This window comes from Cupriavidus sp. IDO (assembly GCF_000812465.1).
Classification (GTDB): Bacteria; Pseudomonadota; Gammaproteobacteria; order Burkholderiales; family Burkholderiaceae; genus Cupriavidus.
Genome location: NZ_JWMA01000174.1, coordinates 1 through 101,027, shown reverse-complemented (window position 1 = coordinate 101,027; position 101,027 = coordinate 1). Strand labels below are relative to the sequence as shown.

The window sequence follows — 101,027 nt, the reverse complement described above, 5'->3', positions numbered from 1 at the left end:
ATGATGATGGCCGAGATGGCATTGGTCACCGCCATCAGCGGGGTGTGCAGGGCCGGCGTCACGGTCCAGACCACGTGGTAGCCCACGTAGATCGCCAGTACGAAGATGATCAGGTTGATCACCGTGTGGTTAACCATTTCCATCAATGTCTCCTTGCCCGACCCGTTAACTGGCCAGTGCCATTCCGTCACGGCCGGTCACCAGGCAAGCCGCGACAATATCGTCGTCCTTGTTGATCACGAACCTGCCTTCCTTGTCGATGACCAGCTTGAGGAAATCCAGTACGTTGCGGGCGTAAAGCGCCGAGGCGTCCGCCGCGACCATGCTGGCAAGGTTGGTGTGGCCCACCAGGATGACGCCGTGGCGCTCGACCACTTCATCGGCCACGGTCAGCGGGCAGTTGCCGCCCTGCGCGGCGGCCAGGTCGACCACCACCGAGCCCGGCTTCATCTGCTGCACGGTGGCTTCCTGCAGCAGCACCGGCGCCTTGCGGCCGGGAATCAGCGCGGTGGTGATGACGATGTCGGCCTGGATCGCGCGCTGGTGGACCAGTTCTGCCTGCCGCTTCATCCAGTCGGGCGGCATCGGGCGCGCGTAGCCGCCCACGCCCTGCGCGATCTCGCGTTCCTCGTCGGTGAGGAACGGCACGTCGAGGAACTTGCCGCCGAGCGATTCGATCTGCTCCTTCACGGCGGGGCGCACGTCTGACGCCTCGATCACCGCGCCCAGCCGCTTGGCCGTCGCAATCGCCTGCAGGCCCGCCACGCCGGCGCCGAGGATCAGCACGCGGGCGGCCTTCACGGTGCCCGCAGCGGTCATCAGCATCGGCATGAAGCGCTGGTAATGGTGCGCGGCAACCAGCACGGCCTTGTAGCCGGCGATATTGGCCTGCGACGACAGCACGTCCATGCTCTGGGCGCGCGTGGTGCGCGGCGCGGCTTCCAGGGCGAAGGCGGTGATGTTCGCCGCCGCCATGCGCGCGTTGTTCTCTGCGTCGAAGGGATTGAGCATGCCCACCAGGACCGAGCCCGTCTTCATCTGCGCCAGTTCGGCATCGTCCGGGGCGCGGACCTTCAGCACAAGCTGGGCACCCAGCGCGTCGGCGGCGGTGCCGATGCGCGCGCCGACAGCCTCATACGCACCGTCAGGCTGGCTGGCCCGCACGCCGGCGCCAGCCTGCACCACGACCTGGTGGCCCTGGGCAACGTATTTCTTGACTGTCTCCGGCGTAGCGGCAACACGCGCCTCTCCCGCCCGAGTCTCAGTCGGGATCCCTATCTGCATGGTTCAATCTCCTATTATCCCCGCGCCGCCGTGCCCTTGCGGACAGGCTGTCGGGACTCCGGCCACCGCATGCCGTGCCAGCGGCAGGATGCGGTGCCTGTGTCATCGCGTCCCCTCAGCAGGGAACCTCGCCTTCCAGGGTCACGCGGTTGAGCACGCGCTCGGCGTTGCCATAGTCGTGCACGGCATAGTGCATGGTGCAGCGGTTGTCCCACATCACCACATCGCCTTCCTGCCACATATGGCGATACACGTTGTCAGGGCTGACCGAATGCTCGTACAGGAAATCGAGCAGCGGGCGGCTTTCGGCTTCGGTCATGCCTTCGATGCATTGCGCCGTGTCGGGGTGGCCGACATAGAGCGCCTTGCGGTGCGTTTCCGGATGCGTGCGCACGATCGGGTGTACTGCTGACGGCACCTTTTCAGAGCCGGTCATCTTGGCCAGCCGCGCGCCCGTGAAGCGGGCACGCAGGCCGGCGATCATGCGTTGCATCGCCGGCGACAAGCGTTCGTAAGACAGGTACTGGTTGCACCACATGGTGTCGCCGCCAATGGGGATCGTGACCGCGGAAAGGATCGAGATCTTGGGCGGCACCTCGGTATAGATCGAATCGGAATGCCACGCTTCGGTCGACGCCGTCTCCTTCGGGATCTTCGTGACCTGGAACAGCTCCGGGAAGCCGTTTAGCCCCTTGAGCAAAGGATTGCCCTGGACCGGCGTGCCCCAGCGCCGGGCAAAGGCAACCTGCGCCTCCGGCTCCAGCCGCTGGCCACGGAACACCAGCACGCCATAGTCGAGAAATGCCTGGTGCAGGGTCGCGAAGGTGGCGTCGTCGATCGGCGCGTTCAGGTTGACGCCGGTCACGGATGCGGCAACCGAACCGGTCAGCGCCTTGACTTGAACAGTCATGTTGTCTCCTCTCTGTCCTTTTCGGATAAATCAGTCGGCCAGCAGCACGATCTTCCCGACGTGCTGGTCCTGCTTCATGTACGCATGGGCGGCACCGATGTCGGTCATGGCAAAGGTGCGGTCGATCGGCAGGCGCACGCGCCCGGCGCGCAGGAAAGGCAGCATGTCGCGCGCGCAGGCCTGGATGCATTCCAATCGTTCCTGCTCGGTGCGGGTGCGGAACGTCACGCCGATCAGCTGCAGCCGCTTGAGCCACAGCAGCGTGAGATCGATCTGTGCGGTCGCCGAACCCAGCCGCGCGATGTTCACCAGCCGGCCCTTGACGGCCAGGCTCTTCATATTGGCTTCGAAAACGGGACCGCCGACCGTATCGATGATGATGTCGACGCCGCGATTGTCGGTAGCGGCCATGACCGCCTCGACCTGGTCGTCCTTCGACGAGTCGATGCCGACATCGACACCGAACTGGCTGATCTTGTCCAGCTTGGCTGCCGAACGCGACGAGGCGATGACCGGCCTGGCACCTATCAGCGACGCGATCTGAATGGCCGCCATCGCCACCCCGCCCGAGGCGCCGTTGACGAGCACCGATTCGCCGGCCTTGAGCTGCCCGTTCACCACCAGCGCGTCATGCGCGGTAATGAACACATTGGGAAACGCCGCGGCGTCGATCCATGACAGCCCGTCGGGCACGGCCATCAACGCCAGGGGGTCGGACACGACATACTCGGCCTGGCAGGCGCGCCCGTGGCCCATGACGCGGTCACCCTTGCGCCAGCCGGCCACGCCTTCGCCAACGGCTTCCACCTCACCGGCGAACTCGACACCCGCGGTGATCGTGTTCCCCGTGCGCAACTCCTTAGCCTGGTTGATCTCGCCCCGGTTCAGGCCGGCCGCGCGCACCTTCACCAGCACCTGCCCCGGCCCCGCTGCGGGGACCGGAATATCCTGCACTTCGACCTTGCCGCCCTCGGGGCCTGGCACTACACGGACTGCTTTCACTGCTGCCTCCTAGTTTCCTGGTTTATATGTCGCCGGCTCACGCGCTGGCCATTGCTGCCGCCCGGATCAGCGAGAGCAGTCGCAGCGCGCGTTCGGCCGCGTCTTCGCCACCGGGGTGATTGCCCCGCACGAACGGCGCGCGCGCATCCTCGATGCCGGCCAGTGCCTGCAGCGGCTTCTCCGCTGCCACCGCAAGCCGGCGGAATTCATTGACGGTCAGCAGATAGGTATGGAAGACGTCCTGCTGTGCCGGGGTCGCCTCCACGCGGTGCAGCAACGCGTTCAGCCAGTGCGTGCCGGCAAGCATGGCGGCCTCGATCTGCATCTCGTAGTCGCTTGCCGTGCACTTCTCCAGCGATGCCTCGATGCGCCGTGCCATGGCGATGTGCTGTTCAATGTCCATGGGGCGCTCCCTTCATGCGCGTCTCTAGCAACGCCAGGCAATGCCGCAGGGCCACGTCGCAGCGGTCGGCAATCTCCGCGGTCGGCTCCAGGCCCTCGCGCAGGCAAGGATCACGGTAGTGCTCGATGTGTTCCATGTCTTCCATCATGGCTGCGATATCCGACGGCACCGGCGCCTCCACTCTCGGGCGGCCGACGTGCAGTACGTCGCCGAGCGGCCGGAAAGCCGGCTTCAGGCCGCCGTCCGGCTGCGGCACGAGATAGACGCCGGGTTGCGTCGGGAACATATCGTCATCCAGGGTCACGTTCGCCTGGTGCAGCGCTGCGTTGACCGCGTGGGTGCCGGCAGTCATGCCCGCCCAGAACCACAGCTCAAAGTCCCGGAGAGGATCCAGGCGCTCGCGCAGGGCCTGCAGCTTCGCAATCTTCTCCATGTGTGACACCACCTTCATGCCTGCCTCCTCCTCGTCGATCGTCGGGCGCTGTCTGCAGCACCGTTGTCACCACGATAGACACAGCAAACTCTGATGTCAACAAACTTCTATATAGGACTTTCATGGAGGAGTAGTGGTTTTCTCGGGGTTAGGCTCGAATCTTCTTGACTAACCGCATGGCGATTCCCTACATTGCAATCAACCTCTATATAGGAGTTAATCAATGCCGCGAGCCATCGTACTCAATCCGGCCGACAATGTGGCCACCCTGCTGGGCGCCGGCCGTGCCGGCGAAGCCCTGGAACTTGAGGGAGAAGGATCAGGAAAGCTGGTCCTGCTACAGGACGTTCCGTTCGGCCACAAGGTGTGCATCACCGACACCGCGCCCGGCGCGACCATCCTGAAGTACGGCCAGGTAATCGGCCGCGCAAGCCAGGCCATCAGGCCGGGAGAACACATGCATGTCCACAACATCGAGTCGTCTCGCGCCCGCGGCGACCTGAACAAGGGGTAATACAGATGGCAACGACCTTCCTTGGATACCCGCGTGAGAACGGCGCCGTCGGCGTGCGCAACTGGGTTGCCGTGATTTCCGTCATGGACAACTGCAACCCCGTCACGCGCACCATCGCCCGCACGGTGAGCGGTTGCATCCCGGTCACCACGCTGTTCGTGCGCGGCCAGTTCGGCGCCGACCTCGATTTCGCCTTCGAGTCGCTGGCGGGCCTGGGGCGCAATCCCAATATCGCCGCGGTACTGCTGGTTGGCCTTGAACCGTCGTCGACGGAAGAAGTGGCGCGGCGCATCCAGGCCACCGGCAAGCCCGTCGAGCGCGTCCACCTGCAGCCGGACGGCACCATCAACTGCATCGCCGAAGGCACGCGCAAGGCCGCGCGGCTGTCGCTTGCCGCGTCGCGCGCGCGCCGCGTGCCGTGCCCGGTGTCGTCGCTGGTGATCGGCGTCGAATGCGGCGGCTCGGATACCACTTCCGGCCTGAGCTGCAACCCCGCCATCGGCCGCATGGCGGACCTGGTGATTGCCGAAGGCGGCACGGTCATCATTTCGGAGACCTCGGAGTTCATCGGCGCCGACCACCTCTTCGCGGAACGCGCGGCAGACGCCAGGGTGCGCGAGGCCTTTGTGACCGCCGTGCGCAATATGGAGAACCTTGCCATCTCGCGCGGGGTCGACATGCGCGAAGACCAGCCCTCGCCCGATAACAAGCGCGGCGGCCTGACCACGGTCGAGGAAAAGGCGCTGGGCGCCATGGCCAAGGCCGGCAGCAGCCCGCTCGTGGGCGTGCTGCGCTATGGCGAGGCGCCGCAGAAAAAGGGCCTGCATTTCATGGACGCGCCGGCGGCCGCAGTGGAAAATCTGACTGCGCTTGCGGCCGGCGGGTGCCAGCTCACCTTCTTTGGCACCGGGGTGGGCAACCCGATCGGCAGCATGGTGGCACCGACGGTCAAGGTCTGCGGCAACGTCAATACGCTGCAAACCATGGCCGACAACATTGACTTCGACGTGAGCGCGGTCCTGCAGCATGGAGAGAAGATCTCCGACCTCGGCGACCGGCTGTATGCCTACGCGACGGACGTCGCTTCCGGCACACGGCTGACCAGCGAGGTGCTCGATATCCGGGAGACCGCGATCAGTCGCTTTGCACTGAGCCTCTGAGCAACCATGACAAAACTGAACAGCGTCTCCGACGCGATCATCCGCTCCATCGAGACCGGCGCGCTGCGCGAAGGCGACCGCCTGCCGTCCGAGGGTGAACTCGCCAGCTTCCATGGCGTGAGCGTCGGAACCATCCAGAAGGCACTCGCCCGGCTGACGAACTCCGGGCTGATCACGCGCGAGCAGGGCCGGGGCACCTTCGTCTCCGGCACGCGCGTGGCGCCCGCCGATGTCCGCTACCTGCGCTTTCGCGACGAAGGCGGCAACGAACTGCCCTCCTACGTCCACGCGCGCTCGGTCAAGCGCATCAAGCGCAAGGGTCCGTGGTCGGATTTCCTCGGCGGCGAAGGCGACGGTTACGTGCGCATCGAGCGCGTGATCAACGTCGGCGGCCGCTTCGACCTCTACAGCGAATTCTGGCTGCGCGAGGAGGATTTTGCGCAGCTTGGCGGCCTGGACCGGGAGGCGCTGGAGAAGAACCTGCGTGAACTGATCGGCCAGCGCCTTTCGCTGCCGACGCTGCGCGTGGACCAGTGGATCCGCTTCGGCGCGCCGCCCGCCGCGGCCGCGCGCGAGCTGGGCCTGGACCCCGACGCACCGTCCTTCATCATGGAAATGCGCGGCTACACGCTGCGCGACCAGCCCCTCTACTACCAGTCGGTCTACGCCGCCCCGTTCTCCGAGCGGCTGATGATCGTGCGGGAGAAATCCACATGAGTACCCGATGGGCTCCCCTGGCGCTTGAGCGCTGGACGGCCAACGTTTTCGAGTCCTGCGGCGTGGCGCCGCAACACGCGGCGCAGGCTGCCCGCGCGCTGGTGCGCAGCGAGCTGCGCGGCTACAAGACGCATGGCATGACGCGCGTGCCCTCTTACGTCGAACGCCTGCGTGCGGGCGATTTCAACCCGCGCGCCGCCATGTCGCACCGCAGCTTTCCCGGCGGCATCGTGCTCGACGCCGACGGCGCCATGGGCCAGGTTGCCGGTCCGCATGCCGTCCAGCTCGGGCTGGAAGCGCTGGAATCCAGCGCCTCGGTGCTGATTGCCGTGCAGTCGTGCGGCCATCTGGGGGCGCTCGGCATTCACGCGCTGCTGGCTGCCGAGGCTGGCGCCTTCTGCATGATCGGCCAGCGTACGCCGCCGGTGCTGGCGATGGAAGGATTCTCGCGCGCGGCGATCGGGCACAACCCCATTGCCTTCGGCTGCCCGTTGCCGGGCCAGGCGCCGATCGTGTTCGACGTGGCCTGCAGCGTTGCCGCACGCGGCCATATCCTGCTGGCCGCCCGTGAAGGCAAGCCAATCCCTGCCGGATGGGCCCTGGACGACGAGGGCATGCCGACCACCGACGCGCAACGCGCGCTGTCCGGGTCGCTGCTGCCCACAGGCGGGCACAAGGGTATTGGCCTGGCGATGATGGTGGAGTGCCTGGCCGGCGCCCTGGCGGCAACGGCGGACGCGCTCTCGCCGCAGCGCAATGATGTCGCCAGCGGCGGCGCGGTCGGCCGGCAAGGCGGCTTTGTCTGGCTGGTCAAGCCTGATGCCTTTGCAGGCCGGGACCTGTATGCCGACTACATGACGCAGTGGACCGGCAACTACCTCGCCGCCGGCGGGGATGGCGCACGGCTGCCTGGCCACCGCGGCGACGCGCTCGAACGCGACGGGCGCGAGCGAGGCATCGCTTTACCCGACGCCATCCTGCGCGAGCTGGATACGCTCGGCCGGCAACTCGGCCTTCCCTTCTCAAGCTAGGCGTCCGACACCGACATCCACAGATAGCCGGGAAACCGGCAGATGCCGGCCGCCCTTGCCCAACCCTCACTGGCTAATTCCGACCTATGAACGCCCCCACACTCCCCGACGCAGCCCGGAAGGCCATGGAAGCCGTGTCGATCGAAGACAAGTACGCGCTGGAATCCGGACGCGCCTTCATGAGCGGCGTGCAGGCGCTGGTACGCCTGCCGCTGCTGCAACGCAAACGCGATGTATTGGCCGGCCACAACACCGCCGCGTTTATTTCAGGCTACCGCGGTTCGCCGCTGGGCAATTATGACCAGGCGCTTTGGCAGGCCAAGAAGTACCTTGCCGACAACCATGTGGTCTTCAAGCCCGGCGTCAACGAGGAACTGGGCGCCACCGCGGTCTGGGGGTCGCAGCAGCTGGAGTTCGATGCGGCCAGCAAGAAGTACGACGGCGTGTTCGGCATCTGGTATGGCAAGGGCCCGGGCGTGGACCGCAGCGGCGATGCGCTCAAGCACGCCAACCTGGCCGGCACGGCGCCCCTGGGCGGCGTGATCGCGCTCGCCGGCGATGACCATGTGTCCAAGAGCAGCACCCTGGCGCACCAGAGCGACCATACCTTCATGGCATGCGGGCTGCCGGTGTTCTTTCCGTCCAGCGTGCAGGACATCCTCGATCTGGGCGTGCATGCCTTCGCCATGAGCCGCTTCAGCGGCCTGTGGGCTGGCATGAAGACCGTGCAGGAAGTGGTCGAATCCGGTGCGTCGGTGCTGACCGATGCGGATCGTGTCCGCATCCTGCTGCCCGAGGACTTCACCATGCCCGAGGGCGGCCTGCATATCCGCTGGCCCGATGACCCGCTGGCGGCCGAGGCACGCATGATGGAGTTCAAATGGCCGGCCGCCCTGGCCTATGTGCGGGCCAACCGCCTGAACCGCAATGTGGTGGAAGGCCCGAATGACCGGCTGGGCATCATTGCCAGCGGCAAGGCCTACAGCGACACCCGCCAGGCCCTGCTCGACCTGGGCCTGGATGACAACACGTGCCGCGCGCTCGGCATCCGCGTCCATAAGGTGAGCGTGGTATGGCCGCTGGAGCCGGCCGGTGTGCGCGAGTTCGCGCATGGGCTGCGAGAAGCCCTGGTGGTCGAGGAGAAGCGCCCCATCATCGAGCAACAGCTCAAGGACGAGCTGTACCACTATCGCCCCGAGGCACGGCCGGCCGTCTTCGGCAAGTACGATCACACCGACGGCGCCGGCGGCGAATGGAGCCACAGCAAGCCGGGCCAGGACTGGCTGCTGCGCGCCAAGGCCGACCTCTCGCCGGCACTGGTGGCCAAGGCCATCGCGCACCGCCTCAGGCTGCTTGGCGTGCCGCCCGACGTCGCGGCACGCATGGATGTGCGCCTGAATGAAATCGAAGCGAAGGAGCGTTCGACCGCCCAGGGCGATGCCCGCGGCACTGACCGCCTGCCGTGGTTCTGCCCCGGCTGCCCGCACAATACGAGCACCCGCGTGCCGGAAGGCTCGACCGCCATGGCCGGTATCGGCTGCCACGGGATGGTGACCTGGATGGATCGCTCGACCACGTCGTGGTCGCAAATGGGCGGCGAAGGCGTGCACTGGATGGGACAGTCCGCGTTCAGCAAGCGCACCCACATGTTCGCCAACCTTGGCGACGGCACCTATAACCACTCCGGCTTGCTGGCCGTGCGCCAGTCCATCCATGCCGGCGTCAACCTCACCTACAAGATCCTGTTCAACAGCGCCGTGGCCATGACCGGCGGGCAACCGGTGGACGGACAGCTAGATGTGCCGGCCATGACGCGCGAGCTGGCCGCCGAAGGCGCCGGGCAGATCGTGGTGGTCACCGATGAGCCGGGCAAGTACGCTGTGGTCAACAATCTGGCCGCGGGCGTCACAGTGCGCCACCGCGATGAGCTTGATGCCGTGCAGCGCGAACTGCGCGAAGTGGCTGGCGTGACTGTCATCATCTACGACCAGGCCTGCGCCACCAAGAAGCGCCGCGAGCGCAAGCGCGGCACCATGGCCGATCCGGACAAGCGCGTGGTCATCAATGAGCTCGTCTGCGAAGGCTGCGGCGACTGCTCGGTCCAGAGCAACTGCCTGGCCGTGCAGCCGGTGGAGACCGAGTTCGGCCGCAAGCGCACGGTCAACCAGAATACCTGCAACAAGGACTTCTCCTGTGTCAAGGGGTTCTGCCCGAGCTTCGTCACGGTGGAAGGCGGGCAGCTGAAGAAGCCGGCCGCTGCCGCCAAAGGCCAGCGCCCTGCCCCGGACGCCATCCCCATGCCCGAGCTGCCGGACGCCGGCACGCCCCGACGCATTGTGGTGGCCGGCATCGGCGGCACGGGCATCGTCACGATCGGCGGCGTGCTCGGCATGGCCGCCCACCTGGAAGGCAAGGGGGTGATCACGCAGGATGCGACCGGCATGGCGCAGATGGGCGGCGCCACCTGGAGCCACATCCAGATCGCCGCCAGCCCGGATGCGCTGCATGCCAGCCGCGTCGATCTTGCCATGGCGGACCTGGTGATTGCCTGCGACACGGTGGTGGCTGCCGGCAAGACCTCGCTCGCCACGATGTCGCCCGAGCGCACCTATGTGGTCCTGAACAGCCATCTCACGCCGACCGCCGCCTTCGTCCGCAACCCGGACTGGGACCCGCAGACCGGGGAGGCCGTCGCCAGGATCGCGCAGGCTGTCGGCCAGGACCGGATCGGCACGTTCGATGCCGAACAGGTGGCCACGCAACTGCTCGGCCAGTCGATCTACGCGAACCTGCTGCTGCTCGGCTACGCCTGGCAGAAAGGCAGGGTGCCGCTGTCGCACGCGGCGCTGATGCGGGCCATTGAGCTCAACGGCGTGCAGGTGGAGAGCAACAAGGCTGCCTTCGAGTGGGGGCGCCTGTGCGCGCATGACCTGTCCAGGGTGCCGTTGCAGCCTGCAAACGCGCAGGTGATCCAGTTCACGCGCAAGGCGTCGGTGAACGAGCTCATCGCCAAGCATGTGGAATTCCTCACCGGCTACCAGAACCGTGCCTATGCCGCGCAATACGAAGCGTTTGTGGCTCGCGTGCGGAAGACCGAGTCCGTGGTCGGGAACACCCGCTTTACGGAAGCGGTTGCCCGTTCGCTGTTCAAGCTGATGGCATACAAGGACGAATACGAGGTGGCGCGCCTGCACACCGGCGCGGCATTCCGCCAGCAGATCGAATCCATGTTCGAAGGCAAGGTCCGGCTGGTGCATCACCTGGCCCCGCCCCTGTTTGCAAAGAAGAACCCGGACGGCGAACTGGTCAAGGGCGCGTACGGCCCGTGGATGCGCAAGGCATTCGGCGTGCTGGCCCGGCTGAAGGCGCTGCGCGGCACCGCGTTCGATCCCTTCGGCTACACCGCGGAGCGCAAGGAAGAACGGGCGCTGGTCGCCGAATACCAGCGCAGCGTGGAAGCGCTGCTGCCGGCACTGTCGAAGGAGAACGTGGATCTGGCGCTGGAAATCGCCCGGCTGCCGCAGGACATCCGCGGCTACGGCCACGTCAAGGCGCGCAACCTGGCGGCCACGCGCCCGCAGTGGCAGCGGCTGATGGGGCAATGGCGCGAGGAAGCGGCACAGCCGGGCCGGAAACAGCCCAGCGTGGCGGCATAAGCAGACCGGCTACGGCGAAGACCTCGGGACATACACCGGGGCTATCCAGAGACAACAAGGAGACAAGACATGAAATCCGTACTGCACCGCGTCGGACATACCCTGGGCGCCATTGCGCTTGCCGTCTGCGCCACCGGCGTGCTGGCACAGGGTGCCTACCCCAACCGCCCTGTTCGCATCATCGTGCCCTGGCCTGCGGGCGGTGGCGTCGACACCGTCACCCGCACCGTCGCCGAGAAAATGACCGCCAGCCTGGGCCAGCAATTCGTGGTCGACAACCGTCCGGGCGCCACCGGGAATATCGGCGCGGGCATGGGGGCCAAGGCAGCACCGGACGGCTACACGCTGCTGGTGGCAAGCGCGCCGATGGCGATCAATGCCAGCCTGCAGAAGAACCTGCCTTTCGATATGAGCAAGGACTTCGCCCCCCTTGGGCTGATGGCAAGCTCTCCGTACATGCTCGTGGTCAACCCGTCGGTTGCAAGCTCCGTCAAGGAACTGGTGGCCCGTGCGAAGGCGGAGCCCGGAAAGCTCAGCTATGCCTCGCCCGGCCCCGGCACGCAGCAGAACGTGGTCAGCGAGGTGTTCAGGGACATGGCCCATATCAGTGTCGTCCATGCGCCATACAAGGGCGGGCCGCAGGCGCTGACTGACATGGTGGGGGGGCATATCCACATGATGTTCCACGGCGTGCCGGCGGTCATGCCGTTCGTGAAGGGTGGCCAGCTCAAGGGGATTGCCGTGGCAAGCAAGCAGCGCCTTGCGCTCTTCCCCGACGTGCCGACCATGGCGGAAGCCGGTTTCCCGGGCATCGAGGCCAGCGAGTGGTACGGGCTGGTGGCACCGGCCGGCACGCCTAAAGACATCGTTGCGCTGCTGGGCAAGGAAATCGAGAAGGCCCTGAACGCGCCCGGCGTACGCCAGCAACTGGCCAGCAAGGGCTACGAGCCCGCGAGCAACAGCTCTCCCGACCAGTTTGCGACGTTCATGGCGGCCGAGCAGAAGAAATGGGCGCTGGCCATCAAACAGACGGGATTCCGCCTGGAGTAAACCGACTTGCACTGCCCGCCAGGCCGGGCCGGAACGGATGCACCTTTTTCAATGAAAAAACAGAACGCGCGGCAGCTACGCAAAGATCCGAAAGGATCGCCGCGCCAGGAGACAGCAATGCCCCTTGACCCCACCACCATGGTGGCGCCTGCCCACACGCCCGTTCCGGCCGATACCAAGGACGAGCGCAAGCCCATGTCCAAAGTGTCCGCGATCTCGGCCATCACCATCGGTGGCGCCCTGGAGCTCTATGACTCGGGCGTGTACAACTTTTTTGCCACGCTGATCATCCCGCTCTACTTCCCCGTCGGGAACCCGCTCGGCCAGTTGCTGCTTTCCTTCGGCACCTTCGGTGCGGGCTACCTGATGCGTCCGCTCGGCGGCCTGGTGATCGGTGCCTATGCCGACCGCCATGGCCGCAAGCCGGCGGTGCTGCTGTCGATGTGGCTGATGGCGCTCAGCGCCTTGATCCTGGTGGTGACCCCGACTTATGCGCAGATCGGCATCATCGCCCCGATCCTGATGATCGTCGCACGCCTGGTCCAGGGCTTTGCGATCGGCGGGGAAATGGGCTCCGCAAGCGCCATGCTGCTGGAGTACGCGGACGAGCGCTCGCGTGGCTTCTATACCAGCTGGCAGACCGCCAGCCAGGGCATCGCGGCGGTCGTTGCCGCGCTGGTGGCCCTTTCGCTCAACCAGGTGCTCACCCCGGCAGCGCTCGAATCCTGGGGCTGGCGCATCGCGTTCCTGATCGGCATCCTGGTGATCCCGGTCGGACAGGTGATCCGGCGGCGCCTGGAAGAGACGCTTGTGCCCGCGCCGCGCAAGAAGGCGGCTGCGGCGGGCGGGTGGCAGCTGATGCGCCAGCACCGGCGCGAACTGGCCGCAAGCGTGCTGCTGATGATCGGGCTGGCGGCTGCCGTGCACCTGATCGCCTACTACCTCCCCAACTACGCCACCTTCCAGCTGCATATTCCGCGCGGCGAAGCGGTCTGGGCAGGCTTTGTGGCCGCGGCCATGATGGTGATCTTTGGCCCCATCGCCGGCTGGCTGAGCGACCGGGTCGGGCGCCGCAACATGGTGTGGTGGTCGCGCCTGGCGCTGCTGGTGATGGCGTATCCGGCCTTCATGGTGCTGAATGCCTTCCCGTCGCTGACCTGCCTGCTGGTGGTGGTCGGGTGCCTGGCCATCCCGATGGCGATGACGTCCCCCGCGACGCTGGTGCTCGTCAGTGAAGTGCTGCCGCAACGCCTGCGGGCCACCGGCATGTCGGTGACGTATTATCTGGCGATCGCGGTGTTCGGCGGCTTCGCCCAGTTGTTTTCGACGCTGCTGATCCACCTGACGGGCAGCCCGAATGCGCCGGCGTTCTACCTGATCGGGTGCGGCCTGGTCTCCCTGCTTGGGCTGGCCATGGTGCCGGAAACGCTCGGCCGGCGGCTGCAGTGATTCAGCAACGCGGCACGCCTGCCGGATTTGACATACGTGTGGACATGACTACCCTTAGTCTTGTCCGTGCCCGGCGTGCCGCATCAGGCAGCTTGAGCACGCCGTCAGCATCGTCACGCAACGGAGAGCCTATGCGGATGTCTAGAAAATCCATGCTGGCGAGCCTGATGGCGTTGGGCTTTGCCACTGCCGGCCTGGCACAGCCCGCGCCTGGCCAGGGTGCCGCCAATGCCATATCCGATGCTGTACAGGAGGGCTCCAGCCCCTATCGTCCTCCATCTGCCGACGCTACGAGTCTGGATGACGCCATGCGCGCCAAGTGCGAGGCCCTGAAGGAGCAATACAACGCCACCTCGAAGCAGCGATCCTACAAGTCGTCCGGGCCGGCAACGCAGAACGCGCAGGGGCGCACCATTCCCAAGATCGAGCGCGACCAGACCCGCAAGTCATTGCAGGAAACCTACCGCGCCAATTGCACGCATTGAGACGAAGGCGCAAGTCAGGCCGAAAGCTTCAGCGGCCCATGCGCGCGTCGTAACTGCGTGAAATGCGGTCGAGCAGGCCGGGGTCGGCCGGGTCATCGCCGTCGAACTGCACCCGTACGCTGCCGTCTGCCTGCCGCAGCACGCTGGCCGTGACCTGCCGGTTATTGCGAGTACCCGCCAGCCTGCCGGCGGACTGGTCCTGCACACTGAGCGCCACGCCCTGGTCGCGCATGGCGCCCGCGGCCGCGGCAAAGGCACTGTCGTACCGGCTGGTGGTTGGCACCGCGGTGACCGGCGCCACAGGGTAAGGGTAAGCGCATGCCGCCAGCGTAAGCGCGGCGCCAACCACCACAGCCGCAGCCAACACGCGAACGCCGCTCATCATGGGGTGACCTTGGTCCAGCCTTCGCCGGGGTCGAAAGACTTGATTGCAGCGGCCTTGCCGGCGCTGTCCGGGCCCAGGTCTCGCTCGTAGACCTGGCCTTCGTGGCTGACCATGAAGCTCTTCACGCCTGTATCGCCATAGCGGGCAGGCCACGCCAGGACGGCAAATCCGCCGAACAGCTTGCCCTTGACGACATAGTTGTACGCCCCGCCAGGTGCGTGGGCGCCTTGCGACGTGAGCAGCTTGTAGTGATAGCCGTAGTAGCCTTCCTGCCCCGGGTTGGTCTTACCCGCAGTGAGGAAGGCCGGGCCGAGCGGGCTGGCTGGCTCACCGGGCTGTGTCGGCCAGTACAGCCCGTCCTGCTTGCCGGGCGAACTGGTCAGCCGGGATGCGTACACCAGCATGCCGTCGTGGTCGTGGTCGGCCTGGGCGTATTCGTGCTGCGCATCGTAGACCGCCAGCATGGTCTGGATCACCGCCAGTTCGTTCCGCCCGATGCGGCGGATGCGCATCTCCTGCACGCCGGCACGCGTATCGAAGGCCCAGCCCTTGGCTGACTTCACCAGTGGGACTGGCAGTGTCCAGCCGTCATTGCCGACCGCGATGCGGGCATGGGTCGCGTCGGTGGATTCGATCGCATGCGATACCTGCCACGCCGCGAGGAAGCGCTGCCGGACATCGGCGCCGACCGGCGGGATCAGGTCATGGAAGTTGGCGCCCAGCAGCGCCTTCATGGCCGTGTCGTCGCTATTGGCGACCGCATCGCCAAACGCCGCCATGGCGGCCTCGGGGGAATCGAACGGCTTCTGCGCGTGCGCGCCGGCCATGCCGGCCAGGGCGATCACGAACGCAACGGCGAACGAATGCACCATGCGGCCAGGCCGGCAGCGGGAAATTGGTAGTGGTGACATCATGGTTCTCCCTGATCCTAACGCCTGCCGCCGCCACGTCCGCCGCCGCCACCACCCCGTCCGCCGCCGCCTCCGGCACGGCCACCGCCGCCACCGCCGCCGCTGAACCCGCCACCGCCGCCAGACCGGTTAAAGCCGGCTGATTGCGTGCTGGCGCGTCCGCGGTCGAAGTCGCGCTGGGAAGCAGCGCCGCCGCCTACGCCCTGGAACGCGTTGTCGCGCCCGCCACCGCCGCCGGCGCCTCCTCGTGAACGATCTGCCGTGCTGGCCCGGTTACTCGCGCCCGCCCGGTCACCCGCACCGGCCCGGTCACTAACGCCCGCTCGGTCACCCGCACCGCCCCGGTCACCTACACCGCCCCGGTCACCCGCACCGCCCCGGTCACCTACACCGCCCCGGTCACCTGCACCGCCCCTGTCACCTGCACCGCCCCGGTCACCTGCACCGGCGCGGTCACGCGCAGCCACCCGATCGGCATCACCACGGCCGCCCGCACCGCCTTCACGGCCACGGAAGTCATTGCGCCGGTCGGCGCCCGGCACGTCGCGCGAGAATTTCTGGCGGGTGGCGTTGTCGCGGTACGACACGCCCTGCCGGTGGCTGGCGTCGTGCTGCCAGCGACCGCCCCCCTGCACCTTGGTGCGGTCGAAGTTGCGGTCGATATTTGCGGCCTTGTTGACATTGATGTTGACGTCGCCGCCGCCCCAGTTGCAGTTGCCGAAAATGGCGCCCGCAGCGGCCAGGCCAACGCCCCAGGCAAAGCCCGTGGCCAGCGCGGCGCCCGGATAGTAAGCCGGGTAAGGCGGCCAGTAGGTCGGCGGATAGCTTGGATATCCCCAGGCGCCATAGACCGTAGTCGGGTTATAGGCCGGCACGTAAATGACCTGCGGGTCCGCCGGCTCGATCCTCACAATGGTCTGTCCGGCTGCCGCGCCGCCTGTTGCCGGCTCGACGATGACGTTCTGCTGTTCGGTCGATTTGAGATTGCCCGACTGCTGCGCCTTGCCGCGCAATCGTTGCACCGCCGCAAGCACGTCCTTTTCCTGGGCCAGGAAGGCGTCGCCAAGCTTCTTGGTCCAGTCGAGCTTGTCATTCATCGGCTCGAGCACCTGCGGAAACGCCACCAGCGATTTCACGCTGACATCCCAGGTCTCGTTGGCGACGGCCTTGACCGCGGCATCGCCCTTGACCTTGGGATTGGCCTTGACCCAGCGCGCCGCGTACACGACCTCCAGCGGATAAGTGGACGCCATCAGCACCTGGGACAGTACCGAGTCGGGGTAAAGCGCGATCGGGGCCACCAGCGCCTCGATTTCTTCGGGCTTGAAGGTGGGAGGCTGGCTTTGGGCGTCCTGCGCGCCAACACCGCCCGATCCCGCCATCAGGGTGACAAACAGCCATGCGCAGCCCGATTGAAGCAGCCGCCTGATCAGAAAGGCCATATTCCCTCCTCGCAACCGCTCACGGCGCCATCCACGGCGGGCGCGTCAGCGCATCCGCTCGGAGGACTTCTGAAGGCAGCGTGCCATTGCCGGCCGACTTCCGGCGCGGATTCCTGCTCTATGCGCCATATGAAGGTAGTACGGCAATGATCTGAATTCAACCGGTTTCGAGGCACTGTCCTGCACTTGCGCCGGCGCCTCCCCGGCTGCCTTGCGATTTCGACAGGCCTCGGCATCCTTTTCGTGGGCGTAGTGCTTGCTGTTTTTCCCAGCACCAACAGGCAGCGGGGGCCGAGCACGTCAATCGCACCGGTTGGTTCCTTGCGCCTGATCAAAATTGGCTGCCACTCACCATCTAGGCTGATATGGGATGTCTGAGAGATCCAGAATGGCAGCGGTACGCCAGCGGAGGCAGATCATGAGCAAGGGAAAAGGGAAGCGCAAGGACAAGGACAACATCGAGCGGCCGGCCGACGCGGAGGCCGCGCACGGGCCTGACGCGCCGCCGCACGGGAAAGAAACCGGAAAAATGCCGCAGAAGGAATACAGCAAGCATCTGTTCGCGCTTCATGTCGAACTCGTCAAGCTGCAGCAATGGGTCCAGGCACGTGGCGTCAAGGTGTGCGTGGTATTCGAGGGCCGTGACGGTGCCGGCAAGGGCGGCACCATCAAGGCGCTCACGGAGCGTGTCAGCCCTCGCGTCTTCCGGGTGATCGCCCTGCCCGCGCCCACCGACCGGGAAAAGAGCCAGATGTACGTGCAGCGCTACCTCCCTCACCTGCCCGCAGCTGGAGAGATCGTCATTTTCGACCGGAGCTGGTACAACCGCGCCGGCGTGGAGCGCGTGATGGGGTTCTGTACAGAAGAGCAGGCCGACGAGTTCCTTCGCGCCGTGCCGCTGGTCGAACGTGCCATCGTGCATTCCGGCGTCATCCTGATCAAGTACTGGCTGGAGGTCGGCCCGGAGGAGCAGACCCGCCGGCTCGAGGACCGTATCCACGACGGCCGCAAGATCTGGAAGCTCTCCGACATGGATCTGCGCTCCTATAGCCGCTGGTACGACTATTCACGCGCCCGGGACGCGATGTTTGCGGCTTCCGACACCGACTACGCGCCTTGGCATGTGGTCAACTCCAACGACAAGCGCCGGGCCCGCCTGAACATCATCTCGCACCTGCTCGCTCAGATCCCGTATGAGGAAGTGGAACGCAAGCAGGTCAAGCTGCCTGCCAGGCAGAAGGCAGGGGGATACCGGGAGCCCGACTATCCTTATCGCTATGTCGAGGAGCGGTTTTAAAACCCATCTTCATAATGAAGGAGGGTTCTTAGGTTCCAGGCCCCGGTCACGGAGGTCTGCCGGGGCCGTGCCGATTATTTCTTCTTTGCCGGCTCCACGGAGATGGCCATGGCTTCGGTGTAGACCACCTGCACACGATCGCCCTTCCGGACGGCCTTCAGCTGCTCGGGATCGTCCACGAGCAAATCCAGCTGGTTGCCCTGCGGGCCCTTCAGCGTCACTGTCTTGGAGGGCGCGTTCACCGCAACGACATCGGCAATCACTGTGACCTCCCTGCCGACCGTCCCGCCCGGCTTGCCGCCAGGGGCGGACCGGTCAGAGGATTCGCGCTCTGTCACGGAAAGCGGGCCGGCCCCCTTCTTGAGGCTGAGTGAAATGGCCTCCCGATACTGGACGGTCACGATATCGCCGACAGCCAGCTGATCGAAGTTGCGCGCCTCTTCACCCACCTCGAGCTGGACGGTCTTCCCCTTCGACGTCTTCAGTGTCACGGTACGCGTGGCGCGCTCGATGCCGACCACGGTAGCCGTCACGGTAGCGGTGCCACTTGCCGTAACCTGCCCCGGTGCGCGCTGGACATCGACGCTGGGGTTGGGCTGAGCGGCGGCAGCCTGCACCACCAGGCCGAGAGCGGCCATAATCATCAATCCTCGGTTCTTCATTCTGGACTCCTCTGCGATGGAAAGCTGGTCCGGGACAAGGGCCCCGGCCGGCCGGCTGTCTGTCGAGCCGAACTGGCTGGCCACATTCAATCTAGGTGAGTCCGCTCGAGGGAAGTTGATCCGAGGCAAAGGAAATTTGGCAGCGGGCGCAAGCGCGGCTGCCGATCTGGTGATTTAGCGACAGCAGCACCACGCAGGCCAGGCATTCTGCGATACCGATAGTCCACATATCAGGTGTGCTTCTTCTATCACTATTTATAGCGTCATCTCGGGCCGTTCGATCGGAAGAACACGTTGCAAGACGTGTCCTTGACTGCCAGCCAGCGGCGCGAGCACTTGCCTCCGCTGAAAAGCGATGCATATTTCCCGTGCGCGTTCGTGTCCTGCGATATACAAATTCAGGGAGACTGGTGGCTCACCGCTGCGTTGCTCCTGCGTTGCGTGGCGAGAAGCCGACACGCCGAGGATGACGACTACCTTTCGCGAGACAGAGAAACACCGCTCACGCGGTTTCCGGACTACCCGGGGGAACGAGATGCTAGAAGCGAATCAGCCGCGACAAAGTGGGGAAATGCCATACCTGGACACGGCATGGAGTGGTGCACACGCCGCCTGCGATCGAGCAGCGGCCGCGGCATCAGCGGTCCACCGCGGCTTGAGTCACGGTGTCCCTGGCCATGTTGACCTGGTACGGCTTCAGTCCGTGATGACGAACTGGCGGCTCGTGCGCAAGGGCGAGGCCCTTTTTCGCACCGGCGACCAGTTCGAGAGCATCTACACGCTCCGCTCCGGATCGGCCAAGACGGTCGTTTCCGACCCGGATGGCCACGAGCACGTCAATGGCTTCTACCTGCAAGGGGACATCCTCGGGTTGGGCGGCATCAGCACGGAACGTCATCATTGCGACGCAACGGCGCTGGAGGACTGTGTTGCCGGCTATATCTCGTTCGGCCATCTGGAAGCGCTTTGCCGGCAGACGCATTCATTGCAGCAGGAGATGTACCGCCTGCTCAGCGCAGAGATTGTCCGGGAGTCGACGCGGTTGATGGTGCTTGGCAGCCACGGTGCGGACCACCGTGTCGCCAACTTCCTGCTGGATGTGCGCGCACGCCTGAACGCGCGTGGCGAGGCCGGCTGCGGATTTCGTCTGCGCATGACCAGGGAGGATATCGGCAGCTATCTTGGCCTGACGCTGGAAACCGTCAGTCGCACGTTCTCGCGCCTGCAACACGAGGGCCTGATCGAGATTCGCGTCAAGCACGTGACCCTGCTCGATATAGAAGGCCTCGAACGCCTGCGGCGATGGCCGCAGCGGCACTGCGTTTCATGAAGGCATGGCGTGCCCGGTCGTGGTTCACGTCTGCCCTGGCGAGGGTCGGGCAGGAAAGGCCTCTGCAGGCCCGGGGGCGAAAGCGGGAAGCCCTGATGGCGGGCTGAGCATTGCGCATTCCTGCAGTGCACGCTTTCGGCCGTAGGCCTTCACCGGCTGGCTATCCCCCACGTCCGTGCTCCGGCGGATGGCCACCCGTCCCTCCCCCTGCCGCCTGATGGATCGCCGCCCGTATCCGCGAGTACGTGCCGCAGCGGCAGATGATGCCGGCCAGCGCCGCATCGATGTCGGCATCGCTGGGTCTGGGCTTCACCTTCAGCAGCGCACAGGCGGCCATGACCTGGGCGCTCTGGCAGTAGCCGCATTGCACCACGTCAAGATCGAGCCAGGCGGCCTTGAGCGCCTGGGCCTCCTTGCCCTGCAGGCCTTCGATGGTGGTGATGCTGGCGGACTGGCGCAGCGACGCCATCGGGGTCTGGCACGCGAGCGCCGCCTTGCCATCCAGATGAACCGTGCAGGCGCCGCAAATGCCCACGCCGCAGCCGAACTTGGTGCCGGTCAGCGCCAGGTCGCAGCGAAGGATCCAGAGCAGCGGCATGTCGGCCTCGGCATCCACCGTGACTGCCTTGCCGTTGACGTTCAGGGATGGCATGGTCTTCTCCTGCGGTTCAGGCGATCTTCAGGGGCAACACGCGCAGGCGCTGCCCGGTCAGGGCGAACAGCGCATTGGCCACGGCCGGTGCAACCGGCGGCGTGCAGACTTCGCCCACGCCTTGCGGATGACCCTGGCCTGGCATGATCTCGGTCTCGATCACGGGGCAGTCGTTGATATGCACCACGGGGAAATCGTGGAAGTTCTTCTGCTGCACCTCGCCGTTGACGATGGTGATGGCCTCGTACAGCGCGGCCGAAAGGCCGAAGACGATGCCGCTCTCCGCCTGCTGGCGGATCAGGTTCGGGTTCACCGGCATGCCGCAGTCGATCACGCAGACCACACGGTGCACGCGCACGGACTTCTCCGTGCCCAGCGAAACCTCCGCCACCTGCGCGACGATGCTGCCGTACGACTCGTGCAGCGCCACCCCGCGTGCGCGCATGGCCCCGTCGGCTGCCCTCGCCAGCGGCCGGCCCCAGCCAGACAGCGCGGCCACGCGCTGCAGCACGGCCAGGTGGCGCGGGCGCTCGCCCAGCAGGCTCGCGCGGAATGCCACGGGATCCTTCCCGGCCGCCACTGCCAGTTCGTCCATAAAGCTCTCGGTGAAAAAGGCCTGGTGCGAATGCCCCACCGAGCGCCAGAAGCCTACCGGCACCGGCAGCTCGACGACCGCATGGCCAACCCGCGCGTTGGGCCACGCATAAGGCTGGTCGAATGCACCTTCGGACGAGGTCTTGTCGGGGCCGATCCGCGGCAACCCATAGATGCGTGCCAGCATCTCCAGCACGACGGCCTGGCTGGCCGAGCTGCTTTGCCATGCCACCACCCTGCCGGCGTCATCGAGTCCGGCCTTGAAGCGCGAAATACAGGCGGGGCGATAGAAGTCGTGCGTCATATCCTGCGCGCGCGTCCAGATGGTCTGCACCGGCCGCCCCGCCGCCTCGCGCGCGATGAGCGCTGCCTGCGCGATGAAATCCACATCCAGGCGCCGCCCGAATCCGCCGCCCAGCAGCTGCACCCGCACGTCAACCTTGCCGGCAGCAATGCCGAGCACATGCGCCACCTGCTCGCGCGCGATGCTCGGCACCTGCGTCGAGGCCCATACGGTGGCCGCGCCGTCGCGCACCTGCACCGTGCAGTTGATGGGCTCCAGCGCACCGTGCGCAAGATACGGCACGCGGTACTCGGCGGTGACGGTCTTCGCGGCCGAGCGCAGCGCGGCATCGACATCGCCGCGCGCATAGTAGATGTGCCCTTCGGTCTTGTCCAGCGTCTGTGCGAGGCGCGTGGCCACCTCCGCACTGGAAAGCGTGGCCGCGGCTCCCGGATCCCAATCGACCTTGAGTGCATCCAGCGCCTTCATGGCGCGGAACGCGTTGTCGGCGATCACCGCCACGCCGGCAGTGCCGCCGTTGCAGGGGCCAACCGGGAATGCCTTCACGATGCCGCGCTGCGCGGTCGCCGCGGAGGCGTCGAGCCGCTTGACGCTCCCGCCGAGCGTCGGGCACATCAGCACGCTGGCGTACAGCAGGCCCTCGGGTAGCACGTCGATGCCGAAGCGCGCCGTGCCGTCGACCCTGGATGCGGCATCGATACGCCGCAGTGGCTTGCCGATCAGGCGGAACGCGGCGGGGTCCTTCAGTCCCACCTTCTTCGGCAGAGACTGTTGCCCGGCCTGGGCCGCCAGCTCGCCAAACGTAGCCGAGCGCCCCGAGGCATGCAGCACCCTGCCGGCCTCGGCACGGCATTCACCGGCCGCCACCTTCCACTGCGCGGCTGCGGCGGCAACCAGCATGGCGCGCGCGCAGGCGCCTGCCTCTCGCATCGGCAGCCACAGATCGTTGATGCTGGACGAGCCGCCGGTAACCATCTCGCCATACTCGCGCATGAGCTTGCGGGTCATCCAGACGGCCAGCCGCTCGATGGCGCCGTCATCGTCGGGGCGGAACGGCAGGCCGCCGACGACCACCTCGAGGTTATTGAAGATCTTGTCCGGCGGCGCATGCTCGACCGCCACGCGGGACCAGTCGGCATCCATTTCCTCGGCCAGCAGCATGGCCAGGCCCGTATGCACGCCCTGCCCCATCTCCGAGCAGCTCATCATGATGGTGACGCCGTTGTCCGCCGCGATCTTGACCCAGCCATTGAGCGGCACCTGGGTGCCAGCCGCCGGCAAGGCGGCCGACGTGGTCAGGCGCTGGCGCACCGGCAATACCGACCAGCCGACGAGCAGCGCACCGGCCGCGCCCAGTCCGCCGAAGAGAAAAGATCTGCGCTTCATACAAGGGGGCGGACCAGCTCGTCCGGCCTTTCCTGCAACTGCATCAGCTTGTGCACTTTGTCGCTCATCGTCGACCTCCTATGCGGACCAATGACCTATCTCATTGCCCGCGCCTCGTCGAGAAGCACGTCAGCTGCCTTCTCCGCGATCATGTAGACCGCGCAGACCGGGAAGAAGCCGGGAATCCGGGGAAAGACGGATGCGTCGACCACCCGCAGCCGCCGCGTGCCATGGACCGAGAATGCGCTGTCGAGCACGCCCCCCGCTGTGCGCGCGCCGATCGGGCAAGTGCACGAGGCATGGTGTCCCCATGCGTTGTCGCGCACGTAGCCGGCCAGGTCGTCATCGCTGCGCACTTGCCCGCCGGGTAGCTCTTCGTGGACGATGAGCGCGCGCTCGGCGAGCGGTTGCGCCAGCTTGCGCACGAAGCGTATGGCTTCGATCATCGCGCGCATGTCGTCGCCCGTGGCAGCGTCGCCCTCCTCGAAATAGTGAAAGTCGATCTGCGGCATGTCGCAAGGATCGGCCGAACGCAGCCGCACGGTGCCGGCGCGATTCTGCGTATGCGCCTTGAGGATGCTCCAGGTGAGCCGGTCGTTCTCCTGTGCGAAGGCCTTCGAATAGCCCCGGTAGTAGCCGATAAAGCGCTCGACCAGTGCCATGCAGAAGATGTCCGGCACGGGCAGCCGCTTGCGCGAGCGCTTTGCGACCGCGATCGCAACGCCATTGGTCGTATAGACCCCGTGACGCAGGTCGCTCCAGCTCTGGTACGGCGTATCGTCTTTCACGAAGCGCACGCCCTGCAGGATTTGCCACGGCTGCGCCATGCGGCTGACCACGCCGATCTCATAGCGGTCCTGCAGATTGCACCCCACCCCGGGCAGGTCCACGCGCACCGGAATGCCGTGTGCGCGGAGGTGATCGGCGGGGCCGATGCCCGACAGCATCAGCAGTTGCGGCGTGTTGAATGCGCCGCCGGACAGGATCACTTCCCGGCGGGCGAACACCTGCCGGCGCGCGCCTGGCCCGGCGCCCGGGCTGGCATGGGCGCGATAGAGGTGCCTGCCCTTGAGGTACTCGACCCCGGTCGCATTGCCCTGCTCGTCGATCAGCACCCGCGTGGCTAGTGCATCGAGTTCGACGTGAAGCATGGAGGGATCACGCCCGGCCACCTCGAGCACGCGCTCGCGTGCGCCGGTGCGGGCGTGAGCCTGCGTGGTCAGCGGGGTATAGCAGACGCCGTCGAAGCAGCGCCTGCCCCATAGCCGCGAGTTCGGGTCTCCCTGCCAGCGGACCAGGCTCAGCAGCGCCTGCAGCCGCCGCGGCACGCTGCGCGCGGCCAGCTCCATCGAACCGAGGATCACGCGCATCAGGGCATCGTCGGTCAGTGCTTCCAGCGGCATGGCGCGCTCGGTATTGAGCCATCCGTTCCAGCCGTGCATGGTGGGATCAAAGCCCAGGCGGCGCGCCAGGTCCCAGAGGGGACGGTGGCGGCAGCGTTCCAGCGTCTTGGCATAGCGGCGCATCTTTGCCGCTTTCCAGGAGCGGTCGCCGGTCAGTGCCGCAATGTCGTCCCAGTCCGAATCGTGCGGATAGAGGAAGATCATTGCGTTGTGGGCGGTGCAGCCGCCCAGGGTGCCCGCGCGCGGATAGAGCACGCCCTCGCTGCCGCACTTCGGGTCGCGCCGCTGCTGTGCGTCGTCGGCATAGTGGCGCACGAAGAAGTTCCAGCTCATGGCCGGGTTCTCGGACGCGCAGGCGTGAAAGCCCGGCACATCGTAGTCCTCTGGCATGCAGTCTGCCTCGTACGCCCGCGCGTCGCCGCCCGCTTCCAGCAGGAACACGCGCATGCCCGCCTCGGCCAGCCGCGCGGCCAGCGTGCCGCCTCCCGCGCCGGACCCGACTATCACGTAGTCCCACACCGCATCGTCATGAGCAGGCATCGCCGCGCCGTCCGCTTCAGAACGTCTTGAGAAAGGCGATCAATGCCCGCTTGTCTTCGTCGCTCAGCTCCAGCTCCCGTCCGTACGCCTGCTCGTCCGCACTCAGGCCAACCTGGTTGTTGAATTCCGCCGTGCCGAAGTAGTGCCCCCGGTTCACGACGAAATCCGGACACTTGCTGAGTTCAAGCATGGGCTTGACCAGGTTGGCGTAGGTCTTGTGCAACTGGTCGTCGGTCGCGCCCGCCGGCACCGACGCCAGGTCCGACTTCAGCCTGAGCAGAAGCCTGAGCACCTTCGCCGCGTGCTCCGCCTTCGCCACGGGATCCGGGTTCTCGGCCAGCGGCTGGAGATTGGCGATCAGGTTGACCGGCATCTGCTTCGGCGCGGGCCCGATGGTGACGTCACCACCCGCGCTGACCAGCCACGGCATCCAGCGGTGCAGGAAGCCCTCCATCGGCTTCAGGGCGTCCGGCACGAAGCCAGTCGGGATGGTGATCTGGCTGCGCTCGGTGGTGCGGTCGATCACGCCAGGCACCTTGTCGCCCAGGATGTCGTCGTGCGCGCGCTTTTCCGGCCAGAGCAGTTGCTCGATCGAAGCGTCGAAGACCTTCATCCTGCCCTGGACCGACGGATCCCCGCTGAACGGCCCGAGCGCGTTGTTGAGCAGGAACGGCGCGGTGGACCAGATGCTGATCAGCGACGGCACGCGCGTGTAGCCGCGCCCGCCCGCCGGCATCCGGTACTGCCAGCGCGCGCCCGTGAACGGGTCGTTGAGCGTGACGAGCCCGACCGACGGCAGGGTCTTGTACGACTCCGAGGAGAAGTTGTCCCAGATATTCCCCCGCAGCGCGTTGGTCGCAAGCGGGCTGCAGACATTGGTGCGCAGAAGCGTCGCCGGCACGCGCACATCGCTCGACAGGTAGTTGCCTTCAAGGAAGTCCGGCGCATTGACGATCTGGCGCATCTGCGCCTTGTATTCATCGGTCTGCGTCCATTTCCAGTAGCGCTTGAAGCAGCCGAGATAGTTCTCGCCGGCACATTCGCGCATCTTCAGGTCGGCCGGCGGCGGCGGTCCCTTGCTGGAATGGCAGCGCGCACAGGTATTGGCGAAGACGTTCCTGCCGCGTGCCAGCTGGTCGGCTCCCGCGGCGGTCGTGGTGTCGGCCAGATAGGCGTTGCCGCCCGGGGCGTCCCTCAGGTGATCCGGCGGGGTCGATTTCAGTAGGAAGGCCGCGGTATTGAAGGTGCCGGCTTCGGTCGCCTTCCAATAGGCCGAGTTCTTCTGCGCGACGGCGATTTCGATGGGCGAGATCGCCTTGCCGCCAATGATGGGATTGAAGTGCAGGAGCCACTCTTCGCTGAACAGGCCGATATTCAGGTAGACACGGTTCAGCGCGCCCATCACCCCGACGGAATCCGCGCCGTCCTTGAGTACGTGCGGCGTCCACACGGTGTCCGGGGGCGCATAGAACTGCGTCAGCGGGCCAGTCTGCACATAATCATTGAGCTGCCTGTTGTTGCGTTCGCCGCCGGCCAGCTTCTCTTCGCCGAGCCGTTTGGCCACGCCCATGCGTGCCATCAGGTCATACAGCGCATTCATCGTGCGCGGATTGTTGATGTTGTCGGTGGAGACCAGCGAGGTATCCATCGCGCCCGGGCGGAAGGTATGCACGAGCTGGAACATGTAATTCTGCTGGCCCGCCGGCGTCGCCGCGTTGTGGATGAAGAGGCGGTCCACCCACATGTACTGCGCCCCCACGGTGGCGCTCAGGTTCGACCACGCCGGGTGGTTCGGGTCGGCCGGTGGCCGGACCGGGCTCGGGCCCACGTGGCAGAAGCCGCAGGACATGCCGACCCGGTACGGGCGCACCAGGTCCGCACGGTTGTAGTAGGACGGATCCGTGTAGTAGCGCTCCGGGTCCCACGCCTTGGCGGCCTTCTCGTCAAAGGCGGGATTCGGGAACAGGCGCAGGCCAACGATGCCGGTCGGATATCCATAGTAGGAACCGACCGGCAGCTTCTGGCCATCGGAGAAGGTGGTGCCGCGCGCGCCGGTCTTGACGCCGGGATAAGCCTGCTCGTTCTCGAACGGGTCGGCCGGGCAATCCTTGGTCCGGTGATCGAGCCAGAGGCCGAAACGCTGCGGATCCGGGCCCCTGGGTTTTTCGAAGCAGGGCTCGTTGAGCAGGCCCAGGTACGACCAGCGGTTGTCCCGCGAATACCCCTGGGTCGGGTGCGAACTGATGGACTTGAGCAGGTCGAAGGCGCCGAATGTGTAGTCCGTCAGGGCATCCCAGAACCTGTCGTTGCCGCCGGTCCACACGACCCACATATTGCGCCCCTGGATTTCCTCCTTCGTCAGGGACACGCCGCGATCCATGTCGTGGAAATAGTCTTCCGACGCATGCGGGAACGACTCCGCGGTGCGCCCGGCCTGCTGCGCTTCATCCAGGACGTGGCCCGTCTGGGGCTTCGAACACCCGCCGACGGCCAGCGCGGAAAGCAGGACAAGAGGCAAGAGAACTGATTTGGCGTGCAGATTCATCTCGCCCCCCCTCGACCGAGAATGGCCTGTCACAGCGCACGGCCGCGGGCGCGCAGGCCGAAGCTCCAGAACGCATGGCCACGCCGGAGCTTGTGGCACCGCCAGAACACCGGCCTTCCGTCAGCGGTCCGGCAGGCCCTGCCGCAGGCGTTGGTCCGGACGACTTGCGTATCGTTCACGTCCCAGAGTACTCATAAACCTAGGAATCACACATGGAGAAGTCAAGAGAGTTGCGGCAAGGCAACGCTGGCCGCGAAACGGTGCGCCTGGCGTTGTTGCCGGCTCCTCATCGCGAATTCAGTAGCGCTTCCATCTGCTATAAGCAAATCGATGCGCCGCATTGAATGACGGCGGTGCCTGATACGCCAACCGAATGGTACTGACCGGCTATGGCGTGGTCTGCGTCAACTGCCTGGGGTCGTCGACCACGCTGTCGTCGCTGACCACACGATTTCTCCCGTTTGCCTTTGCCGCGTACAAACGCCTGTCCGCCGCCATCAGCAGCGCGTCCAGCTCGTCGCAGCTCTCCATCCTGGCCTCCGCGGCGCCGATCGAGACGGTGAACGAGATCCGCGGCGCCGGGCTGGCAGGGCTTGTCTCGGAGGCCGGTTCGCACGGGGTCTGGGCGAGCACTTCGCGCAGACGTTCGGCCACTTGCCGGGCTTCGGCAATGCCGGTCTTCGGCAGCAGTACGGCGAACTCCTCCCCGCCGATCCGTGCGGGCACGTCAATCGTTCGCAGTGTCTCGCGCAGGACGCTCGCCACTGTCTTCAGCACCCGGTCACCGCTGGCGTGTCCCCATTGGTCATTGATCTGCTTGAAGCGGTCGATATCGATCATGAGGACGGAAAGCGCGGAGTCATCGCGCCGGCGGTGATTGCGCTCAATGGCGAAGCGGGACTCGAACACTCGGCGGTTGGCAAGGCCGGTGAGCGGGTCAGTTTCCGCGAGCTCGCGCAAGGCCTCGCCTCGCTCCAGGTAGTGGGCAAACAGCTCGCTCACCGCCTTGAGCGTGGCCCACAGCAGCAATGCGAGCGACACGATACTGGCGCCGAACAGCACGCTCATCTGGGACATGAAGACTTCCAGCAGATCGGAGGCCGAGAAATAGTCGACCAGCAACAGCTTGGTGTCGCCGACCCGCTGGAACAGCAGCCTGCTGCCATCAGGGGATCTGAGCGTGCCGGCGCCGCGGCTGAGCAACTGCCTGGCAGTCGTGTCCCGCCATGCCGGCGGGACCACGGAGGAGAATTGCGCTCCCGGCTTGACGCTGCCCCCGCTGCCCCCGCTGGCCAGGAGATTGCCTTCGGCGTCCATCAGGAAACTGCGCACACCGGTATGCGTGGAGGCAATGAGGTAGTTATCGAGGCTGTCCTGGGAGATCTCCACTACCGCGACGCCGCGGAACTGTTCGTCCAGGTAGAGCGGCACGCTGAGCGTCAGGTACATGTCGTCACGGCCGTCCTCTGCGGGTAGCAGGCTCCATCGCATCTCGCGGGAAGGGTTGGCTTGCGGCAGGTTATTGCGAAAGTAGGCCGAGCGGGCGATCCGCTGCATGATGGCGGGCACGTCCTGCCGGCTGACCGGCGGATGCGCGACGAAGAAGCCGTTGCTGGAGATGTACGTCAGCTTGCGCTCAATGGCCGGCGCCGTGGGGGGATCGGTGCTGATGAGATAGCCCAGGGCCCGGGCGACGTACAGGCCGGCGACGAGATCGCCGTCCCTGCGCTCGAAGCCCTGCAAGCCCTGTAGTTGCGCAGGCCCGACGCCATAGAGCACGGCATCGCCTTCCGGCACTGGAAGCTCCCAGACCGGCTCGTCGCGGTGGGCGTACGCGGCCTGCAGGTGTCCGTCCGAAGGCACGGCATATGGCCCCTTCTGGATCGCAAGCAGATGCTCGGTGTAGTTGCGCAAGAATATGAGCCGTTCGCTCTCGGCACTCAGGAGCTGGCTGATCCCGGCCACCCGCAGCTGCTGGGTCTGCTGAAGCGACTGCATTTCGTGGTCGCGCAGCAGGATCATGCCGCGCACGGCGATCAGCCCCAGCAATAGCACGGTTACGCCAAAACAGAATACGACCAGCTGCTGCGGCCGCCGTATCGCGCGGTTCCAGAGATGCTCCACGATGATGGACAGGCGGTGCGCATGCATGTCGATTGGCCCGATATGTGAAGACTTTTCCCGGCCCGTCCAGCGGCCCTTGATGAACTTCCTGCAAGACGGTGCCAACGCAGGCAAGGCAATGATGCGGCAGGCGGGATCGAAAAAGAAGGGTGTCCATGCACCAGGCTTCCACGCGGAACTATTCCCGCCCAATGTATCGTTTGCGATGCCTGGGGAGTATTAAGTGCCCTGCCGGCGCCCCTGGTCGCCTGGTCCGCCGCAACCGGTGAGGCGGTTTTTCATGCACACCGGTTTGATGCAACGATGCAGCTATTGCGATAAGAAAAGTTATCGTAATAGCTCTGTAAACTTGCTGGGTGCAGGGGTCCTGGAGATCCAGTAACCAAGGCGCGCTTGGCCGCGATGCTCACTGGAGCAAAGTGCGCAACGCATTTTCCCTACACTTAGTGAAGCTGATAATGACCATCCAGAGCACTTTCCGGGGTGCCATCGAAAGATCGGAAGTGGATTTGCGCATCGCCTCACCACGGGCCGGGTCAATAGTGAGACAAAGCATCGCGCTCTGGCCTCGGAGCGCGCGATGCCACATGAAAGGAGACAGCAATGAAAAAGCTAGCCTGCCTCGCCGCACTTTCGCTAACGGCCGTTGCGGCTTTGGCCCAGGGCGGTCGCTATGGCTCCCCTCCAACACCAGGGACTGACACTGGCAGGCGCGCGGAGCAGCCTGTGCAGGCCGCCAGCAGCGCTTCCGGCGAGAGCGCCAAAAAGAACAAGAGCGAGGAAGCGCGCGGCAAGGTTGACCGCAATGCGGGGCAAGCCGGCGGCCAGGGCGCTTCCGCCCCGACAACGCAGAGTGACCGTAAGCGCCCGGTAAACCCGCCCTGAAGGAGGCAGGAAAGCAAGGGGCATCCTGGAATGCGAATCTGCTACGGCGCTGTGTAGCCGAGCAGGAAAAGCTAGATGCCGCGGCCTATTGGAATTCCCAGCGCAACGTGGCCATCGGGAACCATCGGCGCAAATGCATCGCGCGCTGGCCCGGCATCTTTCGGACCAGCGCGCGAATTGAAGATGGGCGGAAAGCAGCCGGCAGGCCAGTGCGATTGCCCGCGGCTTGCGCCCTTGTTGAGATCAGCGGGAGGCGATGTCATCCCGTGAGGTCCGCCTCGCTTGCACCAGCTTCCTTTCTCTCAAGTTTCAGATAAGCATCGGCGGCTACCAGGCCAAATACCACGTGCGCCAGAAAACTCACACCGCCGCGCGCCTCGGCAAACCAAGGGAAGACCCGGGTCATGCCATAGAAGTTAATCAGGTACACCGCAACGCCGAATACCGCCCCTGCCAGGGACGCCATGCCAACGCTCGAATCAAAGCTGAACGGCGCCATGATGACTGCCAGGATCAGTCCGAACACGATCGACAGCACGAAGTGAATAATCAGTGCCGCCAGCATGACGCCAGCGCCAGTCCCAGCCTGTGACAGCACGTCGGGACCCATGACAATGGCAGCGATCATCCGCGGCGGTCCGAGGGGATTTTCGCCCATCATCCACAGGGCAACCATTTCGATGACCAGAAAGACGACCCCGGCGGAGAAGCCGGCGATTGCGGCGGCACGCCAGTCGGGCATTCGACGCGTGAAGTGGTGCGAATGCATATGAAGTTCCATAGTGCCCTCCTGTAGTTGCGGCCTGATTGGGCCGCTTCCGATGGACATTTTAGGAAATGTGCAACCTGGTGCAACCGGGTGATCGTCGGCCACCGAGCCGGGTGTGCCCTGTCCGGAATAACAGGGCTTCCGCGTGGCGGAGGATCGACATTCCATGATTAGCCAGTGGCACGGCGCATCACTTTTCACATCACTGCTAGTTGTGTTTTCGCCCCGGGAGCTTTGCGGCAGGCGACTCGAAGGCGTCGAACATCAGGTCGGGCGCGCTGGTGTTGTGGCGCGACCAAACGGACCGGCCGAATCGCACAGCGGTCGCGTGCATTGAGGAGACGGCCATCACGGGCTTCCTGCAGGCTTCAGCCGCCGGCTCGGTCCACCAGGTGGCCTCGCTCGTGTCCGCATTGTCGTCGGCAACATACATCGAGCGCAGCATCGCGAAAGGTCGCTTGCCGTCGTAGGCCGGCAGGAACTCAACATTGAGTGCGGTGCCTATATCGCTGGTTGCCGTGATCGTGACCTTGGCCTGACCTCCGCGCGTGAAATGCAGCCTGATGGATATGGGCTCCGGCTCGATCTCGATCCGCGCAATATTTACGACTGGGCGCCCATCCCGCTCTATCGGCCCCAACAGGAAAGAGGAGCCATACGTATTGCTACCCAAGTGGCGAGCCGGCAACGGTTTCGCGCGCCAGTAGCCATCGGCGGGATAGAGGACCAGGACCTCAGTGCGCGTGCGGCCAGACTTGTGGAACACCTGGATCAGATGAAAGCCGGCATCCGGCCGGCCGGCAACCGTGACAGGCACCCGATGCGGCCGCCAGAAACTCGCAAACGTGATGCCGACAATGGCAATGTGTTCGCCGTCATAAAGGCTGGTCGTGCGAGGCGCAAAACCATGGTGCGGATCGGTTGGGTGGGGTGCTTCGCCGAAGTTGCACCCGGAGAAATCAGGCGCTGAGCGATCCGTGCGGACTGCGCTGACATAAGCGGGATGCAATGCCTGGATCCGGAACTTCCCAATTGCGGCAGCGGAAAAGGCGAATGAAACATTGTCCTCTTCCGCACACGTGCCTGGCGTGCTGAGGTTCTCGATGCTGACGGCAAGCCGCTCCGCGCAAGTCGACAGGGAAAGCAGGCCAAGGCACAGGGCCGGGATAAGCCGCTTCGCATGCATGCAAGTCATTGTGATTGTCGGGAGGCATGTCAGCTTTGCGATCTTTCGCCTTTGCCGATATTCCGTCAACAACACGATCCTGCAAAGTTCTCGTCGGCATATAGCGCTTCTTGGGAAGGATACCCCGGAGGTTGGCGGCGTCCAGGCTCATGGCCTGGCTGGCCAGCGAGCGCAGCTTCGAGGCTGGCACCCCGGCATAAGTCACGCGAGCGTCGGTCGGACCCGCCGTGAATCGGTGGTCAAGGAATAGTGGCGTCTAGGCCTTTGGATTCGCATGGCCATCATCTATGATGTGATTCATGTAATCATCGTATTGCCATGTTGAGGCTCCCATGGAGCAAAAGACCGCCCGGCTTACGCTACTCATCGATCCCAACAAGAAGGCTGCCTTCGAGCGCCTTTGCGCACAGCAGGATCTGACCGCCTCGCAGGTAATTCGACGCCTTATCCGCGACTACCTGGCCCAGCATGGCGTCCAATATGTCCCCAGCGGCGTGGATACGGACAAAGCGGAAGCCATTGGCAACGAGAGGCCACCGGTGGAGGCGTCGTCGCGGCGCGACGCGGCACCTCCCACAAGGCGCCGTGCGACCCGTCGTGGAGCCTGATCCATGAGCAGCGTGCCCCCTCTCACGCAATGGCTCCATCTCGACTGGATGCTTGTGGTGGTCGGGGCCTGGCTGCTTGTCGGCGTGGCAGGTGTGCTGGCGCTGCATCGGCTCGCCCTGGTATCCCGCGTACTGTTCCCGATTGGTGGATTGTTGGGGCTGGCGCTGTTCGGCCTGGCGCTCCACGCTGTGTTTGGCACGCCTGAGGCTGCCGTGCTGCCCATTGGCCTGCCCGCGCTGCCGTTCCACCTCCGGCTCGATAGCCTGTCCGCCTACTTCCTGATGGTAATGGGAGGGGCGGCGGCCGGCATCTCGGCGTTTGCGGCAGGCTACTTCCGCAAGGGGGAAGGCACGCCGCCGGGCCTGCTCTGTCTTGAGTACCACCTGTTCCTCGCCAGCATGGCCGGGGTGATCCTGGCAGACGACGCCTACTCGTTCATGGTGATGTGGGAAACCATGGCGTTGTCGTCGTTCTTCCTCGTGACCGCGAACCACCGAATTGCCGAAGTGCGCGCCGCCGGCTATCTCTACATCACGATGGCGCGCATCGGGGCGATCGCGATACTGCTGTGCTTTGGTGTGCTGCAGGCCAATACTGGCGACTATACGTTTGCCAACATGCGCGTGCAGGCGCTGACGCCGGTCTGGGCCTCTGTCGGTTTCCTGCTCGCACTGTTCGGGTTCGGCGCCAAGGCAGGCGTCCTGCCTCTGCACATCTGGCTGCCGGAAGCACATCCGGCAGCGCCCTCGCCGGTATCGGCAATGATGAGCGGCGTCATGCTCAACACGGCGATCTACGGCCTGCTGCGCGTGTCCTTCGACTTGCTGCAGGTGCGTCTGTGGTGGTGGGGCGCATTGCTGCTGGCCATTGGACTGGCCACCGCGCTGTTCGGCGTGGTCTTCGCCGCGGTACAGACCGATATGAAGCGGCTTCTGGCCTATTCGTCGATCGAGAACATGGGCCTGCTCTTCGTTGCCATGGGCCTGACGCTCCTGTTTTCGGCCTACGGTATGAAGCCAATGGCCGCCCTGGCCCTGACGGCCGCGCTCTACCACGTCGCCAGCCATGCCTTCTTCAAGAGCCTGCTCTTTCTGGGAACCGGGAGCGTGCTGCATGCCACCGAGGAGAGAAGCCTCGGTAAGCTGGGCGGATTGATTCGCTATATGCCTTGGGTAGGCTGGCTGACGCTGCTGGGCGTGCTGGCCAGCGCGGGGCTGCCTCCGCTCGGCGGTTTCGTCTCGGAGTGGCTGCTGCTGCAAAGCTTCCTGTTCACGCCGGGTCTTCCCGAGCCGATACTGACCATGCTGATCCCGGTGGTCGCAGCATTGATCGCGCTGGTGGCGGCCCTGGCTGGCTACACCATGGTCAAGTTCTTCGGCGTGATCTTCCTCGGCCAGCCGCGCGAGCCCAGGCTGGCCCACGCGCACGACGCCGGCCGCTGGGAACGCGCGGGCATGCTCTGGCTGGCACTGGGCTGCCTCGCGCTTGGCCTGCTGCCGACCCAATTCGTCCAACTGATCGATCCGGTGACGCAGCAGCTGGTGGCTAGCGGACTCGGCGCACGAACCGCGGCCAGCGGCTGGCTGCTGGCGCCCAATGGCCTGGCTCAGGCCAGCTATGGGCCGGTCATTTTCCTGTTGGGCATTCTGGCCAGCTTTGCCCTCGCCTATCTGCTGGTGCGCCGCTTTTATCACGGCCGGCTTCGCCGCAGCCCGCCCTGGGCCTGCGGCTTCCCATGGGGCACCGCACGCATGCAGGACACTGCCGAGGGTTTTGGTCAGCCGATCCGCCAGATCTTCGAGCCGTTTTTCCTGATGCACCGTGACCTGCCGACGCCTTTCGATGAACTGCCGCGCTACCGTGTCACGGTTGCGGACCACTTCTGGCGCTGGCTGTATGTCCCGGTGATCGATCTGGCGTCATATCTGGCCCGGCTGATCGGCCTGATGCAGCAGGGACGCATCTCGGCATACCTGCTGTACAGTTTCCTGACCCTGGCCGCCACGCTGCTGGCCGTGATGCGATGAGGGTTGCATGAACCTGACCGGGGCCCTGTCACAGCTATTCGAGATCGTGATCTCGATCACGCTGGCGCCGTTGCTGGCCGGATGGGTCAATCAGTGGCGGGCCTGGCTGCAGAACAAATCGGCGCCCAGCGTCTGGCAGCCATATCGAATGCTGCACAAGCTGTTCAACAAGGAATCGGTGGTCGCAGACAATGCTTCGCCGCTGTTCCGCGCCACGCCTTACGTAGTGTTCGGCTGCATGGCGCTCGCCTGCTCGATCATCCCTACCGTTTCCACCGATCTGCCACTGGCACCGGCCGCCGACGCGATCGCCCTGGTCGGCCTGTTCGCGCTGGCGCGGGTCTTTATCTCGCTGGCCGCGATGGACGTCGGCACCGCATTCGGAACCCTGGGTGCGCGGCGCGAGATGCTGATCGGCTTCCTGGCGGAACCGGCGCTGCTGATGGTGCTGTTCTCCGCCTCGCTGGTCTCCAAATCGACCTCGCTCACCACCATTGTCGAAACGATTGCTCACCGCGACCTGGCCATCTACCCGGGCCTGGCCTTTGCAGGCGTTGCGTTCACCATGGTATCGCTGGCGGAGAACGCCCGTATACCGGTCGACAATCCCGCCACCCACCTTGAGTTGACGATGATCCACGAGGCGCTGATCCTGGAATACTCGGGCCGGCATCTGGCGCTCCTCGAGTGGGCGGCAAGCCTGAAGCTGTTTGCCTATTCCTGCATCGGCCTGGCGCTGTTCTTTCCGTGGGGAATCGCTGAAGCGCAAGCTCCCCTGGCCATGCTGCTGGCGCTGCCCGCGCTGCTGTTCAAACTCATCGTGGGTGGAATCCTGCTCGCGGCGCTGGAGACGGCGAGCGCCAAGATGCGCATCTTCCGCGTGCCGGAGTTCCTGGCCACCGCCTTTCTGCTGGCGGTGATCGGCATGCTGGTCCACCTGCTGCTGGCTCACTGACGAACAGAACAATGACTGCGCTCCTTACCCAGTTCGTCAACCTGCTCGGCGCGGTGCTGCTGATCCTCGCCTTCGCCATGATCTCGCAGCGACGGATCCTTTCGCTGATCAACTTGTTTACGCTGCAGGGCGCGACCCTGGCGTTAGCCACCGCCGTTGTGGGCTACGTGACGGGCCAGCCGCACCTTTACCTGTCTGCCGGCCTGACCCTGATACTCAAGGTGTTGCTCATCCCCTATCTGCTGCACCGCGTTATCGATCGTCTCCAGATCCGCCGGGACGTCGAGACGCTGATCAACATTCCCACCACCATGCTGATCGGCATCCTGGTGGTGATCTTCGCCTTCAATCTCACCATGCCAATCTCGCGGCTGTCGCTGAAGCTGGCAAGCGGCACGCTGGGCATCGCGCTGGCCTGCGTGCTGTTGTCCTTCCTGATGATGATCACGCGCTCGAAGGCGGTGCCACAGGTCATCGGTTTCCTGGCAATGGAGAACGGCCTCTTCTTTGCAGCCACCGCCGCGACATATGGCATGCCGATGGTGGTCGAGCTGGGCATCGCGCTGGATGTGCTGATCGGCGTGCTGATCCTGGGTGTGTTCATGTTCCAGATCCGCGAGCAGTTCGACAGCCTGGACATCCGTCACCTTGAGAAGCTGAAGGAGGACTGAGTTGATTGCCTTGGCCATGTTGCTCGCAACCCCGCTCGCCGGCGGGCTGGCGCTGGCGCTGACGGGGCATCGCGAGCACGCGCGCGACATCAATGTCGCCTTCAGCCTGGGCACTTTCCTCGCCGCCTGCGTGCTGACGGCGCAGATCGTCGCCAATGGCCCCATGCTGGCATGGGGGCGCGAGTTCTACATCGATCCGCTGAACGCCTTTCTCGTTGCGCTGACTGCGTTCGTGGGCCTGACCACCTCGATCTTTTCGCGACCGTACATGCGGGTGGAGCACGACCACGGCAAGATGACGCCGCCGCGGCTGCGCCTGTACCACAGCATGTACCAGCTCTTCACCTTCACCATGCTGCTGGCGCTGACGACCAACAATATGGGCATCGTCTGGGTTGCGATGGAAGCCGCCACACTGACCACGGTGCTGCTGGTCAGCGTCTACCGCACCGCCGCCAGCCTCGAGGCGGCATGGAAGTACTTCATCCTGTGCGGGGTGGGGATTGCCCAGGCGCTGTTTGGCACGGTGCTGCTCTACATGGCCGCCGAGAAAGTCATCGGCCCGGAGGGTGGCGCGTTGCTGTGGACCAATCTGGACGCGGTCAAGCACCAGCTCGATCCCAACATCATCACGCTGGCGTTCGCCTTCCTGTTTATCGGCTATGGCACCAAGGTCGGCCTGGTCCCGCTGCACAACTGGCTGCCTGACGCCCACGCCGAGGGCCCGACCCCGGTGTCCGCCGTGCTCTCCGGGCTGCTGCTCAATGTGGCGCTCTATGCCGTGCTGCGCTGCAAGGTGCTGACCGATGCGGCACTGGGCAACCATCTCACCGGCCATCTGATGATGGGCTTCGGCCTGGTATCGGTGGTGGCGGCGGTCTTCTTCCTGATCCGGCAGCGCGACATCAAGCGCATGTTCGCGTATTCGTCCATCGAGCACATGGGCATGATGACCTTCGCCTTTGGCATGGGCGGACCGATCGCCAGCTATGCCGGCCTGTTGCACATGACGGTGCATTCGCTGGTCAAGTCGGCGATCTTCTTCGCCGTCGGCCACGCCACGCAGAAAGCGGGCACGCAAATCATGGACGACATCCGCGGGCTGATCCGTGTCAGCCCCACAGTCGGCTGGGGCCTGATGGTAGGCGCGCTCGCCATCCTGGGCATGCCGCCGTTCGGGGTCTTCGCCAGCGAGTTCCTGATCGTCACGACCGCCATGCGCGAGCAGCCGTGGGCCACGCCCTTCCTGCTGATCGCACTCGGCTTGGCATTCGCCGCTGTGTTCAGCCGGGTGCAACCGATGGTGTTCGGCGACACCACGCTCAAGCCGCTGGCGCATCCGCCAGCGCTGGTCCCGGTGTTCACGCACCTCGCTTTGGGGCTGATGCTGGGCCTCTATATTCCGCCCTATCTCAACACCTGGTACCGGCAGGCAGCCGCAATGCTTGGGAGCTGAACCGATGACACCGTCAGATCTCAGCCTCGCTTTGGACCGGCTGCCCGCGCCGCTGCCAGTCTGGCATGGCCAGGTCGGGCAAGACGGCTGGTTCGCTACGGCCCGTGCGGTGGCGGACGCGGACGGGCGCCTCGTCGCGCTATGGGGCGTCGACCGGCGTGCCATCGGCGGTACGTTGGCGGCATGCGTGACGTACGCCACGCCGCGGGGACTGATATGGCTCGAACTACGGCTTGATGGCGTCGCGCTGTCTGTGCCGGATCTGACCAGCATATTCCCATGCGCAGGCCGCATGCAGCGTGCCATGACCGACCTGGTGGGTATCGCCGTGCAGGACAGCCGCGATGCCCGCCCCTGGCTGGACCACGGCCTGTGGTCGCCAGGGACACGACCGCTGGCAAGCGGAGCACAGGTGGGTGCGGCCACGGCTGGCACACTGCCCGCCGACTATCCTTTCGTGCGCGTGGAGGGCGACGGGGTACACGAGATCGCCGTCGGCCCGGTGCATGCCGGCATCATTGAACCCGGCCACTTCCGCTTTTCCGTGGTCGGCGAGAAGGTGCTGCGGCTGGAAGAACACCTGGGCTACACACACAAGGGCATCGAGCGGCGTTTCACCGAGCTCGCGCCGCTCGAGGGCTACCGGCTGGCCGGCCGGGTCTCGGGCGATTCCACCGTGGCTTATGCCTGGGCCTATTGCATGGCGCTGGAGTCTGCCTGGGACTGCGCGCCCCCGCCGCGGGCAAACTGGCTGCGTGCCCTGATGCTCGAGCGTGAGCGAGTGGCCAATCACCTGGGTGACCTGGGGGCGCTGGGCAACGACGCGGGGCTGGCTTTCGGCCTGGCGCAATTCTCGCGCCTGCGCGAAGACTGGCAGCGGCTGTCAGGAGAGGCTTTCGGCCACCGGCTGATGATGGACGCCATAGTACCGGGCGGCGTTGCGCACGACTTGACGCCAGCCATGCTTGAGCGCTTGCGGAAGCAGTGCGACGACATCGAGCGGGAAGTCCGCGTACTGCGTGCGGTGTACGACGAACATGCGGGCCTGCAGGACCGCTTTCTCGGGGCGGGCCGCGTCTCGCCACAGCTTGCCGCCCAGCTTGGGCTGACCGGGCTCGCCGGGCGTGCCAGCGGCCGAGCGGCGGACCTGCGCTGCGACCATGCCTGGCCGCCCTACGATAGCCTCGCCGTGAAACTGGTCACGCACCGCGGCGGCGACGTTGCTGCCCGCGTGGCGGTGCGGTTCGATGAGGCGCTGGAGTCGCTGCGACTGATCCGTGCCATCTGTGCAGGCTTGCCGGACGGGGCCACGCGAATCGCGCTGCAAGCGCCCGCCGGCGCCGCCACCGGGGCAGGATGGGTGGAGGGCTGGCGTGGCGAAGTCCTCGTCGCGCTCGAACTCGCCGATGACGGCCGCATCCTCCGCTGCCATTGCCACGACCCTTCGTGGCAAAACTGGCCGGTGCTCGAACACGCCATCATTGGCAACATCGTGCCGGACTTTCCGCTGATCAACAAATCCTTCAACCTCAGCTATGCGGGGCACGACCTTTGATGTGGCAAATTCTCAAGCAGATCGTCCGCACCGGCATTGTTACTGAGCCGGCGCCGCCCACCGCCGGCGAGGCCGCCTCCTCTATCCAGCGCATCCACCGCGAACTGCTCGACATTCTGGGCCGGGCGCTGACGATCCGGCAGGTCGACGCAGGTTCGTGCAATGGCTGCGAGCTGGAAATCCACGCACTCGGCAATCCTTACTACAACATCGAAGGCCTGGGCATCAAATTCGTCGCCAGCCCGCGCCATGCCGACATGCTGCTGGTGACCGGGCCCGTTTCGCGTCATATGGAGGAGGCCCTGCGGCGCACTTACGCGGCAACCCCGGAGCCGAAACTGGTGGTGGCGGTAGGCGACTGCGGTTGCACCGGCGGGATCTTCGGCGAGAGCTATGCGAGCTGCGGCGGTGTCGCCAATGTGATCCCGGTCGACGTAACCGTGCCCGGCTGTCCACCGCCGCCCATAGAGATCCTGCGTGGAATTCTTAGCGCCGTGCGGCAGACCGATTCCGCACGGCGCTAGGTAGCTCGCGGGGTAGCACCGCATGCGTGCGATGCCCTGCAAATGGCCAGGTTGGGCCCAGCATCCAGGCTGATCCTTCCCTGCTACGTATCACTCACGTTCGTTCGCAGCCAACCTGGGTGCGCCGACCTTCGGCCTGGTGGCGTAGTCCACCTCGTGCTGCTGCAAATAGTCGCGAATCAGCTGGCGAACAACCTGAGATGGCGTCTGGTCTTGGGCGGCACACAGCGCCTCAAAGGCCTTCTTCTTCACCGGGTCGATCAATACGGTCAGACGGGCAGTCTTGGATTCCATGCGTTCTGGAGTGTCATTGTATTATAATGGCATTATCATTATATCTGACTACAAGACTCATTGCGCATCCCGCCTGCACGGCACAGCCGTGACTCCGGAAGCCTGGGATGATGAGACGCGTGCCAGGCAGCACAACACGCGGCATCAGTACAGATTGAGTCTTGAAGTTCACTCTCTTGAGGGCGCAGTGGTAGAAGTGACGATCGAGGTGACCGCCAGGAACGGGTTCCAGGGACGGAATTCCGCGCGGTTGGCGATTACGGCCAGTCAGTTCGAGTCCGAGATCCGGCTCACCAGCGACGCCTGGGTCGCAAATGCCAAGGACGTCATGGAGGTCATGCGGCTGTCCGCGAGGGTGGGGACGCGCGTGCGCATCCAGGCGGCCGGGCCGGACGAGGCCGCTGCCCTCGTCACCATCGCGGCATTGCTCAGGGATTGGGCGCTCCCTGAGCCTCTATAACGGAAACCAACAGTGCACGCCGACCGCACCTCATTCGAGGCCTATCTGGAATTCCTGGCCGAGGCGACCAACGACGGTACGCCCAAGGTGTTGGAAACCCAACACGCCCTGTCGCTGCATTTCGACGCGCTGGCCACCCAAAGCTTCATGTCGCGCAAGGATCCCGACAAGCTAGTGCTGGGTTATACGCGGACGATGATGGGATTCCTGCTATTGCACCCTACCCCTGCCAGAATCTCCATGATCGGCCTCGGTGGCGGTTCACTTGCCAAGTATTGCTACCGGCATCTGCCCAACACCAGGATTGTGGCAGTCGAAATCAACCCGGCGGTCATTGCCCTGCGCGAGCAGTTCCAGATTCCCTCGGACGATGAACGGCTCGAGGTGGTTTGTGCGGATGGCGCCGAGTATGTCGCGAACCAGGATGGACAACCGGACGTCATCCTGGTGGACGGATTCCTGGCTGACGGCATGCCGGTACAGCTTGGCACCGCGGACTTCTATGCCGCCTGTCATGCACGCCTGACCGATACCGGTGTGCTGGTCGCGAACTTTCTTGAAAGCGATCCCGATATTCCGCTCTACCTGGAGGAAGTCGGCGCCGTGTTCGGTCGCTCGATATCGCTTTCCCTTTCCGAGGACAGTTGCAACTACACGCTGTTCGCCTGGAAAGGAGCACACAAACTGCCCTCCCTGGATGCACTGATGGCCCGTGCGCGCATCCTGGAAACTGCGCATCCACTGAACCTGACTACGGCCGCCCGCCGCCTGAAGCGCGGCGAGCGCATTGCGTCGGATCGCGCCTCCTGGCCCAGGCCGGGAAGGCTGCAGGTCCGGTATTGACAAGCCCCCTCCCCGCGCAAGCCTCCTGACCAACGCAACCATGCCAATCCTGTATTTGCGTAAGCTCACCGGGAAGGAGCGTAGTCCCGGAAGCAATCGGCAACTGGCCTGCTACCTGGCCTTTGTTGCCGGAGCGACCAACGCGGGCGGCTTCCTGGCCGTGCAGCAGTACACCTCGCACATGTCGGGCATTGTATCCGCCATGGCCGACAACCTGGCGCTTGGCAGCCTCTGGCTGATGCTGGACGGCCTGGGGGCCCTGCTGTCGTTTCTGGCGGGTGCCGCCACCTCAGCGGTGCTGATCAACTGGGGGCGGCGCGAGCAGCTGCATAGCGAATATGCATTGCCGCTGATGCTGGAAGCCGCCCTGTTGGTGTGTTTTGGCCTGCTCGGAAGCAATCTCGAGCACCACGAATGGTTGTTCGTGCCGGCCACGGTCATGGTGCTGTGTTTCATCATGGGCTTGCAGAATGCCATGGTCACCAAGCTGTCTAACGCCGAGATCCGCACCACGCATGTCACCGGCATGGTCACCGACATCGGCATCGAACTAGGCAAGCTGTTCTACTGGAACCTGTCCAGAGCCGATTCGAGCAAGCCACTGGTGCTCGCCAATCGGCACAAACTACGGGTACTCATCACCCTGGTCGCATTGTTCTTTTCCGGTGGCGTGATTGGTGCCCTGGGGTTCAAGCACGTCGGGTTCAGCGCCACGCTTGCGCTGGCAACGCTGCTACTCGCCCTCGCCGCGGTCCCGGTGCTGGACGATGTGCGTCTGCACTTGTGGCGCCGGGACCTTCTGCCTCATTTGGCCGCCCGTTCCCGGCGCTGGGCTCGCGCAGTCAAGGAAGATGCGCACGCGGTATGGCTGGCCGCGCAAGATCCCCGCACGCCATGGTATGCGAAAGCACTGGCCTTGCCGGTGGCCGCTTATGCCTTGTCGCCCATTGACCTGATTCCCGATTTCATTCCGGTGCTCGGCTATCTGGATGACGTGGTAGTGGTGCCTCTCGGCTTGTTGCTGGCAATACGGTGGATTCCGATCGAGGTGATGCGCGAGCATCGCGCGGCGGCCGCGGCGGCCGCCAACCGCCCTGTCAACCACGCTGCGGCGCTGGTGATCGTGACGCTCTGGGCCATTGCCGCGGTGTTGGCATCGGTCTGGCTAGCGCGGCATTTGTCCGGGCTGTGAGGTACCTGAAACGAGGCGCTTGGCAAAGAGCGTGGTTTCCTGACGCGTGGTGTCGACGCACATTTGAGATGAACGTAGCACGCAACCTCCGCAGCCTCGGCTCGCCCTTCGCCGACTGCCTGATACCTGCACCAATGAATAGTCAAAAGATCAGATTTTTTCGCTCACGAATTCCCACATTCGAGTGCACCCCTGGATGTCATGACTGTTGTGGGCCCGTAACAACCTCAACGGAAGAGATGTCGAGGCTTCCCGTTAAGAGCGATGCCGAGCACGAGACTGCGCTCGCAAATCTGAGTTGCCCTCATCTTGATACCAAGGGATGCAGCGTGTATTCGGAGCGCCCGTTGATTTGTCGCTTGTTTGGAACGACCCCAAGGCTTGCCTGCCCGAACGGAAACCGGCCGGACAAAATGATCGATCCGGACATTGAACAAGAGATTCAGCGCTTCTTTCGAGAAGCGCGTCACGTGCTGGTCTGAGGAGCGAGGCCACCGGCGATAACAACGAAGCGCAGGCAACTCTCTATCGGCGTGTTGCATGGCGTCCATGGGTCCAGGCCGATTTCTGACAAATACAACTCACTGGCTGTATTCTGGAAATACAAACCACATTGCGTATTTCTAAAATACAAACTATGATTTGTATATCATGAATACAGCCTAAGACTTGTATGACGGACTATATCCTGCGCACTCCCGAGCAGCTTTCGACACTTCTGCAGGCGTTCCGGAAGGATGCGGGCATGACTCAGGCGCAAGTGGCGAGCCGCCTGGGCGTCACACAGCAGACTCTGTCCGCGCTCGAGCGCAATGCCGAAGCGGTGAGTACCGGCCGGCTGATGCGTTTGCTGGCGATCCTCGGGGTGGAGCTAGTGTTGCGCAAGGATGGTCCCGCCGCTGTGGTATCAGGATCTCCCTCGGGCGCTCCGTCCGACCAGCCGTGGTGACGTGATGGGTCGTCGTTCGCATACCCGGGCCCTGGGTCTATGGATGAACGGTGTCCATGTCGGGACCTGGCAATTGCATCCGCACCAGGGCGATATCCTCGCGTATTCGCCGGACTGGGTTGCCTCGGCGCAGGGCCGGCCCCTGTCGCTGTCGTTGCCGTTCACCCCTGGGAATACGCCTCTGCGTGGTGAGAAGGTACGGTCGTACTTCGACAACCTGCTCCCGGATAGCCTGGCAATCCGGGAGCGAATCGCACGCCGGTTCCAGGCCAGGACCACCGATGCCTTCGACTTGCTGGCGCAGATTGGCCGGGACTGCGTCGGCGCTCTGCAAATCCTCCCGGACGGCGCCATCCCTGCGGGGGTCCAGCGCGTGGAGGCGCAAGCCATCAGCGAGCAGGAGGTCGCACAGGTCCTGCGCGCGACCGTAGCGCCCCCACCGCCTGGCGGGATCCCTGCCGATGACGAGGACTTCCGTATTTCCATCGCCGGCGCTCAGGAGAAGACCGCGTTTCTGCTGAACGAAGGCCAGTGGTGCCGGCCGCACGGCTCCACGCCGACCACTCATATCTTCAAGCTGCCGATGGGGTTGGTCGGCAATATGAAGTTCGACCTGACCGAGTCGGTGGAAAACGAGTGGCTCTGCTCCCTGATCCTGAGGGCCTATGGGTTGCCCGTTGCAAACTGCGAGCCGCTGCGCTTTGAAGACCAGAAGGTGCTCTGCGTGGAGCGGTTTGACCGCCGCTGGTGGGAGCGCGGGGGCCGATGGCTCATTCGCCTGCCCCAGGAAGATATGTGCCAGGCGACTGGGACGCCGCCACATCTGAAGTATGAATCCGACGGCGGTCCAGGGGTCAGCCAGATCATGGCGCTGCTGGATGGCTCCATGCACCGGGACGCCGACAGGCAGCAATTCTTCCAGGCGCAGGTCCTGTTCTGGATGCTGTGCGCGACCGACGGCCACGCCAAGAACTTCAGCCTGTTGCAGCGTCCGGGCGGCGCCTATGCGCTCACGCCGCTGTACGACGTGATGTCAGCCTACCCGCTGCTTGGCGAAGGGCCCGGAAAACTCTCGCCGTACGGGGCCAGGATGGCCATGGCCGTACGCTCGAAGAACGCGCACTGGAAGATGCGCGACATCCTGCGCCGGCACTGGCTGGGCGTGGGCCAGCGCCTCGGTATCGTCACGGCCGACGGCAATGACGCCGCTTTCGTCGTCGACGACCTGATCGCCCGCACACCGGGGGTTGTGCACGCGGTGCGCATTCAGCTGCCTGAAGACTTCCCCCCGAGACTGGCGGACAGCATCCTGGACGGCCTGCAGGCCGCGGCGAAGAAGCTGGCCGGTTAAGCCCGGGCAGGCAAAGGTAACTTCACGGGAAATGGCGCAATATCGACATGACAGCGCGCCTACCGGCAAGCCTTACAAGCTCTGCAAGGCTTGCACGGCTCCCACCGCCCCGGTGCCGCAACGGGCCGTGCCGCTGCACGGTACGAATCTTGCGGTTTCCTGAATACAGCGCCCGCGGGCCGCGTGCTTTTTGGCGTCGGTCTCCGCACATGGCGCCAGACTCACATTGTCAGGAAATCAGCATGAGCTACTACTACGACGAACGCCAACGCCGCCAGGCGTCGGACGACGACTGGCAGCCTGAATCCGAGCGCGAGCGCTGGCTGGCGCAGCGCCGGCGCCAGCAGATGACCCCGGGCCAGACCAGCTACGGTGGCCCCGCCCGCCCGCCTGAAGGCTACAGCGAGCAGTACGGTGCGGGCCGTTATCCCGAACGGCCGTCGGGCCGAGGCTATGAGAGCCGCTATGGCAGCCGCGACGAGGATCGCTATGGCGGCCGCTACGGCAGCCAGGATGATGGCCGCTATGGCCGTCGCGAAGAAGGCCGCGCGATGCGGCGCGAGATGGGCCGCCCGGGTGGCGGCTACGGCAGCAACCTGCGCTATGGCCTGAATGGCGGCTACGGGAACGGCGCCTATGGCTATGGCTGGGAACGCGCCAGCGAATGGCGCGATCCGCGGGCATGGCAGCGCGATGACGAGTACGCCGAGCGCCAGTGGCGCGAAAGCTCGGACCGCGCACGCGAACCGGCACGCGCCGGCGGCCACGATCCCGCCTTCAGCGAACTGCGCAGCGACACCCGCTACTGGACCGAACCACGCGGCGACTGGGACGAAGACCAGCGCTACGGCCGCAGTTATAGCCGCGAAAGCGCGCTCCGCCGCGGCTGGGAGGTCGATGACGACCGCAACGGCGAGCGCGAGGATCATGGCGTGCTCTACAACCTTGGCCGCCGTATCGGCGAGGCCGTGGGCGATCTGTTCGGCACCTCTGACGAGCACGAACACGAGCGCCGTGCCGGCCCGCGCGGCTACCAGCGCAGCGACGATCGCATCCGCGACCAGATCTGCGAGCGGCTCACCTATGCGCGCGGTGTTGACGTCAGCGACGTCAGCGTGGACGTGAGCAACGGCGTGGTGTCGCTGTCTGGCACCGTGCGCGACCGCAGCCAGAAGTACTACATCGAAGATATCGCCGACGGTACCTATGGTGTCACCGAAGTCAACAACGACATCCACGTGCGGCGCGAAGGGACTGGCATGACTGGCGCGCCGGGCAGCACCGACGTGTCGGGCAGCACCTGGCGCGCCTGATGCGCTGACGGGCCGGCCACGACGCGGCGCCAGCACGCGGCTTAGCGAGTGCGCGTGCAGTGCGGCGCCTACGCGCCAGCACTCGCCGCGCCCGCCTCGGCCGCCAGGCGCTCGCGGATAAAGCTGAGGAAAGCGCGCACGCCCTCGGGCAGCGTGCGCCCGGCCAGCGTCTGCAGTTCGATGGCGCGGCTCTTCATGCCGCGCTCGCGGATCGCTGCGGCGTGCAGCTCGCCGCGGCGCAGCCGGTCGCCGACCGTGACCGCGCCGGAGATCGACAGCCCGCCGCCGTGCAGCACGAAGTTGGTCAGCGTCTCGAAGTGGTTGGTGAGCAGCACCGGCTCGAACACGATGCCGCGCTCGCCGCAGGCGATGTCGAACAGCTGCCGCACGGTGTTGTCGCCCTCTGGCAATGCAAGCGGATACGGCTGCATCTGCGCCAGCGTCACGCTGCGAAAGCGCGCCAGCGGATGGTCCGGGCGCATGATGGCAATCACCGGCGCGGACTGGCGATGCTCGACGCGAATGCCCTGCTCCGCCGCGCGGCTGTAGGTGATGCCGATATCGGCGTCGCCATGCAGCACGATGCCGGTGACCTCGGCCGGCGGCGCCACGCGCACATGGAATTGCAGCCCCGGATAGCGCTGGCGGAACTCGGCAATGATGCGCGGCAGGAACTCGATGGCAAACCCGGCCGAACTGGCCACGCGCACCCGGCCCCGGCGCAGACCCTGCAAGGCGGCAATCTCCGACACCACACGATCCGCCTCGAGCGCGCCGCGCAGCGCATAGGCGGCGAGCAGCTCGCCGGCGGCACTGGCCACCATGCCGCGCGGCCGGCGATCAAACAGCGGCACGCCCAGTAGCGCTTCCAGCGCAGCCACCTGGCGGCTCACTGCCGAAACGGTGACGTTCAGCCGCTGCGCGGCGTCGGTCAGGGAACCGCTGCGCACCACTTCCAGGAAATAGCGCAGCGAGGTGTCTTGCAGACGGTGCGACAGCATGGGCGGGCTCCGGATTCCAGCGCGTGGCGGTTTGCGTTTTACGCAAGGATATTTGAAAAAATCATCGATTGCAGGAAACCCAGCGGCGCCCGTATGCTTTTCCCCGACACCACAGGAGACAAAGCTGGACATGGCGCCCGATCCCACCGCTCCCCACGACTCCATCGTCGAACTCGACGCCGTCGCACTGTCGCGCGCCATCCATGCGCGCGAAGTTTCATGCGTGGAGGTGCTCGATGCCTTCCTCGGCCAGATCGACCGCCACAACCCGCGCGTCAATGCCATCGTCGCCCCGACCGACCGTCGCGCGCTGCGCGCGCAGGCGGCCGGGCTTGACGCCGAGCTTGCGCGCGGCGCCAGCCGGGGCCCGCTGCACGGCTTCCCGCAGGCGCCCAAGGACATCAGTCCGGCCGCGGGCATGGTCACCACGAAGGGCTCGCCGATCTTCGCCGGCCAGGTCAGCCAGGCCGACGCGGTGATCTTCGAGCGCATGCGTGCCGGCGGCGCGCTCTTTGTCGGACGCACCAACTCCCCGGAGTTCGGTCTCGGCGGCCATACCTACAACCCGGTCTACGGCACCACCCGCAACGCCTTCGACCCGGCCCGTTCGGCAGGCGGCAGCAGCGGCGGCGCGGCGGTGGCCGTGGCGCTGCGCATGCTGCCGGTGGCCGACGGCTCGGACATGATGGGATCGTTGCGCACGCCGGCGGCGTTCAACCACGTCTATGGCCTGCGCACTTCGGTGGGCTGCGTGCCGCACGGGCCGGCCGACGAGGTGTTCTTCCAGCAGTTCAGCGTGGCCGGGCCGATGGCGCGCAACGTGACGGACCTGGCGCTGCTGCTGTCGGTACAGGCAGGCTTCGATGCGCGGTTGCCACTCACACGCCGCGCCGAGGCGCCGGGCACGTTCGTGCTGCCGCCCGAGCGCGACTGGAGCGGCGTGCGTATCGGCTGGCTCGGCGACCTTGGCGGCCACCTGCCCACCGACGCCGGCCTGCTCGACACTTGCATCACGGCGCTGTCCCACTTGCGCACGCTCGGCTGCACGGTCGATGCCGCATTGCCGGCATTCGACCTGGAGCGCCTGTGGCGTGCCTGGATCGACCTGCGCAGCTTCTCGGTGGCGGGCGCCAATGCCGCGCTGTACCACGACCCGGCCACGCGTGCCCTGCTCAAGCCCGAAGCGGTGTGGGAGATCGAACGCGGGCTGGCGCTGACTGGCACGCGCGTCTACGAGGCGCTGTGCGAGCGCAGCGCGTGGTACCAGGCCCTGCGCGCATTGTTCGAGCGCTTCGACTACCTGGTGCTGCCGGCTGCCCAGGTGTTCCCTTTCGATGCCGGCTGGGACTGGCCGCATGCCATCGACGGCCGCGACATGGACACCTATCATCGCTGGATGCAGGCAGTGGTGCCGGCCACGATGGCAGGGCTGCCCGCGCTGGCCGCGCCAGCCGGGTTCGGTTCGCAGGGTTTGCCCGCCGGCCTACAGATCATCGGGCCGGCGCAGGCCGACGCCGCGGTGCTGCAGCTCGGCCATGCCTATGACCAGGCCGGCGGTTTCTCGCGCGTGCGCAGCCCCTGGCTGGGCTGAGCGCCCCCTCCATTCGTATTCCACCACTGCCGGCAGGAGTGACTCCGATGACCGCAATGCCCCCGAAGCTCTATCTCGCATGCGCCGCGCTGACCGCGGCGTTCACCGTGGCTCCCGCGGCGGCACAGGCGCCGGCGTGGCCGGATCGCCCGATCCGGCTGGTGGTGCCTTTCGCCGCCGGCGGTGCCACCGACGTGCTGGGCCGCCTGCTCGCCGTCGGCCTTGGCGAAAAGCTGGGCCAGGCCGTGGTGGTCGAGAATAAGCCGGGCGCCAGCACGGTCATTGGCGCCACCCAGGTCGCCAAGGCCGCGCCCGACGGCTATACGCTGCTGCTCGCGGCCAGCACTACGCTGACGCTGAACCCGGCGATCCGGCACAACCTGGCCTATGACCCCATCAAGAGCTTCACGCCGCTGGGGCTGGTGGCGGACATGAGCCTGGTGCTGGTGGCCAGCCCGGACTCGCCGGTCAACTCGCTCAAGGACCTGGTGACGCAGGCCAAAGCCAACCCGGACAAGTTCTCCTACGGCTCGTTCGGCACCGGCTCGTCGGTGCACTTCGGCGGCGAGATGCTGAAGTCGGCCACCGGCATCCATATGGTCCACGTGCCCTTCAACGGCAGCGCGCCCAGCCTGACCGCGCTGGCAGGCGGCCAGGTCCAGGTGGCGGTCGATACCGTGGTAGCCAGCCTGCCGTTGATCAAGGGTGGGAAGATCCGGCCCCTGGCGGTGCTGTCGCCGCAGCGGCTGCCCGCGCTGCCGCAGGTGCCGACGGTGGCCGAGAGCGGCTACCCGGGCTTCCAGATGGGCACGTGGTTTGCGCTGCTGGCGCCCGCGGGCCTGCCGGCCCCGGTGCAGCAGAAACTGGAAAAAGCGCTGGCCGATGTCGCCAACGCGCCGGCCACCAGAACACGCATGGCGGAGCTGGCCCTGACGCCGGCCTATGGCAACGGCGCGGCAGTCAGGGCGCGCGTGGAGAAGGAGCTGCCGGAGATGCGGGCGGTGGCGGCACGGGCCGGAATTCGCGCCGAGTAAGGCTGCTCAGTCCGCGTGGATGCCGCGCTGGCGAATCAGCGTGCCCCATTTCTCTGTCTCGCGCGCGAGGTGGTCTCGCAGCACCGCCGGCGAACTGCCGATGGGCTCGGCGCCGATCAGTGCCAGGCGTTGCCGCACTGACGGCTTGCGCAGCGCTTCCAGCATGGCGTGGTTCAGGGTGTCGATGACCGCTGGCGGCGTCCTGGCGGGCACGAAAGCGGCAAACCAGGGGCTCAGCTCATAGCCCGGCAGGCCGGCTTCGGCCACCGTCGGCACGTTCGGCAGCGCGGCCGAGCGCCGGGCGGTCGTCACGGCGATCGCCGTCAGCTTGCCGGAGTCGATATGGGGCTTGGCGGAGGTGATGCTGTCGAACATGTAGTCAACCTGGCCGCCCAGCAAATCGGTCATGGCCGGGCCGCTGCCCTTGTATGGCACGTGCAGCAGGCTCACGCCGGCCATCGACGCAAACAGCTCGCCCGCCAGGTGAATGGAGGTGCCGTTGCCTGCCGATGCATAGGTGTATTTGCCCGGCTGCGCCTTGGCGGCGGCAATGACCTGGGCAACGGTCTTGACCGGCGTCCTGGCCTTGTTGGCAACCAGCACATTCGGCACGACAGCCAGCAGGGAGACCGGTGCAAAGTCCTTGACCGGATCGTAGTTGAGCCTGCCGTACAAGGCGGGGTTCACTGCCATGCCGTTGGCAACGATCATCAGGGTGTAGCCATCGGCCGGGGACTTTGCCACCATCTCCGCGCCGATATTGCCGCCGGCGCCGGGACGGTTCTCCACCACGATGGCCTGGCCCAGGGTCCGCGCCATGTCCTCGCCCAGCGTGCGGGCGATATTGTCCATCGCACCCCCGGCCGGGAATGGGACCACCCAGCGGATCGGATGGTCCGGGTAGGCAGCCTGCGCGCCCGAGGCGGCAATGCCCAGCAAAAGCGCCAGCACGGCGCGACCGCCCTGGCCCGACAATTTCTTCAGCGACAACCTCATGCTCTCCTCCATGCCAATGCGATTGGCCTTGTTCTAATGATTAACGTCCGGCCCGCCCTTCAGCGGATCGAGGACGGATGCCGGGCCAGCGGCGTGACCTGGATCTTCATGTACGGGAACAGCGGCAGGCCGGAGAGCAGGCCGTGCAGCTCATCATTCGATGCCACATCGAAGATGCTGTAGTTGGCGTACTCGCCTACCACGCGATACAGCTGCTGCCACTTGCCGTCGCGCTGCAGTTCCTGCGCGTAGGCCTTCTCGCGCGCCTTGATGTCGTCCGCCTGCGCGGCGGGCATATCGTGGGGCAGGTGCACGTCCATCCTGACTAGATACAACATGGTTACTCCTTGCAGATCCGGGCCGCGAGGACCCTATGCCTTGTCGCGGCGGTAAAAGGCCAGCTTGTCTTCGTCCAGCGTCAGCCCCAGCCCCGGCCCTTCGGGCAGGTGCAGGTCGAATTCGCGGTAGACGGGGCGCTGGGTGACAACATCGTCCTTGAGCAGAAGCGGCCCGAACAGCTCCGTGCCCCAGGCCAGTTCCGGCAGCGTGCAGAATCCGTGCGCCGCGGCAATGGTACCCACGCTGCCTTCCAGCATGGTGCCGCCGTACAGCGCGATCCCGGCGGCATCGCCCACTGCGGCGGTACGCAGCATGCCGAAGATGCCGCCCGACTTGGCGATCTTCAGGGCGAACACATCGGCGCCGGCAAGGCGCGCCAGTTCCATCGCGTCTTCCGGGCCGGACACGGCTTCATCGGCCATGATGGGCACCACGAACCGCGCTGCCAGGCGGGCCAGCGCGCGACGGTTCTCGCGCGGCACCGGCTGTTCGACCAGGTCAATGCCGGCCGCTTCCAGCATGGCGATACCCGTGGCGGCATCGGCCTCGTTCCAGGCCTGGTTCACGTCTACCGTGACGCGTGCGCGATCCCCCAGCGCACGCTTGATGGCGGACACATGCGCCACGTCATCGCGCACGCTGCGGCGACCGATCTTGAGCTTGAAAGTGTTATGCCTGCGCTGGGCCAGCAGCCCCTCGGCTTCTTCGATGTCGCGGCCGGTGTCACCGCTGGCCAGCGTCCACAGTGCGGGCAGGGTCGGACGCACCGCGCCGCCCAGCAATGTTGCCAACGGCACGCCCAGCCGTTTGGCCTGTGCATCGAGCAGTGCCGTCTCCAGCGCCGACTTGGCGAAGCGGTTGCCGCGCGCCACCTTGCCGAGCCGGGCCATGGCGGCATGCACGTTGCTTGCGTCCACGCCAGCCAGCGCCGGTGCCAGATAGGTATCGATGGCGAGCTTGATGCCTTCCGGGCTCTCTTCCCCGTAAGACAGGCCACCAATCGTCGTGGCCTCGCCGATCCCTTCGATACCGTCACTGCAACGCAAACGCACGATGACCAGCGTCTGCTGCTGCATGGTCGCCATGGCAAGCTGGTGGGCCCGGATAGTGGGCAGGTCGACCAGGATGGCCTCGATGCCGCTGACGGTAGCTTTCATACCTATTGGATTCCATCGGAGTATTGGGCACAGTATGTACCTTGACTTCATGCGCGTCCAAGACCGATGATGTCTCATTCAATACCTAGCAGGTATGCCATGGAACTCCGGCATTTACGCTACTTCCAGGTGGTGGCGCAGGAACTGAATGTGACGCGTGCTGCCTCGCGACTGCATATGGCGCAGCCGCCGCTGTCGCGCCAGATCCGCCAGTTCGAGGACGAACTGGGCGTCTCGCTCTTTGACCGCGGTAGCCGTGGACTGCAACTGACGGAGGCCGGCCGCTTCCTTCTGGAGCAATCCCTGCAACTGACGCAGCGGCTGGAAGAGACCATTGAAGGCACCCGGCGCATCGGCCGCAACGACAAGCGCTGGTTCGGCATCGGCTTCGTCCCTTCTGTGCTATATGGCTTCCTGCCGGAACTGATCCGCGAACTGCGGGGCGCCGATAGCCAGGTAGAGGTCGGCCTGTCGGAACTGATTACCGTCCAGCAAATCGAGGCACTCAAGGCCGGACGCATCGACATCGGCTTCGGGCGCATCCCGGTGAACGATCCGGCTATCGCGCGCCGTATTGTGATGGCGGAGCCATTGGTGGCCGCCATGCCAGCCTCGCAGCCGGCGCCGGACAACCAGCCGCTCTCGGCGGCCGCACTGGCCCGCCATCCCCTGATCCTCTACCCCGCCCGCCCGCGCCCCAGCTACGCCGACCACGTCCTGTCCCTGTTCCGCGCCCAGGGCCTGCAGCCGGGTGTCGTGCAGGAGGCCAACGAACTGCAGACCGCGCTCGGGCTGGTTGCCGCGGGCGTCGGCATCACGCTCGTGCCTGCATCCGTGCAGCGGCTGCACCGGGACGACGTGCGCTACCAGGCCATCGATGCCCCGGGCTTTGTGTCGCCGGTCATCATGAGCTATCGGGCGGAGGATCGCTCGCCCTTCCTGGCCAGGGCGGTGGCATGGGTAGAGAAGCAGGCGGGGAGTGGGCCAGGTGAGCAAGCCACTCAACAGGGGGAAGTTTCCTGAACCTGGCGCCGGCCCGGGGGCGCGCAGCCTTCCCGGTGGCGCTTTAGCAGGTGCTACCCCGCGGGGACGCCATGCCCGTCATGTCAGCCCTGATCCCCGCCGCCGACGGGCAGGACGGTGCCGGTGATGTACGAAGCTTCATCCGAGGCCAGGAACAAGATGGCATGCACCTGCTCGTCGATCGTGCCGTAGCGTTGCATCAGGCTGGAAGCCCTGGTCTGGTCGACGATGGCCTGGTACCAGATGGCTTCCTGCTCGCTCTGCGCTGCCATGTTGCGCGGGATCCTGCGCGGCGGCGCCTTGGTGCCGCCGGTGGCCACGGCATTGACGCGGATGCCTTCCCCCGCATGCTCGAAGGCAAGGCTCGCAGTCAGTGCGTTGACGCCGCCCTTGGCCGCCGCGTAGGGCACGCGGTGGATGCTGCGCGTGGCAATCGACGAGACGTTGACGATCACGCCGTACCGGCGTTCGACCATGCCGGGCAGCACCGCGCGGCAGCACCACAGCGTGGGGAAGAGTGAGCGCCGGATCTCGGCTTCGATCTGATCCTCTTCATAGGCCTGGAAGGGCTTGGCCCAGATCGTGCCGCCCACATTGTTGACCAGGATGTCGATACGGCCAAAGGCGGCTTCGGCTGCCTGCGCCATCTGCATGGCACCGGCATAGGTCTCCAGGTCGGCGTGCACGGCGATGGCCTGTCCACCAGCGGCGGCAATTTCGGCCGCGACTTCATCGACCAGCGCCGAGCGGTCGACCAGCGTCACCGAGGCGCCCTCGGCGGCGGCAGCAAGTGCCACGCCGCGGCCGATGCCCTGCGCGGCGCCGGTCACGATCATGGCTTTGCCGGCAAAGCGTGTAGCAGTTCTCATGTTGTCGCGCTCCTTGCTCATGCCGCGTTGCTGGCCGAGAACTTCTCGTAGTAGAAGCCGGCGGGCGTGATGCCGCTCTGCTGCAGCCAGCCACGCACAGCTTCCACCATCGCCACGGGACCACACAGGTAGATGTCGACATCGCCGCCGTTGAGCCATTCCGGTTCCACGTGGGCGGTGACATAGCCCTTGCGGGCGTGGTTGCTGGCAGGGTCCGCGACGCAGGTGCGGTATTCGAAGCCGGGCAAGGCCGCCTGGGCCGCATCGATGCGCGACAGCGCCACCAGGTCGATGTCGTTGGTGACCCCGTAGATCATGCGCACCGGCTGTGCGCAGCCGCTGGCGGCCAGCACATCGAGCATCGAGAGGAAGGGGGCGATGCCGGTGCCGCCGGCCAGGAACAGCACCGGCCGTGTCACCGCGCGCAGGTAGAAGCTGCCGTAGGGGCCCGAGAACGCCACGCGCTCGCCGGACCTGGCCTGGCTGGTCAGCCAGGTGCTCATCCGGCCTTCCGGCACGTTGCGCACCACGAAGCCGGTACGCGCACTGCCAGGCGCGGAGCTGAAGGAATAGGAGCGCGTCTGGCTGGTGCCCGGGATCTCGACATTGACATACTGGCCGGGCAGGAAGTCCAGGCCGGCGGCATCGTCCAGGTCGATGGCGAAGCCGATGGTCGAATCGGAGAGCGGCTCCAGCTCCGCCAGCGTCCCCTGGTAGGTGGTGACGCCGGTCTTGCACGCGGCCGACGAGGCCGGCACGCGAATCACGCAGTCCGAACGCGGGCGGGTCTGGCAGGCCAGCACGTAGCCCTGGCCAGCTTCCTCCGCCGTCAGCGCATCCTCGATATAGCTGGACTCGGGCAGGTCATAGCTGCCCGACTCGCACAACCCGCGGCAGGTGCCACAGGCGCCGTCGCGGCAGTCCAGCGGGATATTGATCTGCTGCCGGTAGGCGGCGTCGGACAGGGTCTCGTTCTCGCCGCAGGTGATGAAGCGGGTGACGCCGTCCTCGAATTGCAGGGCGATGGTGTGTTCCATGGCGCGTTCCTCCAGCCTGGATCAGATGTGATAGATGTCGATGACCTGGTTGATGTAGTCGTTCTTGAGCACGACGTACTTGTCCAGGATGCGTGGCTGCGCGCCGGAGAGGTCGAGCTTGTAGCGCGACATGCCGAAGTAGCTGTAGGTGGTCTGGTAGCGATGGCTCAGCGTGTGCCAGTTGAAGCGCACGGTGCAGGTGTCGCCGTCGATGCCAAGCAATTCGACGTTGCTCAGGTTGTGGCTGGTGCGCGTGTCCGGAATGGTGGCGCTGGAGCGCTCGGTCTTGATGCGGAACACGCGGTCTTCCAGGCCCTGGCGGGTCGGGTAATAGATCAGCGAGATCTCGCGCTGCGGGTCGGTGATCAGCTTGCCGTCGTCATCCCAGCATGGCATCCAGAACTTCGCGTCGGGGTGGTAGCACGCAAGCCATGCGTCCCACTCTTCGTCGTCGAGCAGGCGAGCCTCGCGGTACAGGAAGGACTGGATGGCGGCCAGGTCGACCGGCTTGTCGAGGGTGATGTCGGCGGTGCTCATGCTGCGCTCCCTGCGGCGGCGTCGGTGGCATTGGTGGCTTCGTTCGCGGCCGCGGCGGATTCCTCTGCCACGGCTTGCTTCATCACCTCCAGCCAGTAGCGGTGCTGCACCGTGTACAAACCCTCGTCCTCGGTGCGCACGCCGCTCATCACCGGCTTGAGCCCGATGCGCTGCGCGGCCTCGTCGGCACCGTCGATCCAGTGCTTCGCGCCGCGGCACATGTCGTTCCAGGCCAGTGCCTGGCCGGCGTAGCCCTGCTGGCACGCGCGGAATTCCTCGAGGTCGTCCGGCGTGGCCATGCCGCTGACGTTGAAGAAGTCTTCGTACTGGCGGATGCGGCGCGCGCGCGCCTCGTCGGATTCGCCCTTCGGCGCGATGCAGTAGATGGTGACCTCGGTCTTGTCGACGGCCAGCGGACGCAGCAGGCGGATCTGCGAGCCGAACTGGTCCATCAGGTAGACGTTGGGGTACAGGCACAGGTTGCGCGAGTTCTGGATCATCCAGTCCGCGGTTTCCGCGCCGCAGCGCCCGGCGAACTCCTCGCGGCGGCTGAAGTTGGGGCGGTCCTCCGGATTGGCCCAGCGCGACCACAGCAGCATGTGGCCATGCTCGAAGGCGTAGAAGCCGCCGCCCTGCTGCCCCCACTTGCCGGCGTCCATGGCGCGGATCTTGTCTTCCTGCGCGTTCGCCTGCTTGCGGTGGCTGGTGGTCGCGGCATAGTTCCAGTGCACCGCCGACACGTGGTAGCCGTCGGCGCCGTTCTCGGCCTGCAGCTTCCAGTTGCCCTCGAAGGTGTAGGTGGACGAGCCCCGCAGCACCTCGAGCCCGTCGGCCGACTGGTCGACGATCATGTCGATGATGCGGGCCGCTTCGCCGAGGAAGTCCTTCAGCGGCGGCACGTCCGCGTTCAGGCTGCCGAACAGGAAGCCGCGGTAGTTCTCGAAGCGCGCCACCTTCTTCAGGTCGTGCGAGCCTTCCTTGTTGAAGCAGTCAGGGTAGCCGGCGTTCTCGGGGTCCTTCACCTTCAGCAGCTTGCCGCTGTTGTTGAAGGTCCAGCCGTGGAACGGGCAGGTATAGGTGGCCTTGTTGCCGCGCTTGTGGCGGCACAGCATGGCGCCGCGATGGCTGCACGCGTTGATGAAGGCGTTCAGCTCGCCCTGGCGGTTGCGCGCAATTACCACCGGCTGGCGGCCGATATGGGTGGTGTAGTAATCGTTGTTGTTCGGGATCTGGCTTTCGTGGGCCAGGTAGATCCAGTTGCCCTCGAAGATGTGCTTCATCTCGAGTTCGAACAGGTCTTCGTCGGTGAAGGCCGCGCGGTGCAGCCGGTAGTCGCCGCTTGCCTTGTCTTCCACCAGGAAGGTATCCAGGTCGAGGCGCTTCGCGCCGGGGCGAACGGGGGCGGTGCCCTCCGGATAGATGGGGATCATGGAGTTGTCTCCTGCCGATGTCTTGTCGCCGGGGCGGCGCTGCGCATGGCGCTGCCGCCCGGACTGGATCTGCCGGCCCGCGCGGCGGGCGGCACTACGGAAAATCAGGCGGCGGCGCGCTGGCGCTCCACCTCGGCGGCGGGCGCGCCGGCCTGCTCCGGCAGCAGCCGGAAATCGAAGTCGATCGAGGCGAACGGCTTGTCCACGCCGTGCTTGTCGAGCGCGGCGGCGTCGGCGACGCGGGTCACCGCCGGCACCAGCCCCTCGCGGCTGGCGAAGGCGAAGTCATCCCACAGGTATTCGTCGCCGTCGATGTTGATCTGCGTGGTCAGCTTTCGATGGCCGTCCGCCGACACGAAGAAGTGGATGTGGGCCGGGCGCCGTCCGTGGCGCGCGAGCTGGTCCAGCAGGCGCTGGGTGGTGCCTTCCGGCGGGCAGCCGTAGCCGTTGGGCACGTTGCTGCGGAACTGGTAGCGGCCGTTGGCGTCTGTGACGATGGTGCGGCGCAGGTTGAAGTGCGACTGGGTCTTGTCGAAGAACGAGTAGTTGCCCATCAGGTTGGCGTGCCACACCTCGACCCTGGCGCCGGGCAGCGGCTTGCCGTCGGCGCCATACACCGTGCCCTGCATGAACAGGACTTCGCCCTTGCTGTCGTCGCTACCGTCGTCGAGCCGGGCAAAGCCGGTGCTTTCCGGGGCGCCGGCCACGTAGAGCGGGCCTTCGATGGTGCGCGGGGTGCCACCGGTCAGGCCGGCGCGGGCTTCGGCCTCGTCGGCGCGGACGTCGAGGAAGCGTTCCAGCCCCAGGCCGGCGGCGAGCAGGCCCAGCTCCTGGCTGGCGCCCGCCTCGGCGAAGTACTCGATGCCCTTCCAGACTTCGCTGGCGCTCAGGTCGAGGTCCTCGATCGCCTTGAACAAGTCCGCGGTCAGGCGGACGACCACCTGCTGCACGCGCGGGTCGGGGGTGCCTTGCGTGCCGGTGGCGACGATAAAGCTGTGGACCAGGGCGTCGATTTCCGAGTGAGTCATGAGGGTCTCCATATTTGTGGTGGGGTCCCGGTCCATGCTTTACAGGTATCAAGCTTGTCTTCCGGGCACGGATGGAGCATAGTCAACGGCAGTTTTGGCAGTCCAACACTGATTTAGTATCCGCTTGATACTCAGGAGGTATAGTCTTGGAATTGCGGCACCTGCGTTACTTCGTGGCCGTGGCAGAGGAACGCAACTTCACCCGGGCGGCCGAGCGGCTGCATATCGCACAGCCGCCGCTGTCGCGCCAGATCCAGCAACTGGAGGACGACCTGGGTGTGCAACTGTTCGAGCGCCACTCGCGCCCGCTGAAACTGACCGACACCGGGCGCTTCTTCTATACCCACGCGCTGCAACTGCTGGCCCAGACCGCGGAACTGCAGGCGATGACCAAGCGGGTTGGCAAGATCGAGCACAAGATCTCGGTCGGCTTTGTCGGCTCCACGCTGTACGGGATGTTGCCGCGCATCATCCGGCGCTTCCGGCAGATGCACGCCGATCTGGAACTGAGCCTGCACGAGATGTCGACCATGGACCAGATCAAGGCGCTCAAGGAGGGGCGCATCGACGTGGGCTTCGGGCGCATTCGGCACGAGGACCCGTCGGTGCGGCGCGTGGTGCTGCGCGAGGAGCGCATGATCGTGGCGCTGCCGGTTGGCCATCCGCTGACTGACATCAAGCCCCAGCTTGCGCTGCACGACCTCGTGGGCGAGCCGCTGATCATTTTCCCCAAGGCGCCGCGCCCCAGCTTTGCCGACCAGGTGCTGGCCGCTTTCCACGACCGCGCGCTGAAGCCGCGCCGCCTGCACGAAGTGCGCGAGCTGCAGATCGCGCTCGGGCTGGTGGCGATGGGCGAAGGCATCTCGGTGGTGCCCAGCAGCGTCTACGGGCTCAAGCGGGGCGACGTGACCTACAAGGAGCTGGACGACCCCAAGCTGGTGTCACCCATCATCATGAGCACGCGCATGCTGGACGAGTCGGCCGACCTGCGCTCGCTGCGGGACATGATCTACCAGCTCTACGAGGAAGAAGGCATGGCCTTCCTGCCGCCGCAGAAGGAATAAGGCGCAAACGGCGTTTCATACTTTCCAGGTATGAAATCAGACGCCGATGGTCTTGGACACCCCAGAATTAGCCTCCCATACTCCGATGCAACGTTCAACTGCATCAAAAAGGTATGGAAATGGCGACACAAGCAAGCGCAACGGCGATCGAGTCGATCGAGGCCATCCTGGTCGACCTGCCCACCATCCGGCCGCACCAGCTCGCGATGGCGACCATGCAGCGGCAGACCCTGGTGATCGTCCGCCTGCGCTGCGCCGATGGCGTTGAAGGCATCGGCGAGGCCACCACCATCGGCGGCCTGTCGTATGGCGATGAGAGCCCCGAGGGCATCAAGCTGACCATCGACACTTACCTCGCCCCGGCGCTGCTCGGGCAGGACGCTACCAACGTGCACGCCGCCATGGCACGGCTAGCCAAGGTGGCACGCGGCAACCGCTTCGCCAAGTCGGCGCTGGAAACCGCGCTGCTCGACGCGCAGGGCAAGCGTCTCGGCGTGTCGCTGTCGACGCTGCTCGGCGGCGCCGTGCGCGACACCCTGCCGGTGCTGTGGACGCTGGCCAGCGGCGACACCGCGCGCGACATCGACGAGGCCGAGCGCCTGCTGGCCGAGCGCCGCCACAACACCTTCAAGCTCAAGATCGGCCGGCGCAGCGTGCGCGAGGATGTGGCGCACGTCTCCGCGATCAAGCGCGCGCTGGGCGAGCGGGCGCGGGTCACCGTGGACGTCAACCAGGCCTGGAACGAGGCGGATGCCGCCACCGGCATCGCCATGCTGGAAGCCGCCGGCATTGACCTGATCGAACAGCCCACGCCACGCGAGCAGCGCGCCGCGCTGGCCCGGCTGGCGGCCCGCTTCGTGGTGCCCATCATGGCCGACGAGGCCGTATGCGGCCCCGAGGACGCGATGGAACTGGCCCGCCTCGGCGCGGCCGACGTCTTCGCGCTGAAGATTGCCAAGTCCGGCGGCATCTTCGGCATGCTGCGCACCGCCGCGGTCGGCGACGCGGCGGGCATCGCCCTCTACGGCGGAACCATGCTGGAAGGCAGCGTGGGCACCATCGCCGCCGCCCACGGCTTTGCCACGCTGCCGCAACTGGCGTGGGGCACGGAGCTGTTCGGGCCGCTGCTGCTGAAGGACGACGTCGTGGCCGAGCGCCCCGTCTACCGCGACTTCGCGCTGCACCTGCCGCAGGGTCCCGGCCTCGGCATGGCACTGGACGAGGACAAGCTCGCCCACTATCGGCGCGACCGCGCCTGATCCGCTGCAATCACCACTTCGGGAGCCGATATGACCCAGCCCTGCATCATCTCCGTCGCCATCACCGGCTCGCTGCCGCGCAAGCGGGACAACCCCGCCGTGCCGATCACCGTCAGCGAGCAGGTGGAGTCCACCCAGGCAGCGTTCGAGGCGGGCGCCACGCTCGTCCACCTGCACGTACGCAATGACGACGAGACACCGTCCTCGGACCCGGAACGCTTTGCCCGCGTGCTGGAGGGAATCCGCAAGCATGCGCCGGGCATCATCACGCAGGTCTCCACGGGCGGCCGCTCAGGCGCGGGAAGGGAGCGAGGCGGGATGCTGTCGCTGCGGCCGGACATGGCGTCGCTTGCCACAGGATCGGTCAATTTCCCGACAAGGGTCTACGACAATCCGCCAGAGCTGGTGGAGTGGCTCGCCGCGGAAATGAAGGCCTACGCCATCAAGCCCGAGATAGAGGCCTTCGACCTGTCGATGATCTTCCAGGCAGTGGCCATGCAACAGTCCGGCAAGATCGACGGCGCACTGCATATCCAGTTTGTGATGGGCATCAAGAATGCAATGCCGGTCGATCGCGAAGTGCTCGCCTTCTACGTGCACACCCTGCGGCGCCTGGCGCCCGATGCCACCTGGACCGGCGCCGGCATCGGCCGGGACCAGTTGACGATGGCGCGCTGGTCGCTCGAACTGGGCGGCCATTGCCGCACCGGCCTGGAGGACAACGTGCGGCTCGACAAGCAAACACTGGCGCCCTCCAACGCCGCGCTGGTCAGCCAGGTAGCGGCATTGTGCGAGGAGTATGGGCGCCCTGTGGCAACGGTGGCCCAGGCCCGCGCGCTCCTGGGGCTGCCATCCGTGATTCAATATCCTCCCGCAGCACTGCAGCGAGATAAAAAGGCTCCGTCACGCACGGTGGATTGAGGATCACCAGATCCCCCCGGCTACACCCGTACCGCAGATTCTGCGTTCCGGACAGCACAGTTTGCAATTCGATATGGACTAGATCGGCAAGATCAGCGTGATGCACGGCAACGTTGCACTTATGCTCGACTGCATGAGTAAGACCGTTGCATCCTCTCTACCGCACGCCCCAGGCCGCACTGCGGATGACCCTGATCATCCCCGCCTGGGCGCCGCGCTGGCCTATATTCACCAGCATCTGGGCGAACCGCTGCCACTGCCGCTGCTTGCCGACCTGGTTCAGCTCAGCGTCGGACGATTCGTGACCGTGTTCCGGCTGACGGTCGGGATGACGCCGCATCGCTACATCAGCTTGAAACGAATCCGGCGCGCGCAGTGGTTGCTCAGGCAGGGCCACTCTCCGGCGCTTACCGCGCACGAGTGCGGATTCTATGACCAGAGCCACTTCACGCGCTGCCTGAAGAGCGTCTGCGGCATGACGCCACGGCAGTTCCAGACGGCCAGCGCACCGCCCTCGGGGAATGCGAAGGCTGGCCGCAGCCCGCCAATGCCCAGGGCTCAGGTTGTCGATGGAAACAGGCGTTCGATCGGATAGTGCGTCTTGATGAAAGGCGACTTGATCACGATGAAGCTGAAGTACTTCTCGATCCCGATATTGCGCTCCAGCAGGCTTTCCATCAGTTCCTGGTAGTGATTGACCCCACGGGTGATGAACTTGAGCAGGTAGTCATAGCCGCCGCTGACAAGGTGGCATTCGACGATCTCGTCCACCGCGCACACCGCCTTCTCGAAGCGCGCGAAGTCCTCGCGATGGTGGTCCTCCAGCGTGATCTCGGTGAACACCGTGAGAATATCGCCCAGCTTGTCCATCCGGATCTGGGCGCTGTATCCGCCGATATAGCCGGCCTGCTCCAGCCGCTTGACGCGAATCAGGCACGGGCTTGCAGAAAGACCCACGGCATCGGCGAGATCCACGTTGGTCATGCGGCCGTTCTTTTGCAGCTGGGCAAGGATGCGGAGGTCGAGTCGGTCAAGTTTGATGGGGGCGGACATGGGCTTTCAAGACTGGGATGACTGAATCACATTGTCCCCGCATGGTTCGGCGAGGGCAATCGGGGCACGCCGGAAAGTGAGGCACCGCATCGCCTTTCAGTACCCTTTCGCACGGTCCACCAGCCCGATCAGCGGTTCGCCGCGCTGCAGGCGGCGCAGATTGTCGAGCACGACCCGCGCCGCCGTGCCCGGCTGCGTCATGCTGGCAATATGGGGCGTGAGCCATACCCTGGGGTGGCGCCACAACGGGTGGCCGGCAGGCAGCGGCTCGGGATGCGTGACGTCGAGAATGGCCTCGCCGATCTGCCCCGCATCCAGCGCGGACAGCAGGTCGGCATCGTTCAGGTGCTGCCCGCGCCCGACATGCACCAGCCCTGCCCCATGTGGCAGGGCGTCAAATACGCGAGCGCTCAATACTCCACGTGTTTCATCCGTGAGTGGCAGCAGGCAAACCAGGATGTCGGTGCGGGCCAGGAACGCGTCCAGGGTCTGCTGGCCGGCATAGCACTGCACCCCTTCCAGGCTGCGCGACGACCTTGCCCAGCCGGCACAGTCGAACCCGAACAGCCGCAGCCGCTCCAGCACGGCCTGCCCCAGCGAGCCCAGACCAAGCACGCCGAGGCGGCACTCATGTGCCGCGCGCACCTGCAGGGGCCTCCACGCTTCCTGCGCCTGCTGCCGCCGGTATGCCGGCATGTCGCGATGCAGCGCAAGGACCGAGAACACAACGTACTCCACCATCCCGTCGACGATGCCGGGCTCGATCATCCGCACCAGCGGTACGTGCGCAGGCAGCGCGTCCAGGTCGAACTGGTCGATGCCGGCTCCGGTCGAAAACAATACCTGCAGGTTCGGGAACCGCTCTGCGATGCGGTCCGGCGCCTCCCAGGCTGCCAGGTAGCCGACCTTGTCGGGATCGCCGATATCGGGCCAGATGCGGAAATCGATGCCAGGCGCCTCGCGCGCAAAGACCTTGGCCCAGTCCCGGCCGCGCACGGGATCGGCCTTGTACAGAAATGTCGTGTCTTGATGCATTGTTTTTATCCGAGGGCCTTGTCGGCCAGCGCAAAGGGAAGAAATGGTGCCGTTGGCGAAGCCGGGGTGCCGCGAGCCAGCACCGTCGCTTCGGCGACGTGCGCCAGGCCAAGGCAGCCGAGCCAGTCCTCGAGTTCGCCATCGGCGTGGACGTCCAGGCGCAGCACGCGCCCGGTCACCAGGCCGGCCAGGTGCGCGATCATGGCCTTGGCCGACGTCGCGCAGGGTGCGACCACGGGGCCGACCATCGCGCCGCGGCCAAAGCGCCGCAGGATCGCGAAGCCGCGGGGCCCGTCGGGGTGATCGAGCACCACCGTGCCGATCGACTGGCGCAGCCAGGCCTGGATCAGGGACGGCCGTGCAACACCGCGGGCCCCCTGCTCCATCCCGACCAGCAGTTGCAGGTCATTGCGCCCGCCAGGCCGCAGGCGGCAATCTTCAGGCAGCGCCATCAACGGCGCCGGCAACGCTTTGCCCTCGTATTGATGCACCTCGCCGATGCGCTCGAACCCCATGCGCGCATAGAAGCGATGCAGCTTCCCGGGGGCGTGAAGCAGCACGGTGCGGCCGTCCAGGCCGGCGCACAGCGCCTCCAGCAACACGCTGCCAATCCCCCGCTCGCGGAAGGCCCGGGCTACGATGAACAGCCCGACCGACGCGCCGCGCTCGTCCCACAGCCAGCGCATGCCGACACCGACCACCGCGCCGCCGACTTCGGCAACGCGGCCCTCGCCCATCTGGAACAGCATCTTCCAGTCGCTGGGGCGATGCGGCCAGCGTACATCTTCGGAAAGCGAAAGCGCGACGGGCAGATCGGACTGTGCCATCACGCGAATGGCGGGCGGTCCATCGCTTGCATGGAGGGGGAGCTGCGCGGAATTCATTGCAGTAAGGGCCAGCGCCGGACGAAAAGAGAGAGCCCTGATGATGCGACGAACAGGCAAGGCCCGGATAGGAAAAATTTGCTGCGTCCGATGATGCACCGATGCTGTGCCATGCCTAGGGTAATCCCGAGGATTGTTGCGGTGCACATGCACGCACGCAGTGCGCATGGCAGGCAATGCCAAACCGCACACGCGAAACCGCAGGTTTTACTGCCACGGCTTGCAATACCCCACAAAGCCATCGGTCGCACATGCTTCAATGTCAGGGAGATGACACGCTGCGCGCTCGTGCTGCCTCAGCAGGAGCTTGCCTCGCGCCGCATGGTCATGAGTTTCCACTTTCGCGATCCCCCGAACTCCGGCCCCCACCAGGAGCTATTGCCATGTCAGACAAGAAGCCGTTCGAGGGCCTCATCGGCCCTGCCGAATCCACCCGGATCATGAGCGCCCTGCACTATGGCGCCAGCAGGCGCGACGTCCTGAAGATCCTGGCTGCCGGCGGCATGCAACTGGGGCTTGCCGGCAGCCTTGCCGGCGCGGCCGTGTCGGCGCATGCGCAGACGCCGCGCCGCGGCGGCCGCATCCGTGTGGGCAGCGACAACGCGTCGCCCAGCGATACGCTCGATCCGGCCAAGCAATCCAACAAGACCGACTACTGTCGCGGCACCATGCTCTACAACGGCCTGACGAGCCTGGATGCGAAGCTGGTGCCGCAACCAGCGCTGGCTGAGTCCTTTGCCTCGCAGGATGCCGTGACCTGGGTCTTCAAGCTGCGCAAGGACGTCACCTTCCACGACGGCAAGCCGCTGACGCCGCAAGACGTGGTGTTTTCCCTGATGCGCCACAAGGACCCCGCCACCGCCTCGAAGGCGAAGACGCTGGCGGACCCGATCAAGAGCGTGAGCGCCACGGGCCCGAACGAAGTGACCGTGGTGCTGGACGGCCCCAACGCGGACTTCCCCGTCATCGTCGGCACGTTCCACTTCCATATCCTGCGCAACGGCACCACCGACTTCAACACCGGCATCGGCACGGGCCCCTACAAGCTCAAGGAATTCAAGCCGGGCGTGCGCTCGGTGGTGGTACGGAACGAAAACTACTGGAAGCCCGGCAAGCCCTACCTCGACGAGATCGAGTTCGTCGGCATTGCCGACGAGGGTGCGCGCGTCAATGCGCTGCTCTCGGGCGATCTCGACATGGTGGCCTCGATCAACCCGCGTTCGGTCGCACGCGTGAAAGGCACGCCCACGACCGATGTGTTCGTGACGCAATCCGGCCAGTACACCGACCTGATCATGCGCCGGGATACCGGCCCGGGCGCCAGCCCCGACTTTGTCCAGGGCATGAAGCTGCTGCTCGACCGTGAGCTGATGAAGAAGAGCATTGCGCTGGGCTATGCCGTGCTGGGCGATGACCAGCCGATCGATCCCACCAACCGCTTCTACTTCGCCGGGCTGACGCAGACCAGGCACGATCCGGAGAAAGCCAAGTTCCATCTCAAGAAGGCCAACATTGGCAGTGCCGCCATCCCGGTGGTGGCCTCCCCCGCCGCGCAGTATTCGGTCGACATGGCCCTGATCCTGCAGCAGTCCGCGCGGCAGGCGGGTGTCAATATCGACGTCAAGCGCATGCCCGCCGACGGCTACTGGTCCAATCACTGGCTCAACAGCCCGGTCGGATTCGGCACGATCCTGCCGCGCGCCAGTGCCGACACGCTGCTGACCCAGTTCTTCAAGTCCGACGCGGCGTGGAACGAGTCGCGCTACAAGGATCCGAAGTTCGATTCGCTGCTGCTCGCCGCGCGCGCCGAGACCGACCTGGCCAAACGCAAGCAGATGTACGCCGACATGCAGACCATGATCCGGCGGGACGCAGGGATCGGCATACCGCTCTTTATCGCCACCATCGACGGCTACAACAAGCGGGTCAAGGGCCTTTCCCCGATCCCGCTGGGCGGCCTGATGGGCTACTCGTTCGCCGAGCACGTCTGGCTGGCGGCCTGATCCAAGGAGACACCATGAACCTGTTTATTTTGCGTCTGCTGGCGCGGCGCGTCGGTCTGGCGCTGATCTCGCTACTGGCCGTCTCGGCCATCGTCTTCGCCATCACCGCGGTATTGCCCGGCGATGCCGCGCAGGAACAGCTCGGCCAGGACGCCACACCCGAAGCCCTGGCCTCGCTGCGTACCCAGATGGGCCTCGATGTCCCCGCGCCCGTGCGCTACGCGCACTGGCTGGGCGGCATGGTGACCGGCAATGCCGGCGAGTCGCTCGTGACCCACATGCCGGTGTCCGAGGCCATCGGCAGCCGGCTGCGCCAATCGCTGCTGCTGGCCGGCCTGACCGCGCTGATCTCGGTGCCGGTGGCGCTCGGCCTCGGCATCCTGGCGGCGGTCTACCGCGGCACATGGTTTGACCGCAGCGTCAGCCTGGGCGCGGTGGCGGTGGTCTCGGTGCCGGAGTTCCTGGTCGCCACGCTGGCGGTGCTGCTGTTCGCGGTCCACCTGCGCTGGCTGCCGGCGCTCGCCTATATCGGCACCGACGATCCGTGGGACAAGATCGTGCGTTCGCTTGCCATGCCGGTCCTGAGCCTGTGCTGCGTGATCGTCGCGCAGATGCTGCGCATGACCCGCGCGGCGGTGATCGACCAACTCAACGCGCCATATATCGAGATGGTGCGGCTCAAGGGCGCATCCTCGACCCGCATGGTGCTGTTCCACGCCCTGCCCAACGCCATCGGCCCGATCGCCAATGCCGTGGCACTGAGCCTGTCTTACCTGCTTGGCGGCGTCATCATCATCGAGACCATCTTCAACTACCCGGGGATCGCCAAGCTGATGGTGGACAGCGTCGCCCAGCGCGACATGCCCGTGGTCCAGGTGTGCGCCATGATCTTCTGTTGTGCGTACCTGATCCTCGTCACGCTTGCCGATGTGTGCGGCATCGTCGCCAATCCGCGTCTGCGCCACCGCTGAAGCCTTGAACGCCATGCAGGAGCTGCAACCCATGTCCCCTACCTCCGACACGCACACCACCCCCGCGCACGCCACCCCCGCCGTGAGCGCCCCCGACAAAAGCTGTCGCCGCCCGCGCCTGCCCAAACTGGGGATCACCGGCTGGATCGGCTGCCTGATCCTCATCGGCTGGCTGATTGCCGCCATTGTTGGCCCGATCCTGATCAGCCATGACGGCACGCCCACGGGCGAGATCCAGGTCTTCGGCCCGATCAGTGTCCAGCACTGGCTCGGTACCGACTACCTCGGGCGCGACATGCTGACGCGCGTGATCCTGGGCGCGCGCTATACCGTCTGCGTCGCGCTGGTCTCGACCCTGTGCGCCAGCGGCATCGGCATCACGCTGGCACTGCTCGCCACCGTCAGCGGGCGCTGGATCGATGCCGGCCTCAGCCGCGGCCTCGATACGCTCACGGCGATCCCCAGCAAGATGTTCGCGCTGATCATGGTCGCGGCCTTCGGCTCGTCGGTGTGGATGCTCGCGCTCACGGCGGCGATCATCTACGTCCCGGGTGCGTATCGGATCGCGCGCTCGCTGGCGGTCAACATCAACGCGATGGACTACGTCACGGTCGCCCGCACCCGCGGCGAAGGCACCGCCTACATCATGCGGCAGGAGATCCTGCCCAACATCCTCGGCCCGATGCTGGCCGACCTGGGGCTGCGCTTCGTCTACGTCGTGCTGCTGCTCGCGAGCCTCAGCTTCCTGGGCCTGGGCATCCAGCCCCCCGATGCCGACTGGGGTTCGCTGGTGCGCGAGAACATCGGCGCGCTGTCCGAAGGCAGCATGGCCGTGGTGGCGCCGGCGCTGGCCATCGCCAGCCTGACCCTCGCCGTCAACCTCGTCATCGACAACCTGCCGGGTCGCTCGGCACGTCACGGAGTCAAATAATGGGCACGTCCGTAAAGGTCAGCAATCTGCACATCACCGCAGGCCAGGCGACGTTGGTAGATGGTGTGGACTTCGAGATCGAGCCCGGCAAGGTGCTGGCGCTGATCGGCGAGTCCGGCTCAGGCAAGACCACCACCGCGCTGGCGCTGATGGGCTTCGCGCGCCACGGTTGCGAGATCTCCGGCAGCATCCGGGTCGGCACCACCGACGTGCTGCACCTGTCGCCGGGCGAACAGCGCCGGCTGCGCGGGCGCGAGATCACGTATATCGCCCAGAGCGCGGCGGCCTCGTTCAACCCGTCGCGCACCATCATGGACCAGGTGGTCGAACCGGCGCTGATCCACCGGCTCATGAATCGCAAGGCTGCCGAGAAGAAGGCGATTGCGCTGTTCCGCGAACTGGCGCTGCCCGACCCTGATTCCATCGGCGAGCGCTACCCCCACCAGGTCTCCGGCGGACAGTTGCAGCGCCTGATGGCCGCAATGGCCCTGATCACCGATCCCGACCTGGTGATCCTGGACGAGCCGACCACGGCCCTGGACGTCACCACGCAGGTCGAAGTGCTGCGCGTGTTCCGCCGCGCGGTGCAGGAACGCCGCACCACGGCGGTCTATGTCAGCCATGACCTGGCCGTGGTGGCCCAGGTGGCGGACCACATCCTGGTGCTGCGCGATGGCAAGATGCGCGAGCAGGGCGAGACCGACCAGATCCTGTACCAGCCCGCCGACGACTACACGCGCTGCCTGCTGGCCGCGGCGCGCCCGACCGAGCGTCCCGGCGCGCCGGTGGACCCGGACAAGAGCCCCCTGCTGCTCGAGGTCCGCGACCTGTCCGCCGGCTACGGTGCGGTCGATGCGCATGGGCAGCCGGCCTCGAAGATCCTGGAGGGCGTGGGCCTGAAGCTGTACCGGGGCCAGGCGATCGGCGTCATCGGCGAATCGGGTTCAGGCAAGACCACGCTGGCACGTGCCATCGCCGGCCTGGTGGCGCCGTGCTGTGGCAGCATTGCCTTCAACGGCCGTCCGCTGAAGCCGACGGTGGCCGAACGCAGCCGCGATGAGCTGCGGCGCATCCAGATCGTGTTCCAGATGGCCGATACCGCGCTCAATCCCGCGCGCACTATCGAGGAGATCCTGGCGCGGCCGCTGCAGTTCTTCCACGGCCTGCGCGGCCAAGCCCAGCGGGCGCGGATTCGCCAGTTGCTCGATCTGGTGCGGCTGCCGGCCGGCGTGGCCCAGCGCACGCCTGGTGGCCTCTCCGGTGGGCAGAAGCAGCGCGTGAACCTGGCCCGCGCGCTCGCGGCCGATCCGGAGCTGATCCTGTGCGACGAGATCACCTCGGCGCTGGACACCGTGGTCGGCGCGGCCATCCTCGACCTGATGGCCGAGCTGCGCAAGGAACTGGGCGTCTCGTATCTCTTCATCAGCCACGACCTGCACACCGTGCGCTCGATCTGCGACGAGATCGTGGTGATGCAGCATGGCCGCAAGCTGACCCAGGTCGCGCACCAGGACTACGACCGTGGTCCGCACCACCCCTACTACGCGCTGCTGGCGCGCTCGGTCCCCGAGCTGCGCCGCGGCTGGATCGACGAAGTCGATCTGCATATCGACGGCGGGATCGAAACTGGTGCCGCCGCTGCCACCGCCTGATTCCCATTCTCAAGGAGAGTTTGTTCATGCCTTTGTCCCTCCAGAACCAGACCTTGCTTCCCGGCCGCAACTTTATCGGCGGCGAATGGTGCGGCTCGGCCGACGATCGCACGCTGTCCGTGGCTGACCCCGCGACGGATGAAGTTTTTGCGGCGGTACCGGATAGCACCGCCGCCGACGCACGCCGCGCCGTCGACGTCGCGCACGCGGCATTCCCGGCCTGGCGCAAGACCCCTGCCAAACAGCGCGCGCAGATCATCAAGCGCTGGAATGACCTGATCGTTGACCACGTGGACGACCTGGGCCGGCTGATCTCGCGCGAGCAGGGCAAGCCATTGGCGGAAGGCAAAGGCGAGGTGCTGTACGCCGCGAGCTATGTCGAATGGTTTGCCGAAGAAGCCACGCGCGCCGATGGCGATGTGATCGCCGCGCCGGTGCCCGGCCGGCGCATGCTCGCACTGCGCGAGCCGGTCGGCGTCATCGCGGCGATCACGCCATGGAACTTCCCGGCAGCGATGATCGCGCGCAAGATCGCGCCGGCGCTGGCTGCCGGCTGCACGGTGGTGTGCAAGCCTGCCGAGGATACGCCGCTGACCTCGCTGGCGCTGGTCAGGCTCGCCGAACAGGCGGGCGTGCCGCCGGGCGTGCTGAACATCGTCACCGCCTCGCGCGAGCGCGCGGCTGAAGTCGTCGACGTATGGCTGGACGATGCCCGGGTGCGCAAGATCACCTTTACCGGCTCGACGCCGGTGGGCAAGCACCTGGCACGCCGCTCCGCCGATACGCTGAAGAAGCTGTCGCTGGAACTGGGCGGCAATGCCCCGTTTATCGTGTTCGACGATGCCGACCTCGATGCCGCCGTCGAAGGTTTGATGGCCTCCAAGTTCCGCAACGGCGGACAGACCTGCGTGTGCCCGAACCGCATCTATGTCCAGGACAAGGTGCATGACGCCTTCGTCGACAAGCTTGCCGCCCGCGTCGGCGCGCTGGTAGTCGCCCCTGCCACGAACCCCGCCGCGCAGATTGGTCCGATGATCAACGCGCGTGCGGTCGACAAGATCGAACGTCATGTGAAGAACGCGGTCAGCCGTGGTGCCCGCGTGGTCGTTGGCGGCGAGCGCATCCGCAATGAGCAATGCCAGGGACCGAACTACTATGCGCCCACGGTGCTGGTTGATGTGGATGCGTCCATGGACTGCTCCTGCGAGGAGACCTTCGGCCCGGTTGCGCCGGTCACGCGCTTCAGTACCGAGGCGGATGTGGTCGCGGCAGCAAATGCGACCCCGTTTGGTCTGGCGGCATATTTCTACTCGAATGACGTGCGGCGGATCTGGCGCCTTGCCGACGCGCTCGAGTCGGGCATTGTCGGTATCAACGAGGGAGCGCTGGCCGCGGAAGCGGCGCCCTTTGGCGGCGTGAAGGACTCCGGCTATGGGCGCGAGGGGTCGCGCTATGGCCTCGAGGAGTACATGCATATCAAGTACGTCTGCCAGGGGCTGCTGGACTGAGCACCCTTCTCTTCCTCTCGAGCGGCCGGCGCAAGCCGGCCGCTTTGCATTTGAAGCCCCGGCCCATCCCATCGAAGGAACTGCTGTTCCTATCGTCACAACAGAATTCGCTGCTGATCCAAGCCCCGAAATCGGTCAAAGCGAGACCAGCCTCGTCCCTATACTGGTCCGGTAATTGCCAGAAAGCGCTGGCGATAAGATCCCCAGCAAGCTTCCACCGTGCCGCACACGAACTCTATGACAGCGATGCCCCAACGCCAGGCCAGTGCGCCAGCCGACCTCAATGCACTGCTGCGGCTGCGCTCCCGACTGGAAGCCGAAACCACCGCTGAAGTGCGCTTCGACGCGGTCACGCGCGCCATCTACGCATCGGAAGCCTCGAACTATCGGCAGGTTCCTCTTGGCGTCGTCATTCCGAAGTCTGTCGACGATCTGGAGACCGCCGTGCGCCTGTGCGGCGAGCTCGGCGTGGCCATGCTTCCGCGCGGCGCCGGCACCTCGATGAGCGGCCAGTCTGTCAACGCCGCAGTCTGCATCGACCATTCAAAGTACCTGCACGCAGTTGAGCTGGTCGATCCGGTCCGGCGCATCGGGCGCGTACAGCCGGGCGTCATCTGCGATCACCTGAAGCAGGCCGCCGCCACGCATGGTCTCACCTTCGGCCCCGATCCCGCCACCCACAGCCGCTGCACGCTGGGCGGCATGATCGGCAACAACTCATGCGGCGCCCACTCGGTGATGGCCGGCAAGACGGTCGAGAACATCGAGCGCCTGGAGATCGTGACCGCCACCGGCGCGCGCTTCTGGGTCGGCGCCACCGACGAGGCCGCGTATGCCGAACATCTGGCGGCAGGCGGCGAACAGGCGCGCATCGTCAAGGCCCTGCGCGAACTGGCCGGGCGCTATGCGGACGATATCCGCACCGGCTTTCCGCGGCTCAAGCGCCGTGTCTCGGGCTATAACCTGGACCAGTTGCTGCCGGAGAACGGCTTCCACATCGCCCGCGCACTGGTGGGGTCCGAGGGGACCTGCGCAACCGTGCTGCGTGCCGACACGTCGCTGGTGGAGGGACTGCCCGAGCGCGTACTGCTGGTGCTCGGCTTCGATACCATCTTCGATGCCGCCGACTGCGTGCCCGAGCTGCTGCCGCTCGGGCCGATCGCGATGGAAGGCCTGGACACCGGCATCATCGGCGGACTGAAGCAGCTCGGACTGAAGCTCGGCGACATCGCCGAGCTGCCAGCCGGTAATGCCTGGCTGATGGTGGAGTTTGGGGCTGCCCTGCGCGACCAGGCCCGCGAACTGGCAGCCCGCGCCGAAAGCGCGGCACGCTCGTTCCCCACGCAGCCGAATATGAGGCTGGTCGACGATCCCTCGCTGATGGAACGCCTCTGGGCTATCCGCGAGACCGGGGCTTCGGCAACGTCGTTGTCGACCGTTCCCGGCCAACCCGATCCCACCGTAGGCTGGGAAGACGCCGCGGTCGAGCCGGCCCGGCTTGGCGCCTACCTGAGGGAATTCTCCGCCCTGGTCGAGCGCTATGGCTACAAGACCAATATGTACGGCCACTTTGGCGATGGCTGCATTCATTCCCGCATCACCTTCGACCTGCGTTCCCGGACCGGCGTTGGCGACTGGCGCCGGTTCCTGGCGGAAGCGGCCGCGCTGGTCGTCAAGTACCGGGGCTCCTTGTCCGGCGAGCATGGCGACGGCCAGGCCAAGGGAGAGTTCCTGCCCCTGATGTTCACGCCCCGGCTGATGCAGGCGTTCCGCGAGTTCAAGGCCATCTGGGACCCGAATGGCCTGATGAACCCCGGCAAGCTGATCGATGCCATGCCGGTGGACGCCAACCTGCGCATGGGCCCGTCATACCGGCAGGATCAGGCAACCAGCGTCTTTACCTACCCGATGGGCGATGGCCCGGGCACCGGCTTTGGCCGCGAGACCGAGCGCTGCATCGGCATGGGCAAGTGCCGGTCGCTCGATGGCGGCACCATGTGCCCCAGCTTCAAGGCGACCCGTGAAGAGCGCTACGCCACGCGCGGCCGCGCGCGCCTGTTCTTCGAGATGCTCAACGGCGAGGTCATCAGCGAAACCCGTGACGGCGAGGCGGTCAAGGACTCGATGGACCTGTGCCTGTCGTGCAAAGGCTGCAAGCACGACTGTCCGACGCATGTAGACATCCCCAAGTACCGCAGCGAGTTCCTGTATCGCTACTACAAGCGGCGCCTGCGCGCGCCGATGGATGCCGCGATCGGGCGGCTGGGCCAATGGCTGCCCACCGCCACGCGCGCGGCTGGCCTGCTCAATGCCCTGATGCGCAATCCGCTGACCCGGCGCGTCGGCCACGCTTTCGGCCTGGCCCGCTCCGCGGTGTTCCCCGAGATCGCCGCCACCGCATTCCGCCGCAGCGGTACGGCGACCCGCCTGCAACACGCGGGCACTCGGCCGTACGGCCAGCGCGACGTCGTCATCTGGACCGACACCTTCAATAATGGCTTCACGCCGCATGTGCTCGACGCCGCCGTCGCGGTGGTCGAGCGACAGGGATGGAACGCGCGGCTGAGCACGCGCCACGTCTGCTGCGGCCGGCCGTTCTACGACGTCGGCATGCTGGACCAGGCGCGCCGCAACCTGCTCGAGATCCTGGACGTACTGTCGGCGCCGATTGCCACCGGCGTTCCGGTGCTGGTGCTGGAACCGAGCTGCCTGTCGGTGTTCAGGGATGAAATGCCGGCCCTCCTGCCGGACGAACCGCGCGCCAAAGCGCTGGCAGCACTGACGGTCACGATGGCCGAGTTCGCCACCCGCGCCGGCATGGCGCTGGACAACGATACCGAGGTCCATCTGCACGCCCACTGCCATCACCGCGCCTGCGGCGGCACGGCGGCGGAACGCCAGCTTGGCGCAAGCGTCCTCGACACCGGTTGTTGCGGGATGGCCGGCGCCTTCGGCTATCACCGCAAGACGGCCGAGCTGTCGCGGCGAATTGGCGAGAGCACGCTGCAGCCAAAGCTTGCCGCACTCCCGGCCGATGCGCTGGTTGCCGCGGACGGCTTCAGCTGCCGCGCCCAGATCCGCAAGCTGACCGGACGCGAACCGCGCCACCTCGCAGAGATCCTTGCCGGCTCCAACCCTTCGCAACCACACCGCGACACCGACTTCGCGGAACCTGAACGAGGCGTAACGCAATGACCCAGTCCAACCAGGCCCATATCGCGGCCCGCACCCAACATGTTCCGCATGGCGTCGTCACCGCCCATCCGATCTTTGCCGACAGGACCGAGGGTTCATTCCTCTGGGATGTGGAAGGACGTCGCTATATCGACTTCGTCGGCGGCATCGGCGTGCAGAATATCGGCCATAACCACCCCAAGGTCGTCGAGGCGGTGCGCAGGCAACTGGGTCGGGTGACGCACGCAGCGTTTCAGGTGGTCGGCTACGACGTCTATGTCGAGTTGGCCGCGCGGCTGAATAAGCTGGTCGGCGGCGACGAGCACTACAAGACGCTGTTCGCGACAACCGGCGCGGAAGCGGTGGAGAACGCGGTCAAGATCGCGCGCGCCTATCGCAATGTGCCGGGGATCATCGCGTTCCGCGGCGGCTTCCACGGGCGCACGCTGCTCGGCTCGACGCTGACCGGCATAAGCACGCCGTACAAGCAGAACTTCGGGCCGCTGGCCGGCGACGTCCATCACACGCCCTATCCCGATGAATTCCGTGGCTTCTCGGGCTCGGATGCGATCCGGGCGCTGGAAGATCTCTTTGCCACGCAGATCGCCCCGGACCGGGTCGCGGCCATCATCCTCGAACCTGTGCAAGGCGACGGCGGCTTCCTGCCTGCCGGCAACGGGTTCCTGCAGGCCCTGCGCGCGCTGACCCGCAAGCATGGCATCGTGCTGATCCTGGATGAGATCCAGGCCGGCTTCGGCCGTACCGGCAAGATGTTCGGCTTCCAGCATGCGGGCATCCAGCCCGACCTGGTCACGGTCGCGAAGAGCCTGGCCGGCGGCATGCCGCTGTCCGGCGTGGTCGGGCGTGCCGAGATCATGGACGCGCCGGCACCCGGCGGCCTGGGCGGCACGTATGCGGGCAATCCGCTCGCCTGCGCCGCTGGGCTGGCGGTGCTCGACCTGTTCGAGGAAGAACAGTTGCTCGCCAGTGCGCACGCCCTGGCGGAAACCCTGCGCGCAGGGCTCGACCAGCTCGCGCGCGAGTTCCCCGCCATCGGCACCGTGCGTGGCGTTGGCGCGATGCTGGCGCTGGAGTTCGTCAAGGACAGCGACCCGTTCCAGCCCGACGCGGCATTCGCCCAGGGGGTCATCGACCGCTGCCGCGAAGGTGGCCTGCTGGTCATCAAGTGCGGCGTGCATCGGAACAACGTGCGCCTGCTGGCGCCGCTCAACACCTCCGCGGAAACGGCGCGGGAAGCGCTGGAGATCTTGCGCGCGGCGATTGCGCTGACCAGCGAAGAGGCGCGGTAAGGCGCGGGGCTCACCACGCTGGACAGATTGCTGACAAAGCCTGCGTGCTGCCGGTTTGCTTCCTTCTCCCGCTTGCGGGAGAGGGGCCGGGGGAGAGGGCAGGCGCATGGCAAGCATCATGACGCATAACTTCGTGGAGACTCCCGCCCTCTCCCCCGCCCCTCTCCCATAAATGGGAGAGGGGAGAAAACACTCGTAGTTGATCTTTGTCAGCAATCCGGACAATGCACACTGCGCAATGGACGTCCATAGTGTCGTCTGCCCGCGCTGTGCGCATTGTTTCGCCTGGGCGGGAATGACGAAAGTAGAGATTGATGCGTTATCTAAACTGCATTACCCCGCCCGCCCCGTCAGGCATCAAGCCAGACATGCTCCGCAAACGAATAGCCCATCAGCCCACCCAGCGGGATCGGTGACAAGCCCTTGAGCTTCGATGAATGTCCGTCGATGCTGGCCAGGAACAGCGGGATACCAATGCCGGCGTCCTCGTGGATCATGGACTGCATGTCGCCATACATCTGGCTGCGTTTGGCGGTGTCCGTTTCGGCCCGCGCCGCCAGCAGCAGCTGGTCGAACTTGGGGTTCTTCCAGCGCGATTCGTTCCACGGCGCATCGGACTTGAAGAACTGCGTGAGAATGGTGTCGGCGCTGGGGCGCGGGTTAACATTGCCGAAGCCCACGGGGCTGTTGAGCCAGTGGTTCGACCAGTAGCCGTCCGCAGGCATGCGCTTGATGTCGATGTCCAGGCCGACACGCTGCGCAGTCTGCTGCAGCACCGTCGCCATCTCGACCGAATACAGGGCGGCGGGCGAGGTCACCATCGGCACCTTGCCCGTCACGCCCGCCTTGCGCAAATGGTACTTAGCCTTGTCAAGGTCGAAGGCGCGCTGCGGCAGGCCCTTGGAAAAGAAGCGGTTGGTGGGATCGATCGGCTGATCGTTGCCGAGCACCGCATAGTCGAGCGCGATGGCCTTCTTCATCTGCGCGCGGTCTTGCAGGTACTTCATCCCCATCACAAAGTCGGGGTTCATGCCTGGACCCGCGTCCTTGCGCATGATCAGGTCTGTGTACTGCCCCGATTGCGTGACGAGGATGGCATAGCCCGGCGTACCCTTGACGCGGGCCACGGAGCGCGGGTTGACAGAGCCCACCAGGTCCATGCCGCCGGACAGCAGCGCGTTGACGCGCGCGCTCTCATCGCCGATACCGACGAACTCGATCTCGTCGAGGTAGGGCTTTCCCTGTCTCCAGTACGCATCGTTGCGCACCACCACCGTGCGCACGCCCGGCCTGAACTCCTTGATCTTGTAAGGCCCGGTACCGATGCCCGCGTTGAAGTCGGTGGTGCCGTCCTTGACGATGAGGAAGTGGAAGGTGCCCAGGATCACCGGCAGGTCGGCATTGGGGCTGGTGAGCACCACCGTGACCTCGTTCGGACCGGTGGCTTTCACGCTCTCGATCTGCTCGGCCAGCACCTTGGCCTTGGAAGCGGTGGCGGGGTCCTTGTGGCGCATGATCGAGTACACCACGTCGGCCGGGGACAACGCCTTGCCGTCGTGGAAGGCCACGCCCTTGCGCAGCGTGAAGACCCAGGTCTTGGCATCGGTCGTGTTGAACGACTCGGCCAGCGCCGGCCGCGGCGTCAGGCTGCCATCGAGCGAGGTCAGGCCGTTGTAGACCATGTTGCAGCGCACGTAGTCGTTCTGGTTCGACTGTTTGGACGGATCCAGCGTATCGGACGCGGCCGCCGTGGCGGCTGCCACGCGGATGCGGCCGCCCCGCTTGGGCGTCTCTGCATGGGCCTTGATCGCCACGCCGGCCAGGCTGCCGGCCAGCGTGGCCTGCATGCCGCCCGCCAGCAGCATCGCCAGGACGTCACGCCGCGTGGCGCCGCGCTTGAGCAGATCCATCACACGAAGGCTTTCGCCGGGGCCGACAAGGTTCTCGAACTCTTTACGGCTTTCGCTCATCGTAGTGCTCCTGGTTGGTCTGGAAAGGCCGGCAGGTGCGGACTTCTCACGACGCACCGCGAATGACTGCAGGTCATTCATGCTAGTCAAGAAGGCTCAGCATTTTTCCCTGTTACTGCCTGCGCTACCGCATTGAATTGCAAAACCGGCACCTCCGGCAGACGAATCTTGCAAGTTACGGATAAACCCCAACTCGTTCTGGCTCGACCGCCCGATGTCGTTCAAGATAAATGCCGGTGCCAACCTTTCTTCCCGAGGACAACGCCCATGTTTGCCCCGCTACCACATGCCCAGGACACCATTGCCGACGACGGCGTGGTGCTGCGCCCGATGACTGCCGACGACCTGACGCGAGCCCACGCCCTGTCGCAGGAACAGCGCTGGCCCCATCGCCTGACCGACTGGGAACAGATGTTCGCGCACGCCGAGGGCATCGTAGCCGAACTCGATGGCCAGGTCGTCGCCACTGCCCTGCGCTGGCGCTGGGGCAAGCACCACGCCACCATCGGCATGGTGATCGTCACGCCGGCGTGCCAGGGCCGGCGCATCGGCTACCGGCTGATGCGTGCGCTGCTCGATGGCCTGGACGAATGCACCGTGCTGCTGCACGCCACGGCTGATGGCCGCGGCCTGTACGAGCGCCTGGGCTTCGCGCGCACCGGCGAGGTCTGCCAGCACCAGGGCACGGCCCAGCCTGCCCCGTTGATCGCCCTGCCCGACGGCTGGCGCCTGCGCCCCGCGGGCCACAACGAGGCCGGCGCGCTGCACCGGCTCGACGCGCAGGCGCGCGGCATGCCCCGCGAGGCATTGGTCAACGACCTGCTGGCCAGCGCCGAGGCCTGCGTGGTGCTGGACTTAGAGGGCGAAGCGCGCGGCTTCGCCATGCTGCGCCGCTTCGGGCGCGGCCATGCCATCGGCCCGGTGGTAGCACCCGGTGCCAATGGCGCCAATGGCGCCAATGGCGCCAAGGCGCTGGTCGCATATCTGACCGGCCTGAATGCGGGCAACTTCACGCGCATCGACATCGACTGCGCCAGCGGGCTGGGCGAATGGCTGGAGAGCATTGGCCTGCCGCGTGTGGACGCGCCCACGACCATGGTGCGCGGTGCGCCGCCGGCCACGCCGTCGGGGGCGGCGGCACTGTTCGCACTCGTGACCCAGGCCATGGGCTGAAGACGCGCCAGGCTGCGCAAAGCGCACTGCCAAACAATCTGCTGCCACGGCCCGCATAACAGCAGCGTGCTTCGTTCAGCCCCCTCAATGCAGCATCACGCCATGTGCCGCCTGCCGTAATCTTGAGGCATAGGCCAGCCTGTTGTGCTGCGCACACGAATGGACGCGAACGGACCCTGCCATGACCCAACTCACCGACCTGCCCCAGCTCGCCGCGCTTGAAGCCGCCGATCGCGCACACCTTATCCACCCTGTGTCGCCCTGGCGCGTGCACGAGCGGCGCGGCCCCACGGTGCTGTCGTCGGGCCGCGGCGCGTGGCTGACCGACGCCAACGGCCACGAAGTGCTCGACGCCTTCGCAGGGCTGTGGTGCGTCAACGTGGGCTACGGCCAGGAAAGCGTGGTGCAGGCCGCCGCCGAGCAAATGCGCCGCCTGCCCTACGCTACCGGCTACTTCCATTTCAGCAGCGAGCCGGCGATCCGCCTGGCCGACAAGCTGGTGCAGATCACGCCCCGCTCGCTGAACCACGTATATCTCACTCTGGGCGGCTCCGAGGCGGTCGATACGGCCGTTCGTTTCATCACGCAGTACTTCAACGCCACCGGGCGCCCGTCGAAGAAGCACTTCATCTCGCTGGAGCGCGGCTACCACGGCTCCTCGTCGACGGGCGCCGGCCTCACCGCCCTGCCTGCGTTCCACCGCGGCTTTGACCTGCCGCTGCCGACGCAGCACTACATCCCCTCGCCCAATCCCTACCGCGCCGCCGATCCCACCGATGCGCAAGGCATCATCGACGCCTCGGTGGCAGCACTGCGCGCGAAAATCGCCGAACTGGGCGCGGACAATGTGGCCGCGTTCTTCTGCGAACCGATCCAGGGCTCGGGCGGCGTGATCGTGCCGCCCAAGGGCTGGCTCAGGGCCATGCGCGACGCCGCACGCGAGCTGGACATCCTCTTCGTGGTCGACGAGGTCATCACCGGCTTCGGCCGCACCGGCCCCATGTTTGCCTGCGAGGCCGAAGACGTCGCCCCGGACATCATGACGCTGGCCAAGGGCCTCACCGCCGGCTACGTGCCGATGGGCGCGACGCTGATCTCCGACCAGGTCTATGCCGGCATCGCCGACGGCGCACCCGGCGCAGCGCCCATCGGCCACGGCGCCACGTATTCGGCCCACCCGGTCAGTGCGGCAGTGGCGCTGGAAGTCCTGCGGCTGTATGAGGAAGGGGGCATCCTGGCCAATGCGCAGCGTGGCGCGGCAACCTTCGCAGCCGGACTGGATGCGCTGCGCAGTCATCCGCTGGTGGGCGACTCGCGCCATCGCGGACTGCTGGGCGCGCTGGAACTGGTGAGCGACAAGGCCAGCAAGCGCGGCTTCGACGCATCGCTGGGGCTGTCCGATCGCATTGCCGCGACCGCCTACGGCAACGGCATCGTTTTCCGCGCCTTTGGCGACAATATCCTCGGCTTTGCCCCAGCGCTGACGTACACCGAAGACGAATTCGAGCTGATGTTCGCGCGCGTGAAGCAGACGCTCGACGACGTGCTCGCCTTCCCCGAGGTGCGTGCCGCGCTTGCGAGCTGAGATAGCAGCAGTCAGACCATTGTTTCCAAACCAACGCCGAGCCGCCGCCATGCCCGACAACGCTCCCCCACTGCCCGCGCGATTCCTGCGGCTGGCAGAATCCGACCGTCCCGCCATCACCCTGCGCATCGATGGCCACAGTGCCACCGCCCTGGCGGGTGACACCCTTCTGGTCGCACTGCTGCTGAATGGCCGGCGCGTGCGCGACAGCGAATTCGGCGACGGCCCGCGCGCGGGGTTCTGCCTGATGGGCGCCTGCCAGGACTGCTGGGTATGGACGCCCGCGGGCGAGCGCCTGCGCGCCTGTTCCACGCCGGCCGAGGCCGGCATGGAGGTACTGACCCGTCCGCCCGCGCACCACTGGCCCGTGACGCCGGACCTGCAGGAATCGCTCGCGCGCCACGCGCCGGGAGCCGCCGCATGAGCACGCCGTCAACATCGCCCCGCATCGTCGTGGTCGGCACCGGCCCCGCCGGCGTACGCGCGGCCCAGGCACTGGTGCAGGCCGGACTGCGCCCTACCGTGATCGACGAAGGCCGGCGCGACGGCGGCCAGATCTATCGCCGCCAGCCCGAAGGCTTCAAACGCTCCTACGCCAAGCTCTACGGCAGCGAGGCGGACAAGGCCCAGGCGCTGCACCGCGACTTCGACGCGCTGCGCGCGCGAATCGACTACCGCCCCAACACGCTGGCGTGGAACCTGACCGAGGGTGAGTTGCACGTCGTGTGCGGGGACGAACCGCAGACGCTGCCCTTCGACGCACTGCTGGTGTGCTCCGGCGCCACCGACCGGCTCATGCCGGTGCCCGGCTGGCACCGCGCCGGCTGCTACAGCCTGGGCGCCTCGCAGATCGCGCTCAAGGCACAGGCCTGCGCCATCGGCGCGCAGGTCGTTTTCCTCGGCAGCGGCCCGCTGCTCTACCTGGTGGCCTCGCAGTACGTGCAGGCCGGCGCGCGCGTGGCGGCAGTACTCGACACGTCCCCCGCGAATAAATCCTGGGGTGCCATCACCGGCCTGCTGGCGCGCCCCCGGCTGGCGCTGCGCGGGCTCGGACTGATCCGCGGCCTCAAGCATGCCGGCGTACCGGTGCTGCAGGGCGTGACGCCGCTGGCGATCGACGGCGACGACCGCCTTGGCGTGCGGGGCGTGACCGTGCGTGATGCACGGGGGCGCGAGCAGCGCATCGAATGCGACGCCGTCGGCCTGGGCTGGCACCTGCGCGCCGAGACGCAACTGGCCGACCTCGCGCGCTGCGAGTTCGCCTTCGAACCCGTGAGCCGCCAGTGGCTGCCGCGCATCGATCAGGACGGCCGCAGCAGCGCCCGCGGCGTCTACCTGGCCGGCGACGGCACGCGCATCCTCGGTGCCGACGGGGCCGAAGCCGCGGGCCGGCTCGCGGCGCTGGCGGCGCTGGCCGACCTGGGGCATGAACGCGGCCGCACGCAATACGCCGCGGAGTCGGCTGCCCTGCGCCGCACCCTCGACCAGATGGACCGCTTCCGCCAGGGGCTGGCACGCGCCTTCCCGTGGCCGCACGCGCAGGCCGCCGCCCTGCCCGATGCCGCGGTGGTCTGCCGCTGCGAGGCCGTGACGGTGGGCGAGTTGCGCCGCTGCGTGACCGAACTGGACAGCCAGGAAGTCAACCGGGCCAAGGCCTTCAGCCGCGTCGGCATGGGCCGCTGCCAGGGCCGCTTCTGCGGCCATGCCGCGGCCGAGATCGTGGCGCAGGCCTGCGGCATCCCGATCGAACAAGTCGGTCGCCTGCGCTCGCAGGCACCGGTCAAGCCACTGATGATGAATACACGTGAGGTGCAGCCATGAGTGGCACCAAAACTAGCACGACAGCGAGCACGGCAACCAGGACGCACGACGCCGATGTGCTGGTGCTCGGTGGCGGCCTGATGGGCACCACCACCGCCTTCTTCCTGCGCCAGCAGGGCCTCTCGGTCGTGCTGCTGGAGCGCGAGCTGGTCGGGCGCCAGGCCAGCGGCACCAACTTCGGCAATGTGCGCCGCCAGGGACGTGCCCTGCACCAGATGCCGCTGGCCAATCGCGCGCGTGCCGTCTGGGGCCGCGTGAAGGAACTGCTGGGCGAGGACCTCGAGTTCGTCCCATACGGCCACCTGCGCGTGTGCTATACCGAACAGCAGGCCGCCGTGCTCGAGCAACATGCGCGCGACGTGAAGCCGCTCGGACTGGACCTGGAGCTTTTCACGGCGGAGCAGTTGCGCCAGCGCTGGGGCATCTTCGCGCCCGGCGTGGTCGCGGGATCGTACTCGCCGCAGGACGGCCATGCCAACCCGCGCCTGGCCGGTCCCGCCTTCGCGCGCGCCGCGCGTCGCGCCGGCGCGCAGATCGTCGAGCATGCCGAGGTGATGCAGGTCGAGCGCGACGCCAATGGCTTCGTTGCCTACACCGCCGATGGCCGGCGCTTTCGCGCACCGCAGATGCTGGTGGCCTGCGGCGCCTGGTCCAACCGCATGGCCGAGCAGTTCGGCGAGGGCGTGCCGATGGATGCACGCGGGCCACAGATGGGTGTGACCGAGCCGCTGCCCTATGCCATCGGCCCTTCCATCGGCGTTTCGACGCCGATCGAGCATGAGAGCCTGTACTTCCGCCAGATCTCACGCGGCAACATCGTGTTCGGCGGCGGCCTCAAGGGGCCGGCGTACACCGACCGCATCCGCGCCTACGTCAAGCCCGACAACGTGCTGCGCCAGCTGCGCGAGCTGCGCCGCTTCGTGCCGGCTTTCGAGCATGTGCAGCTGATTCGCGTGTGGAGCGGCATCGAAGGCTATACCCCCGACTGGCAGCCGGTGATGGGCCCGAGCGCCACGGTGCCTGGCCTGCATTACGCCTTCGGCTTCAATGGTGAAGGCTTTGCCATCAGCCCCGGCGTGGGCGAAACCATGGCGGAGCTGATCGCCACGGGCCGTACCTCGATCCCGCTGGAGGCCTATGCCATCGGGCGCTTTGCCGGCGTGCAGGTGCTGCAGGAAACGAGCTGATCCGGGTTATCGCAACACAGCCTGACAAAGCCTGCGTGCAGCCGGTTTGCTCCCCTCTCCCGCTTGCGGGAGAGGGGAGCGTATGCGTCGCCTCGTGGCTTGTTCAGATGCGCGAGCGTGCAATGTTCGTCCCCGCTCGCGTGCCGCTCACTGCAGAATCACATAGACCTTTCGCAGGAGCTCCAGGATCTCCCAGATGCCGGTCGTGTTCGCCGGGAAGAACAGCGTATCGCCGGTCTTGATCCGGATAGGCGTCCCACCCGTCGGCGTAAACAGGCATTCACCGGAAAGGATGTGCATGACTTCGGCTTCCGGAACTTGCCGTTCGTAGGAGCCGACTGTGCATTCCCACAGGCCGGCACGGTTCTGGCCGGCCCCCTCGAGGTCAAGCTTGAAGCTGCTGGTGCGGCACGGCGGTTGGCTTAACGGTCTGCCGACAGGACCGTCGTCGGTGAGGTCACTGCAGGACGCGGAATGCGCAATGATGGTAATGGGCATGGAGATCAGGGAGTGAGATGGATACGAGACAGCGGACGAGCAAGGGCGGTGCGACACAGCGACACCGCCCCCGGGTAGGACTGCGTTAATTGTTGTCCTCGACCGCATCCGCCAGTTGCGCCAGCGAGTGGAAGTGGTAGTCCGGTTTCGTCAGCTCGGGCACTTCCATGGTGCCGCCAAATCCCGGCTGTGCATGACGGCGCTCGATCCAGCAGGTCTTCAGCCCAAGCTTCTTCGCAATGCCGATGTCGTGGTATTGGCTCTGCGCCACATGAAGATTGTCTGCCTGCTTGTAACCCCATTTGCCGTCATAGCGGCCACGCGCATAGGCGAAGTACTGCGGATCGGGCTTTTCCGTCAGGGCATCGTCACAGGTGACCGTGTCGTCAAACGGGAAGTCCAGCGTCTTCTCGAAGTGAGTCAGTGCCCAGCGCTGGGCGTTGGTCATCGCCACCAGCTTGAAATGCTTGCGCAAACGCTTCAGCGCCTCGACCGAATCCGGGAACGCCTTCCAGTTGACCACGGAGTCCCGCAGGCCACGGGCGAGTTCATCGGAGTCGGGGAGGCCAAGGCTCTGCGCCATCAGGTGCCAGCAACGTTCCAGGTCATCGGGATACCACATCGTCTTGTCAGCGGCGCGGGTACGGCGATAGGCGGCCAGGAAATCCTCATCGCTGATGGCGCTGCCGGGCACGGCGCGACGGAAGTAGTCGAGCATCCCGCCCTCGAAGTCAATCAGCGTGCCAACCACGTCGAACGTAAGTACCTTGAAGTCTTTGAGTGCCATGAATTACCTCTGCTAGTAAAGAAGAGAAAGAAAACTGCCGACTGGTCGCGTATGGAGGCGACCGCGGTGCCAGACATCGAAACAAAGCTTGATTGCGCCACTTCCGGTTCAGTGGGCTCACGACACCAGGTCCTTGAGCTTGAAGTACAGGCCGACGGCGGGAAGGAACCACGGCGGTCCCAGATGGCCCGGGATGGCCGGCCAGTCGCGCGTGCGCCAGGGGTTGGCCAGGATATCGCCCGCCATCACGCGGGCCATGCGCTGCCCCATCAGCACGGCCATCTGCGTGCCATGCCCGCTGAATCCCATCGCGTAGTAAAGGCCGTCGCGCTCGCCGGCGTGCGGCAGGCGGTCTTGCGTCATGTCGACCAACCCGCCCCAGCAATGCGTGATCGCCACGTCGGCAAGCTGCGGAAAGGACTCCAGCATGGTGGCGCGCAGGATCTCGCCGCTGCGGGTATCGGACTGCGGCGCCGAGGCGGTAAAGCGCGCCCGGCCGCCAAACAGCAGACGGTCGTCAGGCGTGAGGCGGAAATAGTTGTGCAGGTTCGCGGTCGTGACATACGTGCGCCGCTCCGACAGCAGCTTTTGCGCACGGGCACGGCCCAGCGGCTCCGTGGCGATGACAAAGCTGCCGATGGGAACGATGCGCCGGCGGATCCAGCCGAAGCTGCGGTAGCCGCCGTGCTGCGTCGTGCCAGTGGCCAACAGCACCTGATTGGCCTGAACCGTGCCGCGGGTCGTGTACAGGCGGTGTCCCTGCGTCTGCCCGATGCGCTCGATCTTCTCCACGGCCGTGCGCAAATGGATCTGCGCACCCTGGCGCGCGGCTGCCTGCGCCAGCCCGTGGGCAAAGCGCCCCATATGCATCTGGCCGCTCTTGCGGTACAGCAGTCCGCCGGCGTAGCGGTCGCTGGCCACCTCCTGCCTGACGCGGCTTGCGCTCAGCAGCTCCACGTCCGGATCCACGCCGGAGCGCACGAGCTGTTCGCAGCTACGCGCGAGCATGTCGTAATGCTCGGGCCGCGAGGCGAGCTTGAGCTTGCCATGGCGAACGAAATCGCAGTCGATGCCTTCGTCGCGAATCAGCGCCTCCACGGCGTCCACGCCGGCGTCGTAAGCGTGATACCACTCGCGCGCCTGGTCGGCGCCAACGCGCGCGGCAAGCGTGGCGTAGTCGACGGCCAGGCCGTTGTTGACGTGGCCGCCATTGCGGCCCGACGCCTCTGCTGCAATCGAATCCTGCGCTTCCAGCACCACGACATTCGCCCCCTGCCTGGCCAGCGCCAGGGCCGCGGACAAGCCGCAGAATCCCGCGCCGACGATCGCCACATCGACTTTGGCGGGCAGCTCGGATGCCGCGGTCGGGAACGGCGCAAGGCCATGGTGCCAATAGGGGTCGGAAGAGCAAGGCGCGCCCGCATGGGCACGGTCCACCAGGATGCCCCTGCGGGTGATCAAAACGTTCCGCGATGCGTCCGACGCGGCCGGTCCGGGTGATGGTTGCGCCAGTTCCGGCGAGGCCGCGCTGGCGCTCAATGTAATAGGAGCGGCCAGGCAGCCATCGTCTCCCTTGCCGCCGGCAAATTCAACCGCGGATAACCCGATGTGACGCACAGACACGGCCTTGCTCCGATAATCCGTTGTACGATGCACAAAGTGTAGGGAGCCCCTGCCAGCGCGGCAACTTCCCAATTGTTGGGCCGAACATAATCTGAGGTTATGGCAAATTTCCGGCGAAAAATTCCCAGCGCCAATGCCCTGTTCGTCTTCGAAGCCGCCGGGCGCTGCGGCAGCCTGACCAAGGCCGCCGCCGAACTCTATGTCAGCCAGCCGGCCGTCAGCCGGATGCTGGCGCGCATGGAAGACCGCATGGGCGTGCGGCTCTTTAATCGGGTACGTGGGGGCGTCGAGCTGACCGAGAACGGCCGCCTGCTCCATCGCGCCATCACCGAAGGCTTCAACGTCATCCAGGCGTCGATCAGTGAAATCGAAGCGCGCGCAACCGGACTGGAGACCGTCACGCTCTCCGTTTCGACGGCCTTTACCACGCACTGGATCATGCCGCGCATGGAAAAGCTGCGGCGGGACTTTCCCGGCGTTGACCTGCGGTTCCAGCTGATCTCTGGCAGGGTGGGCGGGCCGCTGCATGACGTAGACCTCGGGCTTCGCTTTTTCTCCCCCGGCGAGGCAGCGCAAAACAGCGTGTTGCTGATGCCGGAAATCATCATGCCAGTATGCAGCCCGGCCTATCGGGACGATACCGGCCGCGACAGCGACGTCCTCATCAACCTGAGCGACAGCAATCGGGACTGGCCGACGTTGTTTCCCGCACTCGGTCAACGTAGCCGGGACTTGTACCACCTGAATTTTTCCGACTATTCGATCGTGGTGCAGACAGCGATGCTCGGCCAGGGCATTGCGCCGGGCTGGCTGAACGTAGTTACCCACTGGGTGAGACAGGGGGCACTGGTGCCGGCCATCGACCAGGTCCATGTCGCGAACCGGCAATGCTATCTGGTGCAGCAAGCGACCCCGTCGCCTCGCCCTACCGTAACCAGGCTGCGCGACTGGATCCTCGAAGAGACCTACCAGGATCTGGTGGAGATCGACCGCATGTATCCGGGCCTGGGCCTGTTGAAGCTGGTCGGACGCTAATGATGCCGCCTGCGGCGCAGTTCATTGCGCAGCGCATCTAAGGCACCATCAAATAAAAAGCCCACAGGCATGACTGCCTGTGGGCAAGGCTTCACAGCGAAGCGGAGACCACCAGTGAACGTCAACGGCTCGCAATACGAATCAGGCCGGCCGGAAAATTCCATAAACCTTGGTCACCTGCTCACGGCTATCCCAGCTGCACTGCGCATTCTGTTCGACCAGGAAGATATCGCCGCGCGAAAATGTCCCGCTACGGCCGGTTTCATCTTCAAACGTCACGCTGCCCTCCAACAGATACATCAGTTCGTAGTGGGGATAGAGCATCGCCCGACGATGGTAGGGAGTCGAATCCCAGGTGCCGCAGACGAACTGCCCGTCCTGAGAGCGATAGTCTGTGTAGTTGCGACAAGCTGGAGTCGGAGTGAGCAGCAACGCGGCCGAAGGCGCGCCGGACGGTTCCAGTGCCGGCTCTTCTGCGATCGGCAGCAGCGCGCGCGCACCAGGGCGGCTGTAGTTGTAGCGCATGAAGATGATCGACACCGCGCACTCAGCAGACCAGACGAACTCTGCATCATGTAACAACACAGCGCTGTTGCCCGGACCCAGCACGACCGTGCGATCCGGCTGGGTCAGCGTCAGCTTGCCCTCGCGGACGATGATGAGTTCATCTGCCGGCTGTGCCTTTACCGACCCGCGCCCGCCGTCCAGTGTGATAACGCCCACGGTTACCGGTCCCGGCGGCAAGTCCAGCATGCGACGGCGGAAAAGGAAGTCGTTTTCCTCGGAAGCGTCGGTGAAGGGAATACCGAGGGAATGGTCTTGCGCAAACGTGCGCAAATTGACAAAGGTAGCCGGCGTGGCGCGGACGGTGGCACCCTGCTGCAAACTCGACATGACTTGTTCTCGCGATTCAATGAGGATTACGCTGCGTGAGCCATAAGCCGCGCAAACCTTCAAGAGGGGAAAAGTTCGATCGGTGTAGGTGTGTCCCGACATGAATCAGCTCCGCCATGACGTCGCCTACGCCCCGGACAGAATTACAGCACCATCGAGCTTCTGGAGTATCCCGTTTGGACAGTGTCCACGCATAGAAACAGCGGCATTTAACGCGCAGTTCAGCATAATTTGCTGCATCCCGAACAAGTCGCTATTGATGGGCGTCGGGTCAATCCCCTGCCGTGGGAAAGTGGACTGCATCCCGCAAGCCCGTTGCAGGAGCGCGGGCGTAGCAAATTGTGCGGTCTGGCACTGGCCCAACGGCATAAGCTCTGCGTGATGAAGCGGCAGTCAGACGATCATGTGGAATCGTATTTGCGCCGTAAAGAGGCGGGAACACTGTGGCAAGATTGCTTCAGTTCGTAGTCCTGCCAGACGTGTTGCTGATTCGGCTTACTCAAAAGGAAGACACCATGCCAAGCCACGCTATCCATGCGCCAGTTTCCTACCGCGCGATGAGCGAAGAGGACGTGCCCGCCGCACATGAGCTGTCGCAAGCCTTGCGCTGGCCGCATCGTGCCGAAGACTGGCAATTTGTCCTTCGCCTTGGAATCGGCTTCGTCGCCGAGGAAGCTGGCGTGGTGATCGGCACCGGGCTTTGCTGGAAGCAGGGACAGCAAGCATCGCTTGGGATGATCATTGTGTCGCCGGCACATCAAGGCAAGCGCATCGGCAGTGAGTTGATGCGCCTGGTGCTGGAAGCGCTTGGCAACCGCTGCACGCTGCTTAATGCAACCCCCGCCGGACAGCCGCTGTATGAACGCCTCGGCTTCGTCGCGACCGGCACCATCAACCAGCATCAGGGAACGATGAATGCCGTCGACCCGGTTGCACTTGCCGGCGGGGAAACACTGCGTCCGTTCGAGCCCGGCGATATCGAGACGATCATCGAACTGGGGAATCGCGCTACCGGCATGTCGCGGTGCGAAGTGCTGAAGGCATTGCTCTCCACGGCCGAGACCGTGGTGCTGGAGCGCAATGGCGAAGCGGTCGGATTCTCGGTCATGCGCCGCTTCGGGCGGGGCTATGCGATCGGGCCGGTGGTGGCCTCCGATAGTGAACGCGCGAAAGCCTTGATTGCCTGCTGGTCTGGCGCCTACACCGGGTCTTTCGTGCGCGTGGATGTCACGGGAACGAGCGGCCTGCAGGACTGGCTCGCGCAGGTGGGACTGGTTCAGGTGGATACCGTCGTGGCGATGGCACGTAATGGCGTGCCGCCGGCGGATAGCGCGCTCAAGCAGTTCGCAATCATCAACCAGGCGCTCTGCTGAGCCACGTCGAAACAGCCGCCATCTTATGACGGAAAAGGCAGGGGAATACCCAATGCCCAGTAGTCATGCCACCGATGAAGCATTCTGGTAACGCATTCGCGACGCGTATCCCAGGCAACAGCCGTTGCTGAACCTCAACAACGCCGCGGTCAGTCCCCCGCCGCTTGTGGTCGAACAGGCAATCATTGAGGCCTATCGCCTCGCCGACAGCATGCACCGTGTCGCACGTTGCATGCTGTCACTCATCGCCTGCATGGAACTCTGATACGAATGCCGGCGCTTCTTCCATGCGATAGCGTCCGTTCTGGCACACGTAGTACATAGCGTGCTGGCCGCTACATGCGAACGTCACACAGCAGGAATGCTCGAAGCGTCCGAAACGGGTGATACCGATGCCCGGCGATCCCGGCCACTCCCATATGCGCTGTTCCTCAACGCAGTCCAGAACGCGATGCTGTGTCCTGGGGTGCATGGACGAATCGAGCATCATGTCGATGTACCCAAATACACCCAGCGAAGGGTAGCGCTCCTGCATTGCCGTCCATCGTCGCTTAGGCGACATTGCAGCCCTCCGTGTCCAACTTGATGTTCCCTGCCTTCAGCACTTCATTTGCCTTCAGATGATGGTTCCAGTGCCCGTCCTTGATCGTTTCGAGCATACGCATGGGCTTGACGAAGGGATCGGCATAGCCCGCGACAGTGATCGCTGTCGGCTACGGCGGTACGTACTTTGCATTTCCTCGGCATGAACAGCGAGAGCAGGCTCGCGATCCGGATGAAGTATCGCATCGCAGCGCTGGCAGACGCCGCCTCTGTGGCTGACATGATGCGGAGGCCGGTCGCCAATGCGAAGCCGTCCTGGGACGGACGGCGCTCCAAACGTGGCAACCCTGAAGCCGAGCGGAGTTGTATCAAGAACCCGGAGATGCCTCCGGGTCTGCCCTAACGGACTTAGGCTCAGAACTTGTGGCGGATGCCAACGACAGCGCCAAACTGGTTTGCACCCGGCTGCACGGCTTCGCTGCTCGCACCCAACTGGTCATTGAATCCGTTCACCCCCAGATTCGACTTGCCGCGGTTCAGTGCGTATGAAACCGTCGTGTAAAGATCCGTGCGCTTCGACAGTGCATAGTCAACCAGCGCAACGAACTGCCACGGATTGCCGGCGTTCGACTGACGCAGGTTCTGGTAGTACGCGGAGCCACTGACCGACAGCGCCGGCGATACCTGATAGCCAACGCCGACCCAACCCAGGTTCGACACTGTGTTGGTCAGCGCAACGCCAGGGAGGGTGGCACCGTTGAACGCGTGGGCATATCGGTAGCCGCCGTAGAGCTTGGCAGGACCGAAAGTGTATGTCCCGGCGACTGCGGCCCGTCTGATCAGACTATTGGTCGAAAGAGCCGTGGCTGCCGACCGGTTCGACTGGTCGTAAATGGCGCCAACGGCGAATCCGCCCGCAGCATAGTTCACAGCGAACGAGTACTCACGCCCGTTGGTGAAATTGCCCGCGACCTCCTGGTTGTTGTTGTTGAAGCTATACAGGCCAGTCACGCTCAGGCCGCCGAACGTCCCCATATACTTGGCGGAGTTGTCGGCACGCGCCCCACCCATGAACGGGTCTTGTGCACCGATGGAATAGCGGCTCGCGATCGCCATGGGGTCGTAGGTAACGCCAAAGTCATAGAACGGCGTCGTGTGCCGGCCCAGAGTCAGCTGTCCCCACTGGTTCTGCAGACCGACGTAGGCGCCGCGACCAAAGAGACGGCCACCCTGCCCCGAGGCGCCGGTATCCAGGTTGAAGCCGCTTTCCAGCAGGAAGATGCCCTTCATGCCCCCACCCAGGTCTTCTACGCCGCGCAATCCCCAGCGCGATCCGGACTGGTTGCCTGATTGCATGGCCCACAAATTGTTGCCCTGAGTGCCGGCAGGTACGGTACCCGTCGAAGCAACGGCCTTGTTCAGGTATTCAATACCCACATCCGCAACGCCGTACAACGTGACGTTCGATTGTGCATAGGCGCTGGGGACCACCAGCAAGGCGGCTGCTAGGGTCGACAGTTTGAATTTCATGAAATGATTTCCTCGAAGAATGGTAAGTAGCCAATTCGTATCGATTCGAATTGTGGCGACTCAGATTCTGCATCTGTTTTTTGAGAATTCGCAAACGTAGTTTGTCCGTGATGTTGCTATTTAATCTAAAGCTTCTTTTAGGCGACCGCCTATATCCGTCAGGCAAGTATCGGCTTAGGATGTGCGGTAGCTCTGCTGTCTCGTGTATGTTCATCAGCATATATCGACACTTTCCATGGCTTTGCAGTAGAGCCCGTACGGGGCTGCTCTTGGGCAGCCCCATTTTTTTCACGCTACGGTGCTACCGCAGCGCTTGTAGTCAGGACTGGATCACCGCGTGCCTGTCCTTGACGAGGTAAATGGCCAGTTCAATTTCATTTCGCAGCCCAAGCTTACTCATGGCCGAGCACTTCTGGACGCTGATCGTTTTGACGCTGCGCTGAAATTTCCGTGCAATCTCCTGAAGCGGATAGCCTTGCGCCAGGAGGCGAATTACCTCGCGTTCGCGTGGGCTAAGACGATCGTCGCACCGGTCTTCGCAAAGGTGGGTCGGAGCCATCAACAAACTCTCAGTGGCGGGGTCTATGTACTTGGAACCTGAGAGAACGGCTTGACATGCATCCGCCACGAACTGCAGATCCATTGATTTTGCGACAAACGCGTCGGCACCTTTCGCCAGCAATTGACGAACCAGGCCGTTTGGACGCGCCCCGGAGAAGACCACGATCTTCACCTTGGGGTACATCCGGTGTAGTCGTTCTATCAGGCGTAATCCGTCGATCTCCCCACCATAGTCATAGCCGGTGATGACGATATCCGGCAGTAGCAATGCATGCTTCCTGAGTTCCGACAGAAGCCCATTGACGCTATCCGCGATGGCCATGACGTCAATGCCTTGACGCGCCATGTACGGCGCCAGTCCGGCGAGCACCACGGGATGATCGTCGGCAATCACAGCGGTAGTTTTGGTACTCATTGCCCGGAAGCAGATTAAAGCCGCACAATCTTTCAGTATCACGCGGCACGGTCGACAAGACCTGGCGAAGGTGGGGTCCGCGGCTGGGGCTGCCGGCACTGCAGCCTGATTCGGCAAGGCTGGCCGCAAGCCGCCAACCCTGGTGAACGCTCCCCTCTCCCGCAAGCGGGAGAGGGGAGCAAACCATCCGCATCCAGGGCTTGTCAGTAACCCGGGCCGGCTTGCGCCGGCCGCTTGTGAGGACTTCTTTTAAAGTCACTGGGTTCCCGCCTGCGCGGGAACGACGGTCGTAGCTGAACGGCGTTAGCGCCGTTGCGCCGGATTTGCAAGAGCACGGTGGAGCCAAGGCCTACCGCACTCCCGCCACCTTCCAGATCAGGCATCCAGCCAGACGTTCTCAGCAAACGAATAGCCCATCAGCCCCCCCAGCGGGATCGGCGACAGGCCCTTGAGCTTCGACGAATGTGCGTCGATGCTGGCCAGGAACAGCGGGATACCGATGCCCGCTTCCGCATGGATCATCGTCTGCATGTCGGCATACAACTGCTTGCGTTTGGCGGTATCGGTCTCGCCCCGCGCCGCCACCAGCAGCTGGTCGAACTTGGGGTTCTTCCAGCGCGATTCGTTCCACGGCGCATCGGACTTGAAGAACTGCGTGAGGATAGTGTCGGCGCTGGGGCGCGGGTTGACGTTGCCGAAGCCTACGGGGCTGTTGAGCCAGTGGTTCGACCAGTAGCCATCGGCAGGCATGCGCTTGATGTCGATGTCCAGGCCGACACGCTGCGCGGTCTGCTGCAGCACCGTCGCGATCTCCACCGAATACAGGGCGGCGGGCGAGGTCACCATCGGCACCTTGCCCGTCACGCCCGCCTTGCGGAAATGGAACTTCGCCTTCTCCGGATCGAAGGCGCGCTGCGGCAAATCCTTGAAGAAGAAGCGGTTGGTGGGGTCGATCGGCTGGTCGTTGCCGACCATCGCATAGTCGAGCGCGATAGCTTTCTTCATCTGCTCGCGGTCTTGCAGGTACTTCATTCCCATCAAGAAGTCCGGGCTCATGCCAGGACCCACGTCCTTGCGCATGATCAGGTCTGAGTACTGCCCCGATTGCGTGACGAGGATGGCATAGCCCGGCGTACCCTTGACGCGGGCCACGGCGCGGGGGTTGACCATGGCCACCAGGTCCATCCCGCCCGACAGCAGCGCGTTGACGCGCGCACTGTCATCGGCAATGCCGACGAATTCGATTTCGTCGAGATAGGGCTTGCCGGGCTTCCAGTAGGCGCCGTTTCGCACCACGAGCGTGCGCACGCCGGGCCTGAACTCCTTGATCTTGTAGGGTCCGGTACCGATGCCGGCACTGAAGTCGGTGGTGCCGTCCTTGACGATGTGGAAGTGGAAGGTGCCCAGGATCACCGGCAGGTCGGCATTGGGGCTGGTGAGCACCACCGTGACCTCGTTCGGACCGGTGGCTTTCACGCTCTCGATCTGCTCGGCCAGCACCTTGGCCTTGGAAGCGGTGGCGGGGTCCTTGTGGCGCATGATCGAGTACACCACGTCGGCCGGGGACAACGCCTTGCCGTCGTGGAAGGCCACGGCCTTGCGCAGCGTGAAGACCCAGGTCTTGGCATCGGTGGTGTTGAACGATTCGGCCAGGGCAGCCCGCGGCGTCAGGCTTCTATCGAGCGAGGTCAGCCCGTTGTAGACCATGTTGCAGCGCACGTAGTCGTTCTGGTTCGACTGTTTGGCCGGATCGAGCGTATCGGAGGCGGCTCCCGTGGCGACGGCCACGCGGATACGGCCACCACGCTTTGGCGTCTCTGCATGGGCCTTGGCGGCCACGCCGGCCAGGCTGCCGGCCAGCGTGGCCTGCATGCCGCCCGCCAGCAGCATCGCCAGCACGTCACGCCGCGTGGCGCCGCGCTTGAGCAAATCCATCACACGAAGGCTTTCGCCGGGGCCGACAATGTTCTCGAACTCGTTACCGCTATCGTTCATGGTTGGTTGTGCTCCTGATTATTCTGAGAGGGAAACAGCGAGATCGCGGCGAAAGCTCAGCAGGTGCGCAAAGCTCAGGCAAGCCGGTCCTTGAGCTGGTAGTACAAGCCCACCGCCGGCAGAAACCACGGCGGGCCGAAATGCCCGGGAATGGCGGGCCAGTCGCGCTCGCGCCACGGATTGGCAGCCGCGTCGCCGGCCATCACCGCAGCCATGCGCTCGCCCATGTGCACCGACATCTGCGTGCCGTGGCCGCTGTAGCCCATGGAGTAGAACAGGCCATCGCGCTCGCCGGCATGCGGCAGGCGGTCCTGCGTCATGTCGACCAATCCGCCCCAGCAATAGTCGAGCCGGACGTGGCCGAGCTGCGGGAAGATCTGGGCCAGGCCGGCGCGCAGGATCTCCCCGCTGGCAGCATCCTGCTGCGGGCTGGAGACGGCAAAGCGCGCCCTGCCGCCGAACACCAGCCGGTGGTCCGGCGTGAGGCGGAAGTAATGGTGAATGTTCGCCACCGTGACATAGGTGCGGCGTTTGGCCAGCAGTGCCCTGGCCCGCTCGGCGCCCAGCGGTTCCGTGGTCACGATGAAGCTGCCGATCGGCACGATGCGCCGGCGCAGCCAGCCGAAGCTGCCGTAGCCACCGTGGCGCGAAGCCCCGGTGGCGAGCAACACCTGCCGGGCCAGCACGGTGCCACGCGCGGTGTGCAGGCGGTGCATCTGGCCCTGCACGCGTTCGATGCGGCTCACGCACGTGCCAGTGTGGATCTGTGCGCCGTGCCGCTGTGCGGCGACGGCCAGGCCCTGCGCGAAGCGGCCCATGTGCATCTGGCCGCTGCGCTTGTACAGCAGACCCCCGTGAAAACGCTCGCTCTGCACCTCGGCACGCACGCGCGCCGCGTCGAGAATATCCACGTCGGTATCCACGCCGTCGGCGACCAGGCGCTCGGCGCTGCGCCGCAGCGCTTCCATCTGGTGAGCCCGGGTGGCGAGCTTGAGCTTACCGTTGCGCTGGAAGTCGCAAGCAATGCCCTCATCGCGCACGATCCGCTCCACGGTATCGACCGCGTCGTCATAGGCGTGGTACCAGCCGCGTGCGCGTTCCACGCCCACCCTGGCAGCCAACTCCGCGTAGTCCACCGCCAGCCCGTTGTTCACATGGCCGCCATTGCGCCCCGAGGCCTCGGGCGCCACGGTGGCCCCGGCCTCCAGCACCACCACGCTCGCGCCACGTCGGGCCAGCGCCAGCGCCGCCGAAAGCCCGGTGAAGCCGCCGCCGACGATGGCCACATCGACCTGCGGCGGCAGTTCGTGCGCGTCCAGTGCCAGTGTTGGCACCGAATCGTTCCAGTAGGAATCAAGCTTCATGGTGGGGACGGAATTGTGGAAGGTCAGTTCAAAGACCGACGACGCCGGGCAGGCCACCGATATCCTGGATCTCGGTGTAGCGGTACGCCGCGTTGCCCGGGCCGTGACCACGGTTCACGAAAACCTTGTTAACGATGCCGATGTCGTCAGCCGACATCAGGTCGTAGCGCAGGCTCGACGATACATGCAGCACATCCTCCGGGTTGCAGCCCAGCGAGTCGAGCATGTACTCGAAGGCCTTCAGGCGCGGCTTGTAGGCCTGGGCCTGCTGCGCGGTGTAGACGCGGTGGAACGGCGCGCCGAGCATGGCCACATTCTTCTGGATCTGGGCGTCCGAGGCGTTCGACAGGATCACCAGCGGAATCTCCTTGGCCACCCTGGCCAGGCCGGCGGGCACATCCTCATGCGGGCCCCACGTCGGCACGGCGTCATAGTATTGCTGGCCATCGGTGTCGAAGTACTGGATCTTCCACTTCTTGCACAGGCGGCGCACGGCGTTCTTCAGCACCACTTCGTAGGGCTGCCAGTCGCCCAGTACCTCGTCAAAACGGTAGGCGCTGAAGTCGGCGATGAACTGCTCCATCTGCTCGGCAGGGATGCGGTCGGCGAACAGTTCGCGCGTCATTTCGCCCATGCGGAAACGCGTAAGCGTGCCATAGCAGTCGAAGGTCACGTACTTGGGACGGAAGGTCATGTCTCTGATCCTCAGGGTTTTCCGGTCGGCGACCGGGGTGGAGCCGCGCATTGTCCGGCGCAGGCGACAGAATTATTTCGAAGGGATTAAAGCACGCGGCCGCACAGCGTTTATATGGAAATGAGGCCGTGGCACGCGGCGAAACTGCGGTTTGTCCGGGGTCCCGCAGCATGTCATGCGGTCGGCACCGCAGGGGTGCGCAGCGAGTGATGACGCACCGCTAACGCGCCGCAGCAAAATCGATCAGCACGCTTTTGAAGCGCAAATTCGCCTCTACGGCCTGGCGCCCCAGATCCTTGCCGATGCCTGACTGGTGGTAGCCGCCGGTGGGAATCACAAAATCCGAACTGCGCCCGTAGCGGTTGATCCACACCGTGCCGGCGGCGATGCCGCGCATGGCGCGCAGCGCTCTTCCGATATCGGCAGTGTGTACGCCGGCGGCCAGGCCGTAACGCTCGTGCGAGGCGAGCGCCAGGCCCTCTTCTTCGTCGTCGAAGGTTTGCACCGTGAGCACCGGACCGAAGATTTCCTCCTGCACGGCAGGATTGTCCGCGCGCACGCCTTCGATCAGCGTGGGCTGGAAGTATGCGCCGCCCGGCCCGCCGTCGAATAGCCCGCCGCCGCTGCGCACCTGCGCGCCCGGACCGCACGCGCGCTCGACGATGTCGAGGATGCGCGCCGCCTGCGCTGCCGAGATGATGGGCGGCAGCGTCGCCGCGTCATCCCAGGTCGCACCGGGCCGCAGCGCGGCAAAGCGCGCCGCGATGCGCTCGACCAGCGCCTCGGCGATGCCGCGCTGCACAATCAGGCGCGAGCCCGCGACGCATACCTGGCCTGCATTGCCGGTGATGGCGCCGGCAATGATCCCTGCCAGCCGATCTAGGTCCGGCGCGTCATCGAATACCAGTTGCGGGCTCTTGCCGCCCAGCTCCAGCGTGACTGGTTTGGGGCCATGCAACGCGCAACTGGCCATGATCGCGGCGCCCGTTTGCGTCGATCCCGTAAAGGTCATTTTCGAGATCAGCGGGTGGCGCGTGAGCGCGTCGCCCGTGGTCCGCCCGTCGCCCTGCACCACGTTGAACAGGCCCCGCGGCACGCCCGCCTCGATCGCCAGCTGGGCCAGGCGCACAGCGGAGAACGGCGTCAGCTCGGAAGGCTTGAGCACCACCGCGTTGCCGGCGGCAAGCGCCGCGCCCACCTTCCACGACACCATCACCAGCGGGAAATTCCACGGCGTGATCGCACCCACCACGCCATAGGGCTCGGCCACCACCATGCCCAGGTGATCGTGCTGCGTGGCCGCCACGTCCCCACCGACCTTGTCGGCATATTCGGCAAAGAATCGCAGGCCTTCGGCGGTGAAAGGCACATCCCAGGCCGAGGCAGCGTGCACCGGCCGCGTGGAGCATATCGCTTCGAGCGGCGCGAGACCCTGCACATCGGCTTCGATCAGGTCGGCCCAGCGGCGCAGCACGCGCGCCCGCTCGCGCGGGGCACGGCGCGCCCAGTCGCTGGTACGCCAGGCCTTCCACGCGTCCTGCACCGCCGCATCCACGGCGGCGGCGTCAGCCAGCGGCAGCTCGGCATGCACCTGGTTATCGGAGGGGCGCCGCACAGGGATGCGGCCGGCATCAGGCACGAGCCGCCCGCCAATGAAATGGCCCGAGGGAACGGAGACAGTCTGGGGGTCGAAAATTTGCACGGAAGGACGGGCGCCGCAGGTCGACACCGATAGTGGATTCATGCCTCCATGCTAGACAAGAAGGCTCAGCATTTGTCTCCGTTACGGACCGCGCTACCGCATCGAATTGCGAAACTGATACGCCAGGCGGACGATTCTTGCATCCCTCGGATAAACCCGAGGGCGTTCTGGCTCCGCGCGAACGATATCGCCTGCGGCATCGGCGCGCAGGTCGTCTTCCTGGGCAGTCCTGCAACTGGGCAAGCCGCTCTCCTCGCTCACGCACGAGGATCTGCTGGCCTACGAGCGCTTCCGGCCCTTTCGGGGTCTCCGTACGCGTGTGACCTCATGAGCCCAGTTCGACCTGCGCCCCAGTGACACCACTTCATTCAACGGTCGTCAGCAGGACATGCAGCATGCACGCCAGTAGCCTCTGCGTATCCGGCTCGGCCAGGTATTCCGGGTGCATGAGGGCCATCGCCCGCGGCAAGGCCAGAATGGTGTGAAATGCCATGAACCGCGTCTTCGCGAGATCCCGGACCCGCACTTCGTCGGGAAACCGCTCCATCAGCGCGTCCGTCGCCATGGACGTCCAGTACTGCTCCGGCTTCACCAGATCGAGCCGCACCAGTTCGTCGTAGTGGGATGACTTGACGAACAGCTCACGGTCAAGCTGCACCCACTTGTGCAGCATCGGAATGCCAATGCTGAGCAGCAGCCTGATCCCATCGAACAGCTTCGTCGATGGCGGCAGCGCCTGAAGCTCTACCACCAGCCGCCCGCGCGCCTCGGCACGAAAGTCATCGAAGATGGCAACGACCAGCGACTCCATGGTCGGGAAGTACTCGTAGATGGAACTGACGGCCACGCCGGCGCGCACGGACAGCCGCTCCAGCGACAGGGCATCGCGTCCTTCCTTCTCCAGGATCTCCCATCCCGCCTTCTTGAGCGCCTCCACAAGCATGACCGAGCGCTCCTGCCGCGGGCGCTTGCGCGGCCTGGCCGGCACCGCGATCTGCAGTGTCTCGGCGGGGATGGGATTCCTGCGGGATGTCATGGCCAACGCTCAAAGAAGTGGGAACAACGAGGTACGCAAGTGCCTGATCTGTCCCAGGCAAGCTGGTCAGCTTGCCTGCAATGGCCTGGCGTATCCCCTCCCTTTATGGACGTAGCCTGTGCGGCGATCCGCGTCCGCCACCCGACTGCCGGGAAGACAGAGTCTGCCCGCCACGGATCACCCGTTTTTCCTTTGAATTCAAGCAGTTGATGCAAGCAATCCGGCTCCGGAATCCGGAGACGGAATCGACTTGCGCGCTCCTATACTGACCTGCCGACATACCGTGGGCGTGCTTCCACCGAACACGGTCCCCGCCCCCCTTCCATTGTCGGATTCCCACTCCAGCTAGCGAGTTTTGTCCATGTCCCCTGCGGAAGTGTCTCTAGAGAAAAAAGCCGAGCTGCTGCTGAACGACCCGGCGGCGCTTGCCAACCATAGCGTCCATGCGTGGCAACACCTGCCCCGCGAGGAAGTCGATGCGATCCAGCTTGCGGCGCTGAAGCAGCGCTTCGCTTTGCTGCGCGACAGCGTGCCGCTACTGAAGAAGCTCGCCGGCGCCGAAGGCGTGACGCAGATCGATACGATTAACAACGTCGTACCGCTGTTGTTCGAGCACACCGTCTCGGCATTGGCCTGACCTCGCTGAGCACAAGCGGTGCGCTCTACAACGGCGGCGCCGGTGAAACGCCCGGCGCCCCTCGCGACGACACGGCCTGGGGGGCCTCG

88 protein-coding genes and 1 pseudogene are annotated in these 101,027 nt (G+C 65.5%); 47 read left to right on the top strand and 42 right to left on the bottom strand.

Annotation, left to right across the window (positions count from 1 at the left end):
* The 6 genes from RM96_RS31810 to RM96_RS31785 form a co-directional block, all read right to left on the bottom strand.
* Window positions 1–143 (bottom strand): proton-translocating transhydrogenase family protein (locus RM96_RS31810; RefSeq protein WP_039015719.1); only part of this gene is annotated, 143 nt, incomplete at its 3' end.
* A gap of 22 nt (window positions 144–165) precedes the next feature.
* Entirely contained in the window at window positions 166–1,284 is a 1,119-nt protein-coding gene (locus RM96_RS31805) for a Re/Si-specific NAD(P)(+) transhydrogenase subunit alpha (protein WP_039015718.1), read from the bottom strand.
* Between the two features lie 115 nt (window positions 1,285–1,399).
* Window positions 1,400–2,194, bottom strand: coding sequence for a TauD/TfdA dioxygenase family protein (locus RM96_RS31800; RefSeq protein ID WP_039015717.1), 795 nt, complete (start codon window positions 2,192–2,194; stop codon window positions 1,400–1,402).
* A 30-nt stretch (window positions 2,195–2,224) separates the two neighbouring features.
* Window positions 2,225–3,196 carry a zinc-binding dehydrogenase gene (locus RM96_RS31795; RefSeq protein ID WP_039015716.1) on the bottom strand — a complete coding sequence of 324 codons (972 nt, stop codon included), beginning with the start codon at window positions 3,194–3,196 and terminating at the stop codon, window positions 2,225–2,227.
* Between the two features lie 37 nt (window positions 3,197–3,233).
* The gene (locus RM96_RS31790) at window positions 3,234–3,599 is read right to left on the bottom strand and encodes a hypothetical protein (RefSeq protein WP_039015715.1); all 366 of its coding nucleotides are present in this window, start codon (window positions 3,597–3,599) and stop codon (window positions 3,234–3,236) included.
* Window positions 3,589–4,050, bottom strand: a complete 462-nt coding sequence (locus tag RM96_RS31785; protein ID WP_039015714.1) for a hypothetical protein — start codon at window positions 4,048–4,050, stop codon at window positions 3,589–3,591. The genes RM96_RS31790 and RM96_RS31785 overlap by 11 nt, the downstream gene beginning before the upstream one ends.
* 205 nt (window positions 4,051–4,255) lie before the next feature.
* On the opposite strand from RM96_RS31785, the gene RM96_RS31780 reads away from it, so the two are divergent.
* The 8 genes from RM96_RS31780 (at window position 4,256) to RM96_RS31745 (ending at window position 14,094) form a co-directional block, all read left to right on the top strand.
* Window positions 4,256–4,546 carry a UxaA family hydrolase gene (locus RM96_RS31780; RefSeq protein WP_039015713.1) on the top strand — a complete coding sequence of 97 codons (291 nt, stop codon included), beginning with the start codon at window positions 4,256–4,258 and terminating at the stop codon, window positions 4,544–4,546.
* Between the two features lie 5 nt (window positions 4,547–4,551).
* Window positions 4,552–5,706 (top strand): UxaA family hydrolase, encoded by a 1,155-nt coding sequence (locus tag RM96_RS31775; protein WP_039015712.1) that lies wholly within the window; start codon window positions 4,552–4,554, stop codon window positions 5,704–5,706.
* A 6-nt stretch (window positions 5,707–5,712) separates the two neighbouring features.
* The gene (locus RM96_RS31770; RefSeq protein WP_039015711.1) at window positions 5,713–6,423 is read left to right on the top strand and encodes a GntR family transcriptional regulator; all 711 of its coding nucleotides are present in this window, start codon (window positions 5,713–5,715) and stop codon (window positions 6,421–6,423) included.
* Entirely contained in the window at window positions 6,420–7,454 is a 1,035-nt protein-coding gene (locus RM96_RS31765) for an Ldh family oxidoreductase (protein ID WP_039015710.1), read from the top strand. Before RM96_RS31770 ends, RM96_RS31765 begins: the two co-directional genes overlap by 4 nt.
* Before the next feature lie 86 nt (window positions 7,455–7,540).
* The gene (locus RM96_RS31760) at window positions 7,541–11,110 is read left to right on the top strand and encodes an indolepyruvate ferredoxin oxidoreductase family protein (protein WP_039015709.1); all 3,570 of its coding nucleotides are present in this window, start codon (window positions 7,541–7,543) and stop codon (window positions 11,108–11,110) included.
* A 69-nt stretch (window positions 11,111–11,179) separates the two neighbouring features.
* Window positions 11,180–12,160: a tripartite tricarboxylate transporter substrate binding protein gene (locus tag RM96_RS31755; RefSeq protein ID WP_039015708.1), complete on the top strand. Its 981-nt coding sequence runs from the start codon at window positions 11,180–11,182 to the stop codon at window positions 12,158–12,160.
* A 117-nt stretch (window positions 12,161–12,277) separates the two neighbouring features.
* On the top strand, window positions 12,278–13,609 hold the full coding sequence (locus RM96_RS31750; RefSeq protein WP_039015707.1) for an MFS transporter: 1,332 nt from the start codon (window positions 12,278–12,280) through the stop codon (window positions 13,607–13,609).
* 131 nt (window positions 13,610–13,740) lie between these two features.
* Window positions 13,741–14,094, top strand: coding sequence for a hypothetical protein (locus tag RM96_RS31745; protein WP_039015706.1), 354 nt, complete (start codon window positions 13,741–13,743; stop codon window positions 14,092–14,094).
* 28 nt (window positions 14,095–14,122) lie between these two features.
* On the opposite strand, the gene RM96_RS31740 is transcribed toward RM96_RS31745, so the two are convergent.
* Genes RM96_RS31740 through RM96_RS31730 form a run of 3 tightly spaced genes read right to left on the bottom strand, consistent with a single transcriptional unit; the run spans window position 14,123 to window position 16,832 of the window.
* Window positions 14,123–14,479 carry a hypothetical protein gene (locus RM96_RS31740; protein WP_039015705.1) on the bottom strand — a complete coding sequence of 119 codons (357 nt, stop codon included), beginning with the start codon at window positions 14,477–14,479 and terminating at the stop codon, window positions 14,123–14,125.
* Window positions 14,476–15,393 carry a DUF2950 domain-containing protein gene (locus RM96_RS31735; RefSeq protein ID WP_039015704.1) on the bottom strand — a complete coding sequence of 306 codons (918 nt, stop codon included), beginning with the start codon at window positions 15,391–15,393 and terminating at the stop codon, window positions 14,476–14,478. The genes RM96_RS31740 and RM96_RS31735 overlap by 4 nt, the downstream gene beginning before the upstream one ends.
* A 14-nt stretch (window positions 15,394–15,407) precedes the next feature.
* Window positions 15,408–16,832 carry a DUF3300 domain-containing protein gene (locus RM96_RS31730; protein ID WP_039015703.1) on the bottom strand — a complete coding sequence of 475 codons (1,425 nt, stop codon included), beginning with the start codon at window positions 16,830–16,832 and terminating at the stop codon, window positions 15,408–15,410.
* Between the two features lie 529 nt (window positions 16,833–17,361).
* Between RM96_RS31730 and ppk2 the strand changes: the two genes are divergently transcribed.
* Entirely contained in the window at window positions 17,362–18,129 is a 768-nt protein-coding gene (ppk2, locus tag RM96_RS31725) for a polyphosphate kinase 2 (protein ID WP_052279867.1), read from the top strand.
* 74 nt (window positions 18,130–18,203) lie between these two features.
* Here the strand turns inward: ppk2 and RM96_RS31720 are convergent, their stop codons facing one another.
* A complete protein-coding gene (locus RM96_RS31720; RefSeq protein ID WP_039015701.1) occupies window positions 18,204–18,791 on the bottom strand; it encodes a hypothetical protein in 588 nt (195 codons plus the stop codon).
* A gap of 706 nt (window positions 18,792–19,497) precedes the next feature.
* On the opposite strand from RM96_RS31720, the gene RM96_RS39595 reads away from it, so the two are divergent.
* A complete protein-coding gene (locus tag RM96_RS39595) occupies window positions 19,498–20,121 on the top strand; it encodes a Crp/Fnr family transcriptional regulator (protein ID WP_052279864.1) in 624 nt (207 codons plus the stop codon).
* 160 nt (window positions 20,122–20,281) lie between these two features.
* Here the strand turns inward: RM96_RS39595 and RM96_RS31710 are convergent, their stop codons facing one another.
* The 7 genes from RM96_RS31710 to RM96_RS31675 all read right to left on the bottom strand — a co-directional run bounded on the left by RM96_RS31710 (window position 20,282) and on the right by RM96_RS31675 (window position 32,509).
* Window positions 20,282–20,773: a (2Fe-2S)-binding protein gene (locus RM96_RS31710; RefSeq protein WP_052279863.1), complete on the bottom strand. Its 492-nt coding sequence runs from the start codon at window positions 20,771–20,773 to the stop codon at window positions 20,282–20,284.
* A 16-nt stretch (window positions 20,774–20,789) separates the two neighbouring features.
* Window positions 20,790–23,057: a xanthine dehydrogenase family protein molybdopterin-binding subunit gene (locus RM96_RS31705; RefSeq protein ID WP_039015699.1), complete on the bottom strand. Its 2,268-nt coding sequence runs from the start codon at window positions 23,055–23,057 to the stop codon at window positions 20,790–20,792.
* 95 nt (window positions 23,058–23,152) lie between these two features.
* A complete protein-coding gene (locus RM96_RS31700) occupies window positions 23,153–25,000 on the bottom strand; it encodes a GMC family oxidoreductase (protein WP_039015698.1) in 1,848 nt (615 codons plus the stop codon).
* Between the two features lie 16 nt (window positions 25,001–25,016).
* Window positions 25,017–27,518, bottom strand: a complete 2,502-nt coding sequence (locus tag RM96_RS31695) for a hypothetical protein (RefSeq protein WP_238587485.1) — start codon at window positions 27,516–27,518, stop codon at window positions 25,017–25,019.
* 414 nt (window positions 27,519–27,932) lie between these two features.
* The gene (locus RM96_RS31690) at window positions 27,933–29,567 is read right to left on the bottom strand and encodes a diguanylate cyclase (RefSeq protein WP_274520256.1); all 1,635 of its coding nucleotides are present in this window, start codon (window positions 29,565–29,567) and stop codon (window positions 27,933–27,935) included.
* A 1,246-nt stretch (window positions 29,568–30,813) separates the two neighbouring features.
* Window positions 30,814–31,335 (bottom strand): hypothetical protein, encoded by a 522-nt coding sequence (locus tag RM96_RS31680; RefSeq protein WP_039015694.1) that lies wholly within the window; start codon window positions 31,333–31,335, stop codon window positions 30,814–30,816.
* A 196-nt stretch (window positions 31,336–31,531) separates the two neighbouring features.
* Window positions 31,532–32,509, bottom strand: a complete 978-nt coding sequence (locus RM96_RS31675; RefSeq protein ID WP_039015693.1) for a hypothetical protein — start codon at window positions 32,507–32,509, stop codon at window positions 31,532–31,534.
* A gap of 332 nt (window positions 32,510–32,841) precedes the next feature.
* Between RM96_RS31675 and RM96_RS40740 the strand changes: the two are divergent.
* The 7 genes and pseudogenes from RM96_RS40740 to RM96_RS31640 all read left to right on the top strand — a co-directional run.
* Window positions 32,842–32,991: pseudogene (locus RM96_RS40740) on the top strand (ribbon-helix-helix protein, CopG family); the annotation flags it as partial.
* 129 nt (window positions 32,992–33,120) lie between these two features.
* Window positions 33,121–35,145, top strand: a complete 2,025-nt coding sequence (gene hyfB / locus RM96_RS31665) for a hydrogenase 4 subunit B (RefSeq protein ID WP_039015691.1) — start codon at window positions 33,121–33,123, stop codon at window positions 35,143–35,145.
* 7 nt (window positions 35,146–35,152) lie between these two features.
* Window positions 35,153–36,100, top strand: coding sequence for a respiratory chain complex I subunit 1 family protein (locus tag RM96_RS31660; protein WP_039015690.1), 948 nt, complete (start codon window positions 35,153–35,155; stop codon window positions 36,098–36,100).
* A gap of 11 nt (window positions 36,101–36,111) precedes the next feature.
* Window positions 36,112–36,771: a formate hydrogenlyase gene (locus tag RM96_RS31655; protein WP_039015689.1), complete on the top strand. Its 660-nt coding sequence runs from the start codon at window positions 36,112–36,114 to the stop codon at window positions 36,769–36,771.
* Between the two features lie 16 nt (window positions 36,772–36,787).
* Entirely contained in the window at window positions 36,788–38,227 is a 1,440-nt protein-coding gene (locus RM96_RS31650) for a hydrogenase 4 subunit F (RefSeq protein ID WP_039015729.1), read from the top strand.
* Window positions 38,228–38,231: 4 nt separating this feature from the next.
* The gene (locus RM96_RS31645; RefSeq protein ID WP_039015688.1) at window positions 38,232–39,782 is read left to right on the top strand and encodes a hydrogenase large subunit; all 1,551 of its coding nucleotides are present in this window, start codon (window positions 38,232–38,234) and stop codon (window positions 39,780–39,782) included.
* Complete coding sequence (locus RM96_RS31640) at window positions 39,782–40,306, top strand: NADH-quinone oxidoreductase subunit B family protein (protein ID WP_039015687.1); 525 nt, start codon at window positions 39,782–39,784, stop codon at window positions 40,304–40,306. The genes RM96_RS31645 and RM96_RS31640 overlap by 1 nt, the downstream gene beginning before the upstream one ends.
* Window positions 40,307–40,396: 90 nt before the next feature.
* Here RM96_RS31640 and RM96_RS31635 read toward each other — a convergent pair whose 3' ends face one another.
* The gene (locus RM96_RS31635; protein ID WP_039015686.1) at window positions 40,397–40,600 is read right to left on the bottom strand and encodes a CopG family transcriptional regulator; all 204 of its coding nucleotides are present in this window, start codon (window positions 40,598–40,600) and stop codon (window positions 40,397–40,399) included.
* A gap of 16 nt (window positions 40,601–40,616) precedes the next feature.
* Between RM96_RS31635 and RM96_RS38140 the strand changes: the two genes are divergently transcribed.
* From RM96_RS38140 to RM96_RS31605, 7 genes are all read left to right on the top strand, one after another.
* Window positions 40,617–41,060 (top strand): HPr family phosphocarrier protein, encoded by a 444-nt coding sequence (locus RM96_RS38140; protein WP_238587484.1) that lies wholly within the window; start codon window positions 40,617–40,619, stop codon window positions 41,058–41,060.
* Window positions 41,061–41,072: 12 nt separating this feature from the next.
* A complete protein-coding gene (locus RM96_RS31625; protein ID WP_039015685.1) occupies window positions 41,073–41,903 on the top strand; it encodes a fused MFS/spermidine synthase in 831 nt (276 codons plus the stop codon).
* 40 nt (window positions 41,904–41,943) lie between these two features.
* Window positions 41,944–43,095: a DUF1275 domain-containing transporter gene (locus RM96_RS31620; protein WP_039015684.1), complete on the top strand. Its 1,152-nt coding sequence runs from the start codon at window positions 41,944–41,946 to the stop codon at window positions 43,093–43,095.
* 68 nt (window positions 43,096–43,163) lie between these two features.
* The gene (locus RM96_RS38135; protein WP_338011443.1) at window positions 43,164–43,577 is read left to right on the top strand and encodes a YkgJ family cysteine cluster protein; all 414 of its coding nucleotides are present in this window, start codon (window positions 43,164–43,166) and stop codon (window positions 43,575–43,577) included.
* 191 nt (window positions 43,578–43,768) lie between these two features.
* On the top strand, window positions 43,769–44,044 hold the full coding sequence (locus tag RM96_RS31615) for a helix-turn-helix transcriptional regulator (protein ID WP_039015683.1): 276 nt from the start codon (window positions 43,769–43,771) through the stop codon (window positions 44,042–44,044).
* A 4-nt stretch (window positions 44,045–44,048) separates the two neighbouring features.
* Window positions 44,049–45,395 (top strand): type II toxin-antitoxin system HipA family toxin, encoded by a 1,347-nt coding sequence (locus RM96_RS31610; protein WP_039015727.1) that lies wholly within the window; start codon window positions 44,049–44,051, stop codon window positions 45,393–45,395.
* Between the two features lie 242 nt (window positions 45,396–45,637).
* A complete protein-coding gene (locus RM96_RS31605) occupies window positions 45,638–46,708 on the top strand; it encodes a BON domain-containing protein (RefSeq protein ID WP_039015682.1) in 1,071 nt (356 codons plus the stop codon).
* A 68-nt stretch (window positions 46,709–46,776) separates the two neighbouring features.
* Here the strand turns inward: RM96_RS31605 and RM96_RS31600 are convergent, their stop codons facing one another.
* Window positions 46,777–47,709: a LysR substrate-binding domain-containing protein gene (locus RM96_RS31600; RefSeq protein ID WP_039015681.1), complete on the bottom strand. Its 933-nt coding sequence runs from the start codon at window positions 47,707–47,709 to the stop codon at window positions 46,777–46,779.
* Window positions 47,710–47,839: 130 nt separating this feature from the next.
* Here RM96_RS31600 and RM96_RS31595 point away from each other — a divergent pair, with 130 nt between their 5' ends.
* Together RM96_RS31595 and RM96_RS31590 are read left to right on the top strand one after the other, a co-directional pair.
* Window positions 47,840–49,300 carry an amidase gene (locus RM96_RS31595; protein ID WP_039015680.1) on the top strand — a complete coding sequence of 487 codons (1,461 nt, stop codon included), beginning with the start codon at window positions 47,840–47,842 and terminating at the stop codon, window positions 49,298–49,300.
* A 47-nt stretch (window positions 49,301–49,347) separates the two neighbouring features.
* Window positions 49,348–50,334, top strand: coding sequence for a Bug family tripartite tricarboxylate transporter substrate binding protein (locus tag RM96_RS31590; protein ID WP_039015679.1), 987 nt, complete (start codon window positions 49,348–49,350; stop codon window positions 50,332–50,334).
* Window positions 50,335–50,340: 6 nt separating this feature from the next.
* Here the strand turns inward: RM96_RS31590 and RM96_RS31585 are convergent, their stop codons facing one another.
* From RM96_RS31585 to RM96_RS31575, 3 genes are read right to left on the bottom strand one after another with little or no spacing between them, the layout of a single operon-like run.
* Window positions 50,341–51,330 carry a tripartite tricarboxylate transporter substrate binding protein gene (locus RM96_RS31585; protein ID WP_039015678.1) on the bottom strand — a complete coding sequence of 330 codons (990 nt, stop codon included), beginning with the start codon at window positions 51,328–51,330 and terminating at the stop codon, window positions 50,341–50,343.
* A 59-nt stretch (window positions 51,331–51,389) separates the two neighbouring features.
* The gene (gene catC / locus RM96_RS31580) at window positions 51,390–51,668 is read right to left on the bottom strand and encodes a muconolactone Delta-isomerase (RefSeq protein WP_039015677.1); all 279 of its coding nucleotides are present in this window, start codon (window positions 51,666–51,668) and stop codon (window positions 51,390–51,392) included.
* 33 nt (window positions 51,669–51,701) lie between these two features.
* Window positions 51,702–52,826, bottom strand: coding sequence for a muconate/chloromuconate family cycloisomerase (locus tag RM96_RS31575; protein ID WP_039015676.1), 1,125 nt, complete (start codon window positions 52,824–52,826; stop codon window positions 51,702–51,704).
* Window positions 52,827–52,925: 99 nt separating this feature from the next.
* Here RM96_RS31575 and RM96_RS31570 point away from each other — a divergent pair, with 99 nt between their 5' ends.
* Entirely contained in the window at window positions 52,926–53,849 is a 924-nt protein-coding gene (locus tag RM96_RS31570) for a LysR family transcriptional regulator (RefSeq protein WP_052279862.1), read from the top strand.
* Between the two features lie 83 nt (window positions 53,850–53,932).
* On the opposite strand, the gene RM96_RS31565 is transcribed toward RM96_RS31570, so the two are convergent.
* The 5 genes from RM96_RS31565 to catA all read right to left on the bottom strand — a co-directional run bounded on the left by RM96_RS31565 (window position 53,933) and on the right by catA (window position 58,750).
* Entirely contained in the window at window positions 53,933–54,718 is a 786-nt protein-coding gene (locus tag RM96_RS31565) for a 1,6-dihydroxycyclohexa-2,4-diene-1-carboxylate dehydrogenase (RefSeq protein WP_039015725.1), read from the bottom strand.
* A gap of 17 nt (window positions 54,719–54,735) precedes the next feature.
* Window positions 54,736–55,755 carry a benzoate 1,2-dioxygenase electron transfer component BenC gene (gene benC / locus RM96_RS31560; protein ID WP_039015675.1) on the bottom strand — a complete coding sequence of 340 codons (1,020 nt, stop codon included), beginning with the start codon at window positions 55,753–55,755 and terminating at the stop codon, window positions 54,736–54,738.
* A 21-nt stretch (window positions 55,756–55,776) separates the two neighbouring features.
* Entirely contained in the window at window positions 55,777–56,292 is a 516-nt protein-coding gene (gene benB / locus RM96_RS31555; RefSeq protein WP_039015674.1) for a benzoate 1,2-dioxygenase small subunit, read from the bottom strand.
* Window positions 56,289–57,722: a benzoate 1,2-dioxygenase large subunit gene (gene benA, locus RM96_RS31550; RefSeq protein WP_039015673.1), complete on the bottom strand. Its 1,434-nt coding sequence runs from the start codon at window positions 57,720–57,722 to the stop codon at window positions 56,289–56,291. Before benA ends, benB begins: the two co-directional genes overlap by 4 nt.
* A 104-nt stretch (window positions 57,723–57,826) precedes the next feature.
* Window positions 57,827–58,750 (bottom strand): catechol 1,2-dioxygenase, encoded by a 924-nt coding sequence (gene catA / locus RM96_RS31545; RefSeq protein WP_039015672.1) that lies wholly within the window; start codon window positions 58,748–58,750, stop codon window positions 57,827–57,829.
* Window positions 58,751–58,896: 146 nt separating this feature from the next.
* Between catA and RM96_RS31540 the strand changes: the two genes are divergently transcribed.
* The 4 genes from RM96_RS31540 (at window position 58,897) to RM96_RS38130 (ending at window position 62,589) form a co-directional block, all read left to right on the top strand.
* The gene (locus tag RM96_RS31540) at window positions 58,897–59,814 is read left to right on the top strand and encodes a LysR family transcriptional regulator (RefSeq protein WP_039015671.1); all 918 of its coding nucleotides are present in this window, start codon (window positions 58,897–58,899) and stop codon (window positions 59,812–59,814) included.
* A 113-nt stretch (window positions 59,815–59,927) separates the two neighbouring features.
* Window positions 59,928–61,073, top strand: coding sequence for a muconate/chloromuconate family cycloisomerase (locus RM96_RS31535; protein WP_039015670.1), 1,146 nt, complete (start codon window positions 59,928–59,930; stop codon window positions 61,071–61,073).
* A gap of 30 nt (window positions 61,074–61,103) precedes the next feature.
* A complete protein-coding gene (locus tag RM96_RS31530; protein ID WP_202966763.1) occupies window positions 61,104–61,994 on the top strand; it encodes a 3-keto-5-aminohexanoate cleavage protein in 891 nt (296 codons plus the stop codon).
* 100 nt (window positions 61,995–62,094) lie between these two features.
* On the top strand, window positions 62,095–62,589 hold the full coding sequence (locus RM96_RS38130; RefSeq protein WP_238587487.1) for a helix-turn-helix domain-containing protein: 495 nt from the start codon (window positions 62,095–62,097) through the stop codon (window positions 62,587–62,589).
* Here RM96_RS38130 and RM96_RS31520 read toward each other — a convergent pair.
* The 3 genes from RM96_RS31520 to RM96_RS31510 form a co-directional block, all read right to left on the bottom strand.
* Entirely contained in the window at window positions 62,553–63,047 is a 495-nt protein-coding gene (locus RM96_RS31520; RefSeq protein WP_039015668.1) for an Lrp/AsnC family transcriptional regulator, read from the bottom strand. The two genes, RM96_RS38130 and RM96_RS31520, sit on opposite strands and share 37 nt — an antisense overlap.
* A gap of 96 nt (window positions 63,048–63,143) precedes the next feature.
* Window positions 63,144–64,082, bottom strand: a complete 939-nt coding sequence (locus RM96_RS31515) for a 2-hydroxyacid dehydrogenase (RefSeq protein WP_039015667.1) — start codon at window positions 64,080–64,082, stop codon at window positions 63,144–63,146.
* A 5-nt stretch (window positions 64,083–64,087) separates the two neighbouring features.
* Window positions 64,088–64,909 carry a GNAT family N-acetyltransferase gene (locus RM96_RS31510; RefSeq protein WP_238587481.1) on the bottom strand — a complete coding sequence of 274 codons (822 nt, stop codon included), beginning with the start codon at window positions 64,907–64,909 and terminating at the stop codon, window positions 64,088–64,090.
* A 440-nt stretch (window positions 64,910–65,349) separates the two neighbouring features.
* Here RM96_RS31510 and RM96_RS31505 point away from each other — a divergent pair, with 440 nt between their 5' ends.
* The 7 genes from RM96_RS31505 to RM96_RS31475 all read left to right on the top strand — a co-directional run bounded on the left by RM96_RS31505 (window position 65,350) and on the right by RM96_RS31475 (window position 76,515).
* A complete protein-coding gene (locus RM96_RS31505) occupies window positions 65,350–66,969 on the top strand; it encodes an ABC transporter substrate-binding protein (protein ID WP_193752562.1) in 1,620 nt (539 codons plus the stop codon).
* A 14-nt stretch (window positions 66,970–66,983) separates the two neighbouring features.
* A complete protein-coding gene (locus RM96_RS31500; RefSeq protein WP_039015665.1) occupies window positions 66,984–67,940 on the top strand; it encodes an ABC transporter permease in 957 nt (318 codons plus the stop codon).
* A 31-nt stretch (window positions 67,941–67,971) separates the two neighbouring features.
* The gene (locus tag RM96_RS31495) at window positions 67,972–68,871 is read left to right on the top strand and encodes an ABC transporter permease (RefSeq protein ID WP_039015664.1); all 900 of its coding nucleotides are present in this window, start codon (window positions 67,972–67,974) and stop codon (window positions 68,869–68,871) included.
* Window positions 68,871–70,523 carry an ABC transporter ATP-binding protein gene (locus RM96_RS31490; RefSeq protein ID WP_039015663.1) on the top strand — a complete coding sequence of 551 codons (1,653 nt, stop codon included), beginning with the start codon at window positions 68,871–68,873 and terminating at the stop codon, window positions 70,521–70,523. Before RM96_RS31495 ends, RM96_RS31490 begins: the two co-directional genes overlap by 1 nt.
* A 26-nt stretch (window positions 70,524–70,549) precedes the next feature.
* Window positions 70,550–72,031 carry an NAD-dependent succinate-semialdehyde dehydrogenase gene (locus RM96_RS31485; protein ID WP_039015662.1) on the top strand — a complete coding sequence of 494 codons (1,482 nt, stop codon included), beginning with the start codon at window positions 70,550–70,552 and terminating at the stop codon, window positions 72,029–72,031.
* Between the two features lie 246 nt (window positions 72,032–72,277).
* The gene (locus tag RM96_RS31480; protein ID WP_039015661.1) at window positions 72,278–75,226 is read left to right on the top strand and encodes an FAD-binding and (Fe-S)-binding domain-containing protein; all 2,949 of its coding nucleotides are present in this window, start codon (window positions 72,278–72,280) and stop codon (window positions 75,224–75,226) included.
* Window positions 75,223–76,515, top strand: coding sequence for an aspartate aminotransferase family protein (locus tag RM96_RS31475; RefSeq protein WP_039015660.1), 1,293 nt, complete (start codon window positions 75,223–75,225; stop codon window positions 76,513–76,515). Before RM96_RS31480 ends, RM96_RS31475 begins: the two co-directional genes overlap by 4 nt.
* Window positions 76,516–76,865: 350 nt before the next feature.
* Here the strand turns inward: RM96_RS31475 and RM96_RS31470 are convergent, their stop codons facing one another.
* The gene (locus tag RM96_RS31470) at window positions 76,866–78,485 is read right to left on the bottom strand and encodes an ABC transporter substrate-binding protein (RefSeq protein WP_039015659.1); all 1,620 of its coding nucleotides are present in this window, start codon (window positions 78,483–78,485) and stop codon (window positions 76,866–76,868) included.
* A gap of 267 nt (window positions 78,486–78,752) precedes the next feature.
* Here RM96_RS31470 and RM96_RS31465 point away from each other — a divergent pair, with 267 nt between their 5' ends.
* From RM96_RS31465 to RM96_RS31445, 5 genes are all read left to right on the top strand, one after another.
* Window positions 78,753–79,658 (top strand): GNAT family N-acetyltransferase, encoded by a 906-nt coding sequence (locus tag RM96_RS31465; RefSeq protein ID WP_039015658.1) that lies wholly within the window; start codon window positions 78,753–78,755, stop codon window positions 79,656–79,658.
* A 181-nt stretch (window positions 79,659–79,839) separates the two neighbouring features.
* A complete protein-coding gene (locus RM96_RS31460; RefSeq protein ID WP_039015657.1) occupies window positions 79,840–81,243 on the top strand; it encodes an aspartate aminotransferase family protein in 1,404 nt (467 codons plus the stop codon).
* Window positions 81,244–81,292: 49 nt separating this feature from the next.
* Window positions 81,293–81,667, top strand: a complete 375-nt coding sequence (locus RM96_RS31455; RefSeq protein WP_039015656.1) for a (2Fe-2S)-binding protein — start codon at window positions 81,293–81,295, stop codon at window positions 81,665–81,667.
* Window positions 81,664–83,064, top strand: coding sequence for an FAD/NAD(P)-dependent oxidoreductase (locus RM96_RS31450; RefSeq protein WP_039015655.1), 1,401 nt, complete (start codon window positions 81,664–81,666; stop codon window positions 83,062–83,064). The genes RM96_RS31455 and RM96_RS31450 overlap by 4 nt, the downstream gene beginning before the upstream one ends.
* Window positions 83,061–84,251 carry an NAD(P)/FAD-dependent oxidoreductase gene (locus tag RM96_RS31445; RefSeq protein WP_039015654.1) on the top strand — a complete coding sequence of 397 codons (1,191 nt, stop codon included), beginning with the start codon at window positions 83,061–83,063 and terminating at the stop codon, window positions 84,249–84,251. The genes RM96_RS31450 and RM96_RS31445 overlap by 4 nt, the downstream gene beginning before the upstream one ends.
* 147 nt (window positions 84,252–84,398) lie before the next feature.
* Here RM96_RS31445 and RM96_RS31440 read toward each other — a convergent pair whose 3' ends face one another.
* The 3 genes from RM96_RS31440 to RM96_RS31430 all read right to left on the bottom strand — a co-directional run bounded on the left by RM96_RS31440 (window position 84,399) and on the right by RM96_RS31430 (window position 86,886).
* Entirely contained in the window at window positions 84,399–84,749 is a 351-nt protein-coding gene (locus RM96_RS31440; protein ID WP_039015653.1) for a cupin domain-containing protein, read from the bottom strand.
* Window positions 84,750–84,834: 85 nt separating this feature from the next.
* Window positions 84,835–85,536 (bottom strand): HAD-IA family hydrolase, encoded by a 702-nt coding sequence (locus tag RM96_RS31435; protein ID WP_039015652.1) that lies wholly within the window; start codon window positions 85,534–85,536, stop codon window positions 84,835–84,837.
* 117 nt (window positions 85,537–85,653) lie between these two features.
* Window positions 85,654–86,886 (bottom strand): NAD(P)/FAD-dependent oxidoreductase, encoded by a 1,233-nt coding sequence (locus RM96_RS31430; protein ID WP_052279865.1) that lies wholly within the window; start codon window positions 86,884–86,886, stop codon window positions 85,654–85,656.
* Window positions 86,887–87,258: 372 nt separating this feature from the next.
* On the opposite strand from RM96_RS31430, the gene RM96_RS31425 reads away from it, so the two are divergent.
* Window positions 87,259–88,194, top strand: a complete 936-nt coding sequence (locus RM96_RS31425) for a LysR family transcriptional regulator (RefSeq protein WP_039015651.1) — start codon at window positions 87,259–87,261, stop codon at window positions 88,192–88,194.
* 141 nt (window positions 88,195–88,335) lie between these two features.
* Here the strand turns inward: RM96_RS31425 and RM96_RS31420 are convergent, their stop codons facing one another.
* Window positions 88,336–89,190: a cupin domain-containing protein gene (locus RM96_RS31420; RefSeq protein ID WP_238587480.1), complete on the bottom strand. Its 855-nt coding sequence runs from the start codon at window positions 89,188–89,190 to the stop codon at window positions 88,336–88,338.
* Window positions 89,191–89,603: 413 nt separating this feature from the next.
* Between RM96_RS31420 and RM96_RS31410 the strand changes: the two genes are divergently transcribed.
* Window positions 89,604–90,461, top strand: a complete 858-nt coding sequence (locus RM96_RS31410) for a GNAT family N-acetyltransferase (protein WP_039015648.1) — start codon at window positions 89,604–89,606, stop codon at window positions 90,459–90,461.
* A 124-nt stretch (window positions 90,462–90,585) separates the two neighbouring features.
* Window positions 90,586–90,726 (top strand): hypothetical protein, encoded by a 141-nt coding sequence (locus RM96_RS39730; protein ID WP_202966765.1) that lies wholly within the window; start codon window positions 90,586–90,588, stop codon window positions 90,724–90,726.
* Window positions 90,727–91,418: 692 nt separating this feature from the next.
* Here RM96_RS39730 and RM96_RS31400 read toward each other — a convergent pair.
* The 7 genes from RM96_RS31400 to RM96_RS31370 form a co-directional block, all read right to left on the bottom strand.
* Window positions 91,419–92,534 carry a porin gene (locus tag RM96_RS31400; protein WP_039015646.1) on the bottom strand — a complete coding sequence of 372 codons (1,116 nt, stop codon included), beginning with the start codon at window positions 92,532–92,534 and terminating at the stop codon, window positions 91,419–91,421.
* A 319-nt stretch (window positions 92,535–92,853) separates the two neighbouring features.
* Entirely contained in the window at window positions 92,854–93,510 is a 657-nt protein-coding gene (locus RM96_RS31395; RefSeq protein ID WP_039015645.1) for a response regulator transcription factor, read from the bottom strand.
* Window positions 93,511–93,885: 375 nt separating this feature from the next.
* Window positions 93,886–95,505 (bottom strand): ABC transporter substrate-binding protein, encoded by a 1,620-nt coding sequence (locus RM96_RS31390; RefSeq protein ID WP_039015644.1) that lies wholly within the window; start codon window positions 95,503–95,505, stop codon window positions 93,886–93,888.
* A 74-nt stretch (window positions 95,506–95,579) separates the two neighbouring features.
* Window positions 95,580–96,869: an NAD(P)/FAD-dependent oxidoreductase gene (locus tag RM96_RS31385; RefSeq protein WP_039015721.1), complete on the bottom strand. Its 1,290-nt coding sequence runs from the start codon at window positions 96,867–96,869 to the stop codon at window positions 95,580–95,582.
* A 28-nt stretch (window positions 96,870–96,897) separates the two neighbouring features.
* Complete coding sequence (locus RM96_RS31380; RefSeq protein WP_039015643.1) at window positions 96,898–97,563, bottom strand: haloacid dehalogenase type II; 666 nt, start codon at window positions 97,561–97,563, stop codon at window positions 96,898–96,900.
* A gap of 220 nt (window positions 97,564–97,783) precedes the next feature.
* Window positions 97,784–99,307 carry an aldehyde dehydrogenase family protein gene (locus RM96_RS31375; protein ID WP_052279861.1) on the bottom strand — a complete coding sequence of 508 codons (1,524 nt, stop codon included), beginning with the start codon at window positions 99,305–99,307 and terminating at the stop codon, window positions 97,784–97,786.
* Window positions 99,308–99,629: 322 nt separating this feature from the next.
* Entirely contained in the window at window positions 99,630–100,301 is a 672-nt protein-coding gene (locus RM96_RS31370; RefSeq protein WP_039015642.1) for a TetR/AcrR family transcriptional regulator, read from the bottom strand.
* 361 nt (window positions 100,302–100,662) lie between these two features.
* Between RM96_RS31370 and RM96_RS31365 the strand changes: the two genes are divergently transcribed.
* The gene (locus RM96_RS31365; RefSeq protein ID WP_039015641.1) at window positions 100,663–100,938 is read left to right on the top strand and encodes a hypothetical protein; all 276 of its coding nucleotides are present in this window, start codon (window positions 100,663–100,665) and stop codon (window positions 100,936–100,938) included.
* Window positions 100,939–101,027 lie beyond the last annotated feature (89 nt).

Coding starts and splice junctions, on each gene's coding strand:
- RM96_RS31765 (WP_039015710.1), top strand. CDS start 6,420: ATGAGTACCCGATGGGCTCCCCTGGCGCTTGAGCGCTGGACGGCCAAC.
- RM96_RS31585 (WP_039015678.1), bottom strand. CDS start 51,330: ATGAGGTTGTCGCTGAAGAAATTGTCGGGCCAGGGCGGTCGCGCCGTG.
- RM96_RS31475 (WP_039015660.1), top strand. CDS start 75,223: ATGACCCAGTCCAACCAGGCCCATATCGCGGCCCGCACCCAACATGTT.
- RM96_RS31650 (WP_039015729.1), top strand. CDS start 36,788: ATGTTGCTCGCAACCCCGCTCGCCGGCGGGCTGGCGCTGGCGCTGACG.
- catA (WP_039015672.1), bottom strand. CDS start 58,750: ATGACTCACTCGGAAATCGACGCCCTGGTCCACAGCTTTATCGTCGCC.
- RM96_RS31500 (WP_039015665.1), top strand. CDS start 66,984: ATGAACCTGTTTATTTTGCGTCTGCTGGCGCGGCGCGTCGGTCTGGCG.
- catC (WP_039015677.1), bottom strand. CDS start 51,668: ATGTTGTATCTAGTCAGGATGGACGTGCACCTGCCCCACGATATGCCC.
- RM96_RS31675 (WP_039015693.1), bottom strand. CDS start 32,509: ATGCATGCGAAGCGGCTTATCCCGGCCCTGTGCCTTGGCCTGCTTTCC.
- RM96_RS31735 (WP_039015704.1), bottom strand. CDS start 15,393: ATGATGTCACCACTACCAATTTCCCGCTGCCGGCCTGGCCGCATGGTG.
- RM96_RS31445 (WP_039015654.1), top strand. CDS start 83,061: ATGAGTGGCACCAAAACTAGCACGACAGCGAGCACGGCAACCAGGACG.
- RM96_RS31380 (WP_039015643.1), bottom strand. CDS start 97,563: ATGACCTTCCGTCCCAAGTACGTGACCTTCGACTGCTATGGCACGCTT.
- RM96_RS31760 (WP_039015709.1), top strand. CDS start 7,541: ATGAACGCCCCCACACTCCCCGACGCAGCCCGGAAGGCCATGGAAGCC.
- RM96_RS31605 (WP_039015682.1), top strand. CDS start 45,638: ATGAGCTACTACTACGACGAACGCCAACGCCGCCAGGCGTCGGACGAC.
- RM96_RS31400 (WP_039015646.1), bottom strand. CDS start 92,534: ATGAAATTCAAACTGTCGACCCTAGCAGCCGCCTTGCTGGTGGTCCCC.
- RM96_RS31615 (WP_039015683.1), top strand. CDS start 43,769: ATGACGGACTATATCCTGCGCACTCCCGAGCAGCTTTCGACACTTCTG.
- ppk2 (WP_052279867.1), top strand. CDS start 17,362: ATGCCGCAGAAGGAATACAGCAAGCATCTGTTCGCGCTTCATGTCGAA.
- benB (WP_039015674.1), bottom strand. CDS start 56,292: ATGAGCACCGCCGACATCACCCTCGACAAGCCGGTCGACCTGGCCGCC.
- RM96_RS31645 (WP_039015688.1), top strand. CDS start 38,232: ATGACACCGTCAGATCTCAGCCTCGCTTTGGACCGGCTGCCCGCGCCG.
- RM96_RS31805 (WP_039015718.1), bottom strand. CDS start 1,284: ATGCAGATAGGGATCCCGACTGAGACTCGGGCGGGAGAGGCGCGTGTT.
- RM96_RS31425 (WP_039015651.1), top strand. CDS start 87,259: ATGGCAAATTTCCGGCGAAAAATTCCCAGCGCCAATGCCCTGTTCGTC.
- RM96_RS31530 (WP_202966763.1), top strand. CDS start 61,104: ATGACCCAGCCCTGCATCATCTCCGTCGCCATCACCGGCTCGCTGCCG.
- RM96_RS31750 (WP_039015707.1), top strand. CDS start 12,278: ATGCCCCTTGACCCCACCACCATGGTGGCGCCTGCCCACACGCCCGTT.
- RM96_RS31680 (WP_039015694.1), bottom strand. CDS start 31,335: ATGGAACTTCATATGCATTCGCACCACTTCACGCGTCGAATGCCCGAC.
- RM96_RS31420 (WP_238587480.1), bottom strand. CDS start 89,190: ATGTCGGGACACACCTACACCGATCGAACTTTTCCCCTCTTGAAGGTT.
- RM96_RS31505 (WP_193752562.1), top strand. CDS start 65,350: ATGTCAGACAAGAAGCCGTTCGAGGGCCTCATCGGCCCTGCCGAATCC.
- RM96_RS31610 (WP_039015727.1), top strand. CDS start 44,049: ATGGGTCGTCGTTCGCATACCCGGGCCCTGGGTCTATGGATGAACGGT.
- RM96_RS31515 (WP_039015667.1), bottom strand. CDS start 64,082: ATGCATCAAGACACGACATTTCTGTACAAGGCCGATCCCGTGCGCGGC.
- RM96_RS31410 (WP_039015648.1), top strand. CDS start 89,604: ATGCCAAGCCACGCTATCCATGCGCCAGTTTCCTACCGCGCGATGAGC.
- RM96_RS31710 (WP_052279863.1), bottom strand. CDS start 20,773: ATGCCATCCCTGAACGTCAACGGCAAGGCAGTCACGGTGGATGCCGAG.
- RM96_RS31520 (WP_039015668.1), bottom strand. CDS start 63,047: ATGTCCGCCCCCATCAAACTTGACCGACTCGACCTCCGCATCCTTGCC.
- RM96_RS31755 (WP_039015708.1), top strand. CDS start 11,180: ATGAAATCCGTACTGCACCGCGTCGGACATACCCTGGGCGCCATTGCG.
- RM96_RS31640 (WP_039015687.1), top strand. CDS start 39,782: ATGTGGCAAATTCTCAAGCAGATCGTCCGCACCGGCATTGTTACTGAG.
- RM96_RS31460 (WP_039015657.1), top strand. CDS start 79,840: ATGACCCAACTCACCGACCTGCCCCAGCTCGCCGCGCTTGAAGCCGCC.
- RM96_RS31450 (WP_039015655.1), top strand. CDS start 81,664: ATGAGCACGCCGTCAACATCGCCCCGCATCGTCGTGGTCGGCACCGGC.
- RM96_RS31635 (WP_039015686.1), bottom strand. CDS start 40,600: ATGGAATCCAAGACTGCCCGTCTGACCGTATTGATCGACCCGGTGAAG.
- RM96_RS31790 (WP_039015715.1), bottom strand. CDS start 3,599: ATGGACATTGAACAGCACATCGCCATGGCACGGCGCATCGAGGCATCG.
- RM96_RS31660 (WP_039015690.1), top strand. CDS start 35,153: ATGAACCTGACCGGGGCCCTGTCACAGCTATTCGAGATCGTGATCTCG.
- RM96_RS31490 (WP_039015663.1), top strand. CDS start 68,871: ATGGGCACGTCCGTAAAGGTCAGCAATCTGCACATCACCGCAGGCCAG.
- RM96_RS31730 (WP_039015703.1), bottom strand. CDS start 16,832: ATGGCCTTTCTGATCAGGCGGCTGCTTCAATCGGGCTGCGCATGGCTG.
- RM96_RS31600 (WP_039015681.1), bottom strand. CDS start 47,709: ATGCTGTCGCACCGTCTGCAAGACACCTCGCTGCGCTATTTCCTGGAA.
- RM96_RS31570 (WP_052279862.1), top strand. CDS start 52,926: ATGGAACTCCGGCATTTACGCTACTTCCAGGTGGTGGCGCAGGAACTG.
- RM96_RS31375 (WP_052279861.1), bottom strand. CDS start 99,307: ATGAATCCACTATCGGTGTCGACCTGCGGCGCCCGTCCTTCCGTGCAA.
- RM96_RS31720 (WP_039015701.1), bottom strand. CDS start 18,791: ATGAAGAACCGAGGATTGATGATTATGGCCGCTCTCGGCCTGGTGGTG.
- RM96_RS31440 (WP_039015653.1), bottom strand. CDS start 84,749: ATGCCCATTACCATCATTGCGCATTCCGCGTCCTGCAGTGACCTCACC.
- RM96_RS31705 (WP_039015699.1), bottom strand. CDS start 23,057: ATGAAGCGCAGATCTTTTCTCTTCGGCGGACTGGGCGCGGCCGGTGCG.
- RM96_RS31495 (WP_039015664.1), top strand. CDS start 67,972: ATGTCCCCTACCTCCGACACGCACACCACCCCCGCGCACGCCACCCCC.
- RM96_RS31740 (WP_039015705.1), bottom strand. CDS start 14,479: ATGATGAGCGGCGTTCGCGTGTTGGCTGCGGCTGTGGTGGTTGGCGCC.
- RM96_RS31485 (WP_039015662.1), top strand. CDS start 70,550: ATGCCTTTGTCCCTCCAGAACCAGACCTTGCTTCCCGGCCGCAACTTT.
- RM96_RS31595 (WP_039015680.1), top strand. CDS start 47,840: ATGGCGCCCGATCCCACCGCTCCCCACGACTCCATCGTCGAACTCGAC.
- RM96_RS31700 (WP_039015698.1), bottom strand. CDS start 25,000: ATGCCTGCTCATGACGATGCGGTGTGGGACTACGTGATAGTCGGGTCC.
- RM96_RS31575 (WP_039015676.1), bottom strand. CDS start 52,826: ATGAAAGCTACCGTCAGCGGCATCGAGGCCATCCTGGTCGACCTGCCC.
- RM96_RS31745 (WP_039015706.1), top strand. CDS start 13,741: ATGCGGATGTCTAGAAAATCCATGCTGGCGAGCCTGATGGCGTTGGGC.
- RM96_RS31395 (WP_039015645.1), bottom strand. CDS start 93,510: ATGAGTACCAAAACTACCGCTGTGATTGCCGACGATCATCCCGTGGTG.
- RM96_RS31435 (WP_039015652.1), bottom strand. CDS start 85,536: ATGGCACTCAAAGACTTCAAGGTACTTACGTTCGACGTGGTTGGCACG.
- RM96_RS31800 (WP_039015717.1), bottom strand. CDS start 2,194: ATGACTGTTCAAGTCAAGGCGCTGACCGGTTCGGTTGCCGCATCCGTG.
- hyfB (WP_039015691.1), top strand. CDS start 33,121: ATGAGCAGCGTGCCCCCTCTCACGCAATGGCTCCATCTCGACTGGATG.
- RM96_RS31365 (WP_039015641.1), top strand. CDS start 100,663: ATGTCCCCTGCGGAAGTGTCTCTAGAGAAAAAAGCCGAGCTGCTGCTG.
- RM96_RS38135 (WP_338011443.1), top strand. CDS start 43,164: ATGAACGTAGCACGCAACCTCCGCAGCCTCGGCTCGCCCTTCGCCGAC.
- RM96_RS31510 (WP_238587481.1), bottom strand. CDS start 64,909: ATGGCACAGTCCGATCTGCCCGTCGCGCTTTCGCTTTCCGAAGATGTA.
- RM96_RS31470 (WP_039015659.1), bottom strand. CDS start 78,485: ATGAGCGAAAGCCGTAAAGAGTTCGAGAACCTTGTCGGCCCCGGCGAA.
- RM96_RS31775 (WP_039015712.1), top strand. CDS start 4,552: ATGGCAACGACCTTCCTTGGATACCCGCGTGAGAACGGCGCCGTCGGC.
- RM96_RS31390 (WP_039015644.1), bottom strand. CDS start 95,505: ATGAACGATAGCGGTAACGAGTTCGAGAACATTGTCGGCCCCGGCGAA.
- RM96_RS31480 (WP_039015661.1), top strand. CDS start 72,278: ATGCCCCAACGCCAGGCCAGTGCGCCAGCCGACCTCAATGCACTGCTG.
- benA (WP_039015673.1), bottom strand. CDS start 57,722: ATGATCCCCATCTATCCGGAGGGCACCGCCCCCGTTCGCCCCGGCGCG.
- RM96_RS31620 (WP_039015684.1), top strand. CDS start 41,944: ATGCCAATCCTGTATTTGCGTAAGCTCACCGGGAAGGAGCGTAGTCCC.
- benC (WP_039015675.1), bottom strand. CDS start 55,755: ATGGAACACACCATCGCCCTGCAATTCGAGGACGGCGTCACCCGCTTC.
- RM96_RS39595 (WP_052279864.1), top strand. CDS start 19,498: ATGACGAACTGGCGGCTCGTGCGCAAGGGCGAGGCCCTTTTTCGCACC.
- RM96_RS38130 (WP_238587487.1), top strand. CDS start 62,095: ATGCACGGCAACGTTGCACTTATGCTCGACTGCATGAGTAAGACCGTT.
- RM96_RS31785 (WP_039015714.1), bottom strand. CDS start 4,050: ATGAAGGTGGTGTCACACATGGAGAAGATTGCGAAGCTGCAGGCCCTG.
- RM96_RS31385 (WP_039015721.1), bottom strand. CDS start 96,869: ATGAAGCTTGATTCCTACTGGAACGATTCGGTGCCAACACTGGCACTG.
- RM96_RS31535 (WP_039015670.1), top strand. CDS start 59,928: ATGGAAATGGCGACACAAGCAAGCGCAACGGCGATCGAGTCGATCGAG.
- RM96_RS31770 (WP_039015711.1), top strand. CDS start 5,713: ATGACAAAACTGAACAGCGTCTCCGACGCGATCATCCGCTCCATCGAG.
- RM96_RS31455 (WP_039015656.1), top strand. CDS start 81,293: ATGCCCGACAACGCTCCCCCACTGCCCGCGCGATTCCTGCGGCTGGCA.
- RM96_RS31565 (WP_039015725.1), bottom strand. CDS start 54,718: ATGAGAACTGCTACACGCTTTGCCGGCAAAGCCATGATCGTGACCGGC.
- RM96_RS31655 (WP_039015689.1), top strand. CDS start 36,112: ATGACTGCGCTCCTTACCCAGTTCGTCAACCTGCTCGGCGCGGTGCTG.
- RM96_RS31370 (WP_039015642.1), bottom strand. CDS start 100,301: ATGACATCCCGCAGGAATCCCATCCCCGCCGAGACACTGCAGATCGCG.
- RM96_RS31465 (WP_039015658.1), top strand. CDS start 78,753: ATGTTTGCCCCGCTACCACATGCCCAGGACACCATTGCCGACGACGGC.
- RM96_RS31780 (WP_039015713.1), top strand. CDS start 4,256: ATGCCGCGAGCCATCGTACTCAATCCGGCCGACAATGTGGCCACCCTG.
- RM96_RS31590 (WP_039015679.1), top strand. CDS start 49,348: ATGACCGCAATGCCCCCGAAGCTCTATCTCGCATGCGCCGCGCTGACC.
- RM96_RS31690 (WP_274520256.1), bottom strand. CDS start 29,567: ATGATCCTGCTGCGCGACCACGAAATGCAGTCGCTTCAGCAGACCCAG.